The organism is Bradyrhizobium sp. KB893862 SZCCT0404 (genome assembly GCF_018130885.1).
GTDB lineage: Bacteria > Pseudomonadota > Alphaproteobacteria > Rhizobiales > Xanthobacteraceae > Bradyrhizobium > Bradyrhizobium stylosanthis.
Map to the genome: position 1 here is coordinate 112,623 of NZ_JAFCLT010000011.1, position 83,497 is coordinate 196,119.

81 protein-coding genes and 2 tRNA genes (1 of these 83 running past the window's edge) are annotated in these 83,497 nt (G+C 65.3%); 30 read left to right on the plus strand and 53 right to left on the minus strand.

Annotated features, from left to right (window positions below):
• The 4 genes from JQ617_RS33590 to JQ617_RS33605 form a co-directional block, all read right to left on the minus strand.
• Nucleotides 1–3, minus strand: partial view of a peptidoglycan recognition protein family protein gene (locus tag JQ617_RS33590; protein ID WP_212030116.1) — the start only. 624 nt of this gene lie to the left of the window's left edge; the window shows 3 of its 627 coding nt (coding positions 1–3); the start codon lies at nt 1–3; its stop codon lies beyond the left edge, outside the window.
• Between the two features lie 35 nt (nt 4–38).
• On the minus strand, nt 39–1,250 hold the full coding sequence (locus JQ617_RS33595) for a GGDEF domain-containing protein (RefSeq protein ID WP_212030117.1): 1,212 nt from the start codon (nt 1,248–1,250) through the stop codon (nt 39–41).
• An 813-nt stretch (nt 1,251–2,063) separates the two neighbouring features.
• Nucleotides 2,064–2,675, minus strand: coding sequence for a LysE family translocator (locus tag JQ617_RS33600; protein ID WP_212030118.1), 612 nt, complete (start codon nt 2,673–2,675; stop codon nt 2,064–2,066).
• Between the two features lie 182 nt (nt 2,676–2,857).
• Complete coding sequence (locus tag JQ617_RS33605) at nt 2,858–3,232, minus strand: response regulator (protein ID WP_212030119.1); 375 nt, start codon at nt 3,230–3,232, stop codon at nt 2,858–2,860.
• Between the two features lie 122 nt (nt 3,233–3,354).
• Here JQ617_RS33605 and JQ617_RS33610 point away from each other — a divergent pair, with 122 nt between their 5' ends.
• Nucleotides 3,355–4,185 carry an SDR family NAD(P)-dependent oxidoreductase gene (locus JQ617_RS33610; protein ID WP_212030120.1) on the plus strand — a complete coding sequence of 277 codons (831 nt, stop codon included), beginning with the start codon at nt 3,355–3,357 and terminating at the stop codon, nt 4,183–4,185.
• A 135-nt stretch (nt 4,186–4,320) separates the two neighbouring features.
• Here JQ617_RS33610 and JQ617_RS33615 read toward each other — a convergent pair whose 3' ends face one another.
• Nucleotides 4,321–5,127, minus strand: a complete 807-nt coding sequence (locus JQ617_RS33615; protein ID WP_212030121.1) for a lytic murein transglycosylase — start codon at nt 5,125–5,127, stop codon at nt 4,321–4,323.
• A gap of 168 nt (nt 5,128–5,295) precedes the next feature.
• On the opposite strand from JQ617_RS33615, the gene JQ617_RS33620 reads away from it, so the two are divergent.
• From JQ617_RS33620 to JQ617_RS33630, 3 genes are all read left to right on the plus strand, one after another.
• Complete coding sequence (locus tag JQ617_RS33620) at nt 5,296–6,219, plus strand: OmpA family protein (RefSeq protein ID WP_212030184.1); 924 nt, start codon at nt 5,296–5,298, stop codon at nt 6,217–6,219.
• Between the two features lie 132 nt (nt 6,220–6,351).
• On the plus strand, nt 6,352–6,699 hold the full coding sequence (locus tag JQ617_RS33625) for a hypothetical protein (protein ID WP_212030185.1): 348 nt from the start codon (nt 6,352–6,354) through the stop codon (nt 6,697–6,699).
• Between the two features lie 506 nt (nt 6,700–7,205).
• Nucleotides 7,206–7,442, plus strand: coding sequence for a hypothetical protein (locus tag JQ617_RS33630; RefSeq protein WP_063687493.1), 237 nt, complete (start codon nt 7,206–7,208; stop codon nt 7,440–7,442).
• An 18-nt stretch (nt 7,443–7,460) separates the two neighbouring features.
• Here the strand turns inward: JQ617_RS33630 and JQ617_RS33635 are convergent, their stop codons facing one another.
• The 3 genes from JQ617_RS33635 to dnaG all read right to left on the minus strand — a co-directional run bounded on the left by JQ617_RS33635 (nt 7,461) and on the right by dnaG (nt 12,586).
• Nucleotides 7,461–7,841: a thiol-disulfide oxidoreductase DCC family protein gene (locus JQ617_RS33635; RefSeq protein WP_212030122.1), complete on the minus strand. Its 381-nt coding sequence runs from the start codon at nt 7,839–7,841 to the stop codon at nt 7,461–7,463.
• 194 nt (nt 7,842–8,035) lie between these two features.
• Nucleotides 8,036–10,186 (minus strand): RNA polymerase sigma factor RpoD, encoded by a 2,151-nt coding sequence (gene rpoD / locus JQ617_RS33640; RefSeq protein WP_212030123.1) that lies wholly within the window; start codon nt 10,184–10,186, stop codon nt 8,036–8,038.
• A 375-nt stretch (nt 10,187–10,561) separates the two neighbouring features.
• A complete protein-coding gene (gene dnaG, locus JQ617_RS33645) occupies nt 10,562–12,586 on the minus strand; it encodes a DNA primase (protein WP_212030124.1) in 2,025 nt (674 codons plus the stop codon).
• Nucleotides 12,587–12,976: 390 nt separating this feature from the next.
• Here dnaG and JQ617_RS33650 point away from each other — a divergent pair, with 390 nt between their 5' ends.
• The gene (locus JQ617_RS33650; protein WP_212030125.1) at nt 12,977–13,540 is read left to right on the plus strand and encodes a chlorite dismutase family protein; all 564 of its coding nucleotides are present in this window, start codon (nt 12,977–12,979) and stop codon (nt 13,538–13,540) included.
• Here the strand turns inward: JQ617_RS33650 and JQ617_RS33655 are convergent.
• Both JQ617_RS33655 and JQ617_RS33660 read right to left on the minus strand, forming a co-directional pair.
• Nucleotides 13,537–13,935 carry a gamma-glutamylcyclotransferase family protein gene (locus JQ617_RS33655; RefSeq protein ID WP_212030126.1) on the minus strand — a complete coding sequence of 133 codons (399 nt, stop codon included), beginning with the start codon at nt 13,933–13,935 and terminating at the stop codon, nt 13,537–13,539. The two genes, JQ617_RS33650 and JQ617_RS33655, sit on opposite strands and share 4 nt — an antisense overlap.
• A gap of 59 nt (nt 13,936–13,994) precedes the next feature.
• Nucleotides 13,995–14,903, minus strand: a complete 909-nt coding sequence (locus tag JQ617_RS33660) for a transglutaminase family protein (protein WP_212030127.1) — start codon at nt 14,901–14,903, stop codon at nt 13,995–13,997.
• A 92-nt stretch (nt 14,904–14,995) separates the two neighbouring features.
• On the opposite strand from JQ617_RS33660, the gene JQ617_RS33665 reads away from it, so the two are divergent.
• Nucleotides 14,996–15,799, plus strand: coding sequence for an N-formylglutamate amidohydrolase (locus JQ617_RS33665; RefSeq protein WP_212030128.1), 804 nt, complete (start codon nt 14,996–14,998; stop codon nt 15,797–15,799).
• 52 nt (nt 15,800–15,851) lie between these two features.
• On the opposite strand, the gene JQ617_RS33670 is transcribed toward JQ617_RS33665, so the two are convergent.
• The 4 genes from JQ617_RS33670 to JQ617_RS33685 form a co-directional block, all read right to left on the minus strand.
• A complete protein-coding gene (locus JQ617_RS33670; RefSeq protein WP_212030129.1) occupies nt 15,852–16,835 on the minus strand; it encodes a DUF3592 domain-containing protein in 984 nt (327 codons plus the stop codon).
• 84 nt (nt 16,836–16,919) lie between these two features.
• The gene (locus JQ617_RS33675; RefSeq protein WP_145669662.1) at nt 16,920–17,537 is read right to left on the minus strand and encodes a LysE family translocator; all 618 of its coding nucleotides are present in this window, start codon (nt 17,535–17,537) and stop codon (nt 16,920–16,922) included.
• A 160-nt stretch (nt 17,538–17,697) separates the two neighbouring features.
• Entirely contained in the window at nt 17,698–18,231 is a 534-nt protein-coding gene (locus JQ617_RS33680) for a hypothetical protein (RefSeq protein WP_212030130.1), read from the minus strand.
• 2 nt (nt 18,232–18,233) lie between these two features.
• Nucleotides 18,234–19,679 (minus strand): LVIVD repeat-containing protein, encoded by a 1,446-nt coding sequence (locus JQ617_RS33685; protein ID WP_212030131.1) that lies wholly within the window; start codon nt 19,677–19,679, stop codon nt 18,234–18,236.
• Nucleotides 19,680–19,912: 233 nt separating this feature from the next.
• Between JQ617_RS33685 and JQ617_RS33690 the strand changes: the two genes are divergently transcribed.
• The 3 genes from JQ617_RS33690 to JQ617_RS33700 are packed head-to-tail and all read left to right on the plus strand — an operon-like array spanning nt 19,913 to nt 21,199.
• Complete coding sequence (locus tag JQ617_RS33690) at nt 19,913–20,227, plus strand: ArsR/SmtB family transcription factor (RefSeq protein WP_063687468.1); 315 nt, start codon at nt 19,913–19,915, stop codon at nt 20,225–20,227.
• Nucleotides 20,220–20,690, plus strand: a complete 471-nt coding sequence (locus JQ617_RS33695) for an SRPBCC family protein (RefSeq protein ID WP_212030132.1) — start codon at nt 20,220–20,222, stop codon at nt 20,688–20,690. Before JQ617_RS33690 ends, JQ617_RS33695 begins: the two co-directional genes overlap by 8 nt.
• A complete protein-coding gene (locus JQ617_RS33700; RefSeq protein ID WP_212030133.1) occupies nt 20,687–21,199 on the plus strand; it encodes an SRPBCC family protein in 513 nt (170 codons plus the stop codon). The genes JQ617_RS33695 and JQ617_RS33700 overlap by 4 nt, the downstream gene beginning before the upstream one ends.
• A 161-nt stretch (nt 21,200–21,360) precedes the next feature.
• Here JQ617_RS33700 and JQ617_RS33705 read toward each other — a convergent pair whose 3' ends face one another.
• The gene (locus JQ617_RS33705) at nt 21,361–22,131 is read right to left on the minus strand and encodes a DUF2189 domain-containing protein (protein WP_212030134.1); all 771 of its coding nucleotides are present in this window, start codon (nt 22,129–22,131) and stop codon (nt 21,361–21,363) included.
• Nucleotides 22,132–22,368: 237 nt separating this feature from the next.
• On the opposite strand from JQ617_RS33705, the gene JQ617_RS33710 reads away from it, so the two are divergent.
• Entirely contained in the window at nt 22,369–24,600 is a 2,232-nt protein-coding gene (locus tag JQ617_RS33710) for an ATP-binding protein (RefSeq protein WP_212030135.1), read from the plus strand.
• A 1-nt stretch (nt 24,601) separates the two neighbouring features.
• Here the strand turns inward: JQ617_RS33710 and JQ617_RS33715 are convergent, their stop codons facing one another.
• The 6 genes from JQ617_RS33715 to JQ617_RS33740 form a co-directional block, all read right to left on the minus strand.
• Complete coding sequence (locus JQ617_RS33715) at nt 24,602–25,045, minus strand: hypothetical protein (protein ID WP_212030136.1); 444 nt, start codon at nt 25,043–25,045, stop codon at nt 24,602–24,604.
• A gap of 2 nt (nt 25,046–25,047) precedes the next feature.
• Complete coding sequence (locus JQ617_RS33720) at nt 25,048–25,416, minus strand: nuclear transport factor 2 family protein (protein WP_212030137.1); 369 nt, start codon at nt 25,414–25,416, stop codon at nt 25,048–25,050.
• An 80-nt stretch (nt 25,417–25,496) separates the two neighbouring features.
• Entirely contained in the window at nt 25,497–25,964 is a 468-nt protein-coding gene (locus JQ617_RS33725) for a MarR family winged helix-turn-helix transcriptional regulator (protein WP_212030138.1), read from the minus strand.
• A gap of 8 nt (nt 25,965–25,972) precedes the next feature.
• Complete coding sequence (locus JQ617_RS33730) at nt 25,973–27,583, minus strand: acyl-CoA synthetase (protein WP_212030186.1); 1,611 nt, start codon at nt 27,581–27,583, stop codon at nt 25,973–25,975.
• Nucleotides 27,584–27,714: 131 nt separating this feature from the next.
• Entirely contained in the window at nt 27,715–28,854 is a 1,140-nt protein-coding gene (locus tag JQ617_RS33735; protein ID WP_212030139.1) for an epoxide hydrolase family protein, read from the minus strand.
• 272 nt (nt 28,855–29,126) lie between these two features.
• Nucleotides 29,127–29,582, minus strand: coding sequence for a GatB/YqeY domain-containing protein (locus JQ617_RS33740; protein WP_063687448.1), 456 nt, complete (start codon nt 29,580–29,582; stop codon nt 29,127–29,129).
• A 75-nt stretch (nt 29,583–29,657) separates the two neighbouring features.
• On the opposite strand from JQ617_RS33740, the gene JQ617_RS33745 reads away from it, so the two are divergent.
• Complete coding sequence (locus JQ617_RS33745) at nt 29,658–30,026, plus strand: hypothetical protein (RefSeq protein WP_212030140.1); 369 nt, start codon at nt 29,658–29,660, stop codon at nt 30,024–30,026.
• Nucleotides 30,027–30,030: 4 nt separating this feature from the next.
• Here JQ617_RS33745 and JQ617_RS33750 read toward each other — a convergent pair whose 3' ends face one another.
• Entirely contained in the window at nt 30,031–30,732 is a 702-nt protein-coding gene (locus tag JQ617_RS33750) for an alpha/beta fold hydrolase (protein ID WP_212030141.1), read from the minus strand.
• A 146-nt stretch (nt 30,733–30,878) separates the two neighbouring features.
• Here JQ617_RS33750 and carA point away from each other — a divergent pair, with 146 nt between their 5' ends.
• Entirely contained in the window at nt 30,879–32,069 is a 1,191-nt protein-coding gene (gene carA, locus JQ617_RS33755) for a glutamine-hydrolyzing carbamoyl-phosphate synthase small subunit (protein WP_212030142.1), read from the plus strand.
• Nucleotides 32,070–32,116: 47 nt separating this feature from the next.
• Here carA and JQ617_RS33760 read toward each other — a convergent pair whose 3' ends face one another.
• Complete coding sequence (locus tag JQ617_RS33760) at nt 32,117–32,332, minus strand: hypothetical protein (RefSeq protein ID WP_212030143.1); 216 nt, start codon at nt 32,330–32,332, stop codon at nt 32,117–32,119.
• A 149-nt stretch (nt 32,333–32,481) separates the two neighbouring features.
• On the opposite strand from JQ617_RS33760, the gene JQ617_RS33765 reads away from it, so the two are divergent.
• Nucleotides 32,482–33,003: a hypothetical protein gene (locus JQ617_RS33765; protein WP_212030144.1), complete on the plus strand. Its 522-nt coding sequence runs from the start codon at nt 32,482–32,484 to the stop codon at nt 33,001–33,003.
• Between the two features lie 139 nt (nt 33,004–33,142).
• On the opposite strand, the gene JQ617_RS33770 is transcribed toward JQ617_RS33765, so the two are convergent.
• Nucleotides 33,143–33,667, minus strand: coding sequence for a Dps family protein (locus tag JQ617_RS33770; RefSeq protein WP_212030145.1), 525 nt, complete (start codon nt 33,665–33,667; stop codon nt 33,143–33,145).
• A gap of 104 nt (nt 33,668–33,771) precedes the next feature.
• Between JQ617_RS33770 and JQ617_RS33775 the strand changes: the two genes are divergently transcribed.
• Both JQ617_RS33775 and JQ617_RS33780 read left to right on the plus strand, forming a co-directional pair.
• Entirely contained in the window at nt 33,772–34,473 is a 702-nt protein-coding gene (locus JQ617_RS33775; RefSeq protein ID WP_212030146.1) for a class I SAM-dependent methyltransferase, read from the plus strand.
• A gap of 54 nt (nt 34,474–34,527) precedes the next feature.
• A tRNA-OTHER gene (locus JQ617_RS33780) sits at nt 34,528–34,603 on the plus strand.
• Between the two features lie 223 nt (nt 34,604–34,826).
• Here JQ617_RS33780 and JQ617_RS33785 read toward each other — a convergent pair.
• A complete protein-coding gene (locus JQ617_RS33785; RefSeq protein WP_212030147.1) occupies nt 34,827–35,204 on the minus strand; it encodes an ArsR/SmtB family transcription factor in 378 nt (125 codons plus the stop codon).
• Nucleotides 35,205–35,316: 112 nt separating this feature from the next.
• Between JQ617_RS33785 and JQ617_RS33790 the strand changes: the two genes are divergently transcribed.
• The 3 genes from JQ617_RS33790 to greA all read left to right on the plus strand — a co-directional run bounded on the left by JQ617_RS33790 (nt 35,317) and on the right by greA (nt 40,782).
• Nucleotides 35,317–36,486, plus strand: a complete 1,170-nt coding sequence (locus JQ617_RS33790; protein ID WP_212030148.1) for an MFS transporter — start codon at nt 35,317–35,319, stop codon at nt 36,484–36,486.
• Nucleotides 36,487–36,635: 149 nt separating this feature from the next.
• Nucleotides 36,636–40,100: a carbamoyl-phosphate synthase large subunit gene (gene carB / locus JQ617_RS33795; RefSeq protein WP_212030149.1), complete on the plus strand. Its 3,465-nt coding sequence runs from the start codon at nt 36,636–36,638 to the stop codon at nt 40,098–40,100.
• A 208-nt stretch (nt 40,101–40,308) separates the two neighbouring features.
• Nucleotides 40,309–40,782: a transcription elongation factor GreA gene (greA, locus tag JQ617_RS33800; RefSeq protein ID WP_018643807.1), complete on the plus strand. Its 474-nt coding sequence runs from the start codon at nt 40,309–40,311 to the stop codon at nt 40,780–40,782.
• Nucleotides 40,783–41,143: 361 nt separating this feature from the next.
• Here greA and JQ617_RS33805 read toward each other — a convergent pair whose 3' ends face one another.
• Nucleotides 41,144–41,623 carry an Lrp/AsnC family transcriptional regulator gene (locus JQ617_RS33805; protein WP_027547667.1) on the minus strand — a complete coding sequence of 160 codons (480 nt, stop codon included), beginning with the start codon at nt 41,621–41,623 and terminating at the stop codon, nt 41,144–41,146.
• Between the two features lie 267 nt (nt 41,624–41,890).
• Here JQ617_RS33805 and trxB point away from each other — a divergent pair, with 267 nt between their 5' ends.
• From trxB to JQ617_RS33830, 5 genes are all read left to right on the plus strand, one after another.
• Nucleotides 41,891–42,856 carry a thioredoxin-disulfide reductase gene (trxB, locus tag JQ617_RS33810; protein ID WP_063687428.1) on the plus strand — a complete coding sequence of 322 codons (966 nt, stop codon included), beginning with the start codon at nt 41,891–41,893 and terminating at the stop codon, nt 42,854–42,856.
• A gap of 5 nt (nt 42,857–42,861) precedes the next feature.
• Nucleotides 42,862–43,785, plus strand: a complete 924-nt coding sequence (locus tag JQ617_RS33815; RefSeq protein WP_026312114.1) for a LysR family transcriptional regulator — start codon at nt 42,862–42,864, stop codon at nt 43,783–43,785.
• Nucleotides 43,786–44,227: 442 nt separating this feature from the next.
• Nucleotides 44,228–45,133: a 4-hydroxy-tetrahydrodipicolinate synthase gene (gene dapA, locus JQ617_RS33820; protein ID WP_212030150.1), complete on the plus strand. Its 906-nt coding sequence runs from the start codon at nt 44,228–44,230 to the stop codon at nt 45,131–45,133.
• A gap of 344 nt (nt 45,134–45,477) precedes the next feature.
• On the plus strand, nt 45,478–45,624 hold the full coding sequence (locus JQ617_RS33825; protein WP_186467778.1) for a hypothetical protein: 147 nt from the start codon (nt 45,478–45,480) through the stop codon (nt 45,622–45,624).
• A gap of 132 nt (nt 45,625–45,756) precedes the next feature.
• A complete protein-coding gene (locus JQ617_RS33830; protein ID WP_167358239.1) occupies nt 45,757–45,921 on the plus strand; it encodes a hypothetical protein in 165 nt (54 codons plus the stop codon).
• Nucleotides 45,922–46,113: 192 nt separating this feature from the next.
• Here the strand turns inward: JQ617_RS33830 and JQ617_RS40480 are convergent, their stop codons facing one another.
• Together JQ617_RS40480 and JQ617_RS33840 are read right to left on the minus strand one after the other, a co-directional pair.
• On the minus strand, nt 46,114–46,791 hold the full coding sequence (locus JQ617_RS40480; protein ID WP_025032179.1) for an AAA family ATPase: 678 nt from the start codon (nt 46,789–46,791) through the stop codon (nt 46,114–46,116).
• 501 nt (nt 46,792–47,292) lie between these two features.
• On the minus strand, nt 47,293–47,649 hold the full coding sequence (locus JQ617_RS33840; protein WP_212030151.1) for a hypothetical protein: 357 nt from the start codon (nt 47,647–47,649) through the stop codon (nt 47,293–47,295).
• Nucleotides 47,650–48,197: 548 nt separating this feature from the next.
• Between JQ617_RS33840 and JQ617_RS33845 the strand changes: the two genes are divergently transcribed.
• The 3 genes from JQ617_RS33845 to JQ617_RS33855 are packed head-to-tail and all read left to right on the plus strand — an operon-like array spanning nt 48,198 to nt 51,234.
• The gene (locus JQ617_RS33845; protein ID WP_212030152.1) at nt 48,198–49,364 is read left to right on the plus strand and encodes a CaiB/BaiF CoA transferase family protein; all 1,167 of its coding nucleotides are present in this window, start codon (nt 48,198–48,200) and stop codon (nt 49,362–49,364) included.
• A 2-nt stretch (nt 49,365–49,366) separates the two neighbouring features.
• Complete coding sequence (locus JQ617_RS33850) at nt 49,367–50,290, plus strand: HpcH/HpaI aldolase/citrate lyase family protein (protein WP_212030153.1); 924 nt, start codon at nt 49,367–49,369, stop codon at nt 50,288–50,290.
• Nucleotides 50,291–50,295: 5 nt separating this feature from the next.
• Entirely contained in the window at nt 50,296–51,234 is a 939-nt protein-coding gene (locus JQ617_RS33855) for an AEC family transporter (protein WP_212030154.1), read from the plus strand.
• 46 nt (nt 51,235–51,280) lie between these two features.
• Here JQ617_RS33855 and JQ617_RS33860 read toward each other — a convergent pair whose 3' ends face one another.
• Together JQ617_RS33860 and tenA are read right to left on the minus strand one after the other, a co-directional pair.
• Nucleotides 51,281–52,048, minus strand: a complete 768-nt coding sequence (locus JQ617_RS33860) for an outer membrane protein (protein ID WP_212030155.1) — start codon at nt 52,046–52,048, stop codon at nt 51,281–51,283.
• Nucleotides 52,049–52,575: 527 nt separating this feature from the next.
• Entirely contained in the window at nt 52,576–53,250 is a 675-nt protein-coding gene (tenA, locus tag JQ617_RS33865) for a thiaminase II (protein WP_212030156.1), read from the minus strand.
• 226 nt (nt 53,251–53,476) lie between these two features.
• On the opposite strand from tenA, the gene JQ617_RS33870 reads away from it, so the two are divergent.
• Both JQ617_RS33870 and JQ617_RS33875 read left to right on the plus strand, forming a co-directional pair.
• A complete protein-coding gene (locus tag JQ617_RS33870) occupies nt 53,477–54,205 on the plus strand; it encodes a class I SAM-dependent methyltransferase (protein WP_212030157.1) in 729 nt (242 codons plus the stop codon).
• Nucleotides 54,206–54,590: 385 nt separating this feature from the next.
• Nucleotides 54,591–54,995 (plus strand): nuclear transport factor 2 family protein, encoded by a 405-nt coding sequence (locus tag JQ617_RS33875; protein WP_212030158.1) that lies wholly within the window; start codon nt 54,591–54,593, stop codon nt 54,993–54,995.
• Nucleotides 54,996–55,076: 81 nt separating this feature from the next.
• Here JQ617_RS33875 and JQ617_RS33880 read toward each other — a convergent pair whose 3' ends face one another.
• From JQ617_RS33880 to JQ617_RS33895, 4 genes are all read right to left on the minus strand, one after another.
• Nucleotides 55,077–55,415 (minus strand): GIY-YIG nuclease family protein, encoded by a 339-nt coding sequence (locus JQ617_RS33880; protein WP_212030159.1) that lies wholly within the window; start codon nt 55,413–55,415, stop codon nt 55,077–55,079.
• 34 nt (nt 55,416–55,449) lie between these two features.
• Nucleotides 55,450–55,749, minus strand: a complete 300-nt coding sequence (locus JQ617_RS33885; RefSeq protein WP_212030160.1) for a DNA sulfur modification protein DndB — start codon at nt 55,747–55,749, stop codon at nt 55,450–55,452.
• A 167-nt stretch (nt 55,750–55,916) separates the two neighbouring features.
• Nucleotides 55,917–55,993 (minus strand) — tRNA-His (locus JQ617_RS33890).
• A 345-nt stretch (nt 55,994–56,338) separates the two neighbouring features.
• Complete coding sequence (locus tag JQ617_RS33895) at nt 56,339–56,773, minus strand: phasin (protein ID WP_212030161.1); 435 nt, start codon at nt 56,771–56,773, stop codon at nt 56,339–56,341.
• Between the two features lie 683 nt (nt 56,774–57,456).
• On the opposite strand from JQ617_RS33895, the gene JQ617_RS33900 reads away from it, so the two are divergent.
• Nucleotides 57,457–60,915, plus strand: a complete 3,459-nt coding sequence (locus JQ617_RS33900) for a PAS domain-containing sensor histidine kinase (protein WP_212030162.1) — start codon at nt 57,457–57,459, stop codon at nt 60,913–60,915.
• A 139-nt stretch (nt 60,916–61,054) separates the two neighbouring features.
• Here JQ617_RS33900 and JQ617_RS33905 read toward each other — a convergent pair whose 3' ends face one another.
• The 13 genes from JQ617_RS33905 to JQ617_RS33965 form a co-directional block, all read right to left on the minus strand.
• The gene (locus tag JQ617_RS33905) at nt 61,055–63,028 is read right to left on the minus strand and encodes a methyl-accepting chemotaxis protein (protein ID WP_212030163.1); all 1,974 of its coding nucleotides are present in this window, start codon (nt 63,026–63,028) and stop codon (nt 61,055–61,057) included.
• 147 nt (nt 63,029–63,175) lie between these two features.
• Nucleotides 63,176–64,720 (minus strand): FAD-dependent oxidoreductase, encoded by a 1,545-nt coding sequence (locus JQ617_RS33910; protein ID WP_212030164.1) that lies wholly within the window; start codon nt 64,718–64,720, stop codon nt 63,176–63,178.
• A 273-nt stretch (nt 64,721–64,993) separates the two neighbouring features.
• A complete protein-coding gene (locus tag JQ617_RS33915; RefSeq protein ID WP_063687393.1) occupies nt 64,994–66,166 on the minus strand; it encodes a thiolase family protein in 1,173 nt (390 codons plus the stop codon).
• A gap of 274 nt (nt 66,167–66,440) precedes the next feature.
• Complete coding sequence (gene serA, locus JQ617_RS33920; protein WP_063687391.1) at nt 66,441–68,030, minus strand: phosphoglycerate dehydrogenase; 1,590 nt, start codon at nt 68,028–68,030, stop codon at nt 66,441–66,443.
• A gap of 127 nt (nt 68,031–68,157) precedes the next feature.
• Entirely contained in the window at nt 68,158–69,330 is a 1,173-nt protein-coding gene (locus JQ617_RS33925) for a phosphoserine transaminase (RefSeq protein WP_212030165.1), read from the minus strand.
• Nucleotides 69,331–69,409: 79 nt separating this feature from the next.
• Nucleotides 69,410–69,616, minus strand: a complete 207-nt coding sequence (locus JQ617_RS33930; RefSeq protein WP_063687388.1) for a hypothetical protein — start codon at nt 69,614–69,616, stop codon at nt 69,410–69,412.
• 158 nt (nt 69,617–69,774) lie between these two features.
• Nucleotides 69,775–70,239 carry a GNAT family N-acetyltransferase gene (locus JQ617_RS33935; protein WP_212030166.1) on the minus strand — a complete coding sequence of 155 codons (465 nt, stop codon included), beginning with the start codon at nt 70,237–70,239 and terminating at the stop codon, nt 69,775–69,777.
• Between the two features lie 27 nt (nt 70,240–70,266).
• Nucleotides 70,267–70,857 carry a glutathione S-transferase family protein gene (locus JQ617_RS33940; RefSeq protein ID WP_212030167.1) on the minus strand — a complete coding sequence of 197 codons (591 nt, stop codon included), beginning with the start codon at nt 70,855–70,857 and terminating at the stop codon, nt 70,267–70,269.
• 69 nt (nt 70,858–70,926) lie between these two features.
• On the minus strand, nt 70,927–71,814 hold the full coding sequence (locus JQ617_RS33945; protein WP_212030168.1) for an outer membrane protein: 888 nt from the start codon (nt 71,812–71,814) through the stop codon (nt 70,927–70,929).
• Nucleotides 71,815–71,984: 170 nt separating this feature from the next.
• Nucleotides 71,985–72,815, minus strand: a complete 831-nt coding sequence (locus JQ617_RS33950) for an outer membrane protein (protein ID WP_212030169.1) — start codon at nt 72,813–72,815, stop codon at nt 71,985–71,987.
• Between the two features lie 238 nt (nt 72,816–73,053).
• The gene (locus JQ617_RS33955; RefSeq protein WP_212030170.1) at nt 73,054–74,307 is read right to left on the minus strand and encodes an MFS transporter; all 1,254 of its coding nucleotides are present in this window, start codon (nt 74,305–74,307) and stop codon (nt 73,054–73,056) included.
• Nucleotides 74,308–74,637: 330 nt separating this feature from the next.
• A complete protein-coding gene (gene glmM, locus JQ617_RS33960) occupies nt 74,638–75,981 on the minus strand; it encodes a phosphoglucosamine mutase (protein ID WP_063687378.1) in 1,344 nt (447 codons plus the stop codon).
• Between the two features lie 220 nt (nt 75,982–76,201).
• The gene (locus JQ617_RS33965) at nt 76,202–76,369 is read right to left on the minus strand and encodes a hypothetical protein (protein WP_212030171.1); all 168 of its coding nucleotides are present in this window, start codon (nt 76,367–76,369) and stop codon (nt 76,202–76,204) included.
• A 105-nt stretch (nt 76,370–76,474) separates the two neighbouring features.
• On the opposite strand from JQ617_RS33965, the gene JQ617_RS33970 reads away from it, so the two are divergent.
• Nucleotides 76,475–77,611 (plus strand): alpha-hydroxy acid oxidase, encoded by a 1,137-nt coding sequence (locus JQ617_RS33970; protein ID WP_212030172.1) that lies wholly within the window; start codon nt 76,475–76,477, stop codon nt 77,609–77,611.
• Between the two features lie 333 nt (nt 77,612–77,944).
• On the opposite strand, the gene JQ617_RS33975 is transcribed toward JQ617_RS33970, so the two are convergent.
• The 6 genes from JQ617_RS33975 to JQ617_RS34000 form a co-directional block, all read right to left on the minus strand.
• A complete protein-coding gene (locus JQ617_RS33975) occupies nt 77,945–78,553 on the minus strand; it encodes a single stranded DNA-binding domain-containing protein (RefSeq protein WP_212030173.1) in 609 nt (202 codons plus the stop codon).
• Nucleotides 78,554–78,714: 161 nt separating this feature from the next.
• Nucleotides 78,715–79,341 (minus strand): hypothetical protein, encoded by a 627-nt coding sequence (locus JQ617_RS33980; RefSeq protein ID WP_212030174.1) that lies wholly within the window; start codon nt 79,339–79,341, stop codon nt 78,715–78,717.
• A gap of 65 nt (nt 79,342–79,406) precedes the next feature.
• Nucleotides 79,407–80,240: a shikimate dehydrogenase gene (locus JQ617_RS33985; RefSeq protein WP_212030175.1), complete on the minus strand. Its 834-nt coding sequence runs from the start codon at nt 80,238–80,240 to the stop codon at nt 79,407–79,409.
• A 58-nt stretch (nt 80,241–80,298) separates the two neighbouring features.
• Nucleotides 80,299–80,943, minus strand: coding sequence for a YoaK family protein (locus tag JQ617_RS33990; RefSeq protein ID WP_212030176.1), 645 nt, complete (start codon nt 80,941–80,943; stop codon nt 80,299–80,301).
• Between the two features lie 65 nt (nt 80,944–81,008).
• Nucleotides 81,009–82,763 carry a SulP family inorganic anion transporter gene (locus JQ617_RS33995; RefSeq protein ID WP_212030177.1) on the minus strand — a complete coding sequence of 585 codons (1,755 nt, stop codon included), beginning with the start codon at nt 82,761–82,763 and terminating at the stop codon, nt 81,009–81,011.
• 97 nt (nt 82,764–82,860) lie between these two features.
• Nucleotides 82,861–83,133: a helix-turn-helix domain-containing protein gene (locus JQ617_RS34000; protein WP_212030178.1), complete on the minus strand. Its 273-nt coding sequence runs from the start codon at nt 83,131–83,133 to the stop codon at nt 82,861–82,863.
• Nucleotides 83,134–83,497: the final 364 nt, after the last annotated feature.

Consider the following 83,497-nt stretch of genomic DNA (forward strand, 5'->3'; position numbering starts at 1 on the left):
CATGCGGGTCCAGTCAACGGACCCGATCGTAGCAGGCTTTAGGCGAATGTGCGCTTGCCGACGGCCGGGCCAAACGGCTCCGGCAAGAGCGGCGGGGCCGGATCGTAGACCGCGAAATCGTTCTTGCCGTTCTTCTTGGCGGCATAGAGGGCGTGGTCGGCGTGGGCGATGAGGCGGTCCGGGAATTGGCCGACGCCGCGGTCCCACTCGGCAACGCCGATGGAGATCGCGATCGGGATGTCCTTGCCGCTGCAGGCCGCGGCATCCTGGCGGCAGACGTCGAGCACGCGGCGGGCGATCATGGCCCCCTCCCGCAGCGAGGACGACGGCAGCACGACGCAGAACTCGTCGCCGCCGGTGCGGGCGAGCATGTCGCCGGGCCGCAGGCGCGTCTGCGCCATCAGGGTGAAGTGCCTGAGGCATTCGTCGCCCGCGGCATGGCCGTGGGTGTCGTTGATGGTCTTGAAGCCGTCGAGGTCGATCACCAGCAGCGAGAACGGCTCGCCGCTGCGCTCCGAACGGGCGCATTCCTCGGACAGGCGCTGCAGCAGATGGCGGCGGTTGGCGACGCCGGTGAGATCGTCGAGCAGCGCGAGGTCGGCGACCTCGCCCCGCAGCCGGTCCATCGCCATCAGCAGGAAGCCGAAATTGAGCGTCATCGACAGGAACAGCAGCCCCAGCACCATGACGGCGTGGGTCTGACCGGCTGCGACGGCCGAGAAATCATAGCCGAGCAGGTTGCCCGCCGTGCGCACCAGCAGGATCCCGATGATGCAGAGAATGACGATGCCCGACAGCCGCGCACCGGGGCTGACGCGGCCCTCCTGCGGCGACAGCAGCAGATGCAGCGCCAGCATCAGCGGCAGTCCCTGACCGATCGTGTAGCTGAGCATACGCAGTTGCATGTGCTCGAAGCCGACCATGAAGAACACGACGCCGGCGAGGCTCAGGCATTGCGTTGCGGTCATGAGGCGCCACGAGACCGGCCGGTCGTAGAAGCGCTGAATGCCCATGGCGGCAAAGCCGCTCGCCGCCATGACGCCGGCGGCGCCCAGCAGAAGCGGCAGGGGCGAGGCGAAGAACACGCGGACCAGGGCCGTCATGGCGCCGGCTGCGCCGACGAACGCCGATGCCATCCAGAACCGTGCGGCGGCGAATTTCGGATAGGAGCGCGTCACATAGGCCCAGATCAGGCCAAGCGCGAGGAAGTTGACGATGAAGACCGTCCAGAGTGTCGGTACGTTCAGCATGGCGCGTGCGGCGCGCGCAGCGCCCCGCCCCCCGTCCCTGGCAGCCGTCCGTCCATGACCCATCCCCGTTTTCTTGCGGAGAATGATGCGCACCTGCGCTTAATGGAATCTCACTGCGATCCTTCAAAGCGCGCCTTTGGTTTTGGATTCATGAACGGCGCGGCCGCGTTGTCGGATCGTTAGGCATGCCGCCGACCCCCGCACGACCTCGTCGCGACCTCGTCGCGACCTCGTCGCGACCTCGTCGCGACCCGCGCGAAGCGGATTCGCGCGCCAAAATCACCCAAAAACGCATCTGAGCTGTGGATAACGCGATGACACCGATGTGACAGCACAGGGCAGAGACCTGCGAATCTGCTGAGTTTGTCATCGAGGATGTTGCGAGGCTGGCCCTCCGCCGAGCATCCCTCGTGTCGCGTTTAACCATGAACCCTTGAGAGGATACTATGGCTAAGAAAGCGAAGAAGGCGGCGAAGAAGAAGGCGAAGAAGGCCAAGAAGGCGAAGAAGAAGTAACGAGGCTTCTTTTTCTTTGCCCGGGTGGAGCTCGCTCCGCCCGGGCGTCGGGAAGCGATCGGACAGGTTTGAAGGTGGCGGGCGCAAGGCCCGCTTTTTTATTGGGTGGAGCTCGCTCCGCTCTATCGCTCCCTCGCCCCGCTCTTGCGGGGCCGCGACGAGCTACGCTCGCGCTGGGAGGGCGGGGTGAGGGGCCTCTCTCCACACATGAGATCTCCGTGAGACCTGTACCCCCTCACCCGCATCCCATCTCCGATGGGATGCGACCTCTCCCCGCAAGCGGGGAGAGGTTAAGAACTTACCTCTCCGCGAACGCCAGCTTGGCGCCAAGGGCGGCGAAGCCGGCGGCAAAGCTGCGGCGCAGCCAGGCCATGACGCGGGGGCGGGAGATGACGCGCTCGCGCACCGAGGCGGCGCAGAGGCCGTAGACGACGAACACGGCAAAGGTCATCGCCATGAAGGCGCCGCTCAATTCCAGCATTCGCGCCAGCACATAGGCCTCGTCCGCCGCGATGAACTGCGGCAGGAAGGCGAGGAAGAAGATCGACAGTTTGGGATTGAGGATGTTGATCAGGAAGCCGGTGACGACGACGCGGCCGCTGGAGCGCTCCTTGATCTCGCCGTCCACCGCCAGCGCCCCGGTTTCGCGCAGCGCCTGCCAGGACATGTAGAGCAGATAGAGCACGCCGCCCCATTTCAGCGCGGCGAAGGCGAGCGCACTGGTGTGGAGCACGGCGGCAAGCCCGAGCATCGCCGCGACCATGTGCGGCACGATCCCGAGCGTGCAGCCGAAGGCGGCGGCGACACTGGCGCGCGAGCCGCGTGTGAGTGCTGCCGCCAGCGTATAGAGCACGCCTGTGCCGGGCGAGGCGACGACGATCAGCGAGGTGAGCAGGAAGGACCAGGACATGGGCCGACCTTATCAGTCCGCCGCGCAGCGAGAAAGCCGGACCGCGGCCCTCGGCATAACGTCGAGAATAAGCCCTGCGCACAAACTCTGTCATCCGTCACCCTGACGTGCTCGCCTTGCAAAGCAAGGCGAGCCTCGAAGGGCGACGGCCCCGCCGCATCTCGGCCGTTCATCCATCACCGTCAATTCATCTGCGCGAGCTCGGCCTCGCGCAGCACGTCGAGCGGCGCCCAGGGCTTGGCCCAGAATTTGGCTCCGTCGGGCAAGGGCTGCTTCAAGGGGCGGCCGGAGGTGACGACGACATCGAGCCGGGGATTGCGGTCCTTGGCGACATGCGCCAGCTCGACCCCGTTCATGCGCCCCGCAAGCTGGACGTCCGTCAGCATCAGGCACAGCGCGCCGGCGTTCTTGTCCAGCACGCGCTCGGCCGCTTCGGCACTCTCGCACTGGATGACGTCGTACCCGCTCTCTTCCAGCAGGACACACAACATTTCCCGCTGCATGATGTCGTCTTCAACGATGAGTGCTGTGGCGCGAAATGGCTTTGATTGTCCCATCGACGGCTCCAATGCTTGCCTCGATAACGGTATGTTAAAAACGGAGAGCGGCTACGGTTCGGTTTCATTTCAAAAAAATGTAAATCGTGGTTCCATCATCGGGGACTTGACGGGGGGATTTCATGACTGCGATTCGCGGCGCTGCCGCCATTACAGGAGCCGCAAGCGGCATCGGCCGCGCGCTGGCCGTCGAGCTTGCCCAGCGCGGCTGCGACCTTGCGCTCGCCGATCGCGACGAGGCCGGGCTGAAGTCGCTCGCCGCCGAGATCGGCGCGGGCCGGAAGGTCAGCGTGCATCGCGTCGACGTCAGCGAGCCCGATGACATCGCGCGTTTCGCCGGCGAGGCGATCGCGGCCCATCCCGCGCTCGGCATCGTCGTCAACAATGCCGGCGTGGCGCTGCTCGGCACATTCGAGGAGATCGACCAGGCGCAGATGGACTGGCTGTTCGACATCAATTTCTGGGGCGTGGTGCACGGCACGCGCGCCTTCCTGCCCCACCTGAAGACGCTGGGCGAGGCGCACATCGTCAACATCTCCTCGATCTTCGGCATCATCGCGCCTCCAGGGCAATCGGCCTATGCCGCGGCCAAGTTCGCGGTGCGCGGCTTCTCCGAGAGCGTGCGCCACGAGCTTGCGGTGGCAGGCAGCCCGGTCAAGCTCTCGGTGGTGCATCCCGGCGGCATCGCCACCGCGATCGCACGCAATTCCCGCACCGGCGCCGGCGTCACCGACAATGCGCGCCGCTCGCAGATGATCGAGCGGTTCGAGACCGCGGCGAAGACCACGCCGAAGGACGCGGCGCTGCGCATCATCAGGGGCATCGAGAAGAACGAGCCGCGCATCCTGATCGGCAACGACGCCCGCTTCATGGACCTCCTGCAGCGCTTCCGCCCGGGGACGTACTGGGCACCGCTGCAGCGCAAGCTGGAGAAGATGGCGAAGGGGAAGTGAATTCGTAGGATGGGTAGAGCGTAGCGAAACCCATCATGCTTCCGCGAGGAGGGGGCGCGATGGGTTTCGCTGCGCTCTACCCATCCTACAAGCTGGATCGCCCGATCAAGTCAGGCGATGACGCCGAGTATGTAGTCACTGCCCCGCCAGCCGATCGGCGAAATAGCCGATGGTCTTGCGATAGACCACCGCCCTGTTCCACTCGCGCATCGCCTCGAAATTGGCGGTGCCTTCGCCGTAGGGCTGGCCCATCTTGAAGCCGTTGGTGTGGAGCAGATTCGCGGTCGAGGCGAGCACGTCGGGAACGCTGTGGCGGAGGTCGACATGGCCGTCGCCGTCGAAATCGACGCCGTACTTGATGTAGGACGACGGCAGGAACTGGGTCTGGCCGATCTCGCCGGCATAGGCGCCGATGAGGTCGCGCAGCGGCAGGTCGCCGCGCTGCACGATCTTGAGGGCGGCGAGCAGCTCGCCCTGGAACAAGTCGGTGCGGCGGCAGTCATGCGCCAGCGTCGCCAGGGTGCGGATCACCGGCAGCTTGCCGATGTCGCCCTTGCCGAAATCGCTCTCCAACCCCCAGATCGCGACCAGGATGTAGCGCGGCACGCCGAACTGCTGCTCGATGCGCGAGAGCAGCGCGGCGTGGCGCTGCAGCAGCGCCTTGCCGCCGTTGATGCGGCCCGGGCCGACGCGGGTCGAGACATACTGCTCGAAGCTCTTGTTGAAGGTGTAGCGCTGGCGCCGGTCGAAGGCGAGCACGGCGCCGTCCTGGGTGATGCCGCTGAACGCCGCGCTGGTCACGCTCCCAGAGACGCCTGCGGCCTGCGCTTCCGCGGTCATGCTGGCGACGAAACTGTTGAAGTCGCCGCCGCAACGCGCGGCCTCAGCCGTACCACCAGCCAGCGACAGGACGACGGTGGTGGCGAGAAGCGATCTCAACATGCGGGAAATTCCTCTGAAAATATGCGCGACGGGGACGCGGATCATGCCCGGGAACCGGATTCGCGTCAAAGCGGCAAAACCTCGCCAGAACCGATCATGCGCGGAATGCGACTAAGGAGCAGCGCTCCCTTGAACCCCAACGCCGAGATCACGCCCATGCCGCACCGGATGCCCGGATTGCCTGTCCTCGTCGCCCTGTTCGTTCTGCCCGCAGCCACAGCCTTCGCGCAGACGCGCGATGTCGCGGGCGCCCGCGACTATCCCGGCATCGGCCGGTTCGCCGGCAGCGTCGTCACCGGCTATGCGGTGAAGGATTTTGACGCGGCGCGGATGCAGGCAGCCAGTTTCAAGGACGGCCAGCCGACCGACGCGCGGCGGCTCGAGGGTCGCATCGTCCGCATCGCCTATCGCACCAATCCGGGCCCCTCGATCCTGGAAGTGTCGCGCAATTTCGAGACGCAGCTCGCCAAGGCCGGCTTCGAGACCGTGCTGGCCTGCGACACCGACGCCTGCGGCGCCATCCCCTTCACCGAAAGCGTCGACACGCTGCCGGTGCCGCAGATGTGGGTCGACGGTTTCAACTATCGCTATTTCGCCGGCCGCAAGAGCGAAGGCGGGCGCGAGACCTGGGCCAGCGTCCTCGTCAGCCAGAACAACCAGGACATCTATGCGCAGGTCACCATCGCCGAGCTTGGCGCGATCGCGAACAAGATGGTGGACGCCGCCGCGATGGCGAAGGGTCTGGGCGAGGCCGGCCACATCGCGCTCTACGGCATCTATTTCGACACCGACAAGGCGGTGCTGAAGCCGGAGAGCCGGCCGACACTGGAGCAGATCGCAAAGCTGCTGACGAGCCAGCCGCAGCTCAGCGTCTTCATCGTCGGCCACACCGACAGCCAGGGCGCGTATGAATACAATGTCGATCTCTCCAAGCGCCGCGCCGAGGCCGTCGCCGCCGAGCTCGTGAAGAGCTTCCGCATCGTGCCGACGCGCTTGCGCACCGCCGGCGTCGGATTGCTGGCGCCGGTCGGCTCGAACGCAACGGATGGCGGCCGCGCGCTGAACCGACGGGTGGAGCTGGTGGCGCCGTAACGTTGCGCGTGAACTTGACGTGCATCAATATCGCGGCCCGGGCGACATGAGATGAATGGACGCGTTCTCCCTCACCACGCGCGGCGCGGTCGTGAGTAGGAGATGGCGACTGAGAGCGTGTTGCGAACCGCGATGCCGAACAACCAACCTCGACCAGGCCGTCTCGCCCTCCTCCGCATCCCGCTGTTCCGCCTGCTCGCGATCAACCTTGCGATCGGCGCCTGCGCCGCGGCACTGCTCGTCGGCGGGCTGCTCTGGCTCAATCCCGGGCATCTGCGCGATCTGATCTTCGCCGACCATTCGGGCGGCGTCGCGCTTGGCCTCTTGCTTGCGTCCTTCCTCATCACCTTCGGTTCCGCGGCGATGGGCAGCGCGATCATGGCGCAGGGGCGCAAGGAGGATCAGGACAGGCGCGACAGCGGCGGGCACGGATCGCGGCTCGCCGTGCGGGAACTCGCGCAGCGTGCGCGGACGAGGTGACGTGCACATCGCGCGGCGCAGCTGCCATTAACATAGGTTACAACCTGATCTGCACGCAGCCGGGAAAACGCGCAGCCGAACGTTTGCCTACAAGGCGCGCCGCGCTCGCTGCATTGCAAGGACGGTCAAGATGAACAAAGTGATTTGACGATCCAAACAATTGTTTCGATGCACGCGGGAACTCGACGTCGGGATCAACCGCATATCTGATGCGCTTGCTGCGACACCAGCGTCGCCACGATTTATCTTGCCACCGCATGACGCAATCTATAGTCTTCTATTTTAGGTTGTCGCCCCGCCAGCCCCGGGCGACGCTGAAGACCAAAAATAGACGGCGGGCTTTGCGGCCCGCCGTTTATTGAGGGTCCGCACCGGACCTGAAGCGCCGGCCGCTTCCATCCCCAAAGCAGGCTTTTCGATCGGTTGCGCGGTGAATTCCGCGGCCATCGGCGTTGCGCACCCGCAAAGTCATTTGACTGCCGCGCCCTGATCGACGACAAGCCGCCATGGCTAAGAAACCCGGAACCAACCCCAAAGGCGAATTCGCCTTCTTCAACGTCGTCTACGAGGACGACTCCCAGCGCTCCAACCGCCGCGTGCCCTCCGAGCTCCTCGGCGGCCTCGACGGCGACGAACCCGCCCGCAACTTCATCATGGAGCAGGACCGGGAGATCGCGGAGAAGAGCGGACGCCCGCCGCTGGAGATCAAGCGGATCGAGCGGGTCGGGGTGAAGAAGAAGTAGGCGATCGTCGGCAGGCGCTCACCAGCGCCCGCACCATTTATTCCAGGCAAACAGCAGATCGGCAAAACGGTCATACACAAACCGCGTGACCGGCAGCGCCACGCGATTGCCGAACAGCGAAGCAAGCCACCCCTCCCCCGGCGTCAACCTCCACAGCACAATCGCGACATCCGCGCCGACGACAAGACGGCCCGCCTCATCAGTCGCATGCAGACGCCGCCTGATGTCGTCGAGCGAAGCGCCGAAGTGCGCGAGTGCATCAGGCTGCTCGTTGATGTCTTTGAACTCCACCGTGCCCGCACGCACCAGCGCCAGCAGCTTGTTGCGCTGCCAGTCGATGCCGGCGTCGCAGACGGGGCAGCGGGTGTTGTACCAGACGCTGAGGTGGGGTGTCGGCATAGCCTGACGGGTTGGGAAACGAAGCGGAAAGCGTCACGAACGCTGAACGTGCAAACAACGGCAGCCGGTACTGTGTGGCTTACTATCGCCCCGAACATATCCCGGCGCCAGAACAAACAAAAACGGCGGGCTTTTCGGCCCGCCGTTTTCGTTTGGATGGATGCCCGGGTCGAGCCCGAGCATGACAATCCGGATCAGTTATCCAGGAAGCTCCGCAGCTTCCGCGACCGCGACGGATGCTTCAGCTTGCGCAGCGCCTTCGCTTCGATCTGGCGGATACGCTCGCGCGTCACGCTGAACTGCTGGCCGACTTCTTCCAGCGTGTGGTCGGTGTTCATGCCGATGCCGAAGCGCATGCGCAGGACGCGTTCTTCGCGCGGGGTGAGCGAGGCGAGCACGCGCGTGGTGGTCTCGCGCAGGTTCGACTGGATCGCGGCGTCGATCGGGAGGATCGCGTTCTTGTCCTCGATGAAATCGCCGAGGTGTGAATCCTCTTCGTCACCGACGGGCGTTTCGAGCGAGAGCGGCTCCTTGGCGATCTTGAGGACCTTGCGGACCTTCTCGAGCGGCATGCCGAGCTTTTCGGCGAGCTCTTCCGGGGTCGGCTCGCGGCCGATCTCGTTGAGCATCTGGCGGGACGTGCGCACGATCTTGTTGATCGTCTCGATCATGTGCACGGGGATGCGGATGGTGCGGGCTTGGTCCGCAATGCTGCGGGTGATCGCCTGCCGGATCCACCACGTGGCGTAGGTCGAGAACTTGTAGCCGCGGCGGTACTCGAATTTATCGACGGCCTTCATCAGGCCGATATTGCCTTCCTGGATCAGGTCGAGGAACTGCAGGCCGCGGTTGGTGTACTTCTTGGCGATCGAGATCACGAGACGGAGGTTGGCTTCCACCATCTCCTTCTTGGCCTGGCGGGCTTCGCGCTCGCCCTTCTGCACGGAGTGCACGATCTTGCGGAACTCGATGATCTCGAGGCCGGTCAGCGCGGCGAGCTGATGCACCTCGTGACGGAGGTCCTTGATGCGATCCTTCTCGTGGTGGACGAAGTTCTTCCAGCCCTTGGCCGACAGCTTCGAGACACGGTTGAGCCAGCGCGGATCGAGCTCCGAGCCGGTGTAGTTGCGCAGGAAGTCTTCGCGCGCGACGCCATGGCTGTCGGCGAGGCGCATCAGGCGGCCCTCATGCGAGACGAGGCGCTTGTTGATGTCGTAGAGCTGCTCGACGAGCGAGTCGATACGCGCCTGGTTCAAGCGCAGCGACTTCACCTCGACGATGATCTCGTCCTTGAGCTTGCGGTACTTGCGCTCCTGGTGCGGCGACAGCGAGGGCCCGTGCGAGGTGCTCTCGAGCTGGTTCTGGATGTCCTGCTCCTGGAGCTTGCGCAGCTTCTTGTAGCTCTCGGCGATCTTGTCGAAGATCTCGACGACCTTCGGCTTGAGCTCGGCCTCGATGGCCGCGAGCGACATCTGGTTCTCGAACTCGTCGTCCTCGTCCATGTCGGCTTCGGCGGCGGCTTCGCCCGGATCCTTCTCCTCGCCACCCTGACCGCCGGGGGCGGGCTGCGCGGCGCGGAACGGGGTCGGCGACGGAGGCGCTGCCGGCGGCGCGACATGCGCGGGCGCACCGGTCGCTGCGGCCTGGCCCTCGGCCGGCGCTTCGCCGTTCTCGCCGTTGGGGCCTGCGATCATCGCATTGTTCATGCCGCCCTTGGCGTCGGGACCGGCATAGGTCGCTTCGAGATCAATGATGTCGCGGAGGAAGATCTTGCCTTCGTTGAGCTCGTCGCGCCAGATGATGATGGCCTGGAAGGTCAACGGGCTTTCGCACAGCCCTGCGATCATCGCCTCGCGGCCGGCCTCGATGCGCTTGGCGATCGCGATTTCGCCTTCGCGGGAGAGCAGCTCGACCGTGCCCATCTCGCGCAGATACATGCGCACGGGGTCGTCGGTGCGCTCGCCCGGCTCGCTCTTCTTGACCTCGGTGACGGCCTTCTGGGTGACCTCGACGAGCTCGTTATCGGTCTCGTCCTCGCCCTCGTCCTTCTCTTCCTCGCCTTCGCTATCGTCGGCTTCGGTGACGTTGATGCCCATGTCCGAGAGCATCGACATGATGTCCTCGATCTGTTCGGGCGAGGTCTGGTCCGACGGCAAGACTTCATTGAGCTGATCGAAGGTCACGAAGCCGCGCTTCTTGGCCTGCTTGATCATCTTCTTCACTGCCGCGTCGGACAGATCGAGCAAGGGAGACGGCGCGTCCTGGGAGTCCTTCTCCGGCGCGTCCGCTGCCTTGTCGTCTTTTTCCTTGTCCTTCGCCTGCAGCGTCTTTGCCTTGGTGGCCATCCATTGCTCCTAAACGCGCTTCATGCGTGACGATCGCCGCGCCCGCGTGAATTCACTTGAACCTGTTGCTCGACGCTCTCGCTTCGGCAGCTCTCGACACGGAAAGGGCGGCGCACATCTCTCTCGCCACCCCCAACTCTCTCTCGCCGGAATTGCCTAACGCTTCGTGAGCCTCTTTGTCGCAGCGGATGCAGGTGTAGTGCCAACAGCGATTGCGCGGATTCATTCCTGACGCGTCTGTTCTGCCTGCGGCCGCCTGGTGGCCAAAGTGCTACAAGACCGTTAAGCCTCGATTAACCCTGTTTTTGCCGCCAAACCTTGGATTTGGCGAGTCTTTTAGCGGTTCCGGCCCCGGCCGTCCGCATGATTCTTTCATCACACGCTCTTCTGGAACCGGCCCGACAGCTCGCCAAAACCCTCGATCAGGGCCTCGGTACCATCGACCTCGGCTATCCGAGCCTTGACGTCACGCAGCCACGCCAAATTGGCCTCGCTGGGGTCCTCCCCCAAGGCCAGCTCGGCGTCCTTCAACTCCCTAAGTAGTGAATGGTATTGCCGATGCAAGGCAACCAGCTGATGCCAGGTGGCAAGAACGTCGTCCCGCGCCGCGCCCTCGCGGGCGCCCCACACAGCCGCGGTGGTGATTCCTCCCTCAACCCTTTGAAGAACTTGCGAAAATCCGCCCTTCTCGAGGTCGCTGCGCATCTTCTCGGCAAGCTCCCCGGGGTCCGGAGAGTGGTGGTGGTCGTTGGCGAAGGCGGCGATGATCCCGGCGCGGAGCTTGTGGGCCTCGGGATGGGCCAGCTCCAGGGCGGCCACCTCCTCGAGATGGTCGTGCAGCAGCCAGGGGTGGTTGATCAGGCATTGCAGGATCAGGGCTTCCCGGCGGGAGATGGCGCTGCGCTGGCCCTTCATGATCGGGCTTGCCGCGAGCTGGGGGCTCGCCGCCTGGTACGGGCCGGACGGAAGCAGGGTCGGACCGGGCTGGCCACGTCGGCCGCCGCCAAATCCTCCCCCGAATCCCTGGCCACCGAATCGATTCGCGCTTCCCCCTGCCCTCGGCTGGAACGGCCGGCCGCCGCCGCCGGGACGGAAATTGCCGCGCCCGCCAAAGCCGCCGCGCCCGCCGTCGGGGGCGAAGGCGCGCTGCAGCCGCTCGATGAACTCGTCGCGGTAGTAGCGCCGCACCACCTCGTCGCGGATGCCGTTGGTGAGATCTTTGATGCGCGCCTCCAGCGCGGCGCGGCGCTCGGGCGTGGCGAAATTGCCGCCTTCGAGCTCGCGCGACCAGATCATGTCGGCGAGCGGACGGGCCGCCGTAATCACCTCCTCGATCGCACCGCGCCCGCCCGAGCGGACGAGATCGTCGGGGTCCTGCCCTTCCGGCAGCAGCGCAAAGCGAAGACTCTTTCCGGGCGCGAGGAAGGGCAGCGCGAGATCGGCGGCACGAAACGCCGCCTTCTGTCCGGCGCGGTCGCCGTCGAAACAGAGGATCGGCTCGTCCGCCATCTTCCAGAGCAGCGCGAGCTGGCTTTCGGTGAGCGCGGTGCCGAGCGGCGCGACGGCGCCCGAAAAGCCCGCGGTGACCATGGCGATGACGTCGACATAGCCTTCGACCACGATCAGCGCGCCGCCGTCATGGGTGGCTTTGCGCGCGGTCTGGTGGTTGTAGAGATTGTCGCCCTTGTGGAAGAGCGGCGTCTCCGGCGAATTCAGGTATTTTGCGGGAACATCCTTCTCCAGCGCGCGCCCGCCGAAGGCGATGACGCGGCCGCGCAGATCGGTGATCGGAAACATCACGCGATCGCGGAAGCGGTCGTAGGGAACGGGAATGTCGTTGCCCGCGACCAGCAGGCCGGTCTCGATCATGTCGTCGACAGAGATGCCGAGCTTGCCGAGATGCTCCTTCAGCGCGAAGCGATCGGGCGAGGCATAGCCGAGGCGGAACTGCAGCTGCGTCGCCGGCGAGATGGCGCGGTCGGCAAGATAGCCGCGCGCCTTGGCGCCGACGCGCGAGGCCAGCGTTTCGGCGAAGAATTTTGCCGCGAGATCCATGACGTCGTGCAGCGAGCGCCGCCGCTGCTCCTGCCGCGCCGCATCGGGCGTCACCGCCGGCAGCGGCAGGCCCGCCATGCCCGCCAGCCGCTCGACGGCCTCGGCGAACGGCAGGCCGTCGGTCTCCATCACGAAGGTGATGATGTCGCCGTGCTTGCCGGAGGAGAAGTCGTGGTAAAAGCCCTTCTGGTCGTTGACGTAGAAGGACGGCGTCTTCTCCTGCTGGAACGGCGACAGCCCCTTCCACTCCCGCCCCGCCTTCTTCAGCTTGACGCGCTTGCCCACGACCTCGGAAACCGAAAGCCGGGCACGAAGCTCGTCGAGGAACTGGGGCGTGAAGCGCATGGGCTGTGTCTAGCGCGAAACCGGGTGAGTCGGGCGAAGGATCAGGGATATAGGTGCGGACTGGCCAAAGGCCAGGTTTGAGCGGGTTATCCGGGTTATTCGACCTATGCACAGGGCCTCTTCTGCCGCCCTGGGTCATCATTTTTCACCGTTACCCTCCGCGCAACGGCAAAGCCGTTGTCGCTCGGGGTGCTCGCCTCTTTGGCGAGCCTGGAAGGGCGACGGCCCGGCTGCATCTCGGCCGTCCATCCTTCGAGGCTCACACTGCCTTGCAGTGTGAGTACCTCCAGCGACAAAGGCTACGCCTTTGCGCGGGGATGACGGGACGAGCAGTCCCCGGAATGACGGGAAAAGCTTGAACCCCGCCCGGTTCCGAGCTTCCATAGGCCCATGTTCAGGACCTTTCGAGGCGGCCATAGCGGGGGCTGGCGCGTCACCTCGATTTCAGCGGTGACGGGCGAGTCCCTGCCCTTCATGCCGGCGCTGTCGGTCACCGACAGTGAGGCCATCTCGCTGCCGCTGGTGCCCTCGCGCAATGCCTGGCGGCTGGTCGGCGTCGCCAGCAGCCTGCGCTACACCGAACGGCCCGAGAAGGAGCAACTCGTCGCCGTGCAGGCCGGGCTCGGCCGGATGGAGGCCACCAGCGCGGCGCTGATCCCGATCCGCAAATCGCAGGCCTGGTGGGACCTGACGCAGGAAGAGCGGCGCAAGATCTTCGAGGACAAGTCGCACCACATCGCGGGCAGCCTGCGCTTCCTGCCCGCCATCGCGCGGCAGCTCTATCACTGCCGCGACCTCGGCGAGCCCTTCGACTTCCTGACCTGGTTCGAATTCGCCCCCGAGCACGCCTCGCTGTTCGAGGAGCTGGTGGGGATGCTCAGGCAGACCGAGGAATGGAGCTATGTCGAGCACGAGGTCGACGTGCGCGTGGTGAAGGAAGTGCTGTCGGCCTAGTGGTCGAGAAAACGCCCGGACTCGATGCTCGGCAGATCCGTCACCGGCCAGTTGTAGACGTAGGTCCACGCCTTCTGCGTGGTGCCGTCAGGCAACGTCACGTCGATCAGCTGGCGCAGATATTCCGTCGGCTCCGGAAAGCCTTCGCCGCAGGCCTCGTACATATCGAGCTCGGCCAGCAGCTCGTCGGGCACGCGCAGATGAAACAGCTCGCCATGGACGAGGTCGGTCGGCGCATCCGACAGCAGCAATCCCGGATAGTGCTTCACCAGCACGAGCCGGCCGCGGCAGGTCGCCTCGCCCAGGAAATCCGCATGGCCTGCAAGCAGCCGCGCCATCGGATGGTCGAAGCCGCGCATCAGGGTGCCGTAGACGAAGAGACGATCGGGGGTCATGGGGGGTCTATAGCTGGCAATCGTTCGGAGCAACAGAGCCGCATACTCGCTGTCGTCCCCTACAAAGCCGCTTCCAGCTCCGCGCCGCTGCGCTCTTCGTCCGAGACCACCTTGATGCTCACTTCCATCACATCGAACGCATCCTGGGTGCCGATATAGACGCCGTGCAGCGGGATCGCCTGGCGCGGGTCGCGGGCGACGGCGACGCGGATGAGGTCGCGGGTGCCGACGATGCCGTTGGTCGGATCGAACTCGATCCAGCCGGCGCTCGGCAAATAGACCTGCACCCAGGCATGGGTCGAGCCGCCGCCGACATGATGTTGAGCGACGTCCTCGGGCACGAAGAGATAGCCCGAGACGAAGCGCGCGGCGATGCCGAGACGGCGCAGCGCCTCGATCATGAACAGCGCATAGTCGCGGCAGGTGCCGGTGCCCAGATGCAACGTGTCGCCAGGGGACTGCGTGCCCGGCGCATGGCGCCTGCGATAGTCGAACTTGTCCCGAATGGCGTGCGTGATCTGGCTGAGGATCTCAAACGTCGGCGACGGCGTGCCCTCGTCGAGAAAGCCGCGCACCCATTCCGCGATCTTGCCGTCGGGATCGGGATATTGCGGCGTGATGTACTGGACGAGATCGGGCAATTCCGCATCGTCATAGACGAAAGGATAGAAGAACGCGGGGTCATCCGGCGTCAGCGCGAAATCCTCGACCGGGTTGTGCGCGACCGTGACGTGCCAGTCGAACACCAGCCTGTCCGCACGCGCGTCGAAATCGGCGATGGCGACCGAATTGCCGAACACGTCGTGGATCCAGCGCAGCGACATCGGCTCCGGCGAGATCCTGAGCCTGGAGTCGAGCACGCGCAAATCATGGCCGTCGCTCGGGCGCAGCATGAATCTGTGCTCGCCGAACGCCACAGGCCGATTGTATCGATATTCGGTCTTGTGGTGAATCGTCAGCAGCGGCATCGTCGGGAGATCATGGTGATTTTGGGCAGGCCCAGTGTTAGCGATTGTTTGCCCAATTTCCGGGGCGACTGCTTTTTCCATAGGCAATCTTGATGGCTTTCAACACAGCCGAGACGGCAGATCAACTGCTCGGCGAGGGTGACATTCCTCCAGTGCATGAGGTGAATGCAGCAGGCACATCGCCTTTCCTGCTCACATCGGACCATTACGGACGCATCCTGCCGCGTGCGCTCGGCGATCTCGGCATCCCCGAGAGCGAGCTTGTCAGGCACATCGGCTGGGACATCGGCATTGCCGGCGTCGCCGAGCGCCTCGCCGGGATGCTCGATGCGCATCTGATCGCACAGCGCTACTCACGGCTCGTGATCGACTGCAACCGTCCACCGGCGGCGGCAAGCTCGATCCCCGTGATCTCAGAGGCAACCGCGATCCCCGGCAATGAGGCGATCTCCGACGCCGAGCGCGCGACGCGCAGGCGCGAGATCTTCGAGCCCTATCATCAGCGCATCGACGCGACCATCGGCCAGCGCCTGCACGACAAGCGGCCGACCGTGCTGGTGTCGCTGCACAGCTTCACGCCCGTCTATGCCGGCGTCGCGCGGCCCTGGCACATCGCGGCGCTCTACAACCGCGACACCGTGCTGCCGCAGCTCTTGCTGAAACATCTGCGCGAGGAAGGCGATCTCGTCGTCGGCGACAACGAGCCTTATGCGGTGAGCGACCTCACCGACTACACCATCCCCGTGCACGGCGAAGCCCGCGGCCTCGTCAACACCGGCATCGAGATCCGCCAGGACCTGATCGTGGACCAGTCCGGCCAGCGGCAATGGGCCGAGCGGCTGGCGCGGATCTTCGCGGAGATCGAGGTGGAGATGAAGGCGGAGCTGTTGGTGTAGCGGCCAGATCGGCGGTGCCCTCCCTCGCCCCGCTTGCGGGGAGAGGCGAAGGTCAGCCGCCGCGCGTTGCCACGAACAGCGCCAGCGCGGCGAAGATCGCGGCGATGCCCCACAGCACATAGGCCATGCGGCCGTCGCCGCGAGCATCCAGCGTCGCTTCCGCGGGATTGTCGGGGTTGACGCGGACGTCGACGGTCGCGCCGTCCTGGTAGCGCGACATCAGCTTCTTCAGCAGCTCCTCGGAAGCCGATGGCGATTGCGTCGCGACGCGCGCGCATTCATTGGTGTAAGCGATGTTCTGATAGCGATAGGTGTAGGTCACGCGCTTGCCGAACATCTCGATGCCGCGCGCCTCACCCGGTTCGCTGGCCTCGTGATATTCCTCGATGCCCGACAGCCTGATGGTGCCGGCAACGACCGGCCAGCGCGTCGCCATCGACGCCTGCCGCTGCACGGCCCAGGCCATCAGGCCGATGACGAGGCCGAACGCGGCGAAGCCGACGACGAGGCCCGCAAGGTCCGGCCGGGCGATGTGGTGCGCGAGATATTGGTAGCTCTGGTTGAGGCCGAAGGCCGAGCCGAAGATGATGGCGAGCACGATCGCCGAGCCGATGCCGAGACAGCCCCACAGCCCCTTGGGCAGGTCACGCTCCAGCACGGCCTGATCGGGATGCCTGGGGTTGTAGTAGACGGTGACGATGCTTCCGGCCGGATATTTCGCGAGCTTCTCGGCCACCTGGAAATTGCCGAGGTCCTCGCCGATCGAGATGCGGTTGCAGCGCAGCTTGCGGCCGGCCACGGTGTATTCATAGGTGACGTTGGCGAAGTTGCGGCTCTCGGTGCGATAGCCGTCCTCGCGCTCGTCGTCGGATACCTTGACCTCGCGTACCTCCGCGACCGAGGTGACCACCTTGCCCGCGGCCTGCGGCCAGCTTCGCGCCTCGCGCGCCTGCCAGGTCTTGACGATGGCGGCAATCAGGATCAGCGCCAGCGGCGCAAGCAGCATCGCGTAAACCAGCGGCGGTAAATTCGGCACGGCAAAAATCCTTCGTCAACGGCAATGCCCGATTGGACGCATTGCCGCCGCGAAAGGTTCAAGCCGAACCGGCTTCGAGGGAGGTTATTTCGCCCGGATCAGCGCCAGCCAGATGCCGCCGCCGATCATGAAGCCGCCGGACACGCGCGATACGATGCGGGTGCGGCGCGCCGAGAAGAAGCCGCGGATCTGACCGGCAAGCAGCGCGTAGATTCCGTCGGTCAGGCCGGCAAGCACCATGAAGGTCAATCCGAGCACCAGGACCTGCGACAGGTGATCCTTGCTCATGTCCATGAATTGCGGAATGAACGCGCCGAAGAACACCAGCAGCTTCGGGTTCGACAACGCCACGACGAAGCCTTGCAGGAGAAAGCCACCGCGCGGCGGTGGCGGCGGCGAGTCGGCATCGACGCCCTCGACCGGAGAGCGGATCAGCTTGATGCCGAGCCAGACCAGATAGGCCGCGCCCGCAAAGCGCACCCAGTTGAACCAATAGCCCATCGTCGCCATCAACGTGGTCAGGCCGACCGCGAGGATGCCGATCACGATCAGAAGCCCCATCTGCACGCCGAGAATGTTGGTCAGCGCCGAGCGCGTGCCGTAGCGCAGGCCGTTGGCGATGACGAGAGTCACGATCGGCCCCGGCAACAGCGCCAGCGCAATGCAGGCGGCAACGAAGGCGAAATAGGCTTGCATGGACATCATGGGCGGGGACTCGGCTGAGGAGGGGTTGGGGTATTAATGCATGGGATGGGCGGGGATGGAAGGCATCTGTGAGTGCATGGCGGCTCCTCAATCACCGGCGTCATCACCCGCGCAGGCGGGGTATGACAGCAGAGGGTATGGAGACATCACCCCGCCCTCACCGCCCATCCAGGGCCGCCATCGTCCACCGCTTCATCTCCTGCGTCTCCAAAAATGCCAGCGCCGCAGGTTGCACCGTGCCTGCATCGCCACGCCCCTGTGCCGCAGCAACGAACAGATCGCAGTGGCGCGAGACAGCGATGCCGATCGCGGCGCCATCCGAATGGCCGAGATGGTAGCGCCTCGCACGGCCGCGCAGCTCGGCGATACCCACCTCCTCACCCGGTGCGATCGCCACGAAGCGCGGACTGATCAGATCGATATCGGCGACGCGATCGACCTCGTCATCGTCGGCGACCCCGCGGTCGCAATTGCAGAAACCGCGTTTGGCACGGACGTAGAGCTCGGCCCCTGCGCAGGCGCCGTCGCAGCGGAAGGCGCGCCCGGCGGGCCAACCGTCGCGCGGGAACGGCCAGGCGATCTCCCGCCAATGCGCCACCTGTTGCGCCGGCGGCGCCGCAAGCTGATAGGCCGCCGCGCCGGACGCACCGAGCGCGATGACCAGGGCCGCGATCGCCGTCCCGCGCCGCATCGTCAGTTCTTCGGCAGGCCGGCCACGGCGCGCGCCGGCCCGGTCAGCTCGAGGATGTGTAGGCCGGTATTGGCGCGGTCGACGATGTAGATGTAGCCGCGATCGTCGGTCTCGACATTGTTGGTCTGGATCGCGACCTTGCAACGCTCGCCGCCCTCGACCGGGATGCAGCGCTTGTCGGTCGCCTGCGTGATCGACGGGATGAAATAACCGACCTCCCTGGGGTGATAGGGATCGCGGATGTCGAGCGCGCGCACCCCGGCGTTGAAGAAGGCGATGAAGGCCATCTTCTTGTAATAGACCGGCGCCATGCTCTCGTTCGAGGAATGCGAGCCGAACCGGCCGCCGCGCTGGCAGAACTGTCCGCTCGCCTCCGGCACGGTGTAGCTCGAGATCATCATCGGCCGGTTCTCGGTGGTGACGTCGGCGAACCACACCATCTGCCTGGCCTCGCCGCATTCGTTCAGGATCGCCTCGTCCACGATCATGACGATGTCGCGGGTCTTGCCGTCCTTGTCCTCGGCGAACTCCGCAACGGGCATGTCGAGCATCGGGAACGTCGTGTGCGCGCCGTTGAAGGCGGACATCGGCATCCGCGCGATCTCGGGAAAACGGAGATTGTCCGGCGTCGGCTCCTTCGGACCGGTCAGCAGCTTCTCGCGATCGACGATCTGCAGGATGCCGCCCTTGTTGGTGCCGTAGCCGAAATAGACGCGGTTGCCGTTCGGGCCGGTCGAGATCGGCCCGTGCAGCTCGGTCGGCACCGCGCCGGTCGAGCCCGGCTCCTGGCCCGGCAGTCCGAAGTCGCGGATCTTCTGCGGGTGCGCGGGATCGCTGAGATCGTAGATCTGCGTCATGCGCCGTGTGCGCCAGTCCGGTGCGCCCGAAACGAGGAAGGCGATGCCGGTGTCGCATTCCCACCAGCTCTTGTGCGTGTCCTTCAAGCCGGCGATACGCGTGAGGAGCACGGGACTGGCGGGATCAGTGACGTTCCAGATCTCGTGCGCCTCGCTGCCGAAGGTGCGCAGCATGTAGACCGCAGCAGGATCGCCTTTCGGCAACGTCTTGCCGTCGCAGACCCGCACCATCTGCGCACCGCCCGATTCGTACTTGCCCTCCTGTCCCGGCAGATGCCGCAGGTATTTCGGACGTGCGGGATCGGTGACGTCGACGATCGAGGTTCCGTTCGGCTCCGCCTGCCCCGTCATCGGATTGACGGGAGCGGGCACGTCGTCGGTGCCGCCGTGATGGCCGATATAGGCAATCCAGCGGTCGCCCTGGTGGTGGATGGTCGGCTGATAGGCGCTGCGCGCCTGGAGGTCGTTGCTGCCGACCAGCTTCATGTTGGAAGCTTCCGGCGGCGCGCCGATCGTTTGCTTCTGCGCGTGGACGAGAGAGCTGCAGGCGAAAAGGACGAGGCTTGCAGCAGTCAGGACGCAACGGAACATCAATGTCCTCCCCGGAACCAATCTGCGTTGGCTGAGATGAAACGCTAACACGGACAAAGGCGCGCAGCCAAAACACGATTTCTCCAGCCGTCATTCCGGAAACCGCGCAGCGGTTATCCGGAATCTCGAGATTCTCAGGTGCGCAATTGCGCACCATGGTTCGACGCTAACGCGCCGCCCCGGAATGACATCGCGCTTGACACGCAACCATTCGGTTGCCTATTATCGCCGCCATGGATGAGGTCTTCAAAGCGCTCGCCGATGCGTCACGACGTTCGCTCTTGGACAGGCTTCACGCCAGGAACGGCCAGACACTGAACGAACTTTGCGAGGGCCTTGCGATGACGCGGCAGGCCGTCACGAAGCACCTTGTCATCCTCGAAGAGGCCAATCTGGTCACGACCATCAGGCATGGCCGCGAGAAGCTGCACTACCTCAACCCGGTGCCGATCCATCAGATCGGCGAACGCTGGATCAGGAAATTCGAGCGCGGCAAGCTCGCCGCGCTCGGGGAGTTGAAACGTCAGTTGGAGAAGCGCGATGAGTAAGCCGCAATTCGTCTATGTGAGCTATATCGAGACCACTCCGGAAAAACTGTGGGAGGCCCTGACCTCGAGCGAGTTCACGAAGCAATACTGGTTCGGTGCCGAGGTCAGGTCGGACTGGAAGATCGACTCGCCCTTCGCCCTCCTGCTCGACGGCGAGATCACCGATTCCGGCGAGATCCTGCAGGCCGATCCGCCACGGCTGCTGTCCTACAGCTTCAAGCACCACAAATTCGCGGAACTGCGCGGCGAGCCGATCTCGCGCGTCGTCTTCACCATCGAACCATTCGGATCGCTCGTGCGTTTGACCGTGCTGCATGACGGCTTCGTCGAAGGCGGCAAATATCTCGGCGCCGTCTCCAACGGCTGGCCGGCGATCCTGTCCCAGCTCAAGAGCCTGCTGGAGACCGGCAAGCTGCTCGGCATTCCGCGCGCAGCCCTCAACAAGGGATTCGACGCAAAATGACCCCCGACCAGTTCAAGCCGCTGACGGTCTACACCATCTACATCGCTTCCACGCCGCAGAAAGTGTGGGAGGCGCTGACCTCCGCGGAGTTCAGCACGCAATATTTCTTCGGCAATGCCGTGGCGGTCGAACCGCGCCTTGGCGGCGCGTTCATCGTGCGGACGCCCGACGGCGCGCTGCACATCAGCGGCGAGGTTCTCGCCTACGATCCGCCGCGCAAGCTCTCCGTCACCTTCAACGTCAACTGGCCGGAGCTGATCGAGAAGCTCGGACCGACGCTCGTGACCTACGAGATCGAGCAGGTCGGCGATGCGGTCCGGCTCACCATGAGCGAAGGCCACGACCGGCCGCTCAGCGACGACATCCTCGAAGGCGGACGGCAGGGATGGCCGGCGATCCTCTCCAGCCTCAAGAGCGTGCTCGAGACCGGCAAGCCGCTGTCCGTGAAAATGGGCCCGCCGCAGCGGATGCTCGCCGCGCTGAAGGCGATGGGGATCAAGACGCCGTAGGTTGCTGTCGTCCCGGGGCGCGCGAAGCGCGAGCCCGGGACCCATAACCACAGGAAACGGTTTGGCGAAGACTCGCGGCTGCCAGTCGGCCTCACATTTCTCCCTGGGGTTATGGGCCCCCGCCTTCGCGGGGGCGACGACCTCGATGGTATCAACAACCGCTACACCGGCACCACCAGCCGCCGATAGAGGTGCCACGTCGCGTGCCCCAGCACCGGCAGCGTCACCACCAGCCCCAGGAAATACGGCAGCGCCGAGACGATCAGCAGCATCACGATGACGGCGGCCCACCCGATCATCGGCAGCGGGCTCGTCACCACCGCACGCACGCTCGTCACCATCGCGGTGACGAAATCGACCTCGCGGTCGAGCAGCAGCGGAAACGACACCACGGTGAGCGAGAACAGAATCAGCGACAGCGCCGCGCCGACCGCATTGCCGATGGCGAGGAACAGCAGGCCCTCGTTGGTCGTCAGCACCACCGTCATGAACTCCTGCAGGCTCGAGAACGAGGCGTGCAGGCCGAGCAGCAGCGCGATCAAGAGGCGCACCTGGTACATCCAGATCACGAACACGAACAGCGTGACGAACGCCATCCAGCCGATCTCGCTGCGCGAGCGGATCGCGGACCAGATCGCGCCGAACGAAACGGGCTCGCCGCGCTCGCGGCGGCGGCTGACTTCGTAGAGACCGATCGCCACGAACGGCCCGATCAATGCGAAGCCGGCGGCCAGGGGATAGACCAGATAGACCATGCCGAAGGCGGTGAGGCAGAGCATGATGGCAATGCCGCCGCCCGCATAGAGCGCGCCGAAGCAGAGTCCATAGAGAGGCAGCGCCTGGAAATCGCGCAGGCCCTCGACCAGCGCCTCGGCAATGTCGGTCGCCGCGACGGGACGAACCACCGGATCGACCTTGCCCGAGATGGACATCAGCTCCCTCCTCATTTTCAGGCGCGATCTTCGTCGCACGCGGGCTCGATCCTAGCGCCCCGCGCGGCCCCGCGCACGTGCAAGTTGACCGCCCGCTGACGGTATCCGGGAACATCAACGAATTCTTTCACCATCAGGACGTTTTCCGCAGGATGGCTATGGACGGAGCGGATGGTGGTGCCGCAAATTGTACCTTCGAACCAGCACACGCGATGACCGGACTGGACCATTCGAACGATGAGCTTGCGTACCCGGCTACTGATCCTCGTCATCGCGGCCATGCTGGTGCCGGCGGGTCTCGTCGGCGTGCGCTTCGTGCAAAACCGGAGCAGCGACATCAACGCGGCGCTCGCCAATCTGACGGCAGCGGCCGACGAGATCGCAGGCGATCTCGACGAGAAGATTCAAGGCACCGCCCAGCTCCATTATGGCCTGTCGCGCGCGCGCGACCTCGACACGCGCGACAAGGCGGCGTGCTCGGCCTTTCTATCCGACGTGCGCGAAGAGTACCCGCAGTTCACCGGCATATTGACCATCGATCCCGACGGCAGCCTGTTCTGCGACTCGCTGCGGACCAACCGCACCCTCGATCTCAGGGATCGCGCTTATTTCAAGCAGGCGCTGGTCTCGCCCGGCGTGGCGCTCGAGCCGGTGTTCGGCCGGCTGACCGGGATATCGGTGCTCCAGATCGCCTATCCGGTGCGATCGGAGGCGGGTGCGCTCAAGCTGATCCTGCTCGCCTCGTTCAACCTGCGCAAATTCGCGGAGTTTCACCACAAGCGGCTGCTGGGTGAGAAGGACATCCTGCTCGTCGACAGCAAGGGCACGGTTTTGGTCGCTCCCTCCGGGGGCGGCTGGACCGTGCCGGTCGGCGGATCGATCGCGGGATCCGAGCTGCTGCGCTTCGCGGCGACGCCGGACCAGCAGGCGTTTCAGGAGGTGACCGATCGCGAAGGCCGCACGCAGGTCTGGGCCGTCGCGGCCCGCTCGTTACTGGCCCGCAATGCCGGCCTGTACATCCTGGTCGGGCGATCCAAGGACGGCCTCGTCGCGGCGGCGAACCGCCGGCTCTACGAGGACATGGCGATTCTCGCGGTCGCCTCGCTGCTGTTGCTGGCCGCCGTCTGGATCCTTGCGACCGTGAGCGTCGGACGCCAGGTCGGGCGGCTCGCTGCGATGGCGAAGAAGCTTGGGCGCGGCGATCTCAGCGCGCGCATTCCTGCGCCCCATCCGCGTGGCGAGCTCGGCGGGCTGATGACGCTGCTCAACGACACCGCCGAGTCACTGCAGCAGCAGCGCGCCGACATCGCCGACCTCAGCCAGAAGCTCAGCCAATCGCAGAAGATGGAAGCCATGGGCCAGCTCACCGGCGGCGTGGCGCATGATTTCAACAATCTCCTGACCGTCATTCTCGGCAATTCGGAGCATCTTGCCGATCGCCTGGCGGGCGACAGGGAATTGCACCGGATCGCCGGCGACATCGCGACCGCCGCCGAGCGCGGCTCCGACCTGACGCGCAGCCTGCTCGCCTTCGCGCGCAAGCAACCCCTGAGGCCGCGCGACATCGACATTGCCGGCAAGCTGCTCGACATGGAGCCGCTGTTGCGCAGGTCGCTGGGCGAGCACATCGAATGCACCTTCGCGCTCGACGCGGATCTCTGGATGACCAGCGTCGATCCCGGCCAGCTGGCGACGGCCCTGCTCAACCTCGTGCTCAACGCGCGCGACGCCCTGCCCGACGGCGGCAAGCTGACGGTCGAGGCACGCAACATTTCGCTCGGCGAAACCGACCTCGACGTCAACGGCGAGTCGCGGCCGGGGGACTATGTCATGGTGGCCGTGACCGACACCGGCACCGGCATGACCGCCGAGGTGGCGGGCCGCGCCTTCGAGCCGTTCTTCACCACCAAGGAGGTCGGCAAGGGGACCGGGCTCGGCCTCAGCATGGTCTACGGATTCGTGCGCCAGTCCGGCGGCCTCGTGCAGATGCAGTCCGAACCGGGACATGGCACTGTCGTCAGGCTGTTCTTTCCCCGCCTTGCGACGGCTCCGGCCGAGGAGCCCGCTCCCAGTGAGCAGACCGTCGTCTCCGAGGGCAGCGAGACCATTCTCGTCGTCGAGGACGACGACATGGTGCGGGCCTATGTCGAGAGCGAGTTGAAGGCGCTGGGCTACCGCGTGCTTGCGCGGTCGAACGGTCCCGCGGCGCTGGACCTGCTGCGCCAGCGCGGGGACATCCATCTGCTGTTCACCGACGTCGTGATGCCCGGCGGCATGTTCGGGCCGGAGCTTGCGCGGCAGGCCGTTCAATTGCGGCCCGGGCTCAAGGTGCTCTTCACCTCCGGCTACACCCAGAATCCGGTCAAGACGCCCGACGGGGTCGGCGCCGCCCGCATCCTGACAAAGCCGTTCCGGCGCAAGGATCTCGCCGCGATGCTGCGGGCCGCGTTGTCCGCGCCGCCGCGATAGATCAGGACGAGAACGCGAGCTGGAGCGCGACGGCGAGATTGGCCGCGAACAGCCCCGCATCGATGACGAAGATGCGGAGCATCGGCCCCTTCAGCACCGGCCAGTAGGCGACGCCGACGCGGCCGCCGCGCATCAGCACGGGAACGTTATAGACGAACTGGCTGAAGTGGCAGGCGGAGAAGAACAGGAACAGCACGATCTGCGCCTGCAGCGGCTGGAAGAAAGCCGGACGCGCGGCCAGGAGATAGAACGACAGCAGCCCGATCGGCAGGTTCATACCGCCCAGGAATGCGACGCTCGCCGCTAGCGTCGGCGCGATCGGATTCCCGCGCTCTTCCCGCGGCAGCAATATCTTCAGCGTGTTGGTTTGCGCGATGCTGAACTGGATGAAGGCGCCGACGAACCAGAGCGCGTTGAGAAGCAGGACGATGTCGAGAAGACGCATGGCTATTTCCCGTAAAAGGCTTCGCTGCGCACCACGCGGCCCGCATCGTCGAAGTCCATGAATTCGCTGGCGCGCGTGCCGCCCAATTGCCACCACACCGTCAGGCGCGAGATGGTCTCGTCCCAGCTCCAGCTCAGGATCTTCAGGTCGGCGCTTTCGATGTGGCCATAGGCCCGCCGCCAATAGGCGCGGATGTTCTCAGCACCGGTGACGACCGGGGAGCCGGTCAATTCGAGCGCGAGAGGGCTGCGCATCTGCGCGTCGTCGGCAAAATGCGCGACGACCGCGTCGATGTCGACCTTGCACCAGCTCGCGCACCATGCCGCGACGAAGGGTCCGGCGGCGGCGCTGCTCATCTTCCCTGCGCTCATGGCGGAGCCCTCCCCGGCTCGTTGGCCCGGAAAGTGGCAAAGCCGCGCTCTCATGTCAACTACATTGACTTGAGGCGCCTTCAATTATTGTCGGCGATCGCCTCCATGACGGCCATCCAGGCCGCCGCGCCCGAGGCGCCGGCGCGATCGAACGCCTGACGCATGACCTTGCGCTCGTGGTCCGAGGCCCTTTGCTCGATGCGTTGGCCTGCGGCCGTGAGCCGCAGCAGCTTCGAGCGATGCTGCTCGGGCGCGCGCTGCGACGTCAGGAGCTTGCGCTCCAGCAGCAGATTGAGCGGCCGGTTCAGCGCCTGCTTGGAAATGCCGAGAACCTCGATCAGCGCACCGATCGCGATGTCGGGCCGGCGCGCCACGACGTAGAGGATGCGATGGTGCGAGCGCGACAGGCCCTGCTTGGCAAGATAGTCGTCGGCCTCCAGCGTCATCCCGCGCCAGCCGTAATACATGAGCTCCAGCGCCGCATCGAGCTCGTTCAGCTTCGCAAGCGAGGCGCGATGCAGCCCCGCGGCTGGAGACGTCTTTGGCATCGAGAAATCTAACCCTTCGCCCGCAACTCGCGCCGCAGCACCTTGCCCGTGGCCGTCATCGGCAGCGTCTCGGCGAACTCCACATAGCGCGGATATTCGTGCGCGGCGAGCTGCACCTTCACGAACTCCTGGATCTCGCGCGCGAGCGCATCGCCGGCGGCAAAGCCAGGACGCAGCACGATCCAGGCCTTGATGGACTCGGTGCGGATCGGATCGGGAATGCCGACCACCGCGGCCATCGCGACCGACGGATGCTTCATCAGCGTGTGCTCGATCTCGGACGGGCCGACGCGATAGCCGGCGGTGGTGATGACGTCGTCCTCGCGGCTGACGTACCAGAAATAGCCGTCCTCGTCCTGCACGCCGAGATCGCCGGTGAGCAGGAACTCGCCGGCATATTTCTTCGCGGTCGCCTCCGGATTGCGCCAGTATTCGAGCATCGTGCATGGACACGGCTGCCGCACGCCGATGATGCCGCGCTGGCCGCGCGGTTGCTCCTCGCCCTTGTCGTTGACGATGCGGACGTCGAAGCCCGGCGTCGCCTTGCCCATCGATCCCGGGCGGATCGGAAACAGGTTCGAGTTGCTGCCGATCACGAGGTTGCACTCGGTCTGGCCGAACACTTCATGCGCGTCGATGCCGAAGGTCTCGCGCACCCAGCCGAGCAGCTCGCCGCCGAGGGATTCGCCGCCGGTGAAGATGCTGCGCAGCTTCACGCCCGCATGCTTCACGCCGGCCTGCCGCATCAGCTTCAGCGCGGTCGGCGGCAGGAAGACATTGCGCACGCCAAGATCGGCCATCATCTGCATCGCCGCCTGCGGCTCGAATTTTCGCGCGCGGTGGCCGACCAGCGGGATGCCGTGATACCAGAACGCGAACAAGCCGTTGACGAGGCCGCCGATCCAGGCCCAGTCCGCCGGCGTCCACATGAGATCGCCCGGCCGCGGCAGGAAGTTGTGACACATCTCCACGTTCGGCAGATGGCCGAGCACGACGCGATGCGCGTGCAACGCGCCCTTCGGATTGCCCGTGGTGCCCGAGGTGTAGATGATCAGCGCGGGACCGTCGCATGAGGTGTCGACGCGCGCGAAGTCGGGCAATGCGGCCTTCACCGCATCCCAGAACGACTGCGCGCCTGCGGGTACATGCTCGCCGACGACATAGACGTTCTTCAGATCGGGCAGACGATCGCGAATCTTGGAGAGCTTCTCCCAGCCGCCCTCGTCGGTGACGATCGCCTTGGCCTGCGAGTTCGACAGGCGGAACTCCAGCGCGTCCTCGCCGAACAGCGCGAACAGCGGGATCGAGATCATGCCCGACCGGAACGCCGCCATATGCGCGACCGGCAATTCCAGCGACTGCGACAGGAACACCGCGACGCGGTCGCCGCGCAACAGGCCATCCGCCTTCAGCACATTGGCAAAGCGGCGCGACATCTCGGCGACCTCGTCGAAGGAGGTGCGCGTCGTCGCACCGCTCTCGTCGACATAGACCAGCGCGAGGCGCCCGGTGCCGTCGGCATGACGGTCGCAGCAGGCTTCCGCCATGTTGAATCGATCAGGCACGTCCCAGCGGAAATTGCGATAGAGCTCGTCGTAGGTCTTGGCTTCGGTCAGCATGGTCTTGGGTCGTTTCCTGGAGGCGCCGTCATGGCCGGGCTCGTCCCGGCCATCCACGTTCTTGTTGGCCATCAGTTTAAGGCCGTGGATGCCCGGGACAAGCCCGGGCATGACGATGGAGGCAGCTCAGCTCACCGCACCGTCGCAAAGAATTTCCTGACATCGCGCACGAACAGCTCCGGCTGCTCGAATGCGGCGAAATGCCCGCCCTTCTCCATCTCGCTCCAATGGGTGATGTTGTGAAAATTGGGCTCCATCCAGCGCCGCACCGGCGTGATGATCTCCTTGGGGAATACGGCGACGCCCGTCGGCACGGTCACTTTCGGCGTGGTGCGGCGTTTGCCAAAACTCTCCCAATAGAGCCGCGCCGATGACGTCGCCGTCTCCGTCGCCCAATACAGCATGACGTTGTCGATTAGCTCGTCCTTGCCAAAGATGTTCTCGGGGTGCCCGTTGCAATCGGTCCAGGCCCAGAATTTCTCCAGGATCCAGGCCGCCTGCCCGCTCGGCGAGTCCGTCAGGCCATAGCCGAGCGTCTGCGGCCGCGTCGATTGCTGCTTCGAATAGCCGGAGTCGAGATCGACATAATGCTTGAGGCCGGCGAGCGCGCGCTTCTCCTCCGACGTCGGCTCGCCCTCGACCTTCGGCGCGGCGCCGAAGGCGAGCGTGATGTGGATACCGGCGCAGTGCGTGGGGTCCTGCGCGCCGAGCGACGTCGTCACCGCCGAGCCCCAGTCGCCGCCTTGCGCGCCGTAGCGCGCGTAGCCGAGCCGGTCCATCAGCTTCGCCCAGGTCGCGGCGATGCGGTCGACGCCCCAGCCGGTGGTCTTCGGCTTGGCCGAGAAGCCGAAGCCCGGCAGCGACGGGCAGATCACGTGAAACGCATCCGCGGGATTGCCGCCATGCGCGGCGGGATCGGTGAGCGGCGCGATCACTTTCTGGAATTCGACGATCGAGCCGGGCCAGCCATGGGTGATGATCAGCGGCAGCGCCGACGGCTCCTGCGAGCGGACATGGATGAAGTGGATGTCGAGCCCGTCGATCTCGGTGGTGAACTGCGCGAAGCGATTGAGCTTGGCCTCGCGGCCGCGCCAGTCGTAATTGTTGGCCCAGTAGGCGCAGACTTCCCGGATCCATTGCAGCGGCGCGCCCTGACTCCAGTCGTCGACCAGCTCCGCCTCCGGCCAGCGCGTGCGCGCGAGCCGCGATTTGAGATCGGTGAGAATGTCGTCGCTGACGGCGATGCGGAATGGTTTGACGGCGGCGGTCATCGGTTGCTCCCGATCGTTTATGTCGGGAGAGAGTAGACCGAACCGTTGCGGCATCAAAGGTGCCCCTTCTCCCCTTGCGGGAGAAGGTGGCGCGAAGCGCCGGATGAGGGGTATCCATCCGCTTGCTCAATTGCGAGAGGTTCACCCGCGGAGAGAACCCCTCACCCGTCTCGCCGCTTCGCCATAGCCGATGCGAAGCATCGGCGTTCTTAGAACGGCGGCCGGAGGCCGCCTATGCCACCCTCTCCCGCAAGGGGAGAGGGAAGACAGAGCTAGCCCGACAGCGCGGCCTTCACCAGGCCGGACGCCTTGCCGAAATCCATCTGCCCCGCGTATTTCGCGCGCAGCACGGCGATCACCTTGCCCATGTCCTTCATGCCGGCAGCGCCGGTCTCGCCAATCGCGTCCGAGATCGCCTTCTTCACCTCGTCCTCGGACATCTGCTTCGGCAGATAAGCCGAGATCACCGCGATCTCCTCGCGCTCCTGGGCCGCGAGCTCGGCGCGGCCGCCCTTGTCGTAGAGCTCGACCGATTCCTGACGCTGCTTGATCATCTTCTGAAAGACGCCAAGCAGGTCGGCGTCCGACAGCGGCGGCTTGCCCTGCCCGCGTGCGTCGATGTCGGCGTTCTTGATGGTCGAATTGACCATGCGCAGCGTGGACAGCTTGCGCTCGTCCTTGGCCTTCATGGCCTCCTTGACCGCATTGTTGATGTCGTCGCGCAGCATGATCGCCTCGTTTTGGAAACAGTCCGGAAAGACTCGTGGTCTACAACAAGATCCGGGGTCAATATAGGTGCTTGCATGAGGACCGGAAAGCATCTCGCCATGTTGGCGGTCTGCCTTGTGGTGCTCTGGGCAAGCCGTTTCGGCCCCTATTCCTGCGGCACGCTGCCGGGCTTCGCCGGCGAAACCAGCTCGTCCTGGCTCGCTATCGCCGTGAACGGCCTCTTTCTGATCCTTCTGCTGTACCTGCCGGTCTACGACTTCGTCTCTCTGCTGACGTACAAGCTCGGCTGGGAGACAAAGTTCAATCCGCTCGTGGTCTACGAAGGTGAGCACTCGACCACACCGGTCTCGACGACGGCCCGGCGTGTCCTTTACGTGGTCGACATCGCCGTGGTGGGCTTCTTTCTCCTGCCCCTCTGGACCAAGGCCGCCTATTGCGGGTGAGCGCCTAGCTCGCGAGCCATTCGGTCAGCGCCCGCACTGTCGCTTCCGGCTGTTCCGGTTGCGGCAGATGTCCGCAGCGCTCGAGGATCACGAGCCTTGCGCCGGCGATGCCGTCAGCCATTTCCTTCGAGAACGCATTCGGGATCGTGTTGTCGGCATCGCCCGTCAGCACCAGGGTCGGACACCTGATCGCTGCAAGCGTCGGACGTGAATCCACCCGCGCGATGATCGCTGTCTGCTGCCGCAGATAGCCGTCCACGCCGACATCCTCGTCCTGCGCATGCACGAGCTTGAGAATATCGGCATCATCGCGCCGCGACGGATGCACGAGCTCGGGAAAGCTCTCCTCGCGGACGGCGCGAAGCTCGCCGCGCCTTGCGCGCTCCATCAGGCCGCGGCGGCGCGCGGTCGCCTCCGGCGTGTCGGGGCGGGCTTGGGTGTTGATCAGCGCGAGCTTCAAGACCCGCTCGGGCGCCTGGCGCATGATCTCGAGCGCGATGTAGCCGCCCATGGAATGGCCGGCGAGCGCGAAGCGCGGCGGGGCCTCGCGCAGCACCCGGGCGGCGATCGCCGCCATGCTGTCGTCGCGGATATGGTTGGCAATCATCACCGGGCCGAGCCGCCACAAGGCGGGCAGGACCGGCGCATAGATCCGGGCCGAGGAGGCCAGCCCCGGAACCAGCAAAAGCGGGGTGGTCTGGTCCATTATTGCCTCGCAAGCCCCCTAAATTGCCGGAAATTGTGCGGCCGAGCTTAAGTGCCCGCATCGGGCTGTCAAATATGCAAAAACGCATGTGAATCGGCGCATCTGCGCTTTGACGGGCGCGCGCCGGGGGCTTATGAAGCGGGCTCATGACACAACATGACAACGATCCCGCCTGGCCGGACCATAAACCGACCGCGCTCCTCGTGCTTGCCGATGGCACGGTGCTGGAGGGCTTTGGTCTCGGCGCCGAAGGCCACGCCGTCGGCGAGGTCTGCTTCAACACCGCGATGACCGGCTATGAGGAGATCCTCACCGATCCCTCCTATGCCGGCCAGCTCATCACCTTCACCTTCCCGCATATCGGCAATGTCGGTACCAACGAGGAAGACATCGAGACGGTGAACATGGCCGCGACGCCCGGCGCGCGCGGCGTGATCCTGCGTACCGCGATCACCGATCCCTCGAACTACCGCGCCACCCGGCATCTCGACCAGTGGCTGAAGGCCCGCGGCATCATCGGCCTCTCCGGCATCGACACCCGCGCGCTGACCGCGCTGATCCGCAGCAAGGGCATGCCCAACGCGGTGATCGCGCATTCCAAGACCGGCGAGTTCGACCTGCATGGCCTGAAGGAAGAAGCGCGCGAATGGCCCGGCCTCGAGGGCATGGACCTCGTGCCGATGGTCACGAGCGGCCAGCGCTTCACCTGGGACGAAACGCCCTGGCTCTGGGACAAGGGTTTTGGCCGACAGGAGAATCCCGAGTTCAACGTCGTCGCCATCGACTACGGCATCAAGCGCAACATCCTGCGCCTGCTCGCCGGTGTCGGCTGCAAGGTGACGGTGGTGCCGGCAACGACCTCGTCCGAAGACATCCTGGCGATGAAGCCGGATGGCGTGTTCCTGTCGAACGGTCCGGGCGATCCGGCGGCAACCGGCAAGTACGCGGTGCCCGTGATTCAGGACGTCATCAAGTCGGGCACGCCGACCTTCGGGATCTGCCTCGGCCACCAGATGCTCGGTCTGGCCGTCGGCGCCAAGACCAAGAAGATGCATCAGGGCCATCACGGCGCCAATCATCCGGTGAAGGACGAGACCACCGGCAAGGTCGAGATTACCTCGATGAACCACGGCTTCGCCGTGGACGAGGCGACGTTGCCGAAGGGCGCGACGCAGACCCACATCTCGCTGTTCGACGGATCCAATTGCGGCATCCAGCTCGACGGCAAGCCGGTGTTCTCGGTGCAGTATCACCCCGAGGCCTCACCCGGTCCGCGCGACTCCCACTATCTGTTCCAGCGCTTCGCCGACCTGATGCGGCAGAAGAAGAGCGCGTAAGGCATAAAGACCACCCGGCGGATTCATCCGCCGGGTTGGTGACGCCGTCACGGACGCATGAACATGAAGTCCGTGTCGGGGTCGCAATTCTCGGCGTTGAAGCGCAGCTCCGCCTGGATGTCGGCGACGGACCTCGTCTCCAGATATTTCGAAATCACGAGACTGAGCAGGGCGCGGCAGACGGCTTCATGCCCGAGGCCAGTCGTCTCCGCGTCGTCGACGGCCGCCGAGAAATGACGCTGCGCAATCTCGGATGCGTACATGGCGTTCCCTCTCTTTTGCTTTGACTTGCGTGCCCGCCAAGGGCCGCCTGCGCCTTGATCTCCGTCAAGCCGGCGGATTGACTAGGCTCAGGAACCAAGCGACGTGCGCCCGTCTTGATCTCTGGTCTGTTGCTACTCGGAGCCCTGCCATGTCCGTTGTCCGCGACAATGCCGAGCCGCTCGCCATCGTCTTCGAGGACGATGGCCTCGTGCCGAACAACATCCTTCCGTTCCTGGTCTACCAGGGCGCGGTGCAGCTCGATCCGAAGCGTCCGGAAGAGACCGTCGAAAGCCTGTTCGAGCAGAACGGCTGGGGCGGGACATGGCGCAACGGCGTCTACGACTTTCTGCACTACCACGCGACGGTGCACGAGGTGCTCGGCGTTGCGCGTGGGCATGCGCGCGTCCGCTTCGGCGGCGATCATGGCCAGGAGCTCGCGATCAAGGCCGGCGACGTCGCGATCCTGCCCGCCGGCACCGGACATCAGTGCATCAAGGCGAGCGATGATTTCTGCATCATCGGCGCCTATCCGCCCGGTGCGAGGATGGAGGTCACGCGCGCGACGTCCGAGAACCACGCGAAGGCGCTGAAGACGATTCCGAAGGTCGCAGTGCCGCCGGCCGATCCGGTGACCGGCAAGAACGGGGCGTTGATGCGGCTGTGGGGGTAGCAGCACGCGCAGTGCCGTAGGGTGGGTTAGCCGAAGGCGTAACCCACCACCGTCCATCTCCATGGAAACAGAAGAGGTGGGTTACGCCGAGCAGATGCGCTTAGCGCATCTGCAGAGCTAACCCACCCTACAGCAGTGCCTACGCCGCGTTGCTGCCTTCCTGCCGGGTCGCCTCGAACAGGAACCAGGTCCGCCGCTCGGTCTCGTCGATGAAGACTTCGAGGATGCTGGCGCTGGCGACGTCGCCGGCCTCGTCGCAGACGTCGTGCGCCTTGCGCATCGCCGCCGCCACGTGCTTGTTGTCCTGCATCAGCTCGCGCAGCATCTCGCGCGGCGGGACGTAGTCCTCGTTGTTGTCCTTGATGGTCTGGAGCTTTGCGACCTGGCCGATCGATTTCAGCGTGGTGCCGCCGATCTTGCGGACGCGCTCGGCGAGCTGGTCGGTGGTGGCGAAGATCTGGTCCGACTGCTCGTCGAGCAGCAGGTGATAGTCGCGGAAATGCCGGCCGCTGACGTGCCAGTGGAAATTCTTGGTCTTCAGGTACAGCGCGAAGGCGTCGGCCAGCAGCACGTTGAGCGCCTCCGAGACCTTCTTGACCCCATCGGGCGACAGGTCGGTGGGGGTGTCGAGATCGGGCGAGACCTTGTTGTTGCTTTTGCTCACGGGAAACCTTCCTGTTAGGACGCGGACATTGACGGCGCGCCGTCGCACCCCTAACGCAAGGCGGGCAGCGCGGTTCCTAGATAGGAACCGCTGGGCGGGATACCATGGACGATTGGATCGATTATTACGACTCCACGCATACGATCTATGTCAGCAAGCTGCACCGCGACTTGCACTTCCAGATCATCGCGCGGGACATCATCGGCTACATCACCTCGCCCGAGGCGACCGTGCTCGACTATGCCTGCGGCGAGGCGCTGTCGGCAAACCAGGTGGCGGCCGCCTGCGGCAAGCTGATCTTGGCCGAGCCGGCGCCGGGCGTTCGCGGCCGGCTGATCGCGCGGTTCGCCCCCAACACCAAGATCCGCGTCCGCTCGCTCGACGACGTCCGCAACATGCAGGACCAGTCGATCGACCTCGTGGTGATGAACTCGGTCGCCCAGTACATGACGAGCGAGGAGCTCGATGCCGCGCTGCTCAACGTGCGCCGCTTGCTCACCCCGTCCGGCAGACTGGTGCTCGGCGACATCCTGCAGCCCCAGGTCGGCATGTTCAGGGACGTGATGGCGCTGCTCAGCTTCGGCCTGCGTCACGGCTTCTTGAAGGACGCGCTGATCGGGCTGATCAGCACCGCGCTCTCTGATTATCGTCAGCTGCGCTCGAAGATCGGGCTGCAGCGCTACAGCGAGGACGAGATCACCGCCAAGCTGAAAGCAGCCGGCTTCGCGGTCCAGCGCGCCCACACCAATATCGGCCACAATCGCTGGCGCATGACATTCATCGCACGGCCGCCATTGGTTCGTTAAGCATAACAATTAGCCGTTGTAGCTTGTCGCAGTGCAATCGGTAATGTCCGCCCCGGCCCGGTGGCGGAAGCGTCTACGCGAGGGCGGTGCAACGCTCTTCATCCTGGTTCAAATCCAGGCCGGGTCTCCAGCCTTCGCGGCTGACGCCGCTTCGGCTGGGCAAGCCCTGTCGTGGCGAAGGCTGCCTCGACGAAGCCCGAAGGGCGAAGACGGGCACGCTTCGGGGCCACCCCCAAAGCAAAACCTCGAAAACAACCCCATGCACAGTAGACCGCGATGCGCGCGTCGCAGTTCGCTGAGCTTGGCGAACGCATTGACGCTGCGAACAAATCAGCGCCTTGCGCGCAAGCGTCTCATTTTCGGTCAACCTCGACCAATTCGCACTCCGCAAGCAGCGGCAGCCGGTCGGCGTCCTTGGCTGCGGAGCTGAGCACGGCATCGAGCAGGCCGGGGAAACGCGCCTCCAGATCCTCGCGCCGCAGCCGCATGAAGCGGTTGGTGCCTGCGATGCGGGTCTGCATCAGGCCGCAATCGCGGAGCTTGGCGAAGTGATAGGCGAGGTTCGACTTGCCGCTGAGCCCACTGAAGTCGCCGCAGCGCAGCTCGCTGCTGACACGTTCCTGCTGGGCGAGCTGGTAGACGATCGCCAGACGGATCGGATCGCTCAGGCAATCCAGGACCATCGGCAGCTCGATCTGCTCGCGGGTGGGATGGTGCGGCGTGCGGCTCATGATCCCGGAATCATAGCGATGCGACCGCAATGTTCAATAGTTCTTGAACCAATTGACAGCGAAACAGCTTCGTTCGATAGTTCAATAAACATTGAACATTGGATTGTTGGCGATGAGCGTGTTCTGGCTGGCCCTCGGGGCCTTTGCGATCGGCACCGAAGGGTTTGTGATTGCTGGGCTTTTGCCTGCGATCGCGAACGACCTGTCGATTTCGGTCTCGGCCGCCGGGCAATTGGTGACCGCCTACGCCCTCACCTATGCCGTCGGCTCTCCAGTCCTGGCGGTGGCGCTGAACAACATCGACCGCCGGACCGTGCTGGCTCTGGCGCTGGCGACCTTCATCGCCGGAAACCTCGCGGCGATGGTGGCCTCCAACTACGCCTTGCTGCTGGCCTCGCGGATGCTGATGGCGCTGGGCTCCGGCCTCTGCATGCCGACGGCGCTCGCGGTGTCGGTCGCGGTCGCCTCCCCCGAAAGGCGCGGCCGCGCGGTGGCGCTCGTCACTTCGGGCCTCACCGTTGCGACCGTCGTCGGCGTGCCCTTCGGCAATCTCGTCGGCAGCCTGTTCGGCTGGCGCGCGACCTTTGCCATGGTCGCCCTGATCGGCGCCGTCGCGCTCGCGGGCCTGCTGCTCGGGCTGCCCCGCGGCCTGCCCCGCAACACGGCGTCACTCAGCGACCGGCTGGCGGTGGCGCGGCACAGCAACGTGCTGATCGCGCTCGTGATCACGGTCCTATGGGCGCTCGGCGGCTTCACCGTGTTCACCTATTTCGCGGTCCCGCTGCACGGGCTCGGCTTTGATGCCTCGCAGATCAGCCTGGCGCTGCTGGTGTTTGGCGGCGCGGCCGCGATCGGCAACATGCTGGGCGGCGTCCTCGCCGACCGACTCGGCACGCTGACCACCGCAGCCCTCGGGCTCGCCGGCATGGCGAGCGCCCTGATCCTGCATTCGCTGGTGCTGAAGCTGATGCCCGGACAGGCGCATTACGCCGTGCTGGGCGCGATTTTCCTCTGGGGCATCTCGGGCTGGGCGTTCTATCCGGCCCAGATCGCCAGCATCATCCGGATCGAGCCGCAGGCCTCGATGATCGCGCTCTCGCTCAACGCCTCCTCGATGTATCTCGGCTTCGCCATCGGCGGGGCGCTGGGCGGGGCGGTGCTGGCCGCCCTGTCCCCGACCGACCTCGGCTGGATCGGCGGATCGAGCGTTGCGGCCTCGCTTCTGGTGCATCTCGCCCGCGGCTGGCAGGCCCGGCCAAAACCCGTCAAAATTGCCGGTTGATGGGCGTTTTTCGGGGTTTCGCCGCCCCGAAAACTGGTCTAAGACCCACCCGCGCGCGAGGGAAGACCCCGCGCTCTCGGCTCAGGGGACGCGCAGCAAGCGCGCCCTTTTTTTGTGCCTAAATTCCACTTCGACCTCGGCGAGAGTTGATGCCCAAACGTACAGACATCACCACCATCCTGATCATCGGCGCCGGTCCCATCGTGATCGGCCAAGCCTGCGAGTTCGATTATTCGGGCACCCAGGCGGTGAAGACGCTGAAGGAAGAGGGCTACCGCATCGTCCTCGTCAATTCCAATCCGGCCACGATCATGACCGACCCGGAATTGGCCGATGCGACCTATATCGAGCCGATCACGCCCGAGATCGTCGCCAAGATCATCGAGAAGGAACGCCACGTCATTCCCGGCGGCTTCGCGCTGCTGCCGACCATGGGCGGACAGACCGCACTGAACTGCGCGCTGTCGCTGCGCCGGCAGGGCACGCTCGAAAAGTTCGACGTCGAGATGATCGGCGCCACTGCCGATGCGATCGACAAGGCCGAGGACCGCCAGCTGTTCCGCGAGGCCATGACCAAGATCGGCCTGGAGACGCCGAGGTCGCGCCTCGCCAATGCGTCCGAGCTGAAGAAGTCCTTCCGCGACAAGCACCAGGCCGAGCGCGCAAAACTGTCGGGCGCGGCGCTCGAAGAGCTCGACCGCCAGTGGACCCTCGGCGAGAGCGACCGCCGCAAGCGCTATCAGGAATACGCCTTCGGCCAGGCCATGATGGCGCTGTCCGAGATCGGCCTGCCCGCGATCATCCGTCCGTCCTTCACCATGGGCGGCACCGGCGGCGGCATCGCCTACAACAAGGAAGAGTTCCTCGACATCATCGAGCGCGGCCTCGATGCGTCCCCCACCAACGAAGTCCTGATCGAGGAATCCGTCCTCGGCTGGAAAGAGTTCGAGATGGAGGTGGTGCGCGACAAGAAGGACAATTGCATCATCGTCTGCTCGATCGAGAATTTCGATCCGATGGGCGTGCACACCGGCGACTCCATCACGGTCGCGCCGGCGCTGACGCTGACGGACAAGGAATACCAGATCATGCGCGACGCCTCGCTGGCGGTGCTGCGCGAGATCGGTGTCGAGACCGGCGGCTCCAACGTGCAGTTCGGCGTCAATCCCGCCGACGGCCGCATGGTCGTGATCGAGATGAATCCGCGCGTGTCGCGTTCCTCCGCTTTGGCCTCGAAGGCGACGGGCTTCCCGATCGCCAAGGTCGCGGCAAAGCTCGCGATCGGCTACACGCTCGACGAAATCGCCAACGACATCACCGGCGGCGCGACGCCGGCCTCGTTCGAGCCGACCATCGATTACGTGGTGACGAAGATCCCGCGTTTCGCCTTCGAGAAATTTCCCGGTGCCTCCTCCACGCTGACGACCTCGATGAAGTCGGTCGGCGAGGTCATGGCGATCGGCCGCACGTTCCAGGAGAGCCTTCAGAAGGCGCTGCGCGGGCTCGAGACCGGCCTCACCGGCCTCGACGAGATCGAGATCGAAGGTCTCGGCCGCGACGACGACAAGAACGCGATCCGCGCCGCCTTGGGCACGCCGACGCCGAACCGCATCCTTCAGGTCGCCCAGGCGATGCGGCTCGGCTGGTCGAACGAGGACATCTTCAATTCCTGCAAGATCGATCCGTGGTTCCTGAGCGAGATGCGCGGCATCGTCGACATGGAGGAGAAGGTCAAGAAGAGCGGCCTGCCCTCCAACGCGTTCGGCATGCGCACCCTGAAAGCCATGGGCTTCTCGGACGCGCGGCTCGCGGTGCTGGCGCAGACCACGGAGGCCGAGGTGACCGACAAGCGTCACGCGCTCGGCGTCCGCCCGGTCTACAAGCGCATCGACACCTGCGCGGCCGAGTTCGCCTCGCCCACCGCCTACATGTATTCGACCTACGAGGCGCCGTTCGCGGGCGTGCCGGCGGACGAGAGCGCGCCGTCGGACAAGAAGAAGGTCATCATCCTCGGCGGCGGCCCGAACCGCATCGGCCAGGGCATCGAGTTCGACTATTGCTGCTGTCACGCCTGCTTCGCGCTGCATGACGCCGGCTACGAATCCATCATGGTCAACTGCAACCCGGAGACCGTGTCGACCGACTACGACACCGCCGACCGGCTCTATTTCGAGCCGCTCACGGGCGAGGACGTGCTGGAGATCATCGCGAAGGAGCGCAGCAACGGCACGCTGCACGGCGTGATCGTGCAGTTCGGCGGCCAGACCCCGCTGAAGCTGGCGCGTGCGCTGGAGGCCGCCGAAGTGCCGATCCTCGGCACCTCGCCCGACGCCATCGACCTCGCGGAAGACCGCGACCGCTTCAAGCGCGTGCTCGACAAGCTGCGGCTGAAGCAGCCGAAGAACGGCATCGCCTATTCGGTCGAGCAGGCCCGCCTCGTCTCCGCCGATCTCGGCCTGCCGCTGGTGGTGCGCCCGTCCTACGTGCTGGGCGGCCGCGCGATGCAGATCATCCGCGAGGAAAACCAGCTCAACGACTACCTGCTCGGCACGCTGCCGGAGCTGGTGCCGGCCGACGTCAAGGCGCGCTACCCGAACGACAAGACCGGGCAGATCAACACCGTGCTCGGCAAGAACCCGCTGCTGTTCGACCGCTATCTCTCCGATGCCACCGAAGTCGACGTCGACTGCCTCTCCGACGGCAAGGACACCTTCATCGTCGGCATCATGGAGCACATCGAGGAAGCCGGCATCCATTCCGGCGATTCCGCCTGCTCGCTGCCGCCGCACTCGCTCGACGCGAAGATGATCGCGGAGCTGGAGCGGCAGACGCGTGAGCTCGCGCTCGGGCTCGACGTCGTCGGCCTGATGAATGTGCAATACGCGATCAAGGACGGCGACATCTACGTCCTCGAGGTCAATCCGCGCGCCTCGCGCACGGTGCCCTTCGTCGCCAAGGTGATCGGCACGCCGGTCGCCAAGATCGCCGCGCGCATCATGGCCGGCGAGAAGCTCGCCGACTTCAATCTGAAGAAGGCCGAGCTCAGGCATGTCGGCGTCAAGGAATCGGTGTTTCCGTTCGCGCGCTTCCCGGGCGTCGACACGGTGCTCGGCCCCGAGATGCGTTCGACCGGCGAGGTCATGGGCATCGACCGCTCCTTCGCGGTCGCCTTCGCCAAGAGCCAGCTCGGCGGCGGCACGCGGGTGCCGCGCAAGGGCACGGTGTTCGTCTCGGTGCGCGAGAGCGACAAGGTCCGGATCGCCGACGCCGTGCGCCAGCTGCATTCGCTTGGCTTCAAGGTGCTGGCCACCTCAGGCACGGCGCGCTTCCTGACCGATCAGGGCATCCCGGCCGAGAAGGTGAACAAGGTGCTGGAGGGACGACCGCATATCGTCGACGCCATCACCAATGGCGACGTCCAGCTGGTTCTCAACACCACCGAAGGCCCGCAGGCGCTCGCCGACAGCCGTTCGCTGCGGCGCGCGGCCCTCTTGCATAAAGTGCCGTATTACACCACTCTTTCCGGGGCCGTGGCGGCCGCGCAGGGCATCCGCGCCTATCTTGGCGGGGACCTTGAGGTTCGTACCCTGCAGAGCTACTTTTCGGAAACCTGATCGCTAGCGGCGGTAAAGCCGCCGCTAAGTGATTGGCAATGAAGCCACAATGGCCGGAGGAACTGTCCGGCCATGTGGTTGTTCTGTTCCGGCGCCAGACCCACATAACACTCCGGTGGCGGCGTGCTCAGCCCCGGACATAGCGACGAATCAAGGTTGCCGCGCCCTTCCGTTTTGGGGGCGCGCCGGCCGAAGGACGAGAGAAGAGATGGAAAAGGTTCCGATGACCCAGGCCGGCTTTGTCGCGCTCGGGGAAGAGTTGAAGAAGCGCCAGTCCGAGGACCGTCCTCGGATCATCGAGCACATCGCCGAGGCGCGTTCGCACGGAGACCTGTCGGAGAACGCGGAGTATCACGCCGCCAAGGAAGAGCAGTCCCACAATGAGGGCCGCATCGCCGAGCTCGAGGACAAGCTCGCGCGCGCCGACATCATCGACATCTCGAAGCTGTCCGGCGACACCATCAAGTTCGGCGCCACCGTGACGCTGGTCGACGAGGACACCGAGAAGAAGACGGTGTGGCAGATCGTCGGCGAGGTCGAGGCCGACGCCAAGAAGGGCCGCATCTCCATCACCTCACCGCTCGCGCGTGCGCTGATCGGCAAGAAGAAGGGCTCGACCGTCGAGGTCAATGCCCCCGGCGGCGCCAAGGCGTACGAGATCACCAAGGTGGAGTGGCGGTAAAGATTTGCCGCTGCGCTGAGGTTTTGAAAGGGCCGCGCGATGCGCGGCCTTTTTGTTTCGGCGTGTTGCTTGAAGTGTGCAGAGCGCACACTCTCACACGCGTCATTGCGAGCGCAGCGAAGCAATCCAGAATCCCTCCGCCGGAGACAGTCTGGATTGCTTCGTCGCAAGAGCTCCTCGCAATGACGATGTGGGAGCAGCGCCCACCACTCTCGTGTCCCGGACGCGCTGCAACGCGCCGCGTTGCTGCGCAGAGCCGGGACCCAGAAAGCAACACGGGAAGACGCAGTGACATGGGCCCCGGCTCTGCAGCGCACCGCTAAGAAGCGCTGCGCAGCGTCCGGGGCACGAGAGCGGAGAGTTACCGCCGTCCCTTCACGTCCAGCGGCACGGCCGCCTCGTATTTCGAATTGTGCAGCACCAGCGAGGTCCGCACGTTGCGCACGTGCGGGGCGGCGGTGAGGTGGGTGACGAAATCCTGGAAGGTCGCCATGTCGGGCGCGACGCATTTCAGGATGAAGTCGACTTCGCCCGACAGCATCCAGCACTCCCGCACCAGCGGTTCGGCGCGGACGAACTCCTCGAAGGCGCGCAAATCCGCTTCGGCCTGGCTGGACAGGTGAACGGCGGCGAACACGGTGACGTCGAAACCGAGCTTGCGGGCATCGAGCAGGCCGCGATAGCCGTGGATGTAGCCCTCCTCCTCCAGCGCCCGGACCCGGCGCAGGCAGGGCGGCGGCGAGATGCCGACGCGCTTGGCCAGCTCGACATTGGTGATTCGACCGTCGGCCTGAATCTCGGTGAGGATCTTCAGGTCGATCTCGTCTAGGTTCCGCGACACGTGATTGGAACTCCTGGCCTTTGCGGCGGTATTGGGTGGGTCTTTCGCAATCCTCATAGCCCAGTCCGCACGGTTAGCGCAATTTTATTGCGCGTGCAGCGCAATCGAGTTTTGTTCCCTGTTGGAAAAATCCGCCGACAGGGAATGCAATTCTTGCATAGCTCACCAGAAGGCTTAGATTAGCTCTGATATTTCAGCGCCTCCGCGAGGCCTCCCGGCACGTTCCGCGCCCGCGCTGCAAATCCCCCGTGAAAGGCGTCCATCGAAATGTCCGCTCCTGTTCATGCAAAGGTCGTCATTATTGGCTCCGGCCCCGCCGGATACACCGCCGCGATCTACGCCGCGCGCGCGATGCTCGAGCCGATTCTGATCCAGGGCATCCAGCCGGGCGGCCAGCTCACCATCACCACCGACGTCGAGAACTATCCGGGCTTCGCCGACGTGATCCAGGGCCCCTGGCTGATGGAGCAGATGGAGAAGCAGGCGGTCCATGTCGGCACCAAGATCGTCTCCGACCTGGTGATCAAGCTCGACACCACGCAACGTCCGTTCCGCCTCACCTGCGACTCCGGCGACGTCTATCTCGCCGACGCCGTCATCCTCGCCACGGGCGCGCAGGCGCGCTGGCTCGGGCTGCCGTCCGAAGCAAAGTTCCAGGGCGGCGGCGTTTCGGCCTGCGCCACCTGCGACGGCTTCTTCTACCGCAACAAGGAAGTCATCGTGGTCGGCGGCGGCAACACCGCGGTCGAGGAGGCCCTGTACCTCACCAACCACGCCTCGCAGGTCACCATCGTGCATCGCCGCGACCACTTCCGCGCCGAGCGCATCCTGCAGGAACGCCTGTTCAAGCACCCCAAGATCAAGGTGATCTGGGATTCGGCCGTCGACGAGATCTGCGGCACCGAGAACCCCAACAAGGTCACCCATGTCCGCCTCAAGAACGTCAAGACCGGCGCACTCACGGACGTGAAGGCCGACGGCATCTTCATCGCCATCGGCCATGCGCCCGCGACGGAGCTCGTGAAAGACCAGATCAAGCTCAAACCCTCGGGCTATGTCGAGGTCGCCCCGAACTCGACCGCCACTTCGGTGCCGGGCCTGTTCGCCGCCGGCGACGTCGCCGACGAGACCTATCGGCAGGCCGTCACGGCCGCCGGCCTCGGCTGCATGGCAGCGCTCGAGGCTGAACGTTTCCTGGCCCTGCGCGCCAGCGAGCGCGCCGCAGCGGAATAAAGATCATGCCTCGAACACGCGACGGATTTACGGATATGGACTGGGACAAGCTGAAGGTGTTTCACGCGGCGGCGGAAGCGGGAAGCTTCACGCATGCGGGAGAGCAGCTCGGCCTGTCGCAATCGGCGGTCTCACGCCAGGTCTCGGCGCTGGAGCAGGAGCTTTCGGTCTCGCTGTTCCACCGCCACGCCCGCGGCCTGATCCTCACCGAGCAGGGCGACCTGTTGTTCCGCACCGCGCATGACGTGTTCATGCAGCTGCAGGCGGCGCGCGCCAAGCTGACCGACAGCCGCGAGCGGCCGAGCGGCGATCTCAAGATTACAACCACGCCGGGCGTCGGCATCAACTGGCTGATCCCGCGTCTCGGCGAGTTCACCGCGCTCTATCCGGAGATCCGGATCTCGCTGATCGTCACCGACGAGGAGCTCGACCTGTCGATGCGCGAGGCCGACGTCGCCATCCGCACCCGCAAGCCGACGCAGCCGGATCTCATCCAGCGCAAGCTGTTCGCGATGGGCTTCCACGCCTATTGCTCGCCGGAATACATCAAGCGCTTCGGCACGCCGCGCACGCTGGAAGAACTCGACTCCCACCGCATCATCACGCTCTCGGACGGCAACTTCGCGCCGCATCTGCAGAACCGCAACTGGCTGGTGGAAGCTGCGCGCAACGGCTCGGGTCCGCGCGAGGCTTATTTCAAGGTCAACAACATCCTCGGACTCGTGCGCGCCTGTCAGCAAGGCCTCGGCATCGCCGCGCTGCCGGACTATCTGGTCGAAGAGCAGAGCAAGCTCGTGCAACTGTTCGGAGAATCGGATTCGATCCAGCTCGACACGTACTTCGTCTATCCCGAGGAGCTGAAGACCGTCGCACGCGTGCAGGTGTTCCGCGACTTCGTGGTGAGCAAGGCGCAGCGCTGGCCGTCCTGATTTCCGCATGTCTGACATGCGGCCTCGGCTGTTGCTGCATGGCGCTCGTCAAGCCCATACTGTTCGCACGCTGAGCCTTCGCGTTGCGCATTTGTCCCCCTCCTCCAGTGGCGCGGGAGTTCAGTAATCCCTCTTGGAAGGTGATTGTGTCGGCCTCACGTGGCCAATACCTAAGCCGGGCCCTTCGGGTCCGGCTTTTTTTCTGTCGAATCCGCACCTCGCCTTCCGCGTGTATTGACAGTTCCAGGCCTCCCCCGCATCATCCGCCAATGATCACGAAGTCGTGCGCACTCGTTTCGAAAAAAGGCCCCCATCCGGGGACCTCGGAATGTTGCGCGCGCTAGGCTGACTTCGTCATCGCGACAATCCCGAAAACCCCGCCACCTGGACGGGGTTTTTTCATGTGCCCTCCGTCTCAGGTTTCCCGAGAAGGAGATGGAACATGACCGGACTACGAGAACATTTGCACGGACTGTGGCTGCCGCTGGTGACGCCGTTTCAGGGCGGCAGACTGGACGAGACCTCGCTGCGGCGGCTGACGCGGCATTACTGCGCGCAAGGCATCGACGGCTTCATCCTGGGGGCGACCTCCGGCGAAGGCATGACGCTGCGGGACGCCGAGCTCGAGCGCCTCGTCGCCATCGTGCGCGACGAGATGGCCGGCCGCCGTAGCTTGCCGCTCTGCCTCGGCTTGTCGGGTGCGGACACCTCGCGGCTGAAGGAGCGGCTGGACGAAACCGCGGACTGGCCGATCGAGGGCTATCTGATCGCGAGCCCGTACTACGTGCGGCCCTCGCAGCGCGGACTGCTGGCGCATTTCGAAGCGCTCGCCGACCACGCGGCCTGGCCGATCGCGCTCTACAACATTCCCTATCGCTGCGCGGTCAACATCACCAACCAGACCATGCTGCGCCTCGCCGAGCATCCCAACATCGTCGGCCTCAAGGATTGCGGCGCCAGCCGCGAGCAATCGATCGCGCTCCTGCGCGACCGCCCGAAGAATTTCCGCGTGCTGACCGGCGAGGATGCGAACTATCTCGAGGCGCTCACCGACGGCGCCGACGGCGGCATCGTGCTGTCGGCCCATGTCGAGACCGCGACCTTCGCGGCGATCCTCGCCGAGATGAAGCGCGGCAATCACGACGCCGCGCAGGCGCGCTGGCACGAGGTCGCCGACCTGACGCGGCTCCTGTTCACCGAGCCGAGCCCGGCGCCGGCGAAGTACTGGCTGTGGCGCAGCGGCCTGATCGACAGCCCCGAGGTGCGCCTGCCCATGGTGGAAGTCAGCAGCGAGCTCGCCGCCGCGATCGATCGCGAGATCGAGCGGCGGATGCAGATGGCGGCGTAGGTCTTTCTCTCGACGCGTACGGTGCCCCTTCTCCCCTTGCGGGAGAAGGTGGCATAGGCGGCGTTTGGCCGCCGTCCTTAAGAACGCCGAAGCGAAGCTTCGGCTATGGCGCCGGATGAGGGGTCTCTATCCGCGCGCCTAAGTGTTCGCGAGGAGAGAGACCCCTCACCCGTCTCGCCGCGTTGCGGCGAACCGCCCTCTCCCGCAAAGTGAGAGGGTAAGCGCGCCCGCCTTGGTTAACCGCGCCCCAACGGCCTTCGCAGTCGCCGCATGGTGCATCCACATCTCGTTTACGCATCCGCCCCTATCGTTTTCGGCAAAGTCGACCGAAGGGGGAATATCCAATGAGGCATCGCACACGGCCTACGGCCGCGAGCCAGTTCGCGCCTGCCGATCTCCTGCAGGGAATTCTCGTCGTCTCGTCGTTCGGATTCTGGGCGGTGGTGCTCGGCCTGATGCCGGTGCTGCTGTTCAAGGTCTGGCTCGCCTGAGGCGGCAGCTCCGCTGCGATGGTTAAACCGGCGTAGCAAATGCGTTCAAAATACGAACGGGCCTGCAAGCCGGAATCTTAAAACATCGCGTGTAGCGTAAAGCCCATAAGCGAAGAAATCGCGGGGGCGTTTGTGAATAGTCATAATGAAGTGGCGTCGCATTTCGGCGCCGGACAGCCGACGCTGTCCAATGAAGAGAGCTTCACCACCGAAGACATCCTCTGGGCGGTCGGCATCTGGTCGGTGATCCTGACGCTGTCGCCGGTCATCGTGTTCTACATGCTGATGGTGGCGTAGTCTCATCACGCGTGAGACGAAACAAGGTCGTTCCTCTCGTCATTCCGGGGCTCGCGAAGCGAGAACCCGGAATCTCGAGATTCCGGATTCGCCCTTCGGGCGCTCCGGAATGACGGACGAAGCGGTGAAACCCAGAAACGCAAAACGCGCGGACTTCCGCGCGTTTTTCGTCCGGGGAATGATTTATGAAAATTATGCCGCCTGCTTGTGCATTGCGCCGGATGCCGACGCCGTGCCGCGAATGGCCTTGACCGACCGCTCGATCGCCGCCCACAGCCTTGCAATTTCCTGAGCCGCACGGCTCTCGGCCTGATACTCACGCGCGCCTTCGCCGTGGCTGAGTGCCATCAACAAATCCGAACGATTGGTGATCTGACCGCCCCACACCGGAGCACGGAATTTCGCCAGCGCCTCGCGGGCGATGGTGACGATCGGGCTTTCGGCCTCGTCGCGCTTGGCCGGCGCACCGTTCAGCACGACCGCGTAGGGCTTGCGCGCCGCGCGGCACATCTGGATGGTTTCCTGCACCGCGTTGACGTCGAACACGCCGGGACGGGCGGGGATGACCACCATGGTGGCATTCTTGATCGCGTCGTCGACGACGGCCGAGAGGTTCGGCGGCGTGTCGATCAACACCCATTCATAACCGTCGCGCTTGGCAGCGGAGACGATGCCGCTGACCGAGTTCACGGCGGCCTTGATCGGCGGCTCGTTGGTGCCGCGCAGCTTGTGCCACAGCGTCAGCGAACCCTGCGGATCCGCGTCCACGAGCATCACCTGCTTGCTCGCCTTGATCTGCGCGGCGAGATGTGCAGCCAGGGTACTCTTGCCCGAGCCGCCTTTACGCGATGCGAAAACAATAACGTTCATACCCTTGGCCTCCAGATTGACCCCAGGCCGCGAAAATGAATCACCACGCTGATTCGTGAAAGAAAAATTTACCGGGAGTTGCTCCGCGGTCACGAAATAACTGGGGTGTTGGCTTTTGAGTCACACTGCCGCGCGCGACAGGACACAAACTGCAACGAAACGCCTTCCAGCGAAGCGTATGTGCGCTTTTTGAGCAGCACGGCGGCAAAACGGCTTGCAACCTTGCCGCGCAAACCGTCGCCCGACTCTTTTCGATCGCGTGCCGCCGTAATCGCCGCAGGGCCGCGCGCTGGCCGCGCGAACAAAACGAGTCCGGTGGCTGTCGCCGGGCTGAGGCCGCAATCATCTGGTTCGGGGATCGAAGAAAGCGCTTTGATGCCTCGGCGGCGGGAAGACGCGCGCCGGACATGCGAATGCCCGGGACGCCTCCCGCGAAGTCGCTTCGCGCTTGGGCCCGGGCATCGGAAGGTTTCGAAGAAGGAACGCGCTTGCCTGCCGCGCTCAGCTCTCGGTGGTTTTCTTCTTCTTGCTCGCTTTCGGCTTGGTGCTCTTCTTCGTGGTCGAGGCCGCCTTCGGCGCGATGTTGGTGGGACGGCCGGCGCGGGCCTCGCCGGGCTCGGGGCCCTGGCGGAAGAACGCCCGGCACTGCGGCGACAGCTGCGACTTCTTCTGGATCATGCAGGCGGTGATGGCGTCGACGTTCGGAACGAAGTCGCCGCACAGCCGCATCGCATCGGGCGTGCAGGCCTGCTGCTGCTCCGGCGTGTAGGCAAGGCTGCTGCCCGGCAGGACCAGCACGGCCAGGGCAACCCCGGCGATGGCAGACAGAACGGACTTCCCAGAGTGAAACGCCGGCATCGATCTCCCCCCAAAGTGCGAGTCAGGGCGCGGAGTGTGGGTGAACGGCGGTTCGTTGGCAACGAGGGGGGACGCGAAAGGCTGGCGTTGTGCGGTCTCGGCAACAGGGGCGGCGATTGTTAGGCTTGCGGTGGGCGCTCCGGGCTCGCTCAACCTCTCCCGCTTGCGGGGGAGGTCGCGCCGAAGGCGCGGGTGGGGGCTCTCTCCGCGTCGGGGTCCTCGCTTGCGGCGACACCCCCACCCCAACCCTCCCCCGCAAGCGGGAGAGGGAGCGCACCGCCTCGCGGCGCCCGCGGCGCGGCTACCCCATCCGGCGGAACTGGCGAGATCGTCTTCCGGCCGCAGGCGCGAGGGCCCCCAAACAAAAACTGCGAAAACAACCCCATGCACAGTAGAAAACCGACGGCATTGCCGCGTCTTAGGATTTAGCGAAGTCGGGTTTGACTTGTCGGGCAAAACAGGGGCATCATGTCACCATCAAAAGATGCGCGTGGGGTGGCCGGCCTGTGTCCTGCGCTGTCGGAAGCGCAAGGCACGGAGGCGATCGCATGGAAGGCAATGAGGCAGGGCTGCCGCTGTCGGGCGTCACGGTGGTCTCGCTGGAGCAGGCGATCGCGGCGCCGCTGGCCAGCCGGCACCTGGCGGACTGGGGCGCGCGCGTCATCAAGATCGAGCGGCCGGGCGCCGGCGATTTCTGCCGGGACTACGACCACGTGATGAACGGCATGTCGAGCCAGTTCGTCTGGACCAACCGGTCCAAGGAAAGCCTTGCCATCGACATCAAGAGCGAGGGCGGACGGAAGGTGCTGGATGCCCTGCTGCCGCAGGCCGACGTGTTCATCCAGAACCTGGCGCCGGGCGCCGCGGAGCGGCTGGGCCTCGATGCCGCAGCGCTGGTCCGGAAACATCCGCGCATCATCGCCTGCGACGTGTCGGGCTATGGAACGGGTGGCCCCTACAGCGACAAGAAGGCCTACGACCTGCTGGTCCAATGCGAGGCCGGCGTCCTCGCCATCAACGGCACCGCGGCGGAGCCGGCCAAGGTCGGACTGTCGGTGGTCGATATCGCCACCGGCATGTACATCCTCAACGGCGTGCTGATGGCGCTCTATCGCCGCGAGCGGACCGGCAAGGGCACAGCTTTCCAGGCCTCGCTGTTCGATTCGATCACGGACTGGATGAGCTATCCCGCGTTCTACACGCAGAGCACGGGCAAGCCACTGCCGCGCACGGGCGCGCGCCATGCCACCATCGCGCCCTACGGCCCGTTCCGGGCCGGCGACGGCAAGACGATCTTCTTCGGCATCCAGAACGACCGCGAGTGGCGATCGCTATGCAACATCGTGCTCGGCGATGCCGGCTTCGCCGACCATCCGAGCTACCGCACCAATCCGCTGCGCATGCAGAACCGGGATGATCTGCAGGCGCATATCGAAGGGCGTTTCGCATCCCTGACCGGCGAGGAGGTGTTGCGGCTGCTCGACGCGGCCTCGATCGCCAACGCGCATCTGAATTCGGTCGAGGCCTTCCTGGAGCATGAGCAACTGCACGAGCGGAGCCGGGTGCAGAGCGTCGGATCGCCATGCGGGCCCGTGATGAGCTTCCTGCCCGCGCTCACCATTCCCGGCCTGACGCCGCGCATGGATCCCGTCCCCAGTGTCGGGCAGCACAATCAAGCCATCTTCAGCGAACTCGGTCTTTCCAAGGAGACGTGACGATGGTTCATCAGCGACCCTCGCGCGCTTACCTCGCCGTTCCCGCGCATCGCGCCAATCTCGTGGCCAAGGCCGCGGCTTCGGCTGCGGACGCGGTGTTCATGGATCTCGAGGACGCGGTGCCGCCGTCCGAGAAAAGTGCGGCGCTGGATCAGGCCGTCAAATCCCTCGCCGCGCTCGACTGGGGCAACAAGCGCGTCGCCGTCAGGCTCAACGCCGTCGACAGCCCGTGCCTCGCGGCGGAAATCCGCGCGCTGGCGCCGCTGTCCCGGCTGGATGCGGTGATCGTGCCGAAGGCCGAGCGCGCGAGCGACATCGCTGCGATTGCAGGCGAGCTGCGTGAAGCGGCCGAGGGGCGGCCCGCGCCGGTCGCGCTGGAATTGCTGATCGAGACGGCGCTCGGTCTCGTCAACGTCGACACGCTCGCCGCGTCTCACGAAAGCGTCGCCGCCCTTCATCTCGGCGTCGGAGATTTCGCCGCCTCGATCGGGGCCCGCTCCTCCGACATCGGCGTGTCGCCGGATGGCTACCGGCACGTCGGATCGGCGCACAGCGGCTACGCGTCCGCCCCGCTCGACCTGTTCGCCTATCCGATGATGCGCCTTCTGGTGGCCGCGCGCGCGTTCGGCCTGCGCGCCATCGACGGCCCGTGCGGCGCGTTCCGCGATCTCAGGCTGACCGAAAGCATGGCGCAAAAGGCCGCCGCGATGGGCTTCGACGGCAAGCAGGTCATCCATCCCGACCAGATCGCACCGACGCTGCGCGCCTTCGTGCCGTCGGACGAGGAGCTCGCGCAGGCGCGGCGCATCGTCGAGGCGATGGCGCAGGCCGAGGCGCAGGGCCAGGGCGCGGTGACGCTGGACGGCAAGATGATCGACTATGCCAATGTGCGCATGGCACGACGGATCATCGAGCTGGGTTCGTAGCGCGCATGGCCACCATCCTGATCGTCGCGCCGGTGTTCGCCCTGATCGCGGCGGGCTACGCGTCGGTGCTGTTTCGCTTCGTCTCCGAGACCGCACACAAGGGCATCAGCGAATTCGCCTTCAGCATCGCAATCCCCGCGCTGCTGTTCCGCACCATCGTCGTCTCGGAATTCCCCGACGTCAGCCCCTGGCAGATGTGGGGCGCCTATTACGGCGCGCTCGCGCTGACCTGGATCGCCGCGCTCGCGATCTCGGCCGCGCTGCGCGCGCGGCGCGAGGATCGCGAGGACGGCGTCGTGTTCGCGATCGGCTCGGTCTACGGCAACATCGTGATGCTCGGCATTCCGCTCGTGCTCTCCGCGCTCGGCAACGAGGGCGCAGGCCCGATGGCGCTGATCCTGTCGGTGAACACGCCGCTGCTCTGGCTCTGCGGCATTTTGCAGATGGAGCTGGTGAGCCAGAAGCGGACCGGCTCGCCGCTGTCGGTGATCTGGCCCGTGCTGCAGGATCTTTCCCGCAACCCCTTGATGCTCGCGATCGGCTTCGGCGTGGTCTGGCGTTTTACGGGCCTCGGCCTCAACCCCGTGGTCGACCGCACCGTCGAGCTGCTGGCGCAGGCGGGCTCGCCGGCCGCGCTGATCGCGCTCGGCATCAATCTGTTCCGCTTCGAGGTGAAGGGCGAAAAGCTGAGCATTCTGGTGATGTGCGCGCTCAAGCTGATGGCGATGCCGGCGGCCGCGTTCGTGCTGGCCAAGCTGCTCGGCCTGCCGCCGACTGCGGCCGGCGTCATCGTGCTGTTCGCGGCGATGCCGACCGGCGCCAACGCCTACATCTTCGCGGCGCAGTATCAGCGGCTGGTGAACCCGGTGTCGGGCGCCGTCGCACTCGGCACGCTGCTGGCGGCGGTGACGCTGCCGGTGGTGGTGTGGATGGTGGCGAGGTGAGGTCGTGCGGCTCGCCCCCATCCGATGATTTGGGGGATGGCGGCGGCTACTGGAATTTGTAGCTGAACCTGACGCGCGCAACGTCGGTCGTGAGCTGGTTGCGGATGACGCAACCGGAATCGGGTCTGCCGAGGCAGGCTGCGGTGCCATCGGCACGGCGAATGGTCGCTTCGCTATCCCGATACATCGTATGCAGGAATTCGCCGCCGACGATCCAGTTCGAGTCGAGCGCATACTCGACGCCGATGCCGACCACGCCACCCCAGACCGTGCCGCTGCTATTGGCCGTGACTCCCGTGGGCGTTCCAAAATTCGCGAAAGCAACGAGATTGTTGATTTCGGTCCCGGTCTGCCTGACATCGGCCCAGGCTGCGCCGGCCGTCACATAGGCCAGGACGTTGTCGACGACGAGGCCTGCGCGCGCCCGGATCGTGCCGTTGGTATCCGCCTTGAGACCAACATTCATTGCTCTGGCGTCATCACCGCCAAGCAGGGAGTCCTTGAAGCTGCTGTTGCGGTTGATGTCGGCTTCGATGCCGATGAGGCCGCGACCGAACTGGTAGTTGTAGCCGATCTGCGCGCCGCCGGTGAAAAAGCCCGACGTGGGAGTCGCGGACGAGCAGTAGAAGCAGGGATCGTCGAAATGGGATGACGCCATGCCGCCACCGACATTGCCGCCGATGTAGAAGCCCGTCCAGCTGTACACGGTGGCCGCCGGCGCAGCCTTGTATCTGACAGCGCCGATATCGGCCGCGGAGCTCGCGGTCGTGGCTGCCAGCAACAGCGCGACCGCAGCCGCAAGAGTGTTTCTCATCTCAGGTCTCCCAGTGGACACATGTTTGGCTCCGGTCGCCGATGCCCGGACATCAACCTCTCATCCGAGGCGTTGGGAGAAAGCCGCGAAATCAGGCCACGCGCGTCATGCGAACGCAGGAGGCCGCTCGCAATCTTCGGTGACGTTGCAGAATTGACACGACAGTGCTCGCGCGGCGGCGGCCGGTGCCGAGACGGAAGCTGTCCGAAACGTTTCAGGTCGTTTGTCTGGATGACGCGTTCGCGATTGCAGGCAAGCCGCGGGACTTTCCTTGCCACGCCGGGGACGCCAGTCGTCCTTCGAGACGACCGCGGAGCCTGTCATCGGGCCGCGGTTTGCGCGGCCCCGGTGGCGGTCTCCTCAGCATGAGGCTAATCGGCACCGGTGCCTGCTGAAAAGGCTGCCGCACACTCAGTCCTCATCCTGAGGGCCCGCCAACGGCGGGCGTCTCGAAGGATGGCCACAGGAGATGCACTCGTCGCAACCAGATGTCCGTCAGGTTACGAGCCTGACGATTGCTGAAGTAGTTATCCAACACGCTCGCCCGCGCGCCAGGCCATCTCCCAGAAGTCTGCCTCGAGCCGGGTGGCTTCCTTGAAGATCGCGATCAACTCGGCCTCGCGGGCCGGCGTCGCGTAGAGACCGGCGAGATGTTCCAGGTGCGCCCGCGCCTTGGCTGCGACCTCCTGGTACGGCGCGCCGGCGTACTCGGCGATCCAGACGCGATAGGCGTTCGTCGCAGCGTCCGCATGGGGTCGCGAGGCGAGCCGCGTTGCGATCTCCGCGTACCCGATCACGCAGGGGGCAAGCGCCACCTTGAGGGCCAGCAGATCGCCGCGCATTCCCGCGTCGAGCACGTAGCGCGTATAGGCCAGCATCTCGGCCGCCGGAGGCGCCTGTTCAAGATCGGCCGGAGATAGGCCCCAATCGGCGCAGAGCTTCACATGCAGGTTCATCTCGACATCGAGGATGGCCGACAGGCCGGCCGCGGCCTCACGCATGTCGGCAAGCCTGGGCGACTTGTAGACCGCGAGCGCGTAGGCACGGGCAAACTCGATGAGGAACAAATAGTCCTGAACGAGGTAGTGACGAAACGCCGCTTCGGGGAGCGAGCCGTCCGCCAATCCGTTCGTGAAGGGATGCTCGGTGTAGGCCCGCCACTCGACGGATGCTTGTGTCTTGAGACGCTCGAAGAAACTCACGATCTTGTCCGCCTGGCTTGCTCGTCCATGAACGTCTTTGGCTCGCTACCGATAACGCATCGCAGCCTGAGGAGCTATGGGGATCGCGCACAAAACCGGCTTTGAGCGGCGTTGCGGATGGGGCCCTCCCCGCTTCGAGAGACTGATGCAGTGTCACAATGGTGACGTTGATGCGAAGGTGAGGTAATTCAGACGCACGTCCGCGTCGCGCTGGACGGAGCAGGTCATGGCACAGAACATCTACGACAATCCCGATTTCCTTTCAGGTTACAGCCAGCTTCCACGGCAGGTGCACGGGCTGGACGGCGCGCCCGAATGGCCGGCGCTGCGCGCCATGTTTCCCGAGATGGAAGGCAAGCGGGCCATCGATCTCGGCTGCGGCTTCGGCTGGGTTTCACGCTGGCTGCGCGAGAATGGCGCCGGGACGGTGCTGGGCCTCGACCTCTCCGAGAGCATGATCGCGCGGGCGCGCCTAGCCACGGCCGATCGTACAATCGACTATCGCATTGCGGACCTCGAGACGATCGAACTTCCCGAAGCGGCCTTCGATTTCGCCTTCAGCTCGCTGACGTTCCACTACATCAGGGACTTTGACCGGCTCGCGCGAACGATCCATCGCGCGCTCACGGCCGGGAGCCATTTCGTCTTCTCGATCGAGCACCCGGTTTTCATGGCCGCCACTCATCCCGGCTGGATCGCGGACGAGGACGGGCGAAAGACATGGCCGGTCAATCGCTACGCGATCGAGGGCGAGCGCCGCACCGACTGGTTCGCAAAGGGCGTGGTCAAGTATCACCGCAAGATCGCGACAACGCTGAACGCGCTGATCCGTGCCGGCTTCAGCATCGAAGCCGTCGACGAGTTCGCGCCCTCGGCGCAGCAGATCAGCGAGAAGCCGGCGCTGGAGGAGGAGCTGGAGAGGCCGATGATGCTGCTGGTGTCCTCGCGGAGATAGGCGGCGCGCTCGGCCGCGGGATCGCTCAGCCTGTGTTTTGTGCCCTCTCACCGCAATCGCCACCGCCTCGCCGGGCTCATATCCCAGTCAGCGCAGACCCAGGAATGAGAGAATTGCACCAATCACGACGATGAGTCCGACCAGATAGATAAGCCCGTTCATGTCTCAGCTCCCTCAGCATTGTTCGGCCCTACCGCAGCTACAAACACCGGAAGTCGCCAAAAGGTTCGCCGATGCCGGACGCCGATTTCTCCTGAACGCCTGGAACGAAAGCGGGCGATCCTGCGTCGTGCGGCCCTGAGGGCTAGCCCGATCACCTCGATGATTTTGCCTTTACACGCAAAGGTCGCTAGGCTGTCCTGATACGTGTTGCAGGGAGGGTGACATGGGACAGCGCGAAGACATGCTCGCATTGATCAGAACCGCCTACGCCGCGCGCGGCGACGGTGACGTCGAAGGCCTGGTGACGGCCTTTCATCCCGAGGGCGTATTCACCCTGACGGGCGACAAAAGCGCGCTCGCACTGACAGGAAGCATGGAGGGACACCCGACCCTGCGCGCGGCCTTCGGTCAATTCATTGCCGACTTCGGCTTCGAGAGCCGGGAAATCTTGGCCGAGTTGGTCGACGGCGATCGTGTCGCGGTCCATTCGCGCGTCGTCGTTCGATATCACCCGGCCGGGAAAACCGTCAGCACCGAGATGGTGGACCTGTTCAGGTTTCAGGATGGCAAGATTGTTGAGCTGATCGAGTTTGCGGATACGGCGCAGATCAAGGCGATGATTGCGTGAGGTGAGATGAGACTCGTGGAGTTTCGTGCACTGTTCACCGTAATGACGCTGGCACGGTAATCCGCTTCGATCGGACGGCCGCTAAGTGAACGTGGGTGAGTACACCCGGTTCAGTTCAGGCAACACGCCCTCACGCTGGATGTGAATATTTAGCCAAGTTCGTTCGATTTTCCGGGTATCAATACTCTCAAGCCAATGGAACAAGACTGCACGTCCCTGTTTGGTTAGCGCAGTCTTTTCAGGATTGTCTAGATGTTGCCCCAACCGTCTACGAAGGTTTTCGGCGAGTCCGACGTAAAGGACAAATCCATCTACAGTAGTCAGCACGTAGCATCCGGAGGTCGCGGGCACAAAGCGCTCCCGACTCCGCATGAAGCCCACCTTGTTTGTTGGCTGCGGGACGAGCTCTGCAACGTTCATATTTCGATAGCCGCAGGATTTAGCGCCGAACGGTTCAGGGCCTTGGAGAGTTCTTGCGAAACAACATTGATCGCACCAGCATTGAGAAAGCTAGCTGTCGCGCCTTTGTGCCACCATTCCGGATGTCCTGCCCCTTGACGATGTAGTCAGCTAGCTTCTTCGCACGGGCCTTGTTCAGAACGCGCTGATAGCCTTTGGCGTCCGAGTCGTCCGGATCAAGCGTCTCCACACTGTAGAAATTCTCGCGAACAAGATCGCGGACCTTCATCGCAGTTGCATAGAGGACGAGCGCGCCCTGACGCACGCGCGCAGCTGGAAGCTTGATCAATGCCATGAAAAAATGCCCCTGCCCCGATATTCTCCAATCAAAGCATCTCTTAGTAAAAATTGCAAAGACATGAAGACGCGCTCATTCCGAGCATAGGATCGGAAGGATTTGAGTGGAGTTGCGTTTGTTGAGTGGTTATCCAGCGCGAACAAAGAACTAATAGCTGAAATGGCTGGTACAGTTGGGTGGGCTCGAACCACCGACCTCCTGTTCCACAGACAGGCGCTCTAACCAACTGAGCTACAACTGCATCCTTGCGAGCCGCGCCTTGGGGGCTGCCTGAAAAGGCCTGACGCCGAGGGGGCTGGACGGGGCGGAAACTAGGTGCAACGGCTCCGTTTGGCAAGGCCGCAATGGGCCGAAAAACCTGCGCAAATCGACCTGAGCACGACGAAATCGGGCCGGATGGTGACTATAGCGGCGTTGCGCTCCCGCTTCCGCTCGCGACGATACCCCCCCAAGAGGAGAGAGCCCTCTCCCGGCCTCTCCCGCATCCGCCTTCGCCAAGGCTTCGGCGGACAAGAGCGGGAGAGGTGAAGAAAAAACCCGGGCCTCTCGGCCCGGGCTTCTTAACTCGATCGATCCGCCGGCCCTATCAGGCGGCGGGCTTGTAGAACTTGGCCGCGCTCGCCTTGATCGGCTCGGCGGTCTCGTTGGCGATGCGCTGGGTCAGCTCGACCAGCTCCTTGGCCTGGGCCTGGAAGGTCTCGAGCTGGCTGCGGGCGTGGCCGCTCCACAGCGAAAACGCGTCCGACGGGGACTTGGCGCCGAGCAGCTCCTGGGCGAAGTCCAGCGAGGCCGACGAGTTGGCCTTCATGAACTCGACCAGCTTGGCGGTGTACTCGCTCGCGCCCTTGTTGGCGGAAGTGAACACGGCCTCGACGGTGCCGTTGTGGGTCTCGGCTGCGTCCTTGAACTTGGCGTAGCTCTCGCGGGCCTGCGACACGCCCTTCTCGGCGAACGCACGCATCTGCTCAGGAACCTCGAACGGAATGATCGAGGCAGAAAACGGATCAGTCGCACCTGTCATGGTTGGTCCCTCACGCTAATCTTGAAAAAATGGAGTGAGCCTTACGGCGCGCCCGCCGGCCAACCGGGGCCATCTGTTGGCGGGTACGAAGACTGGAAACGCGAAACAAACAACGGCTCGCCCAGCGCCCAGCATTGTGGCTGCCTAACATGTCAACATTGTGCAGCGCAACGCGTCAGGCGGGTGCAACGCGAAATTTAATCCCGGGGAGGGTGAGGTTCCCCCGCGGGGGAACCGGGGGTTGAGGTAGTGGGGTGAGGGATAGCCGCATTTTGCGCGACTTGAGCGCTTCGAGACGACCGCTTTCAGCGGTCTCCCCAGGATGAGGCTCAGCGGCATCGGCGCTCGCCGAAACTGCAACCACGCACCCGGTCCTCATCCTGAGGGCCCGCCAAAGGCGGGCGTCTCGAAGGATGGCCACGGGGAAATTGCCGCCTATGCGATCGCCCCGCGAGGGGGTGGCACCGCATCGTGTGCCGCCCGCCCCAGCGAATCCTGCGGATGCCGCGACCACCCGGCTTGCGGGGGTGGCTGGATTAAGGTTATCGCGGCTTTGGGGCCCTCTTCCCTCACCCGCCCCGTGGACCTGCCCGCGCCCGCGCGCGATACTAACCCTTTCTTAAGGCTGCCATTCCGGCAGCCCGCACGACCCGATGCGTGAGCGCGAGATACAAGCCGGTTGGATGAGTAGTTCGGATTTCCAGTTGCGAGGTGTCGGCGATCCGCGGCTGGCCGTGCATGCGACCTCCCAGCTCGCGACGTGGCTCTGGTCGATGGACGGCGCCCGCGTGCTGTGGGCCAATCCGGTCGGCGCAAGGCTGTTCGGCGCGGCCAATGCCGCGGCGCTGGCGCAAAAGACTTTTGGTCCCGCCGACAGCCATCGCCGACAGGTGGTGCGGCTGGCCCGCCGGCTGCCGGCCAACGGCGCCGCCCGGCTGGAGCGGCTGCAGGGCTTTGGCGCCCGGCTCGGCACCCTCATGACCTGCGCCTGCGCGCGGCTCGACTTTGCCGACGGCAGCCATGCCATCCTCGTCACCGCGATGGACCCGGCGGCGCGCCCGATGCCGCTGGTCGAGCGCCTGCTGCGTCTCGTCGACGGCGCGACAGTGCCGATGGCGGCATTCGCGCCGGACGGCCTGTTCGTCGGTGCCAGCGAAGCTGCTCGCCGCCTGCTCGGCTTCCGCGATCTCGGCGAAGCCGGCCTCGAACAGGCCCGCAGCACCGCGATGGCCTCAGGCCGCGCCGAAACGCCGATCGGCATCGGCCAGATGGTGCTGCAACGGGTCGGCCGCGGCGCCGATGTCGGCCTGGTCGCGCTGATCGAGCCGGCGCCTGCGCCGGCAGCCGCGAGCGAGCCCGTGCCGGAGACTGCGCACGAAGAAACCGTTCAAGTTGCGCCCGAGGCTGCACCGGCCGAGCCCGCGGCCGCCGTGCCGCAGCAGGTCGAGCCCGCCCCGCCAGCCGCGGCCGCTTCCGGCATCGCGCCGTTCGACGCCTTTGCCGAGCCGGCCGAGACGGCCGCTGTGAGTGACATTGAAACGCTCCTGCCGGCCGAGCCGATCGCGCATGAGCCGGCAGCAGAGATCGCGCCGATCCAGGCCGTGCAGGACGCTCCCGAGGCGCCGGTTCAGGACGCGCTCGCCGACACCATCGAAACCGCGCAAAACTCAGCGGTTGAAAACCCGCACCCAGCCATTGTGCCGCCGCAGGCCGCGCCCATCACATCGGGCATGGTCGAGCCGCCGCCGGGTCCCGCAGCGCCACCGCGCCAACATCCGCTGCGCTTCCTCTGGCAGATGGATGCGCAGGGCCGCTTCGTGCTCGGCTCGGACGAGTTCATCCGCCTGATGGGCGCACACACCGCCGCCGGCTTCGGCCGGCCCTGGCACGAGATTGCCGCGGAATTTTCGCTCGACCCCGAGGGACGCGTCGCGCAGGCGCTGCAAAGCCACGACACCTGGGCCGGCATCACAGTGAACTGGCCGGCCGACGGCGGCGAGCATCTGCCGGTCGAGCTCGCGGGCCTGCCGGTCTACGACCACGATCGCAATTTTGCAGGCTTCCGCGGCTTTGGCGTCTGCCGCGATCTCGACGGCCTCAACCGGCTCGATGCGCTGCGCCGCTATGAATTGTTCGTCGAGCCGCACACCCCGCAGGAGCCGCCCGCCGACACCGTCGCGACCGAACCGGAGCCTGAGCCCGACCCCGAGCCGGTGGCAGAGGCCCCGCCTCCGCCGGAAGAGCCGCCTGCACCCGAGCCTGAACCGACACCAGAACCTGAACTGCCCGAACCCACACGAGACGCGAATTCACACCCAACCGATTTGGAAACGCCAGTGGAAACGCCTCCCAACGTCGTGCCGTTCCGCACCCCCGGCGATACCCGTCCGCCGACGCTGACGCCGGTCGAGAACAGCGCCTTCAACGAGCTCGCGCGGCAATTGTCCGAACGGCTCGAGCGCGAACGCGAGAGCATTGCTGCCAACGCGGCCGAGCCGCCGGCCGCGGAGATCGCAGCCGAGCCGCTGCCGCCTGAGCCGCAGCCCGAGCCGCCGCACGCGCCGGCCGAATGGCTGACCGAGCCGGCGCCGCCGCCGCGCGGCACCAGCCTGCGCGACCGCACGCTGCTCGACCTGCTGCCGACGGGCGTTTTGATCTATCGCCTCGACCGCCTGCTCTACGCCAACCCCGCCTTCCTCGCGCGCATGGGCCATGCCAGCCTCAATGCGCTGGAGAACGCCGGCGGGCTCGATGCGCTCTATGTCGAGATGGGCGTGTCGTCCGCCAGCAGCACGTCGCAGGCGGGCACGCCGGTGACGATCAGCGCGACGCTTCCCAATGGCGAAACGCCGCTGCCGACCACCGAGGCGCATCTGCACACGATCGACTGGGACGGCGACAGCGCGCTGGCGCTGATCTGCGCGCTGCCGGCCGCGCCAGCCGCGCCCGCGGTCGTTGCGCCGCCCGTCGCCGCCGAGCCGATCATCCCCGAATCCTTCCCCTACGCGCCCGATCTCGAGCCTGCCGCAGGCGATGCCGACGCCGAAGATCTCGCCGCGATCCTCGACACCACGGCCGAGGGCATCGTGATGTTCGATGCCGAAGGCAACATCCACGCCTGCAACCGCAGCGCGGAAGCGCTGTTCGGCTATGACGGCCAGACGCTGCTCGAGCAGAACCTCGTGACGCTGTTCGCGCCGGAGAGCCAGCAGGTCGTCGCCGACTATCTCGACAGCGTGAGGAGCCAGGACATCGCGAGCCTGCTCGACCACGGCCGCGAGGTGCTGGGCCGCGAGCGGAAGGGCGGCGTCATTCCGCTTGCGATGATCATGGGCCGCACGCGGCCGGACGGTCCGAACTTCTTCGCCGTGTTCCGCGATCTCTCGCACGCCAAGAAGGGCGAGAGCGAACTGTCGCAGGCCCGCCGTCTCGCCGACGGCGCCGCCAACGCCAAGGCCGACATGCTGGCGCGGATCAGCCACGAGATCCGCACGCCGCTCAACGCCATCATCGGCTTTGCGGAAGTGATGATCTCGGAACGCTTCGGCACGCTCGGCAACGAGCGCTACGGCGAATACATGAAGGACATCCGCGCCTCCGGCGAGCGCGTCATCACCATCATCGACGATCTGCTGGAGCTGTCGCGGATCGAGACCGGCAAACTCGACCTGAACTTCGCGAATCTGAACCTCAACGATCTCGTCGAAGCCTGCGTCGTGGTGATGCAGCCGCAAGCCAACCGCGAGCGCATCATCATCCGCACCTCGCTGGCGCACGCGTTGCCGCAGGTGACGGCGGACGCGCGCGCGATGCGGCAGATCACCATGAACTTGATCTCGAACTCGATCCGGCTCGCCAGCGCCGGCGGCCAGGTCATCGTTTCGACCGCGCTGACCGACCGCGGCGAGATCGCGCTGCGCATCCGCGACACCGGCCATGGCCTTAGCGAGCGCGAGCTCGCCGCCGCGATGGAGCCGTTCCGCACCCCGCCGCCCGGCGATGCCGCCGACAATTCGGCGCTGAGCCTGTCGCTGACCAAGGCGCTGGTCGAAGCCAACCGCGCCCAGTTCAACATCAAGAGCGCGGGGAATTCCGGCACGCTGATCGAAGTGGTGTTCGCGCCCGTCGTGGCGGGGGCGTAAGCGGCCGCCAACAACTGAGACCGTCATGCCCGGGCTTGTCCCGGGCATCCACGTTCGTCGTGCCGCGGACAAGACGTGGATGGCCGGGTCAAGCCCGGCCATGACGATGAGGAAAGATTGGCGCGCTAGAGCTCGAACCTCACGCCGCGCGCACCGTATCCAGGAACTTGCCGACCTCGAACTTCAGCCGGTTGCTGTCGTTGGACAGCGACTGCGCCGCCGAGAGCACCTGCGAGGAGGCCGAGCCGGTCTCGGTCGCGCCCTGGCGCACGCTGCTGATATTGGCGCTGACCTCGCTGGTGCCGGCGGCCGCGCTCTGGACGTTGCGCGAAATCTCGCTGGTCGCAGCACCCTGCTCTTCCACCGCGGCGGCGATGGTGGAGGAGATCTCGGACAGGCGCTCGATGGTGCCGCCGATGGTCTTGATCGCACCGACGGAGTCCTGGGTCGCGACCTGGATGCTGGAGATCTGCTGGCCGATGTCGCCGGTGGCCTTCGCGGTCTGCTCGGCGAGCGCCTTCACCTCCGACGCCACCACGGCAAAGCCGCGCCCGGCTTCGCCGGCGCGCGCGGCCTCGATGGTGGCGTTCAGCGCCAGCAGATTGGTCTGGCCCGCAATGGCGTTGATCAGCTCGACCACGTCGCCGATGCGCGCGGCGGCGCGCGACAATTCACTGACGCGATCGTTGGTGTGGCCGGCCTGGCTGACGGCCTCGCCGGCGATACGCGCGGAATCCTGCACCTGGCGGCTGATCTCGTTGACGGACGCCGTCAGCTCCTCCGCTGCGGAGGCCACCGACTGCACGTTGGCCGCCGCCTCTTCGGATGCGGCCTCGACCAGCGTTGCGAGCTCGGTCGAGCGGCCGGCGGTCGTGGTCAGCGAGGTCGCGGAGGCCTCGAGCTCGGTCGCGGCCGAGGACACGGTCTCGACGATCTCGCCAATCGCGCCTTCGAAATCGTCGGCCATCCTGATCATGTCGGCGCGGCGGCGCTCGGCGGCGATCTTGTCCTGGCGGATCTTCTCCTCGGCTTCTTCCTGCGCCTTGCGTTCCGCGTTGATCTTGAAGGTCTCGACCGCTTGCGCGATCTCGCCGATCTCGTCGGGACGGCCGAGCCCGGGCAGCACGACGGCGAAATTGCCGTTGGCGAGCTCGATCATCGCCGCACGCATCGCGGAGAGCGGCTTCGACACCGAACGGCCGATGAAGATGCCGAGGCCGAGCACGCAAGTCGCGATCATGCCGATCGCAACCGCGATCCAGAACTGGATGCTGGCGCGCTCGGCGTCGTTGAGACGATCCGCCTCGACGCGAATGGCCTCGACGGATGTCGAGACCTGCTCGATCACGGGCTCGACCGCAGAGAAGGCCTCGGACATGCCCTTCAGTTCATTCGCCAGCTTCAGCGCGGTCTCCAGCCAGGCCGAGAAGTCGCGCTGGTAGTCGGCGAGCTTCTGGCGCAGCTCGGCCTTGGCGCCATCGGGAATGTCGGCCGCACCGATGCCGGCCGCAAATTCGGAGGCGCGCTTCTTCATGTCCTCGCCATATTTGGCGTCACGGCGCAGCATGAAGTCCTTCTCATGCCGGCGCATCATCAGCATGGTCACCTTGAGCGGCGCGTTCTGGAGCTGGTCGACCTGGCTCTCGATGCCGTGGACGGAGGCTCGCAGGCGGCCTTCGAGGCCGGACTTCTCGTCGAGGCCGAGCCGCTGCCGTTCCTCGACCACCACGGCGAAACGCGCCTGGTAGGTCTTCAGCGATGCGTTCATCGCGTCGATCTTCTGCGCCAGCTCGGGCTTGCCGAGCGCCGCGATCTTGCCGCGCAGCGTCTCGATGTCGAGCGCGACCTGCCTGCCGATCTCGGCCTGGCGCTGCGCCTTGCTCGCGTCATTGCGCAGCAAAAAGTCCTTCTCGGCGCGGCGCGCCTCGAGCAGCTCGATCGCGATCCTGTTGTTCAGCTCGAACACGGTGCGCGCGTTCTCGGCGGCGTCGCGATAGACGCCCATCGCGCGCTCGCCGTAGAGATGGATGCCGCCGATCAGGACGACGCCGATGACACCAATGACACCGATTGCAGTGATCTTGTGCGTGAGCTTGAGGGAGAAAAGCCGCATCGTGATCTCAAATCCGTTGGTGGCCAATGCGGTTGATGAGACGCTAACGCCTAAAAGCTTCCGTTAATTTGCGGGCACGTATTAATACGTGTATTCTGTCATAATACACGTTCTTGTGCACGTTGATGTGCATATGAGACGGCGCCGCTACGCGCGCGATGCGGGATCGCCGAACCAACGCGACGCAGCCTGCGCGGCTTCGTTCTGGTCCGGGGTGCCTTCACTGACCCAGGCGACGAAGCCATCGGGACGCACCAGCACGGCGCTCAGGCCGAGCCGGTCTCTCACCTCGCCCGCGACATAGGAGATCCGGTCGCTCCAGCGGCTCGCAAATGCCCGAAGCGGTCCGCGCGCGTCGAAGTCCAGCAGCAGTCCCTTCGCCGTCCGGAGAAGCTCTCCGGTCGTCGCGCCGTCGTGCCATTCGAACTCGGGAACGCTGCGGCCAATGAGCGGATGGCCGCCGCCGAGATCGTAGCGCAGCGAGGCACCGCGCACACGTTCGGCGAAATAGGTCGTGCCGTCGCGAGTGGCGATGAGATCGCGCATGATCGCCTGGAGCGCGCGCGTGGCCGGCGTCGGCCGCATGATCGCGACCTGCGCACGCGACCAGTCGAGCACCTCTGCGCAGACCGGGTGCCTCTCGCCAGAATACGTGTCGAGCAGGTCGTCAGGTGCGTGACCGCAGATCGTCGCGGCCAGCTTCCAGCCGAGGTTCATCGCATCGCCGAGGCCGAGATTGAGGCCCTGCCCGCCCAGCGGCGAATGGGTGTGCGCGGCATCGCCCGCGAGCAGCACCCGCCCCTTGCGATAGGCCGTCGCCTGACGCGCCCGATCCGTCCAGGTGGTGGCAAGCCGAAGCGCGGCGATCGTGACGTCGGTACAGGAGACACGCCGCAGGACACTCTGCACATGCTCCATCGTGACCGGCGCGGTGCGGTGGAACGCGCCACCGTCGAAGTCGACCATCGCGATCGTGCCTGATGGTGCGTAGGTGTACATGCCCATCGGCGTGTAATTGCGGCCGGGGACGAGCTTCTCCGGATCGGCCAGCTCGACCTCGATGGAATAGCCGGTGAATTCGGGATCAGTGCCGACGAAGTCGAAACCGCACGCCTTGCGCACCGTGCTGCGGCCGCCGTCGCAGCCAACCAGCCAGCGCCCGCGAAACGTCTCGCCGGCCCCCTGCACGGTCACACCGTCGTCCGAAGCGTCGACGGCGGTGACGCCGAAGCCGCGCCTGATTGCAGCGCCGAGGCTTAGTGCGCGCGCGGTCAAAACGGTTTCGAGCGTGGCCATGTCGACCGCGACGCCAGCATCGGCCGGCGTCGGCAGACGCCAGGGCCATTTCGCGGCATCGACGTCATCCTGATAGAACTGAATGCCGGCGAAATGACCGGCGGGCTTGCGGGCCTGCTGCATCCAATGCGCAGCGGTCCGGATCGCGCCCGAATTCGCGCGCTGCGCGGCCAGGATCTCGTGCAGCAAGCCGCGCCGGTGCAAGGCCTCGGTTGTCGGGATCGAAAGGCCACGCAGGCCGAACGGCAGCTGCTTCAGGGGAGAATGCGGATCCGGCGCCTGCTCCAGCACCAGCACGGCGAGGCCGGCGAGCCGCAGCTCGCAGGCGAGAAACAGGCCGACAGGGCCGGCACCGGCGATGACGACGTCGTAGATATCGGTGGATCGGGTTAGCATGAGACGCTCCTCGGGTCGATGTTCGACCGGAGCGTTCCCAGAGCTTCGAGGATCACACGGACGAACGATTGAGCGCCCAGATGGCGCCCGCTGTTCGTCGTGGGGATCTCGTGCACAAGGCCAAAGACCAGAGCTTCCGTTACCAGAAGGACTTGGGCTTACCAGACCAAGTCTGCCTTTTCCGACACGGGCTATATAGTTTCGCCGCGATCGGTGCGCAACGAAAAAGGGCACGGCTCACGCCGTGCCCTTCCGCATTCAGATCGGCTCGGATCAGCTGTAGATCTCGAACAGGCCGGCGCCGCCCTGGCCGCCGCCGATGCACATGGTCACGACGCCCCACTTCGCCTTGCGCCGCGCGCCTTCCTGCAGCAGATGGCCGGTGAGACGGGCGCCGGTCATGCCGAAGGGATGGCCGATCGCGATCGAGCCGCCATTGACGTTGTACTTGGCGGGGTCGATGCCGAGCTTGTCGCGCGAATAGAGGCACTGGCTGGCGAAGGCCTCGTTGAGCTCCCACAGATCGATGTCGTCGATCTTGAGGCCGGTGCGCTTCAAGAGCTTCGGGATCGCGAACACCGGGCCGATGCCCATCTCGTCGGGCTCGCAGCCCGCGGTCGCCCAGGCGACGAAGCGGCCGAGCGGCTTGAGGCCGCGCTTCTCGGCGTCCTTGGCTTCCATCAGCACCACGGCGGCGGCCCCGTCCGAGAGCTGGCTGGCATTACCCGCGGTGACGAACTTGCCGGGGCCCTTCACCGGCTCGAGCTTTGCCAGTCCTTCCAGCGTCGTCTCGGGGCGGTTGCATTCGTCGCGATCGACGACGTAGTCGACGATGCTCTCGGCCTTGGTCTGCTTGTCCACGACCTTCATCTTGGTCTTCATCGGGACGATCTCGTCCTTGTACTTGCCCGCCTGCTGGGACGCGGCCATGCGGCGCTGCGATTCCAGCGAGAACTCGTCCTGGTATTCGCGGCTGAGCTTGTAGCGCTCGGCGACGATGTCGGCGGTGTCGATCATCGCCATGAAGATGTCGGGCGCGACCTTGAGCAGCTCAGGATCGATCGATTCCTTCGGCGTGCCGCCGCCGGGCATCGAGATGCTCTCGACGCCGCCGGCGACGATGCAGTCGGCGCCGTCGGAGCGGATCGAGTTGGCGGCCATCGCGATGGTCTGCAGGCCGGAGGAGCAGAAGCGGTTCACCGAGACGCCGGCGGTGGTCTTCGGCAGGCCGGCGAGCAGCGCGGCCTGGCGGCCGATATTCGGCGCGCCATGGGCGCAATTGCCGAGATAGCAATCCTCGACATAGTCCTTCTCGACGCCGGCGCGGTCGACCGCGTGCTTGATGGCGTGCGCCGCGAGCGACATCGGCGGCGTGATGTTGAACCCGCCGCGGCCGGATTTTGCGAGGCCCGTGCGCGCATAGGAAACGATGACGGCTTCACGCATTGTTCTCTCCCTTTTTCGAACGTTTTGAACGGAGCGTCCTGGGCGCCATTGGTACACAAAGTTTGGAGGCGCGGGGAGAAATAAAGCAGGGCGCGGCATCAACAAAAACGCCGCCCTTGCGGAGAAGGGCGGCGTTGTTCCGCATGTCGGAATATATGATATGATGATCGTCATTCCGGGGCGGTGCGAAGCACCGAACTCCGGTGCGCAATTGCGCACCTGAGAAGTTCGAGATTCCGGGTTCTCGCTTCGCGAGCCCCGGAATGACGGAGTGTCAGAACGTCAGCGCCTTCACCTGCTTGACCTGCGGCAGGGCCTGCACCTTGGCAAGCACGTCCGCCGGCACCTTGCCGTCGACCTCGACCAGCGCGATGGCATCGCCGCCCTGCTCGACGCGGCCGAGATGGAAGGTCGCGATGTTGATCTTGGCGTCACCCAAGAGGCCGGCGAAACTGCCGATGAAGCCCGGCTTGTCCTCGTTGGTGATGTAGATCATCGACTTGCCGAACTCGGCGTCGACGCGGATGCCCTTGATGTCGACGAGGCGCGGCTTGCCGTCATGATAGACGGTGCCGGAGACCGAGCGCTCCTGGCGTTCGGTCGCGACCGTGACGGTGATCAGGCTCTCATAGTCGCTCTGGGCAGCACGCACGATCTCGTCCACCACCATGCCGCGCTCCTTGGCGACGACGGGCGCGGAGACGACGTTGACCTCGCCCAGCATCGGCCGCAGCAGGCCGGACAGCACGGCCGAGGTGATCGCCTTGATCTTCATCTCGGCGACGTGGCCCTCATAGGTGATCTCGACCTTGAGGATGCCGGATTCAGTGAGCTGGCCGGCAAACGAACCGAGCTTCTCGGCGAGCGCGATGAACGGCTTCAGCTTCGGGGCTTCTTCCGCGGTGATCGAGGGGAAGTTGACCGCGTTCGAGATCGCGCCGGTGAGCAGGTAGTCCGACATCTGCTCGGCGACCTGCAGCGCGACGTTCTCCTGCGCTTCCGTGGTGGAGGCGCCGAGATGCGGGGTGCAGATCACGTTGGGATGGCCGAACAGCACGTTGGTGTTCGCGGGCTCCTCGACGAAGACGTCGAAGGCGGCGCCGGCGATGTGCTTGGAGTTGAGCGCATCGACCACGGCCTTCTCGTCGACGAGACCGCCGCGGGCGCAGTTGATCAGGCGCACGCCCTTCTTCATCTTGGCGATCGCGGCTGCGTCGATGATGTTCTTGGTCTTCTCGGTCAGCGGCGTGTGCAGCGTGATGAAGTCGGCGCGCTTGAGCAGGTCATCGAGATCGACCTTCTCGACGCCGATGTCCTTGGCACGCTCCGGCGACAGGAACGGATCGAACGCGACGACCTTCATGCGCAGGCCAAGCGCGCGGTCGGCGACGATCGAACCGATATTGCCGCAACCGACCACGCCGAGCACCTTGCCGGTGATCTCGACGCCCATGAAGCGGTTCTTCTCCCACTTGCCGGCCTGGGTCGAGGCGTCGGCCTGCGGGATCTCGCGGGCGAGCGCCAGCATCAGGGTGATGGCGTGCTCGGCGGTCGTGATCGAATTGCCGAACGGCGTGTTCATCACGATGATGCCCTTGGCCGTCGCGGCGGGGATCTCGACATTGTCCACGCCGATGCCGGCGCGGCCGATCACCTTGAGGTTGGTCGCCTTCTCCAGGATCTTGGCGGTCGCCTTGGTCGCGGAGCGGATCGCAAGGCCGTCGTAATTGCCGATGATCTCGGCGAGCTTGTCCTTGTCCTTGCCGAGGTTGGGCTGGAAGTCGACCTCGACGCCGCGATCCTTGAAGATCTGCACGGCGGCGGGAGAGAGCGCGTCGGAAATGAGAACTTTGGGTTTGGTCATGGGAATGATCCGTGGTGCGAGCTGCATTTACGGAACGTCATCCGCGGGCTTGACCCGCGGATCCATCTCTCTTGATTGATGGATGGCCGGGTCAAGCCCGGCCATGACGAGAACGAGTTGGAACGCGTTACGCCGCCTTGGCGAGCGCAGCCTTGGTCTCGGCGAAGGCCCAGTCGATCCACTGCGTCAGCAGCTCGACGTCCTTGGCTTCGACGGTGGCGCCGCACCAGATGCGAAGGCCGGCGGGCGCATCGCGGTAATAGGCGAAGTCGTAGCCGGCGCCCTCCTTCTCGACGAGGGCAACCAGCTTCTTGGAGAAGTCGGCCTGCGCGTCGTCGGAGAGCGAGGTGATCGCGGGATCGGTGAACTTAAGGCACACCGAGGTGTTGGAGCGGATCGCCGCGTCCTTGGCCAGGAAGTCGATCCAGGGCGTCTTCGCCTTCCAATCGGCGAGCACCTTGGTGTTGGCGTCGGCACGCGCGATCAGGGCCTTGAGGCCGCCGATCGACTTGGCCCAGTTCAGCGCATCGAGATAGTCCTCGACGCAGAGCATCGACGGCGTGTTGATGGTCTCGCCGACGAAGATGCCTTCGTTGATCTTGCCGCCCTTGGTCATGCGGAAGATCTTCGGCAGCGGCCAGGCCGGCTTGTAGGTCTCGAGCCGCTCCACCGCGCGGGGCGACAGGATCAGCATGCCATGCGCGGCTTCGCCGCCGAGCGCCTTCTGCCAGGAGAAGGTGACGACATCGAGCTTGGCCCAGTCGAGCGGCTGCGCAAACGCGGCAGACGTCGCGTCGCAGATGGTCAGGCCTTCGCGGGTCGCGCTGATCCAGTCGGCGTTCGGCACGCGCACACCCGAGGTGGTGCCGTTCCAGGTGAAGACGACGTCGCTCTTGGGATCGACCTTCGAGAGATCGGGAATCTCACCGTAAGCCGCGTTGAGCTTGGTGACGTCCTTGAGCTTCAATTCCTTGACGATGTCGCTGACCCAGCCCTCGCCGAAGGATTCCCAGGCGAGCGTGGTGACGGGCCGTGCACCGAGCAGCGACCACAGTGCCATCTCGACCGCGCCGGTATCGGAGGCCGGCACGATGCCGATGCGATAATCGGCGGGCACTTCAAGCACTTCGCGCGTCAGATCGATCGCGAGCTTGAGCTTGGTCTTGCCGACCTTCGCGCGATGCGAACGGCCGAGCGCTGCGTCCTTGAGATTTTGGGCGTTCCAGCCGGGGCGCTTGGCGCAGGGGCCGGAGGAGAAATGCGGCACGTTCGGCCGCGAAGCGGGCTTCGCTACAGTCATAATCTACCCTTCCAGATAGTAAGCCTCCCGTTGGGGGGAGGTGTCCCGCCGCGGCTGATACGGGAAACGGGAAGAGTCGTCAAGAAAGTTCAGGAGCCTCACGGGGGAGTGATGGTTCGTCCGGCGCGATACCGGGGGCCTCAACCGGGGCGAGCGCATTCAGCAAGTCCGTGGCATCGCTGATCAATTGCGCCGCACGGCGCCGACTGCCGACTTTCAAAATGCATTTGTCGTTGGCCTGCACAACGTAGTCGTTGCCGACCTTGATCATGGAATAGCTTGTCATCGAAATCCCCGAACCGACCGAGCCCGGTTACCCGACGCTGCGTAGCACTGTTCGTTCCGGCGGGAACGTGAACGACGGCTGGGTAGTTTATCAGCTCTTAAGATGAACGAATGCGCGATCCGATTTCGCTGTTCGAGCAACGCGCGTTGCGCACTGCCTCAAAAGCGGACAGTCATGCCGACATGACTGGCAGTGAATCCGAGCCGCGTGTAGAAGCGCTGCGCGTCAACCCTGCTCGCATGCGTCAGTAGCTCGACCAGGATGCAACCGCGCGCCTTCGCTTCGCTCACCGCCCATTGCACCAATTGCTCGCCGATGCCGCGGCTGCGGCAATCAGTGGCAACGCGCACGTCTTCGAGCAGTCCGCGAATGCCGCCTTGCGAGCTGATGCCGGGCAGAATGGCGAGTTGCAGGCAGCCGACCACCCTGCCCTCGCTCTCGGCCACCACGAGCGTGAGATTCGGATCGCGCTCGACCCGCTCGAACGCCGCGTAATAAACCTGGGGCAAGGGATCCTCGAGGCGCTCGCGCGCGCGACCGAGATGGTCATCGGCGAGCATGGCGATCATCGCCGGGACGTCCTCGCGGCGCGCGGGACGGATGGTGACGGACTTGTCGTTCATTCGGAAAGCTCCAGGCTCAACGCGAACTCAACGCGCTTTGGGCAGGCCGAGAAATGCCTCGGCCTCGCCGATCCAGCGGCGGATGGCCGCATGGCGGCCGAGATCGAAACCGCCTTCATGCGCAACGCGCGTATAGGCGAGCAGCGAGACGTCGGCGAGCGATGCCACGTCGCCGGCGAAGAAGCGGCTGGTGGCGAGATGCCGTTCCATGCGGTCGAGCGCCGCATAGCCGCGCTTGACCTTCTCGGGATCGAGCTCGGATGCATCCTTGCCGAGATAGACGAGCTGGAAGCGGCACACCGCGATGTAGGGCTCGTGGCTGTACTGCTCCCAGAACAGCCATTCGTCCATCTTGGCGGCGGCAAAGGCATCGCGCGGAATGAGCGCGCTGTCGCGGGCGAGATAGCGGATGATGGCGTTGGACTGCGCCAGCGTGCGGCCGTCGTCGAAGGCGACGGTGGGCACCTGGCCAGCCCCGTTCATGGCGAGGAATTGCGGCGTGCGCGTCTCGCCTTTGCTCGTGTCGACCTCGATCCACTGATAGGGCACCGCGAGCTTGTCGCAGACCCACTTCACCTTGAGGCAATTGCCCGAATTGCTGTCGCCGTAGACCTTCATCGCCGCCACCCGCTGCCGGAGCGACAGAGCATCAGGACGAAGGGAGGCTGTCAACAGGAAGGGGACGGCTCAGAACTTGTAGCCGAGGCCGAGGCGCGCGTTGTTCAGCGTCACCTGCGTGTTCATGACCGGCGAGAACCTGACATACTCGTACTCGATCCGCGCGAACAGCCCGCTCCAGATGCAGTATTCGAGGCCGAGGCCCGCGGTCCAACCGACCGCATAGGTGTTGGTGCGGTGCTGCCCCTGCGTGCCCGACTGCGCGGGAACGGGGCCCCACGCTCCGAGCGTGGTCGTCGTGTTGCCGAAGAGGTCGGTCGTCGTCGTGTCCGTGCGCAGCGACACGACGCTCGTCACCGTGCGCGACACGTCCATGCGGCCGACCGCGGCGCCCATGAAGGCGTAGGGCATGAAGTCGCCGCCGTCCCAGCCGACGCGGCCGCGCAGCGTGACCATGTCCTTGACCTGCGCCGTGGCGGCACCGGTCAACGACACCGCATAATTGTTGGTGATGCCGGGAGCTCTCACCTCGCCCGGCGGATTGACGATCACGAGCGAGTTCGATCCCGACGTCGACGTCGACATGTTGCTGAAGGCGCTGTAGGTGCCTTCGAGGCTGAGAATGGCATCGTACCATTGCCAGTTGCGGCCGATGAAGCCGCCGAAATGGGTGCTCTGGGTGTTGGTCTTTTGCAGCAGCGACCACGTCGAGGTCGGCCCCTGCAGCACGCTGTCGCGGAAGATGTAGTTGGTCAGGCCGACCACGCTCTGGCTGAAGTCCGTCGCGTCGGCCGTGTAGCCGGCGTGGCCGCCGACATAGAAGCCGTCCCAATTGTGGGTCGACTTCGACAGGCCGTCGCTCACGCTGCCGCGCAGGATCGGCAGATCCGGCATGTCGGCCGCATGCGCGGCAGACACCGTCCCCAACATCACCGCCGCCAACAAAAGCCCACGCATCGCAACGCTCCAAATCGAACTCGAACTTTCGCCGATGATCATGGCTCGTTAACCTTAACCAATGGTTGCGCAGGAGCCTTTCATCCCTGCCAGCAATGAAAAATACGCAAAGCAAAACGGCGCGGGATGATCCCGCGCCGTTAAGAAACTTTAACCGATCGGACTGGCGATCAGCCCTTGGTGACGAGCGGCGGCGGCATGTAGGCCGGCGGGCTGTTGAGATCCCAGCGCACGCCGAGCTTCAGGTCGTGCGAGGTGAGCTCCTTGATCTTGATCGAGGTCGGGCCGGAGGCGCTGTTGTCGAACAGGCGGAAGTTGCCAGGCGCTGCGTCGCCGAGGTTCATGTAGCTGTAGGCCAGTTCGACCGTGAAGCCGGGGTTGACCTTGTAGGCGAGACCCGCGTGAGCGGCCCAGGCGAAGTTCCACTTACCGTTGTCGGCGAAGTAGGCGACGCTGTTGTTGAGCAGCGGGCTGTACGACACGCCGTCGTCGCGGAAGCCGCTGATCTTGTTGTAGGAGCCACCGACACCGGCGCCGATGAACGGGGTGATGCACCACCAGGTGCCGAGATCGACATAGGCGTTGGCCATGACGACCCACTCGGACTTGCTGCCGGTGTAGTTGTTGACGCCGACGAAGCCGGGTCCGACGACGTTGTCGCTGCCGTGCAGATTTGCCCTGCCGCGATACTGGCCGATCACGTCGGCGCGGAACCAGTTGTTGAAGCGATAGCCGACGCCGAGATCGAACAGCCCCGCGGAGTCGAAGCCGAGCCCTTCGGTCGTCTTCGTGAAGCCCGGCGCCACGGCGCCCTCGATGCTCTTGGCGCGCTGGTTGGTCATGCCGACGTCGCCACGGAGATACCAGCCGCCGAAGTCAGCGGGCGGAGCCGGCGGTGCGTACATGGGAGGGGGCGCAGCGATCGGCATATCGGCGGCAAACGCCATCGAGGAGATCAGGGTTGCCGCACCCGCGGCAAGGAGAGACTTAACGCTACGCATTGGCTTCGTCCTTATGGCCGGTGAGGCAAAATGCAGACGCCTCACGTTCTGGAAACTCACGACCCGGACGATGGCAGCAAATGTTTAAGCGCCACTTAACCCTAATTTTTAAGGTTGATTTTTTCTGACTGTACACGCGGATGCGGCGCGAGCGTTGCAAAAATGCAGCGCTCGGCGCTTTGCGCCCGGCGAAATTGCTAACGATTGATGAAGCCGCAACGCAGCAAGGAAAGGTTTGTTAACGCCCGGGCTGCTGCAGTTTCGGCAGGAACACCGCGAGCAAGCCGATCGCCGGGAGGTAGGCGCAGACCTGGTAGACGAACTCGATCGAGGTGTGGTCGGCGAGCTTGCCGAGCACGGCCGCGCCCAAGCCGCCGATGCCGAAAGCAACCCCGAAGAACACGCCGGAGATCATGCCGAAGCGATGCGGCACCAGCTCCTGCGCGAACACGATGATCGACGACGTCGTCGAGGAGATGATCAGCCCGATGATGACGGAGAGCACCGCGCTGGCGAAGAGCCCGGCATGGGGCAAGGCCAGCGTGAACGGCAGCGCGCCAAGGATCGAGATCCAGATCACGATCTTGCGGCCGAAGCGATCGCCCAGCGGCCCGCCGAAGAACGCACCGACCGCGTTCGCCGCGAGGAAGATGAACAGATAGATCTGCGCCGTCTGCGTCGACACGCCGAAACGGTCGATCAGGTAGAAGATGTAATAGCTCGACAGGCTCGAGACGTAGAGCTGCTTGGAGAACAGCAGCGCCACCAGCACGAGAAGCGCAACGGCGACGCGGCGCGAGCTCGGCCCGCCCGGCTGGGTGTGCGCGGGCGCCGCCTTCTTCGTCGTGATCTGCGGCGCGTACCAGCGGCCGATGCGCCAGAGCACGACGATCGCGAGGAACGCGATCGAGGAGAACCAGGCGATGCTGCCCTGCCCGAACGGCACCACGATCAGCGCGGCCAGCACCGGCCCCATCGAGGTGCCGAAGCTGCCGCCGAGCTGAAACACCGATTGCGCAAAACCGTAGCGGCCGCCGGAGGCGAGCCGCGCGATGCGCGCGGACTCGGGGTGAAACACCGCCGAGCCGAGACCGACCAGCGCGGCGGCGACCAGGATGACGAGATATTGGTGCGCGGCGCTGAGCAGCAGCAGGCCGAAGAAGGTCGAGGCCATGCCGATCGACAGCGAATAAGGCTGCGCCTTCTTGTCGGTGTAGTGGCCGACCACCGGCTGCAGCAGCGAGGCCGTGAACTGGAAGGCCAGCGTGATCATGCCGATCTGCGCGAAGTCGAGCGCGTAGGTATCCTTCAGGATCGGATACACCGAGGCGATCAGCGACTGCATGGTGTCGTTGAGGAAGTGCGAGAAGCTGATGCCGGCAAGCACGATATAGGCCGGCCCCGCGGCCGGCTTGCCAGCAGCGGGCGTCACGTCGCTGACGACGACGGGCTCGGTCAGCGTTTCCTCGGAGACGACGACAGGCTTGTTCAAGGGATCATCCCGGCGCGGCAGATTGCCGCGACAAGTTGATTACGATGCAAGGCGCGGTGGAACCACCGCCAAACGCAAATGGCTGGGATGCGCTTGCCCTGCTGCGAGGCGGCGCGGCCTGCATGGTTCGAGACGCCCGCTTGCGCGGGCTCCTCACCATGAGGGTCGAGATCTCGCCAGGAAGAAGAGAATCGTAGGGTGGGCAAAGGCGCAACGCGCCGTGCCCACGATCTTTGCAATGCGACAACGGACGCGTGGGCACGCTTCGCTTTGCCCACCCTACAATGCTGCCCGTGGGGTGAGATCACCTCACCCCGCTCGTCCTTGAGCTTACGCCGCGGCCTGGCCGAGCGCCGAGACGATGGTGTCGACGACGTCCTCGACCAGATGGCGGTCCTCGCCCTCGCCCATGACGCGGATCACGGGCTCGGTGCCGGAGGAGCGGATCAGCAGGCGGCCGTGGCCGTTGAGGCGCTTCTCGCCGTCGGAGATCGCCGACTTGACCTCGGTATCGTCGAGCGGCTTGCCGCCCTTGTGGCGGACGTTCTTGAGGATCTGCGGCAGCGGATCGAAGCGGTGGCAGACCTCGGACACCGGCCGGCGCAGCTTCTGCACCACGGCGAGCACCTGCAGGGCGGCGACGAAGCCGTCGCCGGTGGTGGCGTAGTCGGACAGGATGATGTGGCCGGACTGCTCGCCGCCGAGATTGTAGCCGCCGTTCAGCATCTGCTCGAGCACGTAGCGGTCGCCGACCGGCGTGCGCACGAGGTCGAGCCCCTGCCCCTTCAGGAAGCGCTCGAGGCCGAGATTGGACATCACGGTGGCGACGATGCCGGGACGCGAGAGACGGCCGTCCTCCTTCCAGCTCTGCGCGATCACCGCCAGCAGCTGGTCGCCGTCGACGACGTGGCCGCGCTCGTCCACCAGGATGACGCGATCGGCGTCGCCGTCGAGCGCGATGCCGATGTCGGCGCGCATCTCGCGCACCTTCTTCGACAGCGCTTCCGGCGAGGTCGAGCCGCAATCCTTGTTGATGTTGAAACCGTCAGGCTCGACGCCGATCGGCACGACGTCGGCGCCCAGCTCCCACAGCGCTTCCGGCACCACCTTGTAGGCGGCGCCGTTGGCGCAATCGATCACGACGCGCAGGCCCTCGAGCGAGAGGTCGCGCGGCAGCGTGCGCTTGGCGAATTCGATGTAGCGGTCATGCACGCCGTCGATGCGGCGGGCGCGGCCGAGGCTGGCGCTCTGCGCGAGTCGCTTGTCGATGGGCTCGTCGAGCAGCTGCTCGATCTGCTTCTCGACGTCGTCGGAGAGCTTGAAGCCCTGCGGGCCGAACAGCTTGATGCCGTTGTCCTCGAACAGATTGTGCGAGGCCGAGATCATCACGCCGAGATCGGCGCGCATCGACTTGGTCAGCATCGCGACCGCCGGCGTCGGCATCGGGCCGACCAGCAGCACGTCCATGCCGACCGAGGTGAAGCCCGCGACCATCGCGTATTCGATCATGTAGCCGGACAGGCGGGTGTCCTTGCCGATCACGACCCGGTGGCGGTGGTCACCGCGCTGAAACGCGAGGCCCGCGGCCTGGCCGACCTTGAGCGCGAGCTCCGGCGTGATCAGTCCGTTGGCGCGGCCCCGAATCCCGTCCGTCCCGAAATATTTGCGGCTCATATCGTCCCCCAAGCAACAACCAGGGATCCCCAACACAACCTGCGGGTGCCTGAACCGGCCCCGCATCCCTGATTTGCTGAGGTCTTATAAATCCATCGCGGCTAACTTGGCTTCAAAAAATATGATGAATCATTACGGAACCAGGCTCACCGCCGTCCCAGTAACATATTGTTAACATTATAGTTCCGGCGTGACCATCGGAAAGTGCGCGGAACCCGTCCTACTTCGAGCGCTTCACATGGCCGTCGTCGCGGCTCGGTGGCGGCTGGGTGACGTTGACCGGATCGGAGCCCGGAAAGGTCTCTTCGAGCCCCTCTTCCAGCGCGTCCTCGAGGGCCTGCTTCTCCTTGATCTCCTCCGGCGAAGGTCCCGTGTGCGGCCTCGTCATGGCGCCCTCCTCTCAAACGATTTGGCTGTGCATCCAACCATGCTAGATGACCCCTAAACCTTCCGATGCAAGACTCTTGATGCAAGACGGGCCGGGGAAACGTTCATGAAGCACATCACCTGTATCGACGATCTTCGCGCATTGCATAAGCGCCGCGTGCCGAAGGCGTTCTTCGACTATTGCGACCGCGGCTCCTATGCCGAGGAGACGCTGCGCGCCAACCGCGACGACATGCAGGCGATCAAGTTCCGCCAGCGCATCCTGGTCGACGTCTCCAAGCGCGACACCTCGACCACGATCCTCGGCGAGCCCTCGGCCATGCCGCTGGTGCTGGCGCCCGTGGGCCTGCTCGGCATGCAGCACGGCGACGGCGAGATCCACGCCTGCCGCGCCGCACAGGCCGCCGGTATCCCGTTCACGCAGTCGACGATGTCGATCTGCTCGATCGAGGACATCGCCGCCAATGTCGAGAAGCCGTTCTGGTTCCAGCTCTACGTCATGAAGGACCGCGGCTTCATCAAGGCGCTGATCGAGCGCGCGATGGCGGCGAAATGCTCGGCGCTGGTGCTGACCGTCGATCTCCAGGTGATCGGACAGCGCCACCAGGACATCAAGAACGGCATGACCGTGCCGCCGGAATGGTCGCTGTCGAAGCTGATCGATTTCGCCACCAAGCCGGCCTGGGTGTCGGGCGTGCTGCAGGGCAAGCGCCGCACCTTCGGCAATCTCGCAGGTCACCTGAAGGTCAGCGACGACATCACCTCGCTGTCGACCTGGATCAACTCGCAGTTCGACACCTCGCTGAACTGGAGCGACATCGAGTGGATCCGCTCGATCTGGCCGGGCAAGCTGATCCTGAAGGGCATTCTCGACGTCGAGGACGCGGAGCTCGCGGCGAAGACCGGGGCGCAGGCGATCGTCGTCTCCAACCATGGCGGCCGTCAGCTCGACGGCGCCCCGTCCTCGATCGAGGTGCTGCCCGAAATCGTCGATGCCGTCGGTGACAAGATGGAGATCATGTTCGACGGCGGCATCCGCTCCGGCCAGGACGTGATGCGCGCGCTCGCGCTCGGCGCGAAGTCCTGCATGATCGGCCGCGCCTACGCCTATGGCCTCGGCGCCGGCGGCCAGGCCGGCGTCGCCAAGGCGATCGAGATCATCCAGAAGGAATTGCTCACGACCATGGGCCTGTGCGGCGTCAACCGGGTCGAGGAGATCGACGATCACATCATTGCGGTGTAGCCGCAAAGACGGTGCCGTAGGGTGGGCAAAGCGAAGCGTGCCCACCAATGTTCATCACACGCAAGAACACGTGGGCACGGCGCTGACGCGCCTTTGCCCACCCTACGAGATTTCGGCGCGACGGAATGCCGTCGCCACAACTCACCGTCGTCCCGGCGAAAGCCGGGACCCATAACCACAGGGAGTGGTTTGGCGAAGACTGATAGTTATTCAGTCGACGCGCGGTATTAGGACCGGAGGCGATCGATAGATCACGCGGTATGGGTCCCGGCCTTCGCCGGGACGACAGCGGAGTTTGTGGCGCCAACTGTGCGCTATATCGGCCGTCCCGGCTCACATCGGCGGCGTGACGCCGTCCCTGCCGACATTCACGCGGTTCGCTTCCAGCGAGCCGTCGTCCTTCTTCGCCGCGCCGAAGATGATCAGCTTGCCGCCGGGCTTCACTTCCGACTTGTCGGTGGCGACGAAGGTGACGATCGGGGTGTCCGGGGGCACCACGACTTTCTTCTCGCCGTCCTTGTACTTCACCGTGATGTTCTGGCCGTCGGTGCCCTTCACCGTCTGGGCCACGGTCGCGTTCGTCATTGTGGAGTTGGCGCGGGCGTCCCAGGGACGGAAGCCTTCGGCGGCGCCGCGCTGGTTCTCCGGGAAGATGTGCACGGCGATCGCCTTCTGGGTGCCGTCGGGCTCGGGCATGGCGGTGACGCCGATATAGGAACCTTCCTTGATCTCCGACAGCTGCGTCTTGACGACGGCGAAGACGGCGACGTTGTCGGTCATCTTCACCTTCACGTCGCTGCCCTCGCGGGTCTTGATGCCGAGCGTGTTGCCGTCGACGCTCTCGATGGTGCCGCGGATGCGCACCGTCGGCGCCTGCTGCGCCGAGGCGATCGAAGCAAAGGCAACGGCGAAGAACGCCGCGAGCAAAGGCGATTTCGACATGGTGTTTCTCCGGGGAGTTGGCTGGACCGGGAATAAACACCGCGCGTGCCGTCCTATTCCAACGCTCCGTAGCCCGGATGGAGCGCAGCGCAATCCGGGACAGACGTACCGCGGATAAGGTCCCGGATTTCGCTACCCTCCATCCGGGCCACGAAGGCGCATCACATCGGCGGGGTCAGGCCATTGAGGCCGACGCTGACGCGGTTGGTCTCGAACGAGCCGTCCGGCAGCTGCTTCATGAAGGCGACGACCTGGGCGCCGGGCTTCAGCTCGCCCCTGTCGCCGGGCACGAAGGTCACCACCGGCGTGTTGTCGGGGACGAACACCTTCTTCTCGCCGTCCTTGTACTTGACCAGCAGCGTGTGGCCATCATTGCCGACCACGCTCTCGGACACCGTGGCGTTGGTCATGCTCGAGTTCGGCTTGAGGTCGTAGGGCCGCGAGCCCTCGCCGGTGCCGCGCATGTTTTCCGGAAACACATGCACCTCGACGGCGTTGTTGGCGCCATCCGGTCCCGGCACGGTGGTGGCGCCGACGAAGGAGCCGACCTTGATGTCGGCGAGTGAAATCTTTGTAATTCCCGACACGCTGACGTCAGGCGCGATGCGCAGCTTGACGTCCTCGCCGGTGCGTGACTTGACCTGCATGGTGTCGCCATTGACGCTCTCGATCGTGCCGCGGACGCGCGTCGGCACCGGCGCCCTCTGCGCGTAGGCCGCGAAGGTGGAAGCGGCCACCATGGCGACGGCGATGATCGGGCGTGTGAAAGTTACGCGTTGAATAGTCATGACGGTCTCCGATTGTCCCACGGGGATAGAACTCCGGAGGTGGTGTGCTATTCGCCGCGCTCCGCTCAAGTCTTTGTGAGATCGGCTTCGACCAGCGCGCGCAATTCGGCCGTCACCTGGGGCCTGCGGCCAAACCACAGCTCGAAGCCGCGCACCGCCTGGTGCAGCAGCATGCCGAGCCCGTCCGCGGTCTTCAGCCCGCGCGCCTTTGCGGCCGCCAGCAGCGGCGTCACCAGCGGGACATAAACGAGGTCGGCGACCACGGCCTCTTGCGGCAGGCGCGCCAATTCCACGCCGAGCGGCGGCTGGCCGTGCATGCCGAGCGAGGTCGTGTTCACGAGAAGTTTCGCGAGCGGCAACACGTCGCCGATCGCGTCCCACGTAACAGGATGCACGTTCGGACCGAACTGACTTGCAAGGGTCTCTGCCCGCGCGATGGTGCGATTGGCGAGATGGATGCGCTTGACCCCGCGCTCGAGCAGGCCGAACACGACCGCACGGGAGGAGCCGCCGGCACCGAGCACCAGTGCTTCGTCCGCCTTGTCCCAACCGGGCGCGCTGGCATCGAGGTTGCCGACGAAGCCTTCGACGTCGGTGTTGGTCGAGCGCAGCTCGCCGTTCTCGAACCACAGCGTGTTGGCCGCGCCGACGGCTTTCGCACGCGCATCCGGTGCCGACAGCGACAGCACGGCTTCCTTGTGCGGGATGGTGACGTTGGCGCCGACGAAACCGCGCAGCGACAGCCGCAGCACGAAGTCGCGCAAATCATCGGGCGGCACCGCCTCGATCACGTAGCCGCCTTCGATGCCGAGCGTGCGCAGCCAGTAATGATGAATCAGCGGCGAGCGCGAATGCGCGGCCGGCCATCCGATCAGACAGGCTGCGGGAGCCTTGGTCACTGTCGTCGTCTCCTTGGGTCGTATTGGAGGCGATCCATTTCGCGTCCCGCCCGCCCTGTCAAGCGCGCTTGCGCCGCATCGCCGCGGCCACGATCGCGGCCAGGACCAGCGCCGCGCCCGCGGCGAACCAGATCGCTGCAAGGTTGATCCAGGCATAGGCCAGCGCGCCGGCCGCCGAGCCCGCGACGAGCGCCGCCCACAGCAGGAGGTTCGGCGCCCAGCCCCAGCGCGGCCCGCCGGTCAGGCTCACCGCAAGAAGCTGGCCGACCTTGACCAGCGCGCCGGTGACATAGGTGAGGCCGAGACCGGCACCGCCATCGATCTGGAACACGGCATTCTCCAGGCCCATCGCGAAGACGATGGCTGCGATCGCAAGGTTCGGCAGGCCAAAGGCATGGCAGAGCCCGGCCCCCGCGAGCAGCACCGCTTCGATCAGCAGCAGCCAGGGCTGCCGCTCGGCGCCGCCGCCGAGCACGACGAGGCTGCCGACGGCCGCTCCCGCCACGAACAGCGCGATCAGGCCGAACGCGCCGGCAGCCTGCCACCATGCGGCGTCGGCGAGGCTGACGCCGAGGCGCGTGGAATTGCCGCTCATGAAGGAGACGAACAGGCCGCCGAGATGCAGGAACCCGATGCCGTCGACATAGCCCGCCAGCATGCTGAGCGCGCAGGCCAGCGCAACGTCGCGACGTGAATTGAGCATGCCGATCCACCACCCCGTGAGGCGGCAGTGTCGGTCAAATCGCACCGCTTGAGAAGTGTGCGGCGTCAGGCCGTGGCGGCGTCATCGGCCGCGGGCTTCGCCGCGCCGCCCTTGATGTCGGCGACGGCGCGCGCGATGGTCTCGCGATAGCGGGCGCGCGGCGGCGTCACGCCATGGGTGAGCAGCGCGCGGCGGACCGCGGGCGATGCCCCCGTGATGAACAGGCGGATGCCCTGGCGGTGCGCCTTGACGGCGACACGGCCGAGCACGTTGGCCGCGGTCGAATCCAGGAACGGCACCGCGGCGAAATCGACCACGAGGCCCTTGCGCTTTTCGGCGATGCCGTCGAGCACGCTGCCGATCGCCGAGGCCGCGCCGAAGAAGAACGCGCCGGTGATGCGATAGACCAGCACGTCCCGATCGATCGCAAGGCCCGGATCGTAAGGCACGCGCTCGCCATTACCGTCGTCGGGGCGATCGGCGGCGACCAGCGGCGTACGCTCCTCGATGCCGGTCATCTCCGCCATGCGGTGGATGAACAGCACCGCGCCGAGCGCGAAGCCGACCAGGATGCCTTCGGTGAGATCGCGGAAGATCGTGAGCAAGAAGGTTGCGAGCAGCACTACCGCGTCGCCCCAGGAGGAGCGCAGGAGGGTCGCGAACTCCTGCTTCTCCGCCATGGTCCAGGCGACCACCACCAGCACGGCGGCAAGCGCGGCGAGCGGGATGTAGCTGGCGAGCGGCGCCGCAATCAGCATGAACAGCAGCAGGAACACCGCATGCAGCATGCCCGCGAGCGGCCCGCGCGCGCCGGCGCGGATGTTGGTGGCGGTGCGCGCGATCAGGCCGGTAACGCAGATGCCGCCGAACAGCGCCGAGCCGACATTGGCGACGCCCTGCGCCACCAGCTCGCAATTGGAGCGATGCCGGCGTCCGGTCATGCCGTCGGCCACCACCGCCGACAGCAGCGATTCAATGGCGGCCAGCAACGCAAAGGAAATCGCGTCGGGCAGCACCGCTTTCGCCTTCGCAATCGAGAACGCGGGCAGCGCCGGCGAGGGTAATTCGCGCGGGATGCCGCCGAAGCGGCTGCCGATGGTCTCGACCGGCAGCGAGAACACCGCACAGACGACGGCCGCGAACACGACCGCGATCAGGATGCCGGGCCAGGACGGACGCCAGACCCGCAAGGCCGCGATGATGGCGATGCTGCCGATCGCGACGGCAACGGCCGACGGATTGATGGTGGGCAGGCCTGCCGCGAGCGCGGCGAGCTTCGGCACGAACTCGCTGGGCTCTTTCCCCGCGAGCGTGATGCCCGAGAGATCGCGGAGCTGGCTCGCGAAGATGATCACCGCGATGCCGGCGGTGAATCCGACCGTGACCGGATAGGGAATGAACTTGATGTAGGTGCCGACGCGCAAGAGGCCCGCGGCGATCAGGAAGAGGCCCGCCATCATGGTGGCGAGGATGACGCCGTCGACGCCTTGCCGCTCCGCGGTCACCGCAACCAGCACGATGAAGGCGCCGGCGGGGCCGCCGATCTGGAAGCGGCTGCCGCCGAGCAGCGACACGATGAAGCCGCCGACGACGGCGGTGTAGAGGCCGCGGTCCGGCGTCACGCCCGAGGCAATCGCGATCGCCATCGACAGCGGCAGCGCGACGATCGCAACCGTCAGGCCCGCGAACACGTCGGCGCGAAAGTCCGCGACGCCGTAACCTTCGCGCCAGACGGTGACGAGTTTTGGCAAATACAGTTCGGCAAAGGTCGGCCGGCGCAGCCGATGCAGCCCGCTCGCGTGATCGCTGGTGATGCTCATGCTTCGCTGCCTCACAATGCTCCACTGCATCGTGCGGCCGCGATCCCGGACGCGACGGTGCGTTAGCTCTTCCCTGCAGGCACGATCATCGCGACGATCATGCCCCTACCCTGCGCGGCGGCCCGGGCTCCTTCAGGCGCACGCCGCGCCCGCCGCTGTCGCTGCGGGCCTGCTCGCCGATCAACTCGACGCCGGCGCGGTCGAACGCCTCGACCACCTTCATCAAGGTCTCGACCACGCCACGCACATTGCCGGTCGATGCCTCCATCCGCTGGATGGTCGGCAGCGACACGCCGGCAAGCTCGGCCAGCGTTTTCTGGTCAATGCCGAGCAGCGCGCGGGCTGCCCGCATCTGGAATGACGTGATCAATCTGACCTCACGTATCAGGATTTATAAGTGATATCTAGCGCATATACAATGATGTAAAATACATCATATGGAGGCGAACGCAAGGGCCTTGGTTGTCTCCGCCGTCATTGCGAGGAGCGAAGCGACGAAACAATCCAGAACCCCTCCGAGGAGAGACCCTGGATTGCTTCGCTGCGCTCGCAATGACGGGGACGCTGCAGTTGCGCCAAACTCCGCTCTCGTGCCCCGGACGCGGCGCAGCGCGCAGCGGTGCGACGCAGAGCCGGGGCCCAGGAGCTGCGGATGCATGGGTCCCTGTGTCTTGAAAGTCTGTCAGGATGGGTTGGGCGGGAAGCCGTTGGGTCCTTGGCGCTTGACGCCGTGA

Bases quoted from the DNA above. Each gene is read 5' to 3' on its own strand.
- JQ617_RS33910 (WP_212030164.1), bottom strand. From the start codon at position 64,720: ATGCTAACCCGATCCACCGATATCTACGACGTCGTCATCGCCGGTGCC.
- JQ617_RS33680 (WP_212030130.1), bottom strand. From the start codon at position 18,231: ATGCGGCGCGGGACGGCGATCGCGGCCCTGGTCATCGCGCTCGGTGCG.
- JQ617_RS33965 (WP_212030171.1), bottom strand. From the start codon at position 76,369: ATGACGAGGCCGCACACGGGACCTTCGCCGGAGGAGATCAAGGAGAAG.
- JQ617_RS33695 (WP_212030132.1), top strand. From the start codon at position 20,220: ATGAGTAAGCCGCAATTCGTCTATGTGAGCTATATCGAGACCACTCCG.
- JQ617_RS33970 (WP_212030172.1), top strand. From the start codon at position 76,475: ATGAAGCACATCACCTGTATCGACGATCTTCGCGCATTGCATAAGCGC.
- serA (WP_063687391.1), bottom strand. From the start codon at position 68,030: ATGACCAAACCCAAAGTTCTCATTTCCGACGCGCTCTCTCCCGCCGCC.
- JQ617_RS33725 (WP_212030138.1), bottom strand. From the start codon at position 25,964: ATGCCAAAGACGTCTCCAGCCGCGGGGCTGCATCGCGCCTCGCTTGCG.
- JQ617_RS33945 (WP_212030168.1), bottom strand. From the start codon at position 71,814: ATGCGTGGGCTTTTGTTGGCGGCGGTGATGTTGGGGACGGTGTCTGCC.
- JQ617_RS33750 (WP_212030141.1), bottom strand. From the start codon at position 30,732: ATGGACCAGACCACCCCGCTTTTGCTGGTTCCGGGGCTGGCCTCCTCG.
- dapA (WP_212030150.1), top strand. From the start codon at position 44,228: ATGACCGGACTACGAGAACATTTGCACGGACTGTGGCTGCCGCTGGTG.
- JQ617_RS33660 (WP_212030127.1), bottom strand. From the start codon at position 14,903: ATGCCGCTGCTGACGATTCACCACAAGACCGAATATCGATACAATCGG.
- JQ617_RS33630 (WP_063687493.1), top strand. From the start codon at position 7,206: ATGGCTAAGAAACCCGGAACCAACCCCAAAGGCGAATTCGCCTTCTTC.
- JQ617_RS33980 (WP_212030174.1), bottom strand. From the start codon at position 79,341: ATGACTATTCAACGCGTAACTTTCACACGCCCGATCATCGCCGTCGCC.
- JQ617_RS33690 (WP_063687468.1), top strand. From the start codon at position 19,913: ATGGATGAGGTCTTCAAAGCGCTCGCCGATGCGTCACGACGTTCGCTC.
- JQ617_RS33775 (WP_212030146.1), top strand. From the start codon at position 33,772: ATGGACGATTGGATCGATTATTACGACTCCACGCATACGATCTATGTC.
- JQ617_RS33615 (WP_212030121.1), bottom strand. From the start codon at position 5,127: ATGTTGAGATCGCTTCTCGCCACCACCGTCGTCCTGTCGCTGGCTGGT.
- JQ617_RS33685 (WP_212030131.1), bottom strand. From the start codon at position 19,679: ATGTTCCGTTGCGTCCTGACTGCTGCAAGCCTCGTCCTTTTCGCCTGC.
- JQ617_RS33850 (WP_212030153.1), top strand. From the start codon at position 49,367: ATGGTTCATCAGCGACCCTCGCGCGCTTACCTCGCCGTTCCCGCGCAT.
- JQ617_RS33900 (WP_212030162.1), top strand. From the start codon at position 57,457: ATGAGTAGTTCGGATTTCCAGTTGCGAGGTGTCGGCGATCCGCGGCTG.
- glmM (WP_063687378.1), bottom strand. From the start codon at position 75,981: ATGAGCCGCAAATATTTCGGGACGGACGGGATTCGGGGCCGCGCCAAC.
- JQ617_RS33785 (WP_212030147.1), bottom strand. From the start codon at position 35,204: ATGAGCCGCACGCCGCACCATCCCACCCGCGAGCAGATCGAGCTGCCG.
- rpoD (WP_212030123.1), bottom strand. From the start codon at position 10,186: ATGGCCACCAAGGCAAAGACGCTGCAGGCGAAGGACAAGGAAAAAGAC.
- JQ617_RS33935 (WP_212030166.1), bottom strand. From the start codon at position 70,239: ATGAACGACAAGTCCGTCACCATCCGTCCCGCGCGCCGCGAGGACGTC.
- JQ617_RS33705 (WP_212030134.1), bottom strand. From the start codon at position 22,131: ATGTCCATCTCGGGCAAGGTCGATCCGGTGGTTCGTCCCGTCGCGGCG.
- JQ617_RS33815 (WP_026312114.1), top strand. From the start codon at position 42,862: ATGCCTCGAACACGCGACGGATTTACGGATATGGACTGGGACAAGCTG.
- JQ617_RS33675 (WP_145669662.1), bottom strand. From the start codon at position 17,537: ATGTCCATGCAAGCCTATTTCGCCTTCGTTGCCGCCTGCATTGCGCTG.
- JQ617_RS33730 (WP_212030186.1), bottom strand. From the start codon at position 27,583: ATGCTGACCGAAGCCAAGACCTACGACGAGCTCTATCGCAATTTCCGC.
- JQ617_RS33875 (WP_212030158.1), top strand. From the start codon at position 54,591: ATGGGACAGCGCGAAGACATGCTCGCATTGATCAGAACCGCCTACGCC.
- JQ617_RS33715 (WP_212030136.1), bottom strand. From the start codon at position 25,045: ATGCGTCTTCTCGACATCGTCCTGCTTCTCAACGCGCTCTGGTTCGTC.
- JQ617_RS33735 (WP_212030139.1), bottom strand. From the start codon at position 28,854: ATGACCGCCGCCGTCAAACCATTCCGCATCGCCGTCAGCGACGACATT.
- dnaG (WP_212030124.1), bottom strand. From the start codon at position 12,586: ATGCGCTTCACGCCCCAGTTCCTCGACGAGCTTCGTGCCCGGCTTTCG.
- JQ617_RS33840 (WP_212030151.1), bottom strand. From the start codon at position 47,649: ATGCCGGCGTTTCACTCTGGGAAGTCCGTTCTGTCTGCCATCGCCGGG.
- JQ617_RS33880 (WP_212030159.1), bottom strand. From the start codon at position 55,415: ATGAACGTTGCAGAGCTCGTCCCGCAGCCAACAAACAAGGTGGGCTTC.
- JQ617_RS33765 (WP_212030144.1), top strand. From the start codon at position 32,482: ATGTCCGTTGTCCGCGACAATGCCGAGCCGCTCGCCATCGTCTTCGAG.
- JQ617_RS33595 (WP_212030117.1), bottom strand. From the start codon at position 1,250: ATGCTGAACGTACCGACACTCTGGACGGTCTTCATCGTCAACTTCCTC.
- JQ617_RS33700 (WP_212030133.1), top strand. From the start codon at position 20,687: ATGACCCCCGACCAGTTCAAGCCGCTGACGGTCTACACCATCTACATC.
- JQ617_RS33605 (WP_212030119.1), bottom strand. From the start codon at position 3,232: ATGGGACAATCAAAGCCATTTCGCGCCACAGCACTCATCGTTGAAGAC.
- carB (WP_212030149.1), top strand. From the start codon at position 36,636: ATGCCCAAACGTACAGACATCACCACCATCCTGATCATCGGCGCCGGT.
- JQ617_RS33740 (WP_063687448.1), bottom strand. From the start codon at position 29,582: ATGCTGCGCGACGACATCAACAATGCGGTCAAGGAGGCCATGAAGGCC.
- JQ617_RS33745 (WP_212030140.1), top strand. From the start codon at position 29,658: ATGAGGACCGGAAAGCATCTCGCCATGTTGGCGGTCTGCCTTGTGGTG.
- greA (WP_018643807.1), top strand. From the start codon at position 40,309: ATGGAAAAGGTTCCGATGACCCAGGCCGGCTTTGTCGCGCTCGGGGAA.
- JQ617_RS33760 (WP_212030143.1), bottom strand. From the start codon at position 32,332: ATGTACGCATCCGAGATTGCGCAGCGTCATTTCTCGGCGGCCGTCGAC.
- JQ617_RS33710 (WP_212030135.1), top strand. From the start codon at position 22,369: ATGAGCTTGCGTACCCGGCTACTGATCCTCGTCATCGCGGCCATGCTG.
- JQ617_RS33650 (WP_212030125.1), top strand. From the start codon at position 12,977: ATGTTCAGGACCTTTCGAGGCGGCCATAGCGGGGGCTGGCGCGTCACC.
- carA (WP_212030142.1), top strand. From the start codon at position 30,879: ATGACACAACATGACAACGATCCCGCCTGGCCGGACCATAAACCGACC.
- JQ617_RS33720 (WP_212030137.1), bottom strand. From the start codon at position 25,416: ATGAGCGCAGGGAAGATGAGCAGCGCCGCCGCCGGACCCTTCGTCGCG.
- JQ617_RS33885 (WP_212030160.1), bottom strand. From the start codon at position 55,749: ATGGCATTGATCAAGCTTCCAGCTGCGCGCGTGCGTCAGGGCGCGCTC.
- JQ617_RS33600 (WP_212030118.1), bottom strand. From the start codon at position 2,675: ATGTCCTGGTCCTTCCTGCTCACCTCGCTGATCGTCGTCGCCTCGCCC.
- JQ617_RS33845 (WP_212030152.1), top strand. From the start codon at position 48,198: ATGGAAGGCAATGAGGCAGGGCTGCCGCTGTCGGGCGTCACGGTGGTC.
- JQ617_RS33915 (WP_063687393.1), bottom strand. From the start codon at position 66,166: ATGCGTGAAGCCGTCATCGTTTCCTATGCGCGCACGGGCCTCGCAAAA.
- JQ617_RS33625 (WP_212030185.1), top strand. From the start codon at position 6,352: ATGCCGAACAACCAACCTCGACCAGGCCGTCTCGCCCTCCTCCGCATC.
- JQ617_RS33790 (WP_212030148.1), top strand. From the start codon at position 35,317: ATGAGCGTGTTCTGGCTGGCCCTCGGGGCCTTTGCGATCGGCACCGAA.
- JQ617_RS33995 (WP_212030177.1), bottom strand. From the start codon at position 82,763: ATGAGCATCACCAGCGATCACGCGAGCGGGCTGCATCGGCTGCGCCGG.
- JQ617_RS33975 (WP_212030173.1), bottom strand. From the start codon at position 78,553: ATGTCGAAATCGCCTTTGCTCGCGGCGTTCTTCGCCGTTGCCTTTGCT.
- JQ617_RS33905 (WP_212030163.1), bottom strand. From the start codon at position 63,028: ATGCGGCTTTTCTCCCTCAAGCTCACGCACAAGATCACTGCAATCGGT.
- JQ617_RS33635 (WP_212030122.1), bottom strand. From the start codon at position 7,841: ATGCCGACACCCCACCTCAGCGTCTGGTACAACACCCGCTGCCCCGTC.
- JQ617_RS33825 (WP_186467778.1), top strand. From the start codon at position 45,478: ATGAGGCATCGCACACGGCCTACGGCCGCGAGCCAGTTCGCGCCTGCC.
- JQ617_RS33655 (WP_212030126.1), bottom strand. From the start codon at position 13,935: ATGACCCCCGATCGTCTCTTCGTCTACGGCACCCTGATGCGCGGCTTC.
- JQ617_RS33620 (WP_212030184.1), top strand. From the start codon at position 5,296: ATGCCCGGATTGCCTGTCCTCGTCGCCCTGTTCGTTCTGCCCGCAGCC.
- JQ617_RS33855 (WP_212030154.1), top strand. From the start codon at position 50,296: ATGGCCACCATCCTGATCGTCGCGCCGGTGTTCGCCCTGATCGCGGCG.
- JQ617_RS33925 (WP_212030165.1), bottom strand. From the start codon at position 69,330: ATGACTGTAGCGAAGCCCGCTTCGCGGCCGAACGTGCCGCATTTCTCC.
- JQ617_RS33950 (WP_212030169.1), bottom strand. From the start codon at position 72,815: ATGCGTAGCGTTAAGTCTCTCCTTGCCGCGGGTGCGGCAACCCTGATC.
- JQ617_RS33940 (WP_212030167.1), bottom strand. From the start codon at position 70,857: ATGAAGGTCTACGGCGACAGCAATTCGGGCAATTGCCTCAAGGTGAAG.
- JQ617_RS33930 (WP_063687388.1), bottom strand. From the start codon at position 69,616: ATGACAAGCTATTCCATGATCAAGGTCGGCAACGACTACGTTGTGCAG.
- JQ617_RS40480 (WP_025032179.1), bottom strand. From the start codon at position 46,791: ATGAACGTTATTGTTTTCGCATCGCGTAAAGGCGGCTCGGGCAAGAGT.
- JQ617_RS33665 (WP_212030128.1), top strand. From the start codon at position 14,996: ATGGCTTTCAACACAGCCGAGACGGCAGATCAACTGCTCGGCGAGGGT.
- trxB (WP_063687428.1), top strand. From the start codon at position 41,891: ATGTCCGCTCCTGTTCATGCAAAGGTCGTCATTATTGGCTCCGGCCCC.
- JQ617_RS33870 (WP_212030157.1), top strand. From the start codon at position 53,477: ATGGCACAGAACATCTACGACAATCCCGATTTCCTTTCAGGTTACAGC.
- JQ617_RS33895 (WP_212030161.1), bottom strand. From the start codon at position 56,773: ATGACAGGTGCGACTGATCCGTTTTCTGCCTCGATCATTCCGTTCGAG.
- JQ617_RS33990 (WP_212030176.1), bottom strand. From the start codon at position 80,943: ATGCTCAATTCACGTCGCGACGTTGCGCTGGCCTGCGCGCTCAGCATG.
- JQ617_RS33860 (WP_212030155.1), bottom strand. From the start codon at position 52,048: ATGAGAAACACTCTTGCGGCTGCGGTCGCGCTGTTGCTGGCAGCCACG.
- JQ617_RS33610 (WP_212030120.1), top strand. From the start codon at position 3,355: ATGACTGCGATTCGCGGCGCTGCCGCCATTACAGGAGCCGCAAGCGGC.